The sequence below is a fragment of the Sphingobium sp. LSP13-1-1.1 genome (assembly GCF_040676415.1).
Lineage (GTDB): Bacteria > Pseudomonadota > Alphaproteobacteria > Sphingomonadales > Sphingomonadaceae > Sphingobium.
On record NZ_JBEGHU010000045.1, the window covers coordinates 1 to 114587 of the forward strand.

Genomic DNA, 114587 nt, shown 5'->3' on the forward strand with positions numbered 1-114587 from the left:
CCCGATCCCTTCCCGAACTCGGACGTGAAACCAGTCTGCGCCGATGGTACTGTGGCTCAAGCCCCGGAAGAGTAGGGCGTCGCCAGGCATTACAGCTCGCGCTTCAATACCCATCCACAATATTTGCTTCACGCAAGAATGCCCGCCCGCAACGGCGGGCTTTCTTGCGTCTGATACCCCAAAATCTAGAGCGTTTTCACTATGAGCGGAAACGCTCTGGTCTTTTGATGCCATTTTCCGAGCCCTTGGCCGTAAACGGTCAACTCGAAAATACTCGAGCGCGGGTTCCGATCTGATTGAACCAGATTGCCGCCTTGGATTCCTTTTTTGCTGTGATTTCTTAACTAGCGATCGGTTCCGATCGCTTGGAAATCGCTCTAACAGCCCAAGACCAGCCTCAAACCGCCTGATGCGACTGCCCTTCCACGAAAGACCAGGAAGATCAGCGTTCCTTGGATCCAGTGCGGGACAGCAGGAAAACCACATAGCCCTTGAACTGTGGATGGCGTGACAGCATCAGCGGTGCCTGCCAGCTTCCTCCCTCGACCAGCGCGACCCGGAAGGGGATGGGAAAGTCCTTCATCCGGCGGAAATAATCCTCATAGCCGGGAATGGTGCTGCGTCCCTGATAGGTCTGGATGACCACCTCGTCGATCAGTCCTGCCAGTCGAAGCAAGGCATCTGGGTCGCCATGCGCGCTCCAGTCCATCAGACCCGTGATCGACAGTTTCCAGTCCTGCGGCAAGCGTTTGCGCAGATCGTGCAGGAAGCGCGCATAGCCGTCGATGCCTCGCGTGGCGGCATCGAAATCGACCTGAAGCCCGACGACTTCATTCCCTGCCGCCCGCCAATGCGCCAGATCATCGAAGATCGCGCTGTAAACGGCGTCATTCCAATCCAGCCGATCCGCCCTGACGACCAGCCAGACCTTTTTGCCCGGCAGGCGCGGCGTGCCCATGCGCAGTCTTTCCATGCGGGCCGTTCCGCCGCGCCGGACCTCTCCATCAAGAAGATAGAGGATCCTGGCCCGAACATCCTGTGCCGGACGTATGCCGGGCCAAAGGTAGAAGGCGTCATAGGCCGCCGGAACGACCTTTCCCGCGTCCGTCTCCGCCTCCTGCCGGCAACCGGCCAGCGCCAGGAATGCCAGCAGCGCCATCGTGCCTTTCCCCGCGCCCATATCTCACCAATAATAGCGCAGCGACCTGGCCCATCGACTTTGCGGATAGCGTTGCTTCAACTCCGTGAACCAAGCCTTCCGATCGGCTTGGGGCGCCTGCGCCGCGTCCATTTCTTCCGAGGTCCGGTAGGGACCGGCGCAACCATTATAGCCGGATGGCGAATAGCACATGACGGCGCGGTAGAGGGCATAGGCCCGGTCGTCGGGCGCCGCTCGCCTGTCCGCGATGATCGCGGCGTAGATATCCGAGCGTGAGAGGGAACGGCCGGAAAATCCGTCCGGCCCGCTGCCGAGCATGGACCTGTCCTCGCTCGCATTGAACAGGCCGAATCCGTCGAAACCGTTCAGCCGGTAGAAATCTCCCAGGCACAGCCGCGCCTTTGCATCGCCGGGCGATTTCGCCAGGGTTGCGGCGGTCTGCGTTATGCTGGGGCAAGGAAAGCCGTCGGACCATTGCCCGGTTCGGAACAGCCCGGTCGGGATCCTGTCCTGCTGGGAAAAGTCCCATAGCCCGCCTTCGCTCCCCGCATTGGCGGGCACCAGCGTCAGATCGTTGCCGAAATCGCCAAAGGCACCCCTTGTCAGATCCTTGTAGAGCAGGGTGAAACGGGCCACGTCCCGCTCGCGCCCGGGACGGGTGCCATCCCTGGCCGTCATGCGCAGGATGGCGGGCGGCGCCAGGGTTTGCAGCAGGATCGTCCGGGTCATGCTGTCCGTGATCGGCGATCCGGGGGCGAAGACCTGCTCCACCCGTCCGTCGCGCTGCCAGCGAATGGCCAGCCCCATTTCAACCAGGGGCCGCTCATAAAGCGGGCTTGCTCCCTTCAGAAGGTCGCGCCAGAAACCCGCTTCATTGGGATCGCGCGTCCGGCCGAGGGCCATGCCGCGCAGGACCTGCCGGCTGAAGGCGAGGGGCGTGAAGCCGCTGCTGCGCGCCGCATCCGGCAGCAACGCCAATATCGCCTTCGGATCGTCTCCACCATAATAGGCCCGGCTGGCCTGAAGCAGTCCATAAAGATCAGGATGGGCCGCAAACTGCCTCTTCTGCGCCGTCAATTCGCTCGCGGAAAGAGGAGCGGGATCGGTATTCTGCCCCCGCATCTGCTTGAGATCGGCGACCGCCAGCAAGAGCGGTACGCCGTTCTGACTGCCGATGATCCTGCCCGCATCCGGGCGCTCCAGCAGCTTGATATCGATTTCCTCGGCCAGGTCGGCTGCCGCTTCATCGTCGCCGGGCACCGTAGCCACCAGCTTTTCGTAGCTCTGGACAAGCGCCGCCATGTCTTCGTTCAGCCATGCGACGCGGCGCGTCAAGCCTCGCGCCGACGTGGCATAGCGGCCCTTGGGATAGGCCTTGAGATAGGCGCCGATGGCGTCGCCTGCCTGCTTGACCGCCGCCGCATCGACCTTTTCCGGCCCGGCAAAATCGCCATACTCGTCCACCGCCTTGGCCACCGCCGCGCGCAGGCCGATGCGGATCGGCATATATTGGGCGGTTTCCGCGACCCATTTGCTGCGGCTGCGCGTCAGCGAAGCAAAGCCCTGTCGGGCGCTTTGCCAGTCGCCCTTGTGGAAGGCGTCGGCCGCCTTCAGATAGGACAGATATTCGCGGCCGAGCCTGGTCGAGATCGGCGCATCGTCCCAATGGGCGGCATCGCAGCCGGTCCTGGCGCGCAGCCTGGCCAGTTCGGCCCTTTCGGCTGCCGGCAGGTCCGTTTCGACCGCAAGCGCGGCGTTGAACGCGGCCACGCCATCCGGGGAAACCGCGCAGCCGGCGGCATCGCCATTGCCCATGGCGCTGCTTTCCTGGTCCTTCTCCCCCGCTTGTGGCCAGAAGGCCGCGCGCAGGCCGGGCCATGTCATGAAGGTACGGCCGAACTGCGGATTGTTCACATCGCCGTCGGCCCCGGCGCGATCGCTGTTCACGGGTTTCAGGCTGCGCATCAGCAGCAGGATGTTGATCCGCGTATCATTGCCCGGACTGATCGCCGCCCGCCCGCCGCAATCATAATCGGGCGAAGCCAGTTGCCAGCCCGGCGAACAGGAGGAGTCGGCGCAGGCCCATAGCGTGCCGCCCAGGCCGATCCCCGACAGCGTCAGCAGGAGCAGCGTGACGGCGACCGGATGCTTTCGCGGGAAGGTCAAATTCTGGCCCATGGGAATTCCTGCCGATCATCTTCTGTCTTCATCCGGCCCAGACTGAACAAAAGATCGCGTCCAGGCAATCAGGAACGCAAGGGCAAGGGGCAGGTCGTTTACGCCACCTTCGCCCGCATGAGGAGGATGGTTCCGATCGACAAGGCAGGGGTAGTGGTGATTGCGGGTGGATGCTGCGTCGAAATGCCTCCACGACGCGCATCATTGGGTGCCTTGCCGGGGCAATGGCAGAACAATCATCGCGCATTGAGAACTGATAATGACGAACTGAAAACAGTTGAAGCGGACAGGCAATGGGTGAATGGCGAAGAATATTTCAGATCTGAAAATTGTTTTCAGATCATGTTTGTATTCCGGAGTCACCGAAGACTGTAAAGGATAGAGGATGCGAATATCCGGTTTGCGCCAATTCGGGAAGATATCAAAAATGGCTACTCCAAAGGGTATATATCCTTTAAAAATCAGCTCCTTGGGCGTCAAATTTCCTTCTTCTCCGGGCATATGCATGGTTTCGCTAACGCTTTTCTAACCTTCTGGATGCAATGTTGATGCAGATTAAGGCGTATCGACTTCAGCGGAGGGGGATCGTCATGCGCAAATATTATGCGTTTATCCTGCTGGCTCTCGTGCCAGGCAAGGCAGCGGCGACAGACGCCACTACGACAATGGGTGTTTCCGCGACAGTGTTGAATGCCTGTCTTGTCTCGGCCACGGACATGGCGTTTGGAAGTTACGATCCGACATCGGCAACGCCGAAGGATACGACCAGTACCATAACAGTGACTTGTACGCCGGGAACAGTATTCAACATAGGTTTGAATGCCGGAAGTACCGGTGGAGCGACAGTGTCCACGCGCCAGATGCTCAATGGCGCCACTCCCCTGGACTACGGATTGTACAGCAATACGGGACGCAGCACCAATTGGGGAAATTCGGTTGGATCGGACACGGTGTCGCAGACCGCGTCGACCATCCTGCCATCGGCCTTCACTGTTTACGGCCGCATTCCGGTCGGGCAGAGCGTGGCTGCGGGGAATTACGCTGATACGGTGACCGTAACCGTCAGCTATTGAAGGCGGATTTCGTCATGACAGGATCATGCCATGGTGCCGGACCCGCGCGGGTTCTGGCGGCGATAGGACTTTGTGCGCTTTTCGGGATGGCGCAGGCGGTGGACGCCGCGACGCTGCGCATTTTGCCCGTGCGGATCGAGATGGCCGCCGACAAGCAGTTCTGCTCGCTTACCATTTCCAATGATGACGCGACCCCTGCGACGGTCCAGATCAGGGGCTTTGGCTGGCGCAAGGATGCAAGCGGCGCGGACCAGCTCGACCCCGTTGACGGCCCGGTCGTCAATCCCTCCATCGTCAGCATCCCCGGCGGAGCGAGCAGGCTCGTGCGATGCAGCCTGCCGGCGCGCACTGGACCGCGCGAGGAAAGTTACCGCCTGATCATCGATGAACTGCCGACGGCTACGACCGTGCCGGGCACGGTGCGGGCATTGCTGCGCATCAGCATGCCCATATTCCGCGCACCCCCCGGTGCAGCGCCTTCGCTCCGCTGGTCCACCGCGAAGGTCGCCGACGGAGGATGGACGCTCAGCCTGTTCAACCAGGGCGACCGGCATGTCCAGGTAACCGGCATGACCCTTCGCGCCGCCGCGGGCGGGGACGCGATCGCGCGCGTCGACAGGGGCTTCTACCTGCTGGCGGGCGGGCGCATCGACCTTCCGGTCCAGCCGCCGGACGGCCGCGCGGTCGCCACCGTCCAGGTGGAGACGACCCAGGGACCGCTCACCGCCCGCCCCGCAGCGTCCGGGCAGTGAAGGCGCGCAGCGGATGTCGCCCGCTCCGGCATGGCTTGGCGCAAGGCAGGGGCTTTCGATGCTGGGCAGGGCGCTCATCCCGCTTTGCCTGCCGCTGGCGCAGCCGTCCGCCGCGTCCGATCTTCCCATGACGCTCGCCGTCATGGGCAGGCCCGGCGACAGCCAACGCCCGGTGCCCGTGGGCGTCATCATCAACGGCCAACCGATCAGCGATACCGGCCTTGTCGTGCTGGACCGGGGCAGGCTGTTCGTCCGCCAGGACATGCTGCGCCAATGGGGCCTGCAAAGGGCCGTGCCGCTGCAGCGCATCGAGGTGGAAGGAACGGATTACGCCCTGCTGGACGGCATGGACGGCCTTTCGGCGCAACTCGACAGTTCGGGCGGCACCTTGCTGATCGATGCCGCGCCCTCGCTCTTTTCCCCCACCCATGTCGGTGCCGAACAGCGCGGCCGACCGGTCATGGCGCCGGTGCCGCTGCAATATGTCGGCTATGACCTGTCGGTCGCGCGATGGGGGCGGGACTGGGCCGCTTCCCTGCTGCTGGACGCCGGCCTGTCGGGCGCCTGGGGCGTAGCCGGTACGACGGCGCTGGTGCAGCAGGGCGTGGATGGTCCGGCTGCGGTGCGTCTCGACAGCAATGTCATCCGCGACTTTCCCGATCGGCGTTTGCGGCTGGTGCTTGGCGACACCATGACGCGGGGGGCCGACTGGAACCGGCCGGTCCGTTTCGCCGGGCTGCGGCTGGGCACCGACTTCTCGCTGACGCCTGAGGCCGTGACCTATCCGCTGCCCCGGCTTTCGGGCTCTGCGGCGCTGCCCTCGGTCGTTGATCTGGCGGCGGCCAGCAGTCGCCAGAGCATGGCGGTCCAGCCCGGCGATTTCCGGATCGATTATCAGCCGCTCTTCAACGGCGCGGGCGAGGTGACGATGACCATCCGCGACGCGACCGGCACCGCCCGTGTCGTCACGCAGAGCTTCTATGCCAGCCCCCGGCTCCTGCGCGAGGGGCTGGACGATTTTTCGCTGGAAGCGGGGTTTCTGCGCAGGAATTTCGGGGAAAGCAGCTTTTCCTATGGCGCGCCGTTCGCCGCGGGTTTCTGGCGTCATGGACTGGCGGCGGGGATGACGCTGGCTGGACGGGGCGAGGCGAGCGAAAAGGTGCAGATGGCTGGGCTGGGACTTGGCGCGCTCCTGTCCTCCTGGGGCGAATTGTCGCTATCGGCCGCCGCATCGCACAGCCGCGACGGCGACGGCCTGATGTGGCGGGCGCAGGTCCAGCGGATCACCCCGCATTATTCGGTGACGGCGAGCTATATGGAGGAAGATGCGCATTTCACGCAGGTCGGAGAGGATGAGCGGGCCGCCGCGGGACGTCGGGAACTGGCGGTCGCGGGCAGCATCAACCTGGGCCGCCGCGGCAGCATCAATGCCCATTATCTGGAAAGCCGGAGCGATGGAGACCGTTTCTCCATGGGTTCGCTTTCCTATGCCACTGGCCTGGGCCCGGCCTGGATTACGCTGGGCGCGCGGCGGACGCGCCTTTCGGAAAGCCGGACCAGCAGTCTTTTCGGGTCGCTCACCCTGCCGCTCGGCGCGCGTTCAAGTGTCGGCCTGTTCGCGGATGGCGGGCGTACCGCCGCCAGTTTCAACCAAAGCCCGCCGCCTGACCAGGGGTGGGGCTATCGCATGCTGGCGTCGCGCGGGTCCGACGCGCCGACGCAGGTGGAAGGCGGCGTGACATGGCGCACCGCGGCCGGCGATCTCGACCTTTCCGCATCGCATATGGGGGGAATGGAGGGCGTGCGTTTCCAGGCCCGTGGCGCGCTGCTGCGGGTGGGGGGACAGATCGTCGCCGCGCCGCAACTCGACTATGCCTTCGCGGTGGTGGACGTGTCGGCCGATCAGGACGTGACGGTCTTCTTCGAGAACCGGCCTGTCGCGGGTCGGGCCGGGTCGGGCAGGTCGGCGATCGTCGCGGGCCTGCAACCCTATGCCGCCAACCGCATCGCCATTGATCTGGACGCCTTGCCGATCGATACCCTTGTGACCGCGGCCGAGCAGGTGGTGGTGCCGGGGTACAGGCAGGCGGTGAGGGTCAGCTTCGGCGGCCCGGCCGCCCGGCCACTGACATTGCGGCTGGTGGACGGCAGCGGCCTTCCCGTTCCGGCGGGGCTGACCGTAACGCTGGGGGGTGCGTCGTCGGGCATTTCGGGGCATGATGGCGAAATCTACCTGGCCGACGCGCAGGAGGGGCAGGAAATCCTGCTGGCGGGGCCGGCCATCGCGTGCCGCGCGACCGTTCCGACGAGGCGGGCCGACGCCGGTATCTCGCGATCGGCGCCTCTTGCCTGCCTGCCCTATCAGGAGGGGAAATGATGAAGCTGATCGGATGGATGCTTGCCATTTCGGCTGGCCTGGGGCTGGCAAGCCCGGCCTGGGCCTGCACGCTTTGCAGTTGTTCGGCATCGACGACGGGGATCAGCTTCGGCGGCTATGATCCCACCGCCTCCGCGCCCAGGGATGGTGCGGGCAGCGTGACGCTGAGCTGCACGGGGGTGATCTCGCTGGCCGGCACCATTGATATAGCGATCAGCCCCGGCCTGTCGGGCGATGCCCTGGTCCGCCAGATGGCGCAGGGCAGTGCGCGGCTCAACTATAATCTCTACACCACCGCCAGCCGGACCACCATTTGGGGAAACGGATCGTCGGGGACCAGCACCGTGACCGCGACATTGAACGGATTGCTGTCGTTCAGCCAGACCGTCCCCGTCTATGGCCGAATAGCCGCGGGCCAGTGGCCCCAGGCGGGGGCCTATGCCGACAGCCTGATCGTCACGATCACATATTGAACCCTCGGCTTCAGCTGCCCGCGTCCGCCGCCACGGGGCCGATCATGAAGACGCCCTCCCTCTGGCCGGAGGCAGACAGAAGCGGCACGGCCTTGACCTGGACGAGCTGGCTTTCGCCATGGCCGCCCAGCAGCCTCGCCCTCATGCCGAACGGCTTGCCGTGGGTGAGAAGTTCCTCGACCGCATCGTTGATCGCGCCGCGCGCGGAAGCATCGAACAGCGTCGCGAAGCGGGTGCCGGCCAGCCGGCCTTTCTCGGTCCCGACCAGCGCCGCAAGTGCGGGTGAGATGTCGGTGATGACCGACCGGACGTTGAATGCGCCGCGGGCAAGGCCGGGCAACCCGTCGATCAGATCCTCATAGGCCGCGATCTGCGCATCCTGCGCGCGCAGCGTCACCCGATCGGCAATCTCGTCGACCAGCACGATGAATCCGCCCGGAAAGGCCGCGGCCTGCACGCGATAGACCAGCGGCGGCGGTCCCGCGACATTATGTTCGAACGTCTCCGGCACGCCGGTGTCATGGACCCTTTCCAGCGCGCGCAACAGGAAGTGCGCGTCCGAACTCTCCAGCATCTGCGGCAGGAACAGCTTGCCGACATGCTTCTCGCTGATGCCCAGCCGCCGGCGGGCGGCGAGGTTGACCCGCACCGGCTTCAGATCCCGGTCAGTCAGCAGGACCTGGGTCGGAATCATGTCGAGCAGGATTTCCAGCTGCGCGCCCTGGTCGGGGCCGGTGGATTGATCGCCCGCCAGCCGATGGAACAGGTCCGTCGCGATGAGCGTCAACCCGACATGCCCATGGTTCATGATATGGACGGGTTCGGTCATGGCCTGGCGCGAATGCACGGCAAAATGCCGAATCAACGCTGTGGCGGTGACCACTTGGCCGGGCGGCAGATCGTCCACGGACTGGCTCCCCTTTGCCTCCATCCCTGTCGATATCGGTATTATATGTTCGAAGGGGTGTAAATCATCAAAACGGAATCGTAACGATTTTGTCTTTGCCGATCAGATATTTCCTCGACTCGCCCATCCGCCTTCGGAAAATGCAGAAGGGCCAGACGGGCAAGATGGTTCCAGCATAATGCGCAGATACGAATTTTGCGTAAAATCCTGTCCTTTCGCCTTCGCGCGGCCTTAGCGGCGACGCCTCCATTCTGACCTGGGGACATCGCAAAGCCTGATCGAGCCGTCACCGGGGCGATCAGGCCTGCCTTCAGGGGGCGGATCTATGGACCGAGGGGCGAAATGGCATCGAACCGGGACTGCCGGAAGCATCAGCCGGGGGAAGGGCCGCCGGGCTTGGCTGGCGGGCGCCGGCCTGATCGCCGGCCTGGCGCCAGGGATGACCGCCCATGCCAATGTGGTCAGCGCCTGTTCGGGCGTCAGCCTGCCGAAATCAGTGCTGACCGACACGATCGGCGATGTCATCACGCCGGTGCTGGCACCGGTTGAATCGACCCTCAGCACCCTGACCTTCGGGACGGTTGATCTGGGCATCAACGCCGCCCTGGCCAACGCGGCGGCAGGCGCGCCGATCACCCTCAACGTTCTGGACGTGAACGGCAATGCCGTCGACCTGCTGTCGGACCCGACATGCGAAACCACGTCCGACAGTTTCAGCCTGACCACGCCCAAGGGCATCTCCTTTGGAGGCAACAAGATCACCGGACTGGGCACGCCGGGGTCCGAAGCCAGCGCGGGCGAGCTGGACGCCATCGCCATCGGCAATCTCGCCAACACGGCCACGGGCGCCTATGGGGCGATCGCGATCGGCGCGGGCGCGTCCGCCACCCATGCGGGCAGCGTGGCGCTGGGTTCGGGATCGCTGGCGAACGGCATGACGCTGAACCTGCCCGCCTTCCTGATCGGCGGCACGGCCAGCGCGGAAGTCAATATCGGCGGCCGCCGCCTGACGGGGCTGGCGGGCGGCGCCGATCCCGGCGACGCCGTCAATGTCGCCCAATTGCAGGCGGTGAACGATGCGCTCGGAACGCTCGCCGGCAATGCGGTGCAATATGACGACGGCACCAGGACGCAGGTGACGTTGCAGGGTTCGGGCGGCACGCGCATCACCAATGTTGGCGCGGGGGCGGTGAACAGCACCAGCAGCGACGCGATCAACGGTTCCCAGTTGCAGGCGACCAACAATCTGGTGGCGCAGAACAGCGCGGCCATCACCCAGTTGAGCTATGACCTGGCGGTGCTGAACGACCTTGCCGTCAAATATCAGGACAGCAGCAAGGCCACCGTCGTGCTGGGCGGCGCGGGCGGCACGACCATAACCAATGTCGCGGCCGCCAGCGCCCCGACCGACGCGGTCAACCTGTCGCAACTGGGTAGCGGCGGCGGAGGGACCGGCGGTGGAGGCGGGGGCGGCGGAACTGGCGGAGGCGGGACTGCACCGCAGGACGCGCTGCCCTATGATCCGTCGATCCAGGCCTATAATGCGGCGCGCGGCGGTATCGACCAGACGATCAGCGGCGTTGCCGCCGGTGAGTTGAGCGAAACCTCGACACAGGCGGTCAACGGTGCGCAGCTTCATGCGACCAATGTGCAACTGGCCTATAATCTGACCGCGATCACCGAGCTTCAGCAAGGGCGCGCAGGCTATCTACAGGTCAATAACAGTTCCGGCTACGCCACGCCGGTCGCCAGCGGCGCGGACAGCATGGCCGCCGGCGCGGGCGCGGTCGCCTCCGGCAGCGGCAGCCTCGCGCTGGGGACGCAGGCCCAGGCGATCGCGCCGGGCAGCGTCGCGCTGGGCTATGCTTCCGTCGCGGACCGGGCCAATACGGTATCGGTGGGCAGCGCGGGGGCCGAACGGCAGATCGTCCATGTGGCCGACGGCATCGCGCCGACCGATGCGGTGAACCTGCGCCAGCTTCAGGGCGGGATGGCAGGGGCGGTCGACAGCGCCAACGCCTATACCGACATCCGCTTCAACCTGATCAATGCCGGTCTGCGCGACCTGCGGCGCGACGCGGAGGGGGGTACCGCCGCCGCCATGGCGATTGCCGGCATACCCCAATTGTCGGAGGCGGGTGGCGGTACGCTGGGCGTCGGCGTCAGCACCTGGCAGGGGGAACATGCGATCGCCATGGGAATATCGAAGGTGTCGGACAATGGCCGCTTCATCATCCGGGCTTCCGCAGCCTATAACAGCCGCAATCAGGGAGGCGCCAATGCGGGCATGGGCATTGCTTTCTGATCGGCGGTGGATCGCCCTGCTGGCGCTGGCCCTGCATCCATGGCCCGGCCATGCGGCGGAGCCCCAGTTCCTGCCGGAAGTTGCGCCCCTGTCGGAATTTCCCGACGCGGGCAGCGCGACGCGGCGCGAGGGCGTCTTCCTGCCGCCGCAGGCGCCGCGCCTGCTGACGCCCGGCATGACGAAGCGGCAGGTCTATGCCCTGTTGGGCGTCCCGCATTTTCATGAAGGCCTGCTGGGTGAACGGCGGTGGAACTATATTCTGGACTTCTACACCGGGCAGGGGACGGAATATCGGATCTGCCGCCTGCAATTGCGCTGGGATCGGCGGATGCGGCTGGAACGCATCGCCTGGAGCGACGCGTCGTGTCGCGACATGGTCTATCCTCCCGCGCAACCGCAGGCCGCCGCCGGACCGCTGCCACCTCCGGTTCCGGCGGTCCGGCCCCGGTCGCTCACTGTCCATTTCGATTTCGACAAGGCCGCTCTCAGTGAAGAAGCGCAGCGCGACCTGGCCGCCTTCATGACCGAAGCAGGCCCTGACGGCGGGATGCTCTCCGTCACGGGCTTCACCGACAGTGCAGGGCCTGACGCCTATAATGATCGGTTGAGCCTGATGCGCGCGGACAATGTCGCCAGGCATCTGGTGGCGATGGGCGTGCCGCTGTCGAAGCTGCAAATTTCCGGAGCCGGGGAGCGATCCCCGGCCCGATCATCCGACGGTCCGGCGAAAGAGCCCCTCAACCGGCGCGTTCTTCTGGAGTGGACGGCGGGCGCCGGTTGACGCCGGGAGGGTTGCTGCCGGGCGGCGGAAAATTCACCGCAGCCATGCATCGCCGTCCCGGCCGGCCGACCGCGCAAGCTGGACGAATTCCTGCCGCCAATAGTCATTCTGGCCGCCGGCGAGCCGGGCGATGTCGGCATAGCTGTAGTCGCCCAGCCGCGTGTCGCCGCGCAGCCTTTGTCCGAAGGCGGCGACCGCCACGGCAAAGGCCATGTCGCCCCGCGGCCTGTTGGCGTCGGCAAGGAGTGAGGCGGCAACCGGCCGCTCTATCAGCCGGCTATGCGTCTCTTCGGGCAATTTGTAGCGCAGGCGGACGGTGGCGAACTCGCTGTTGTCCGCCGCGGGAGGGAAAGGCGCGCGATTGCCGGCATATCTGCGCGGAGCGACCCAACCCGCTTCGCCGGCCGGGACGATCTCGTACAGCGCCGTCACCTGATGACCGGCGCCGATCTCGCCCGCGTCGACGCGATCATCGGCGAAGTCCTGTTCGGCAAGGCCGCGATTCTCATAGCCGATCAGGCGATATTGGCTGACCAGGGCCGGGTTGAACTCCACCTGTACCTTCACATCCTTCGCGATGGTGAAGAGGGTGGAGGACAGTTCATCGTCCAGCACTTTGCGCGCTTCCATCGCGCTGTCTATGTAAGCGTGATTGCCATTGCCCAGGTCGGCCACCGCCTCCATCATCGCATCATTGTAATTGCCCTGCCCGAAGCCCAGGGTGGTGAGCGTTACGCCGTCGTCCCTGTTGCGCTTCACCATCTCTTCCAGGCCATGCTGATCGGACAGGCCGACGTTGAAGTCGCCATCGGTCGCCATGATGATGCGGTTGATGCCCCCCGGAATGAAGTGGGCGCGGGCCAGGTCATAGGCACGTGCCAGGGCCGGGCCGCCAGCGGTCGAACCATTCGCGTCCAATCCGTCCAGCGCGGCCTTGATCTCCGCCGGATCGTGGCTGCCCTCGACCAAGGTTTCGACGAACCCGGCATAGGTGATGATGGATATGCTGTCGTCCGGCCGCAGCGCGTCCGCCAATATGGAAAGCGACTGCTTGACCAGAGGCAGCTTGTCGGCGTCCTGCATCGAACCGGACACATCGACCATGAACACCAGATTGGCGGGCGGCCGTTGCGACCGGGCGACGTCATAGCCGCGCAGGCCGATGCGCAACAGTCGCGTGCCGGCATTCCACGGTGTCGTCGAAACCTCCGTCGTAACGCTGAACGGCGCCGAGCGGTCATCGGGCAGCGGATAATCATAGCGGAAATAGTTGATCATCTCCTCCGTGCGCACGGCTTCCGCAGGAACGGCCTGGCCGCCCAGCAACATGCGGCGGACATTGGCGTAGGCGCCCGTATCCACATCGACCGCGAAGGTTGAGACCGGCTCGGCCGCGACCTGGTGGATCGGGCTGACAGGATGACCGTCATAGCGCTCGTTGCTTGCGGCCGGACCGACATCGTTGGCGGCTTCATAGGCGACGGAACCGCCGGGAGCCTGGCCGCAGCCCGCGAGCAGGAGGCCGGGCAGAAGGGTGAGGGTGATCGCCAGATGTGATCGCATGCGCGTTTCTCCACTGTTTCGATAGAGAGAAATAGGGGCGGCAAAGCGAGGCTTGCAAGCGACGAATCGATGGTGAACGGCACGCATCAATGAGTGTCGAGGCCGGGGTTCGTATCTTTTCGGCGGAATTCCGTCCTTCTCGCGGTGGCCTGCACATTTTCTGCACCGGAACTGCGCCGATTATTGATCGGCGGTTCTCACCGATCTGCTTGGGGCAGCGGCATTCTGGCACGGACATTCAGGGAGAAAGACTGATGCGCTACTCCGCCGCGCGGCCGTCCCTGGCCGCATCATGGCCCCTCTTTGCCCGCTTTCGCTGGAAGCTGGCGCCTGCCTTGCTGATCGTAGGGACCGGGGACTGGCTGTTCTACCAACAGCATCTATATGGCGGCTATCTCGGCTTTTTCGCGCTGGCCGTGCTGGGCGCTCTGCTGGCGGGGCGGCCCGTGCTGCGGCGCGAAGGCGGGGCCTTGCTGGCGATGGCGGCGGCGGGGCTGTTCGCCTTTGCCCTGTTCTACGACGCAAGCCTGTTGGCCTGGACCCTGTTCTGGGTGGCGGCCGGGTTGGCGGCTTTGATACCGGCAACGGCGCGCTTCGACGATGGCTGGCGCTGGTTCCAGCGGCTGATCTGGTTTGGCTTGCGCGCGCCGTTCGGGCCGCTGATCGATCTGAAGCGCATCTTGAAGCTGCGCGCGGCGGGACGCGCAGGGGCCTGGAGCCTGCATGCGGCGCTGGGGACGCTGGCCTTGCCGGTGATCGGCAGCACGGTGATCCTCCTTCTCTTTTCCGCGGCCAATCCGTTGTTCGAGCAATTTTTCTCCTCGCTGCTGCTGCCGGACCTGTCGCCTGAATTGATCGTCAGGCTGGCCTTTTGGGGGGTGTTGTTCGCGATGGCCTGGGCCTTGCTGCGGCCGCGCCTGCCCCGGCGCCTGCTGCCGGCATTTGATGGCTGGAACGACCGGCGCCTGCCGGGCGTGTCGGTCGCTTCGGTCACGCTGTCGTTGGTGGTCTTCAACCTGATCTTCGCGCTTCAGAACCTGATGGATGTCGCCTGGCTCTGGGGCTGGGCGCCGATGCCCGCGGGCATGACCATGGCCGGCTATGCCCATCGCGGTGCCTATCCGCTGGTCGCGACCGCACTGCTTGCGGCGCTGTTCGTGCTCGTGACGCTACGGCCCGGATCGGAAACGGCGCAGAATCGGGTGGTCCGCAGCCTGGTGATGTTCTGGATCGGACAGAATGTCTTTCTGGTCGCATCGTCCATGCTGCGCACGGCGGACTATATCGAAGCCTATTCGCTTACCCGGCTCCGGATCGCCGCGCTGGTCTGGATGGCGCTCGTCGCCTTCGGCCTCGCCGCGATCTGCTGGCGGCTGCTGCGGGCGCGAAGCGCGGCATGGCTCATCAACGTCAATCTGGCGGCCACCGGGCTGGTGCTGGGCGTGATCTGCTTTGTCGATCTGGGGGCGGTGGCGGCCCAATGGAATGTGCGTCATGCGCGGGATGTCGGTGGACAAGGCGTAGCGCTGGACCTCTGCTACCTGCGCCAGTTGGGCGATTCCGCGCTGTTGCCTTTGCTGTCGCTGGAGCAACGGACCGACCTGCGACCTGATTTTCGCGAGCGGGTGAGGGCGGTGAGGATGGACCTTCATGCCAGGCTGGCGCGGGAAATTGGCCAGCGCTGGACCCTGCTTGGGCAGCGGCGGCTGGAAATGGCGCGGACCATGACGGCGGCGATCGGGTCCGTCGCCGTCGAGGCGGGAGCGAGGGATTGCTCTGGCGCGCTGATTCCGCCCGCGGCGGCGGCTGCACCCAATGGGAATGTTGGTCCGCAGACGGATCGCGCGTTGACAGCGGAGACGGGGAGATGATCCTATGCCCCATGCCCAGCACGATCCTGATCGTCGACGATGATCCCCATATCCGCCAACTGCTCGTCTTCGCCTTCGGCAAGGCGGGGCTCGGGACGATCGAGGCCGCCGATGGAGAGGCTGCGCTGGCGGAGGTCGAACGGCACGCGCCCGACCTCGTCATCCTCGACATCAACATGCCGCGCATGGACGGGCTGGAGGTCTGTCGCCGGCTGCGGGCGCATAATGACGTGCCGATTTTCTTCCTGTCCTCCCGCGATGATGAGATCGACCGGGTGCTGGGCATAGAGCTTGGCGGCGACGACTATGTGGTAAAGCCCTTTTCCCCGCGGGAGGTGGTGGCACGGTCCATGGCGATCCTGCGCCGCACCTCGGCCCGGCCGCCGGCGGCGGAGGTGATTGGCACGATCCGCCATGGGCGGCTTGCCCTGGATACCGAAAGCTGGTCGGCGCATTGGGGCACGGAGGAGGTGAGCCTGACGGTGACGGAATTCACCATATTGCGCACCCTGCTGGCCATGCCCTCCCGCATCTTCTCCCGCGACCAGATCATCGATCGGTTTCGTGGGCCGGGCTTTGCCTTGACCGACCGGACGGTGGACAGCCATGTCCGCAACCTGCGCCGCAAATTCGCCGATGTCGGCGGCATCGACATCATAGAGACGCGCCCCGGCATCGGCTATCGGCTGGGCGGATGCAACGGGACGGCGCCGCCTGCATGAGCGCGGCGTTGAAGGCGTGGATCGCCCGGCATTGGCCGGTCTTGCGGTTGCGCACGATCCTGCTCGGCACCCTGCTGTTCGTGGCGGCGCTGCCGGGATTGGGGGCGATTTTCCTACGGGTCTATGAAAATGCCCTGGTGCGACGGACCGAGGCGGAACTGGTGGCGCAGGGCGCGGCGCTGGCGGCGAGCGCGGCGGTCGTGGGGAGCGGCATGGGCGCCGATCACGCCGCGGCTGCCTCGCCGGTGCGCTATCATGACCGGATGACGGAGGTGGACCTGCGCTCTTCCCCGATCCTGCCGCCGCGCCCCCGGGCGGCGGCGACGCGCGTCGGCCCTGATCGCGCCGCCCTTGCGCTTGCGAAGCGGATGATGCCCGCCTTTGCCGAAACCAAGGTGACGACCTTGTCCTCGATCCTGATGCTGGATCGGCACGGCATAGTCCTGAACGGCCCGGAAGGCGGACGGAGCCTGGCTGCCCTGCCGGAGATCAGGGCCGCGCTCGGCGGCAGGGCCGTGACCGTGCTGCGGAAGAATGAAGGCATCGCCACCCATTATCCGCTGGAATGGCTGAGCCGGGCGGCGGGCATTCGCCTGCACCATGCCCGACCCATCAGCGTCGATGGGCAAGTGACGGGCGTGCTGCTGGTGTCGCGCTCGCCGCGCGCCCTTTCCCTGGGGCTATATGAGGACCGCGGCAAGATCGTGCTCGGCGTGGTGGCGATTTTCCTGATGCTGGTGCTGCTGTCGGCCATATTGTCGCGCGCCATAGTCCGCCCGATCGAAAGCCTGAGCCGCGCCACACGCGATCTGGCATTGGGCCGCCGCGTCGCGCCGCGCCATCCCTCCCTGCAGGTAGTGGAAATCCGGGCCCTCTATCGGGATTTCGAGCAGATGGCCCAGAGTATCGAAAAGCGATCCCGCTATCTGCGCGACTTTGCCTCTTCGGTCAGCCATGAATTCAAGACGCCGCTGGCCGGCATCTCCGGCGCGATCGAACTGTTGCAGGATCATGGGGCCGACATGGCGCCCGCCGATCGCCAACGCTTCCTCACCAATATGGCGGCCGATGCCCAGCGGCTGGCGCGGCTGGTGCGGCGGCTGATGGAACTGGCACGCGCCGACGTGCTGGTGGGCGAAAGCGATGCGCGAACCGATGCCGCGCCATTGCTGGCGTCGGTGGCGGATGCATTGTCCGCAGAGGATTTCGTCATCAACCTCCGTCTGCCGCAGGACCTGCCGCCGCTGAAAGTGGACGCCGGGGCGCTGGAAGCCGTGCTGACGACGCTTGCGGAAAATGCGCGGCAGGCGGGGGCGTCGCGCCTGGACATCGACGTCGCCTTGCGTGAGGGCGCGGCATGGATCGACTTTGCCGATGATGGGCCCGGCATACCGCCAGGGGACCGGAGCCGCATCTTCGACCTGTTCTTCACCACCCGGAGGGGAGAAGGCGGGACGGGCCTTGGCCTCGCCATCGCCCGGTCGCTGCTCGACGCCTATCATGGCGAACTCCACCTGCTCCCCACGCCGCGCGGCGCCGGTTTCAGGCTTGTGGTCGGCACAGAAGGTTGAAGCGGACCGAGGCGCGATTCAGCCGGTCAGCGCTCCTGGTCCATCATCCAGGCGGCATCAGCGGGAATAGCCGGGCGCGGCCAAAGGCATAGACCCGATCTATGGGATATATAGCGGAATGACCTCTGGCGTGATGGGGGCGGTTTCGCGAACCTGCATCGACGTCATGCGCACGGGGGCGGGACATGGTCCTCGTCCTGGAGCGCGCCGTACAGGACCCGCAACGGCCGGGCAGCGATGTGAGGACGGTATGGACGGAGTTCGGGTAGGTAAAAGGATCATAGGCGCGCAGGCGCCCGTCGTCGTGGGGTGGGAAAACATACCGCGCGTGGAAGGAGGACCGTTGAAGCGGTTCGTCTTCACCTGGTTCCAGCCCAGCTTGCTGTTCGCGCTGATCGCCTTCTGGTATTATGCGCCCAATTCCATCGCCAAGGCATCGACCGCCATCGGTATCGGCATCGGCGTCAGAATCCTGTTGCTCGCGCTTGAGTGGGTGAACCCGCGCCACGCAAGCTGGCGCCTGACATGGAAGGAACTCGCCAGCGATCTTTTCTATGTGGGGCTTGGCTATACGCTGCTGAACCTGGTGGAACGCTATATCGGCAGCGATGTCGTGATCGAAGCGGTGCAGCATGATTTCGACTGGGACAAGCTGGCCTGGTTCACGGGCCTGCCCCTGCTGCTGCAGGCGTTGCTGATCTCGTTCATCTTCGATTTCGGCCAATATTGGATGCATCGCGGGATGCACAACTGGTATCCGCTGTGGCTGACCCATGCGCCGCATCATTACATCACCCAGTTGAACATCAACAAGGGCGCGGTCGGCAATCCGGTTGAACTGTTCCTGATCGGCCTCGGCATAGGCGGTTTCTTCGACTTCCTGCCCCGCGCCGCCCTGCTCGCGGGTACATTGGGCCTGGCCGTCGGCACCTACCAGCATATCAATGTCCGCTTCAACTCGCCACGCTGGTGGCGTTTCCTGTTCAATACGACGGAACATCACAGCATGCACCATTCGCAGGATTATGAAGCCACGCGCAGCAACTATGCGAGCACCTGGATCGTCATCGACCGCCTTTTCGGCACCTGCGTGGATGGCGAGGCGGAACTGCTGGGCATGGAGGGCGGGCGCAAGATGTCGATCGCCGAAACGATGACCTATCCCTTCACCGAGGGCTGGAAATCGCTGAAAGAGCGTTTTGGCAAGGCGCGTTCCGCCCCGGTGATCGCCCAGCCGGCCGAATGATCGACACCCGGTGCCTGCAAGGGGACATCCTGTGAACCGTCGCTTCATCGATTGGCTCTGGCACGTCCGGGGCAGCCTGCCGCTCGCGCCGGGGCAATCGCGTGACGACGCCTTTGGCAGGCTTGACCCCCTGTTCCGCGAAGCGGGCACCAGCCACGACCGGACGGACGATACCCTGACCTTCCGCAAAAAGGGGCAGGGGGCGCAGGACAGGATGTCGATCTTCGACGGCGGCGTGCTTCAGATCAGGAAGGGTGCGGCGGGACTTGTGCTGCACTATCATCTCAGCAGCCGGGCCTTGCTGTTCTGCTTTCTGGCGCCCCTGCTTTTCCTGGGCTTTGCCCAATTGACCATCGCTGCCGGGAAGATCGAGAAGGCAACCGCCCATGCGACGGCGAAAAAGCCCGAGAAAAAGGATGCGATCCTGCAGCTGCATCCGATCGACAAGTTTCTGGGTGCGCCCGCGCCCGAAAAGCCGAAGAAGGACAAGGCGAAGTCGGAGGAGGATGACAAGAAGCCTTCCCCCAGGGCCGCCTATATCTTCGCCGCGATCTTCGCCTGCCTCTATGTCGTCGGGCGCGTTCTGGAAGGCAGGCTGGTCAGATCGCTGTTTCGAAAGAGCCTGCTCGGCGCATAGCGTCTTTCCGTCCGCCTGGAGCATCGTACGCAAAAGTGAGAACCGGTTTTGCGCACGATGCGACATCAAAAGCATAGCGCGCGCTGCATGACTCGGATTTAACGCAACGCGCTCTAGCGAAAACGCTCCGGCCATGCATCCTCAATTGGGACGTGGGGCGACCGGATATATGATGAAATCGTCATGCACCTGCGGCTGCTCCGGTACATTCAGGGCGGCCTTGAGCCCGGTCTGAAGCTCCGTGATGCTTGCTGCCGGCAATTCCAGCAGATGTTCGTCAGGATGCGCCTTTGCTTCGTGGGGATAATCCCGGCCGGGCGACCGCGTCATTTCGATATGCGCGCCCAGCACGGCGCGGACGGGATGCCGGGCCGCGAACGCCGCCACCCGATCGACGCTGGCGCGATCGTCAGGCAGGAAATTGACGGGCACATAGAGACGGCCGGGATAAAGCGTGTCGCCTGACAGCAGGATCTTCAGCCTTGGATCATAGACCATGATCGCCGCGGCCTGGTGGCCTGGAGTCGGAATGATGGTGAGCGCGCGGCCGCCAAGGTCGAATGTGGCCAGGCTGTCGGGCCAGCGCGCAATGCCGAAGAACCGGGCCACGTCCTGGGGCTCAAGCCCGATGACGGTTGTGTCGGGCCGTTCGCGAAAGGCGCTGTCGCCGGCGACATGATCGCCATGGCTGTGGCTGTGCGCCACGACCAGCGGGACCATGGGGCGTCCATGCGCCGCCGACCATTGCGCGACCAGCCGGTCCACCGCGGGTCGGATGCGGCCGCCCTCCGCGCCCGTGTCGATCAGCAGCGCCTTGTCGCGACCGAAGAGCAGGTAGAGAAAGGGCGCCTCGAAATTGGTCTTCACCGACTGGCGGATGACGAAACTGTCGTTGTCCAGCGCCTGCACCTGGACTTCCGGTTCCTGCGGCAACGTCCCGTCGATCCAACTCTCGGCAAACAGCCGGGGCGCCGCAGCTCCCTTGGCCGACAGGGATGGCTGGCCGCAAGGGACCATGATCGCCAGCATGATCCCGGCCAGCCTGGCCGATCGAACGACCGCAATGCCGCGCGCTGTCATGTCCTGCCACCCTTTCCTTGCAATATCTTCGGGAAAATTATCATGGGAAGGAAAGAAATCTTCCCGTAGATGTCGGATCCTGGGTAACATCGGGCACAGGAGATCGACTTAAAAATGATCGATATATGGAAATCGGGGAGAAATCCTTCATAGGATTCTCCCCGTTCCCGGATGTGATTCAATATTTGAACCGTGCTTCAATACCGAAGGTTCGTGGGCTGATGACTGCCCGCTTGTAGTAACGCAGGACCACTCCATCGTTCAGGCCGACGCGGGATCGGTCGTTGGCGACCGAAGACACCGCATATTTGTCGAAGATGTTGTTGGCAAAGATGCCCAGGCTGTATCTTTCGGTTTCATAGGCCAGCGAGGCGCGATGGAGCACATAGCCCGGCAGCTTGTCGCCAAAGGCGCGATCCCAGCCGAGCCGCGTCACGACGCTGCCGCGATAGGTCGCCGTCCAGTCTGCGACGATGTTGCCCTCCTTGAACGGCAGGGTGTAGGTCGCGCCCAGGCTGCCGCTGTTCTTCGCCGAACCGGGCAGGCGGTCGCCGGATAGCGCGTCGAGCTTGATCGGAACGCTGGGATAGGTTCCCGCCGGATCGTTGACGGGTATGTTGTCCGGCACATTCTGGGTCAATTTGGCATTCGTGTAGGAATAGGTGCCCTGGATCGACAGGCCGTCGACAGGCTTTACCTGGAAAGAGGTTTCAAAGCCTTCCGACTTCGCCTTGCCGCCGTTCACCGTGATGCCGACAATTCCGTTAACCGTGGCCGAATCAAGCTGAATACCATCCCATTTGATATGGAAAACGTTGAAATTGAACGTCAGCTTGCGGTCGAACCATTGGGTGCGGATGCCGATCTCCGCATTCTTGGTGGTATCCGGGTCATATTGGACTTCGTTCGGATGGCCACAGGGCAACTGGGTATTGTTGATTCCGTCGCCGTCCGGATCGTTGGGCAGCGGCTTGGGACAGGGGGCGACGCTGTTCGGGCCGCCGATGCGATAGCCCTTGCTGTAAGTGGCGTAGAGCATGATGTCGGGCGTGAAATTATAGGAGCTGTTGAATTTCCACACCCAGCCGCTTTTCTTCGCCGGGCCCCCGGCCGGCGGCATGTCATAGGGGCTGACCGGATCGCCGATCAGCGGCACCACAAGCGCGCCCGAGATCTTGGACGTGTATCCGAAATAACGGGCACCCGCGGTAAGCTGCCAGTTCGGCGTCACCCTGAAGGTGCCCTCGCCGAAGACCGCCTTCTCCGTGACCTTCGACTTCACATAGGACGCATATTCGACCTCGTCAGGATTGGGCTGCGTTCCAAATTCGACCCAGGGATGGTTCGGCACATGCTCGACATAGTCGCGATGCAGCTTCTGACGGTTGAAGAATCCACCCAGCACCCAGCTGAACGGCCCGCCATGCCGTGAAACGAAGCGGACCTCCTGGTTGAACTGCTTGCGTCGATCGACGGACTCGTTCCAGCTGGAGAAGGCCGGAAACGTCTCATAGCCATAATCGAGGTCGAGCAGCAGGTCGGTATTGTCGCTCCGCCTCTGGTTCCTGACGTCGGTATAGGCAGTCGTCGCGACGAGATCGGCGAAGTCCGCCAGGTTCGCGTTGATTTCCATGCTGCCAAGGTGCGCCCGACGCTTCACAGGTTCGAGATAACGGGCGGCATTTTCATATCGGCCCGTCCCCAGAACGCCATTGCTGTTATATTGGCCGCCGTCGGTCCTGGTCTGCTGATAGGCATAAGTGAAATTGGCCTGCAGATCCTCGCTGAACTGCACCAGCAACTGGTTGCGCGTGGTGAAGGTCTTTTCGAAGTTGACGTCGTCCCGCCTTTTCAGATTCGCGGCATAATCCGCGGGGGTGACGGCGTCAGGACCGCTCGGTTGCGGCAGGGACACGCCAGGCTGCTGCAACAGCAGGGGGGAATCGATGAAGCCGGGATCGTAATAATAGCCTGTCGCCGACCGGAAGGCGACATGATCCTGGAAGATCGGTATGTTGATGACCCCGTCCAGCTGGAAGCCGGTATTGCCGCTATGATCCTTGCCATAAAGGCGGCCATGCGCCTCGCTTCCGAAGGTCGTCAGGTTGGGCCGGTTCGGGATGTTGCGGATCGCGCCCGCCAGGGTGCCCAGGCCGTAAAGCGTGCCCTGCGGGCCCAGCAGCGTTTCCACCCGCGCGATGTCCAGCATCTTGAAGTCGTAATAGAGCGGAACCTCGCCCAGATATACGCCGATCGCATCGTCATAGGAATTGCCCGAGCTGTCCGTGTCCGACGCGTTGAGGCCGCGCAGCACGATCGTGCCGGTTGAACCGGGGCCAGTGTCGGAAATGGTCATGCCGGGCGTGAAGTCAGCGAGATCGCGCACATCGTCGATCCGCTGCTTGGCAATCTGCTCTGCGCCCACGGCGCTGATGTTGATCGGAACGTCCTGGATGGTGGCTGCGCGGCGGGTGGCCGTGACCACGATCTCGTTGCGGTCGCCGCTCGATCCGTCATTTTCCGCGGCATCCTGCGCGAAAACCGTATTGGTGCCGACGCCCATCAAAATGGTCGCGCCCATTAGCGTATTGCGTAGCAATTTCATAGTCTCTCCGACCCCCTTGCCGTTGAGCCTTGAGTGACATCCTTCCTCTTGACGCTCTGGACGAGCCGGCGTCTTGTCACATAATTTGCCCGCCGCAGGACCGATCATTTTTATAATGGCTTACACTGCAGCCGTTTCTGAACAGCCTGTCATGGCGAAGCGGAAAGGTGACGATAAGTTTCCGAACATCGCGCAAATCACATGGAGTCCCGCGCTTGAATGCCGCGCGCGCTATGCGGGCGACAGCCGGTATCTCGCCTGGCACTGCTGCATCGCTGACCCCTGTTCGATCCACATGCCCTCACTTTGCGGCAGATCGCCCTTTCCCGTTCCGCCGCTCGCATGAACGACACAGGACACGGTATGGATATTACCTATCGCGTCAAGCGTAATAATTCCGCACCTGCTCAGTATGAAGGACGGAATGTGTTGCATTGCATTAAATGGCGGATTTTGGCGGGATGAGCATCTTGTCCGACAAGATGGCATCTCTCGCAACACCTCGTCAGACCCGTGTGCCGCCCAAGGATGGAAAGGCTTCGACCCGGCGAATCGCCCCGGTGGCGAACCTGTTCCGAATCGTCTGATAATCCGCTTAATGCAGCAGGATGAGAGAAGGATCTCGACGGTGTCCTCGCACGGTGACGATTTTCCGACAGCGCGGGGCCGGCCCATGTCTGGTTTCGACGTTATTACATTTTATGAATGTCGTAATATTTTCTATGGACAAGGCCATGCAGCAAGGCGATGCTGCATTGCGAAAGGGGATCGAATCATGATCAGGACGGTTGGCAAGGCAGGCATGATCGCAGCGCTCGCCGGGGCTCTCATGCTCGCCTCCTGTTCACAGGCGCCCGATCCCGCGACCGGGCAGCGGAAAGAATTCAGCATCGGCTGGTCAATCTACGCCGGATGGATGCCGTGGCCCTATGCGCAACAGGCGGGCATCGTGAAGAAGTGGGCCGATAAATACGGCATCAAGATCAATGTCGTGCAGGTCAACGACTATGTGGAATCGATCAATCAATATACTGCGGGCAAGTTCGACGGCGTGACCGTCACGAACATGGATGCGCTCACCATTCCCGCTGCCGGCGGAAAGGATACGAGCGCGATCATCGTGGGCGATTATTCGAACGGCAATGATGGCATCCTGCTGAAGGGCGCGGATCAGCTCGCCGCGATCAAGGGGCGGCAGGTGTATCTGGTCGAGCTTTCCGTGTCGCATTATCTGCTGGCGCGCGGGCTCCAGACGGCGGGCCTGAAGCCCACCGACGTCCGGACGGTGAACACGTCCGACGCGGACATAGTGGGCGCCTTTGGCAGCCCAGCGGCCAATGCGGCGGTGGCCTGGAATCCGCAGCTTTCGGTCATGAAGGCGCAGCCGGGCGTGAAGCAGGTGTTCAGCTCGGCCCAGATCCCGGGCGAAATACTGGACCTGCTCGCCGTCGATACCGCGACGCTCAAGGCGAACCCCAATCTCGGCAAGGCGCTGACAGGCATCTGGTATGAAACCGTCGCGTTGATGCAGCGGCAGGACGCGCAGGGGAAGGCGGCGCGCGCCGCCATGGCCAAATTGTCGGGCGCCACGCCGGAAAGTTTCGACGGCCAGTTGTCGACCACGCATCTCTATGCCGATCCCAAGGCAGCGGTGGCCGCGACCGTCGCTCCGGCGCTGGTCAAGACCATGACCCAGGTTCGCGACTTCAGCTTTTCCAAGGGGCTGTTCAAGGGTGCGTCGTCGGCCGACGCCGTGGGCATCGCCTTTCCCGGCGGAAAGACGCTTGGCGATCCGCAGCGGGTGACGCTGCGGTTCGACGACAGCTTCATGAAGCTGGCGGCGGACGGAAAACTCTGATCGCGTTCATTCGATCCTGCCGAAGGTGATGAGACGATGCGTTGGGTGAATCGACATGCGCGCCGAAGCGAACGGATCTTCTGGGGTTCGCTGCCGATCCTGCTGCTGGTGCTGCTTTACCTGTTCATCGCGGCGCAGCGCCATGCCGCCAATCCGCTGGACAAGATCCTGCCGCTTCCCGGCAGCATGGCAACGGCGATGGCCGCGCTGCTCTTTCAACCGGACCCGCTGACCGGCCAGCTTGTCTTCTGGGCCGACACGCTGGCCAGCCTTCAGCGCCTGGGGCTGGGCCTGGGCATCGCCACGCTCTCGGCGTTGGTGGCGGGGCTTGTGCTCGGCGTCCTGCCGCCGGTGCGCGCGACCTTCGGACCCCTGGTGACGGCGGTCGCGGTCATCCCCCCCATTGCGCTGCTGCCGATATTGTTCATCGCGCTGGGCCTGGGGGAGACGGCGAAGGTTGCGCTCATCGTGATCGGCATCGCGCCCGTCATGATGCGCGACATCGCCGCCCATGTGGCAGCCCTCCCGCGGGAGCAGATCATCAAGGCGCAGACGCTGGGTGCCAGTTCCTGGCAGATCATGATCCGCGTCGCCCTGCCGCAGGCCATGCCGCGCCTGCTGCACGCGGTCCGCCTGTCGCTTGGTCCGGCCTGGGTGTTCCTGATCTCAGCGGAGGCGATCGCGTCTGATGTGGGTCTTGGCTACCGGATATTCCTTGTCCGCCGCTATCTCTCGATGGACGTGATCATTCCCTATGTCGCCTGGATCGCGATCCTTGCGATCCTGATGGACGTGGCGCTGACCTTCGCCAGCCAATGGCTTTACCCCTGGGCACATGGAGAGCGGCATTGAGCGCGCTGCTGTCCCTTCGCGACATCTGGGTCGAATATGGCGACAAGATCGTCCTGGAGAAGGTGAACCTCGACATCGAAACGGGTTCCTTCGTCTCGATCATAGGGCCCTCCGGCGCCGGAAAGAGCAGCCTGCTGCGTGTCGTCCTGGGCCAGGAAGTGCCCAGCCGCGGGACCATATTGCTGGACGGAACGCCGCTGACGCCCGAATGCGGGCCCGATCGCGGCGTCGTGTTCCAGCGCTATTCGGTGTTCCCGCACCTTTCCGCCCTGCAGAACACGATCTTCGGGCTGGAATGCGCCAAGGCTCCCTTCGCGGGCCGGCTGTTCGGCCATGCGCGCCGCGCAGCCAGGGCGGAGGCGGAGGAGATGCTGGACGCGGTCGGCCTGCGCGATTCGATGCATCTCTATCCCGCGCAGATGTCGGGCGGCATGCAGCAACGTCTTGCCATCGCCCAGGCCCTCATCAAACAGCCTCGCATCCTGCTTCTCGACGAGCCGTTCGGCGCCCTGGATCCCGGCATCCGCGCGGACATGCATGTGCTGATCACGCGGCTTTGGCGGGATTATTCGCTGACGATCATCATGGTGACCCACGACATCAGGGAAGCCTTTTCGCTCGGCACGCGGGTGCTTGCGCTCGACAAGCGCCGCCATGACCCGCACGCGCCCCATCGGTTCGGCGCGACCGCGGTTTACGACCTGCCGCTGCGCGACCGGTCAGAACCGGCGGCGAGCGAAGAATCCGGCGCTCCGGACGAGAGCGAACGGAAAGAAGAGGAAAGGACGGATCATGAGTAGCGACACCGGAACTCTGGCGCGGCTCAGCATGAGCCTGCCGGGCGATCTGTTCCGGCAACTCGACGCCATGGTGGAGGAACGCGGGCTGCCGTCGCGGTCCCAGCTCATTGCCGAACTGATCCGCCACGCGCTGGCCGAGCATGAGGCCTTCACCCGCCCGGACGAGATGCTCGCGGGTACCATCACGATCGTCTATCGCGGCGATCGGGGGCGGGTGCGGCATCAGCTTGCCCAGACGCAGGCGGATTATCTCAAGGAGGTGATCTCGTCCCAGCATGTGTTCCTGGAAGGGGACCAGTCGCTTGAAGTGCTGCTGGTGCAGGGGCCTGCGTCCCTGTTGAAGGAATTGTGCGACGCGCTGCGCCGGGTCCGGGGGGTCCACCAGCTCCAGCTCGTCACGACCACCGCGCTGCTGCCGCCGCTCTATGAGCAGGAAAACGGCAGCCAGAAGGGGAATGCCGCATGACCGGATCTCTCGCCAATCCCTTGGCCGCCCGTGATCACGCCCGCAGCATGGCGGGGACGGTGGTGGAGGCGATGCCGCTGTTGCCGCCGGCGGCGGATGACCTTCCGGCCGGCGTGCCTGCCCAGGACCTGTTGTGGGAAGAAACGATCGCGGCCGGCGGTTATGCCACGCGCCGCCTGCCGCGCGGCGCGCGCCTGCGCCTGATCGACCTCAGGGGCGATGCCTGCGCATCGATGCTGCTGTTCAACGCGGACATGCCGACCGAGCGGCTCAACGTGGCCGATACGGTGAAGGTGCAATGGAACGCCTATCTGGGCCAGGGCAAGCTGCTGCTGTCGGACATGGGCAGGGTGCTCATGAGCTTTCTGGAGGACAGCGCGGGCACGCATGACAGCTTCTGCGGGACTTCCAACGCCGCGACCAATGCCGCCCGCTACGGCAATGGCGCCAATAGCGGGCCTTGTCCCAACGGACGCGACCGTTTCCTGCTGGGCGCGGCGAAGCACGGGTTGCAGCGGCGCGACGTCCATCCCTGCGTGACGCTGTTCAAGGGTGCGAAGATCGAGGTGGATGGCGCGATCACGCCGCTGATCGGACCCTTTCCCGCCGGCCGCAGCGTCGTGCTGCGCGCCGAGATGGACGTGACACTGGTCGTCGCCAACTGCCCCCATGTCCTGGACCCGCGGGAGCGGTGGACCGTGACGCCGCTGCGGGTCAGCGCCTGGCGCGGCCCCGTGACGCCGGAGGACGACGTCATCCGCAATGCCACGCCGGAGGGACTGCGCGCCTTCCTGAATGTCGAAGATTATTATCGCCGCTAGAGCGCCTTTGCCTTTGAGCGAAAACGCTCTGTCTTTTGATCCCGCATCTTCCGGATTGTCGACCATCAGGGGCCAACTGGAAAAATGCCCAGGAAAGAACGGGTTTCCGCATGAGCTTTGATCCCCATTTGACGGGCCTTTCGGGGGCCATTGTCCATGATGTCGTGGTGCCCGCACGGGCGCCGTGGCTGCATCATGTCTATGCCGGCCAGACGCTGCGCATCGTCGACCTGGAAGGCAATCAGGCCGTCGACTTCCTCCTCTATTCGGCGGCGGACGACGCTGAACGGTACAGCGCGCAGGATACCGTGGCCGCGCAGGGCAATCTGTTCCTGCGCGAGGGCACGGTGCTGCGATCCAATGAGGGGCGCGCGATGATGACCATCGCGGCGACGTCGGTCGACTATCACGATACCATCGGCGGCGCCTGTTCGTGCGAATCCAACACGCTGCGCTACGGCCACCACACCAAGTCCGAACATGCCTGCGTGGAAAACTTCCTGGAGGCCAATCTGCTGGAAGGGCGCGGCAAGCGCGACATCGTTTCCAACATCAACTTCTTCATGAACGTGCCGGTCGAGGAAGACGGTTCGCTCGGCATCGTCGACGGGATCTCCGCGCCCGGCCTGACCGTGGACCTGAAGGCGGAAATGGACGTGATCGTCGTCGTGTCGAACTGCCCGCAGATCAACAATCCCTGCAACGGCTTCAACCCAACCCCCGTCCGCATGATCGTGACCGCATGAGCTTCGATACGGTCCTCATCGCCAATCGCGGCGCTATCGCCACGCGCATCATTCGCACCTTGCGGCGCATGGGCCTGCGCTCGGTCGCGGTCTATTCCGAAGCGGACGAAAATTCCCTGCACGTCGCGCAGGCGGACGAGGCGGTCTGCATCGGCCCGGCGCGGGCGTCGGACAGCTATCTCGACATCAATGCCATATTGAGCGCCGCCCGCGCCACGGGCGCCGGCGCGATCCATCCGGGCTACGGCTTCCTTGCCGAAAATGTGGAGTTTGCCGAAGCCTGCGCCGCAGCCGGCATCGTCTTCATCGGCCCGACGACCGACAATATCCGCACCTTTGGCCTGAAGCACAGCGCGCGCGCCCTGGCGGCGGCCCATGGCGTGCCGCTGGCGCCGGGCACCGGCCTGCTGACCGATGAGGAGGAGGCCGTGGCGGCGGCGCGGGATATCGGGTTCCCCGTCATCCTGAAGGCAACGGCCGGCGGCGGCGGCATCGGCATGCGCATCTGCGAGGAGGAAAGCGACGTTCGGGAGGGCTTTGCCGCCGTGGCGCGCCAGGGCCAGAGCAATTTCGGCGACGCGGGCATATTCCTTGAACGCTATATCCGCAGGGCGCGGCACATTGAAGTGCAGCTTTTCGGCGATGGCGAAGGCCGGGTCATGCCGCTGGGAGAGCGCGACTGTTCGCTCCAGCGCCGCAACCAGAAGGTGGTCGAGGAATCCCCCGCGCCCCTGTTGCCGCCCGCCGTCCGCCGCGAGTTGATCGCCGCCGCCACCCGCCTGGGCCAGGCCGCCGTCTACCGCTCCGCCGGAACCGTGGAATTCCTCTACGACGCCGAGCGCCAGCAATTCTTCTTTCTTGAGATGAATACGCGCCTGCAGGTCGAACATGGCGTCACCGAAGAGGTGATGGGCATTGATCTGGTCGAATGGATGATCCGCGGCGGCGCGGGCGACTTTGCCTTTCTCGACGCGCCGCCGCCCCAGCCGCGCGGCCATTCGGTGGAGGTGCGGCTCTATGCCGAAGATCCGACGCTCGATTATCGTCCGACTTCCGGAACGCTGACGGCGGTTCAGTTCCCCCCCGACATCCGCGCCGAAACCTGGTGCATGGCAGGCAGCGACGTCAGCATCTGGTACGATCCGATGCTGGCCAAGCTGATCGTCCATGCCCCGACGCGTGATGAGGCGATCGCAAAGATGCAGGCCGCGCTCGACCAGAGCCGCGTCGATGGCATAGAGACAAATCTGCGCTGGCTGCGCGATGTGGTCCGGTCCGACGCCTTCGTCAGCGGCGAGGTGTCCACCCGCGCTCTTGACGGCGTCGTTTCCCATCCCAGCAGCATCCGCGTGATCAGCGGCGGCACCGCCACCACCGTTCAGGACTGGCCGGGCCGGCAGAAATTATGGGCGGTCGGCGTCCCTCCTTCGGGGCCGATGGACGATCAGTCCTTCCGCATGGGCAACCGGCTGCTGGGCAATCCCGAAGGGACCGCCGGACTGGAAGTCACGGTGACCGGCCCGACGCTGGACTTCACCGCGCCGGCGCGCATCTGCCTCATGGGCGCTGATTTCGGGGCGACGCTGGATGGCCAGGCCGTGGCACGGGGCGTCGCGATCGACGTGGTGGCCGGCCAGACGCTTGCCCTTGGCCGCGCGTCCGGCGGCGGCCTGCGGGCCTATATCCTGTTCGCCGGCGGTCTCGACATCGCGCCCTATCTCGGCAGCCGCAGCACCTTCGAACTCGGTCAGTTCGGCGGGCACGCCGCTCGCCGGCTGCTGGCGGGCGATACCCTGTACCTCGCGCGCGATCGAACAGGCGCGCCGCTTGCTTCCGCCGACCTGCCGGTTCTTTCGACGCAATGGACGTTGCGCGTCCTCTATGGTCCCCACGGCGCGCCGGATTTCTTCACCGATGCCGATATAGAGGCCATCATCGCCGCCGAATGGCAGGTCCATTACAACAGCAATCGCACCGGCGTCCGCCTGATCGGACCCAAGCCGCAATGGGCCCGCGCCGACGGCGGCGAGGCCGGGTTGCACCCATCCAACATTCACGACAATCCCTATGCCATCGGCGCCGTCGACTTTACCGGCGACATGCCGATCATCCTGGGCCCCGACGGCCCTTCGCTTGGGGGTTTCGTCTGCCCCTTCGTGGTAATCGCGGCCGATCGGTGGAAAATCGGCCAGCTTGCGCCGGGCGACAAGCTGCGTTTCGCCCCCGTCAACATCGACGATGCGGCCGTGGCGGATGCGTTGCAGCGGCGGCTGCTCGCCTCCGGATCGGTGGAGGATGCCGCGCCGGTGCGGCCGATCGAAATGCTCTCGCCCATCCTTGCAGAGATGCCGGAGCAGCCCGGCCGTCCACGGACCGTCTATCGCCAGCAGGGTGATCGCAACATCCTGGTCGAATATGGTCCCATCATACTCGACATAGAATTGCGGATTCGGGTCCACGCACTGATGACGGAGCTGGAACGGATCGCCCTGCCCGGCATAATCGATGTCGTTCCGGGCATCCGTTCGCTGCAACTGCATTTCGACGGCGAACAACTGGATCAGCGTGCCGCGCTGGCAGCGCTGATCTCTGCGGAGGAGCGCCTGGGCGACCTTGAGGATTTCACCATTCCTTCTCGCGTGGTCCATATGCCGCTCAGCTGGCGCGATCCGGCGACGATCGAGACGATCGAGAAATATATGGGCGGCGTGCGCGCCGACGCGCCCTGGTGCCCGGACAACATCGAATTCATCCGTCGCGTCAACGGCCTTCCCGACGCGGCGGCGGTGGAGCAACTGATCTTCGAGGCGAATTACCTCGTCCTGGGGCTGGGCGACGTCTATCTGGGCGCGCCGGTCGCGACCCCGGTCGATCCGCGGCACCGGCTCGTCACCACCAAATACAACCCCGCCCGCACCTGGACGCCGCCCAATGTCGTGGGCATCGGCGGCGCCTATATGTGCATCTACGGGATGGAAGGACCGGGCGGCTATCAACTGTTCGGCCGGACCATCCAGGTGTGGAACACGCATCGCCAGACCGATGTCTTTGTCGAGGGGAAGCCCTGGCTGCTGCGCTTCTTCGATCAGATCCGATTCTATCCGGTCAGCGCGGAGGAACTGGCCGAATGGCGCCGCGATTTCCCGAGCGGGCGGCGTTCCATCCGGATCGAGCCGTCGGAGTTCCGGCTGACCGACTATCGCGCCTTCCTGGCTGAAAATGCCGATGCCATCGCCGCCTTCGAGGCGCACCGGCAGGACGCCTTCGACGAGGAGCGTGCCGAATGGCAGCGCAGCGGCGAGTTCGACCGCATCACCAGCCTGACGGAGGCCGACGCGGCCGAGCCGGACGCGATCGACGTGCCGGAGGGGGCCGATCTGGTCGAAACGCCCTTTGGCGGCAGTATCTGGAAATTGCTGGTTGCGGTTGGCGACGAAGTGAAGGCGGGCGATACGATTGCCGTCATCGAGGCCATGAAGATGGAATGCGCGGTGCAGAGCCCCATCACCGGCACGGTCGCGGCCATCTATGTGCAGGAGCGGCAGGCATTGCAGCCCGGCGCACCGGTGCTGGCGTTGAGGGCCGGGGCATGACCGCGTTCGACCGGTGCAGCGCTGCGGCAATCGCGGGAGACATCAGGGCGGGCCATGCCAGTGCGGTTGCCGTGATGGAGGAGACGGTTGCCCGGATCGCCGCCTATGACGCCGTGCAGCCGCAGATCTGGATCAGCCGGGCAAGGCCCGACGACCTGATCGCGGCCGCGCGGGCCATCGACGCCCGCCTCGCCGCGGGAGAGGACCTGCCGCTGGCCGGCGTTCCGTTCGCGGTCAAGGACAATATCGACGCCGCCGGGTTCGACACGACCGCCGCCTGCCCGGCCTTCGCCTATCGTCCGGGACGGTCGGCGACGGTCGTCGAACGCCTGGCCGCGGCCGGCGCGATCTGCGTCGGCAAGACCAATCTCGACCAGTTCGCCACCGGCCTCAACGGCACGCGCAGCCCCTATGGCAGTCCGCGCAACGCCTATGATCTCGCCTATGTCAGCGGCGGGTCCAGTTCGGGTTCCTCGGTGGCGGTGGCGGCCGGGCTGGTCCCCTTCGCGCTGGGGACGGACACGGCCGGTTCGGGCCGCGTGCCCGCCGCCTTCCAGCATCTGGTCGGGTTCAAGCCGAGCAAGGGGAGATGGAGCAATCGCGGACTGGTGCCCGCCTGCCGCACGCTGGATTGCATCACCGTCTTCACCGGCGATACCGCTGACGCCGGCTTGCTCGACGGGATCATTGCCGGCTTCGATCCGGCGGACCCCTATTCGAAGCCGCTGTCGGACCTCCCGCGCCGGTGCAGGACCATCGGCGTCCCCCGCCGGGACCAGCGCGCCTGGTTCGGCGACGCGGAATCCGAATATCTCTATGATCGCGCATTGCAGCGGCTGGCAGGGCTGGCCGATATTGTGGAGATCGACATCGCACCGCTCCTCGAAGCGGCGCAACTTCTCTACGGCGGACCCTGGGTGGCGGAGCGGGCCGCGGCCATGGCGACGCTGCTCGCCGACGATCCCGACGCGATCGACCCCACCGTGCGGGAGGTCGTGGAACCCGGGCTGACGATTGGCGCGGTGGAATTGTTCAACGGCATCTATCGCCTGGCCGAACTCAAGCGGCATTCTGACCAGCAATGGGCCGATATCGACCTGATGGCCTTCCCGACCACAGGCACCACCTTCCGCGTTGCCGAACTGCTCGCCGCGCCGGTCGCGCTCAACAGCGCGCTTGGCTATTACACCAATTTCGTGAACCTGCTCGACATGGCTGCCGTGGCTGTTCCAGCCGGCATCAGGGCCAATGGCACCGGGTTCGGCATCACCCTGATCGGCCCCGCCGACAGCGACCGCGCCCTGCTCGATGCGGCGGACGCCTATCTCGCCAAGGCTGATCTTCCTTCCCCACCCCCGCTTGATCTGGAGGGCAAAATGCAGACCGTGAAACTCGCCGTCGTGGGCGCTCATCTCAAGGACATGCCGCTTCACTGGCAACTGACATCGCGCGAGGCGAAGTTCGTCGGTGCCTTTGAAACGGCGCCGACCTACCGGCTCTATGCCATGGCGAACAGCGTCCCGCCCAAGCCGGCGCTCGTGCACAGCGAGGATGGCGGCCCGATCGCGCTTGAGGTTTACGAACTGGGCGTGGCGGAGTTCGGAAGTTTCGTAGCCGAAGTGCCTGCGCCGCTGGCGATCGGCACGGTGACGCTGGCGGACGGCAGCAGCGTCAAGGGCTTTGTCGCAGAGCCGCGCGCGCTGACGGATGCGGAGGACATTACGGCGCTGGGCGGCTGGCGCGCCTATATGGACGGAAGGGCCTAGCGATGCCGAAGCTCCGCATCATGGGGCGATTTCCCGGCGATCGGCGCCGATCGCTGGCCAGGAAATCCGCGCTTGCCGCCGCGCTGACGGCAAGCTGCGCCACCTTCCTGTTCGCTTCCCCCGCAAGCGCCGAGCAGGTGATCCAGGTGCCGGGCTTTGCTGATTTCCTGGCGGTCGATGGCGACGGCGTCTGGGTGACCAACGCCGGCCGCGTCGAACGCTGGACCCGCAAGGGCAAGAAGGCGGAAGTCGCCATGGGGCGCCCCTGCGGCGCCATGGCGATATTGGCCGGATCCTTATGGGTGGCCGATTGCGCGCAAAATGCACTGGTCCGGATCGACACCGCCACCGCCGAAAAGACGGCGACCATAGCCACCGGCATCGCCAATCCGAAGGGCGAACTCAACATCGTCGCCGAAGCCGGATCGATCTGGGTCGCCAGCGACCAGAAGGGTGTCGTCTCTCGCGTCGATCCCGCGAGCAACCAGGTGACGGCGACCGTCCCGGTCAATGCGGGAACCTATTATCTCGCCTCCGGCTTCGGCTCGGTCTGGGCAGTGAGCAGCGACGGCGCGACGATCCAGCGCATCGACCCGGCGACCAACAGCGTGGTCAAGACCACGGCGCTGGGCAAGCAGCCGGGTTTTCTGGCGGCCGGCGAAGGCGCCGTCTGGGTTCAGGAACAGGGCGACGGGACGGTCGCCCGCGTCGATCCGGTCAGCGGCGAGGTGACCGGCCGCGTCAAGGTGGGCGAAGTGCTGCAATATGGCGATATCGACACGGGCGGCGGCGTCATATGGCTGCGCACGACCGAAGGGCAGACCTTCGTGGCGATTGATCCCGAAACGCTGGCGATCAAGGCTCGCGTCGGCAAGGTCGAAGGCAGCGGCGCGCTGCGCTATACCCGCAAGGGCCTTTGGACATCGGCGCATGACGTGCATACGCTGAGCTGGTGGCCCCATCCGGCCAGGCTGGCGAAATGACCGGGGCGCTGCCCTGATCATGTCGCGCGCTTGTTCTTCCGGCGTTTGTCTGGAAATACGTCAAAGGCGCATTTCCAGACCGTCCTTCTGGATTTCGATCTGATTGAATCAGATCGCCGCTCTGGTTTCCTTGTTTGCCGCGATTTCTTGACCAGCGATCGGTTCCGATCACTTGAAAATGCGGTATCAAAAGACCAGAGCGTTTCCGCTCATGGTGGAAATGCTCTAGCGGAGCGCCGCGACGCGCACCGGCGCCGGAGTCATTGCCAGTTGCGCTTCGACCTGGGCGTGGATATCGGCCACCACGGATGCGCGGCAGGCGCGGGCCTTGGCTTCCAGGGCGAGGTGGATGCCAGCCAGCCGGTCACCGCAGACCGCATTGGCCGCCTGCTCCATGCGGATGGCAAGACGCTGCTGTCCCTGCGCGGACGACAGGTCCAGACCCCTCAGGTCCAATATCGCCTGATCCTGCGCAAAGGGATTGTCGGCGGCGCTGGCAATCGCCGGGATGGCGCATGCGACAGCGGCAAGGGCGGCAAGGCCAATCTTCATCATCATCTCCTGTGTCTTGAACCAATGCCGCTCTCCGGCGACTGCGGATCACATAGTTCCGGGAGATGAAACTTTCAATACAAGACTTCAAATCGTTATTTTATTACTGACGGCGAAGTGTTTTATTACTTGGCGTGAACGACCAGCATCGTCAGCCTTTCACTCCGGCCCAACAGGCCTGTTGGCAGGCGGACCTCGCTCTCGCCACCGCCAACGGCAACCGTGATCGTCCGGGCATGGGGAAGCGACCATTGGCGGACAGTATCGACAGGCAGCCGCACCCGCCATTTGCGCGCGCCGTCCACCGATACCGCATGGCCGTTGATCATGACCGGCGCTTCCGCATCCTCACGGCGACCCGACACCAGCAGGCAACTGCCGGATCGGCAATGGACCAGCCGGGTGCCCGCCTCTCCGGTCGCCAGGGCGGGCGTTGCGGCAGCGGCAAGCACCGCGCCCAGCATCAATTTGCCGAAAGGGGTCATGGCATTGGCGTCCCTTGCTTCATGGGATGTCGATCCCGGCCTGCTCGAAATAGCGGCGCACCGGCTCCAGCACCGCCGCATGCCGTTTCCACCGCCCGACCGATCCGGTGTAGATCGGCTGTCGCACCTGGGCGGCGCTAGGGGTGGAAACCGGGGCATTATTGCTGTGGAAGGACAGGCAATCCTCCGACCAGTCCAGCCCGCAATGGGCAAGAAGCCGGCGCGTCTCACCCTCCAGATCGGCAACGAGATCCTCGTAGCGCAGCTCGATCAGCTGGCCGGGCAGGGCCTGGCGCCACCGGGCCATCAGCCGATCGAAGCGGACATGATAAGCGGCGGTATCCAGAAGGTCGTAGCTATAGTCATAATAGGGAGAGCCGACGGCAAACAGGTTCCGGAAATTGCTGAGCACCGTATCCATGGGATCGCGGCGCAGGCAGATGATCCTGGCCGAGGGCAGCGCCCGCGCAATGAAACCGGCGTAGAAGAAATTGCCGGGAAACTTGTCGATGAACCGAAGGGTTGCGTCGCGCCGATGGTGGCTGGCCCGTTCCAGATAGTCGCGCCCGATCGCCCCCATGTCGGCCTGCGCCGCGGCTGCGATCGTTTCCGCATCCATCACCGTGGACGTGCGCGTGCCGCCAGCCTTCTTCACGGCCAGCGGCATGGCCTGCAGTTCGCCCGCGCTTTCGACCTGCGGATGGGAGGAGAGGATGCGGTCGACCAGCGTCGTGCCGGTGCGCGGCATGCCGATGATGAAGATCGGATCGGCCGTGGATGGCCCGATCGCCTGCGGCAGCGGCCAGGCTGCCTCGATCGCGTCGAACAGCGCGGCGTCACGCGCGAAGGCATAGGGCAAGGTCCGGCGATGTTCGGCGTTCGCGACGCAAAGCCGCGCCAGCGCGTCGTCCGGCCGCCCGATGTCCTCCAGCTCCTTCGCCAGCGCATAGCTGAGCAGCAGCCGCCCTCGACCGTCGCCGGTGCCGCCCAGCGTCCGTTCCAGCCGCTCGACATGATTGCATGCCGGCGTCTGCTTGCGGATGCCGGCCAGCAGATGGTGGGCGCGGGCATCGCCGGGCGCGAGGGCGATCAGCGCCTCCAGCGCGGCATCGGCCTCTTCCGCCCGGCCCAGGAAGTTGAGCGTGACGGCCTGATTGTAGCGATAATTGCCGTTCTGCGGCTCCAGCCGGACCGCTTCGTTGAAATGCGCCAGCGCGGCGGCATGGTTCCCCAGCCGGGCATAGACGCAACCGATGGTATCGCGGCTGAACGCATCGGCGGGCGGCGCCGCTTCGGCCTCCCGTAGCGTCGCTGCGGCATCGCCGTCCCGGCGGGTCATGATCAGCAGCCTGGCGAGCTGCGCGCGATATTCCCCCCTGGGGTCGATCGCCACCGCCTGATCCAGATGGCGGAGCCCGGCCTGGATGTGCCCGGCATTCGACTCCGCGACGCCAAGCAGGAAATGGCCTTCGGCCTCCGTGGGATTGTTCGCCACCATTGTGGCGGCAATCTGGCGCGTCGCCTGGATGTCGCCCCGCATCAGCGCGTTTCGCGCGGCGCTGACCTGCCGGGCGAACATCGTCGTCATGCCGGTGCCGCGCCTTCCACGGCGTTCTGGACGGCAGTGTCGGCCTCGATCTGGCCGTCGGCCATGCTTCCCCGGACCCGCGCCGCGCCCTTGCCGGCCCGGACCCTGTCGATCAGGGGCTGGAAGGGGAATAGGGTCTGTTCCCAGATCGACAGGCGGCGGCGGTCATCCTGGCCGACTAGCGCGGACTCGCCTTCCCGATAGGTGCCGAAGATGCGGTCCAGCAGGATCAGCGAATTGCCGTAATTGCAGCGCGTGCTTTCATAATCCGTCGAATGGTGCAGGCTGTGGTGGCGGATCGTCGTGAAGAAGAAGGCGTACCAGATCGGCGGATCGGCGCGGACATTGGCGTGGGCGAAGGTGGAGATCACCCCCAGCACGTTGATCGCCGCGAACACGGCGCTGTTGTCGAGGTCGAACAGCGCCACCACGCTCAGGCTGATCAGCACCAGCTCTATGGGGTTGCCCACCGCGCCCTTCGCGGCGTTCAACTGGGTCAGGTGGTGATGCGGGGCATGCGTCAGCCAGAAGGGCGTGCTGTTGTGCATCAACCGATGCATCCAATATTGGCCGAATTCGATCAGGAACACCACCAGCGCCACCTGCAGCAGCCATGGCATGTGCATGGCCCATTCCGTGGTGATGCCCAGCGAAGCCTTGGCCGCCTTGAGCGGATCCTCGGCAAGCTTCGTCGAAACCCAGGATATGACGGTTGCGCTCAGAATATTGTAGAACAGGTCGGTGAAGAATTCCTGCCTGTTCATCCGCCAGCCCGAATGGCGTTCATGGACCAGCTCCAGGAGCAGGACGATGATGGTGATGAGGGGCGACATCACCACGAACGTCCACGGGTGATCCAGCAAGGCCTTCGGACCATAGGCCCAGAACAGCAACACCGCAGCGATCATCGCGGGCGGCATGGAGTTGAAGATCCTGTCCTTCATCGCGCTTCCCGTTCCCCGGCCGTTTCCCGCCCGCTTGCGCCGACAGGCGATTCCGTCGGACAGGCGTGGCTTTCATTCGGATGGGAAGGCTGTGCTGCGCTGCGTCAATCGGGCAGACGCAAAGTTTTGATGCAATGCATAGATCAGATCTATGTCCTGGTCTTTGCCCGCAACCTGCGGATCACCTCGTCCCAGAAAAGCTGCGTGGCCGTGTCGCGGGCGCGTTCGGAACGGGACAGGAGGAAGATGTCGTAGGACGGCTCGGCATCCACATCCAGGATCGGCCACAGCCTTTCGCGCGCCACATCATCCTCGGCCGCCAGCACCGGCAGGAAGCCGATGCCGACACCCTGGACGATCAGCCGCTTCGCCTCGTTGATGTCCTCGGCCAGGCCGTTCACCTTCGTTCCCAGCCGGTATCGGCGGCGCAGATGGGTGATCAGCTCGATCTCATCGTCTCCGGTAAGGACGAATCCCTCGTCCCTGAGGTCGTGGAGGCGGTTCAGCCGATATCCGAAATAGGGGCTGTAGCGGGAACAATAGAGCTGTTGGCGCTCCACCAGCAGCGGCTCGTACATCAGGCTGCCGCGAACGCTGCTGTCATAGCCGACGCCGATCTCGACCTCCCCCTGTTCCAGCGCGTCGAGCACCTGACGCCAGGGCGACACCCGGATCTCGATGTGGATGGCCGGGTTGCGCCGGTGCAGGCTTGCGATCGCCTCGTCGAATTCCGGCGAAACCAGACCGGATATGATCTGGATGCGGACGATCCCCTCGACCCGCTTGGTCGCCTGGGCGATCTGGTGCGGCATCATCTGCGCCGATTCGAGCATGTCCTCGCAAAGCGCCATCATCGCCTTGCCGGCCGCCGTCATCTCCACGCCGGTCGCCGTGCGGTGGAGTAGCGTCACGCCGACATGATCCTCCAGCCGCTTGAGCGCGGCGCTGATGCTCGGCTGCTGCCGATTGAGCTGCCGCGCCGCCGCACCGATCCCGCCGGCGCGGACGATGTCGACGAAGGTGCGCATCAGGTTCCAGTCGACACGGCTTGCGAACCTCTTGTCGACTAGGATCGATCGATCACTCATGTTCCGCCTCCTTCGCCAGAATGACGTGGTCATAGATCAAATCAATGGAAATCATCGAATCGTCCCATCTATGCCTATGCCCCGCTTCGCCTAGCGTTGCGCCATGGCTGTCCTTCCCTTTGTCGACATATCCAGGCTGGCAAGCGCTTCCCGCGAGGACAGGCTTGACGTAGCCCGCGCGCTGGACTGCGCCTGCACCGATGCGGGCTTTCTCTATATTGGCGGGGCGCAGCTGGACTGGGCGCTGTTTCGCCGCCTTGTCGCGCGGGCCAAGGCGTATTTCGCGCTGGACCATGAGGCGAAGATGGCCAGCTATATCGGCCATTCGCAGAACCACAGCGGCTATGTGCCCGTGGGGGAGGAGCAGTTCGGCACGGGCACCAGCGATCTCAAGGAAGCCTATGACATCAACCGCGACTATCTGCGGCCTGACGATCGCCGGCCGCTGCTGGGCCCGAACAACTGGCCCGAAATGCCCGGATTTCGCGAGGACGTGTCGGCATATTACCGGCACCTGTCGGACATTGGCGGCCAGATCTTCTGCGCCTTCGCGCTGGCGCTGGGGCTGGAGGAGGATCATTTCGACGCGCATCGCCGGAACCCGCCCAGCCAGTTGCGGCTCATCCACTATCCGTTCGATTCCAGCGCGCAGGACAGGCCGGGCATAGGCGCCCATACCGACTATGAATGCTTCACCCTGCTCTTCGCCACGGCGGGGGGCCTGCAGATTCTCGACCGGAACGGCGACTGGGTGGACGTGCCGCTGATGGACGGCGCGATGATCATGAACATTGGCGACATGATGGAGATCCTGTCCAACGGGCGCTATGTCGCGACAACCCATCGCGTGAAGAAAGTGGCGCAGCAGCGCTACTCCTTCCCCTTCTTCCACGCCTGCGACTATGACTATGTCGTGGCCCCGCTGGTGCCGGGCGAAATACCCCGCTATCCGCCGCTCAGGGGTGGTGAACACCTGTTCAACCAGACGGCGCAGACCTTCGCCTATCTCAAGCGCCGGATCGCGAAGGGGGAACTGGTGCTGGCCAACGCCATGCCGCTCGATTCCTTCGGGCGGCGTCCGGGAAAGCCGGGCGCATGAGGCTGGCCGACCTGCCTCATGCGCTGCCCCCGGTGGTTCCGGCCCAGCCGGCCTTTCCGCGCCGCCTGCTGGGGGCTTTCCGGCGCAAGAGCATCACCTTCTGCACCGGCGTGACGGATGAGGCGACCGTGGTCTACTGGTTCCAGTCGCGCAGCTTCACGCTCGACCTGCGGCTGCCCGACGGCACCGCCACATCGGTGTCCGACCGGCAGGGCTGGGTCGGCGACACGCTGTGGGATGAGGAAAGGCAGCAAATGTCCTGGTCGATCGCCAGAAGCTACCAGCCGCGCAACCAGTGGCCGGAACCGGCGGAGCTGCGCTTCATGGGCAACAGCGTGCTCGAATTCGCCCCATCGGGTGCCTATGTCGAGGATTGGCGGCAACAATCCTTTCGCGGCCCTCTCCTTGGCCTGCGGCTCCTGAGCCTGCATGACGAGGATATGGGGCAGGATCTGCCGATGGACGGCGGGTTGATCATCGCGGGAAACCATGTCGCCTATGCGCAATCCCGATTGCCGCGACTGGACGCGGCCCTGCGCAATGCCACCGGTCTGGGCCAGGCGCTGACGGACCGGCTGCTCACGCCGGAAGAGATCGAAAGCTATGAGGTGTCGGTGGCGCTGGACGGCCGGACCATCACGCATAGTACGCAAGGCGGCAGGATCGGCCGGCAGATCGCCTCGGGGACGTTCGCGCTTCAGCCGGACGGAAGCGTCCTGCTCTCGCGGCGGGTGGGCGGCAGGCGCTGCCGGTTGCGCTTCGCCATCGACATCCACCTGCCTGATTTCACATTCGATCGACAGACGGAGGGCGCGTCCCGGACAGCGGAGTGGATGGAGAAGGAGGGATCCCATCTTTTCCGGCACGCCGCGATCGCATCCTGACCGCCGCCGGATCGCGCCGCGACGGCTGGTCCGGTTGGCGCCGTCGTCACCGCCCTGCCGATCATCGGCCTTGTATTTTGTCGGAGTATAGCGCTACCAAATCTCGGCAGCGGCATGGCGACCCATGACCGGCCAGGAGAGAAGCGCGTGTCCCACCAACTGCCCAGCATCCAACCCACGCGTCGGGGGCTGCTCGGCAGCGCGGGTGCGGCCGCGATCGCCGCCGGCTTCGGCGGCGTGCAGCCATCCTTCGCGGCGCAGGCGGGTGCGGCGGACAGCGTGGCGCGGCCGCCCCGGCTCAAAGCCTTCGACATGGCGGACGTGACCCTGGGGGAGGGGCCGTTCCTCCACGCCCAGCGCATGACGGAGGCCTATCTGCTGCGGCTCCGGCCCGACCGGATGCTGCATAATTTCCGCGTCAATGCGGGGCTGAAGCCAAAGGCGCCGGTCTATGGCGGATGGGAATCGGAACCGACCTGGGCTGACATAAACTGCCACGGCCACACGCTGGGCCATTATCTTTCCGCCTGCGCGCTTGCCTATCGCTCCACGAAGGACCGGCGCTTCAGGCAGCGCGTCGATTATATAGCGGGCGAACTGGCGGCCTGTCAGAAGGCGGCGGGATCGGGGCTGGTCTGTGCCTTTCCCGACGGCCCGGCGCTGGTGGCTGCGCACATCCGCGGGGAAAGGATCACCGGCGTTCCCTGGTACACGCTGCACAAGGTCTATGCGGGCCTTCGCGACGGCGCGCTGCTGGCCGACAGCGCAGCGGCGCGCGACGTGCTGATCCGGCTGGCCGACTGGGGCGTGGCCGCAACCCGCCCGCTTTCCGCCGCGCAGTTCGAAGCGATGCTGGCCACCGAACATGGCGGCATGAACGAAATCTATGCCGACCTTTTCGCCATGACCGGCAGGGAGGAATATCGGCATCTCTCCCGGCGCTTCTCCCACCAGGCGGTGATGGAACCCCTGGCGGAGGGCCGCGACCTGCTGGACGGCATGCATGCCAACACCAATGTGCCCAAGGTCGTCGGCTTCCAGCGCGTCTATGAAGTGACCGGCGACGATCGCTACGCCAGGGCGGCCGCCTTCTTCTTCCGCACGGTCGCCCACACCCGTTCCTTCGCGACGGGCGGCCATGGCGACAATGAACATTTCTTCGCCATGGCGGATTTCGACCGGCACGTCTTCTCGGCCAAGGGATCGGAAACCTGCTGCCAGCACAATATGCTGAAACTGGCGCGGCTGCTCTTCATGCAGGATCCGCAGGCGGATTACGCCGATTATCATGAACGCACGCTCTATAACGGCATCCTCGCCTCGCAGGATCCGGACAGCGGCATGACGACCTATTTCCAGGGCGCACGGCCCGGCTATATGAAGCTCTACCACACGCCGGAGGACAGCTTCTGGTGCTGTACCGGGACCGGCATGGAAAATCACGTGAAATACCGGGATTCCATCTATTTTCACGATGACCGCGCGCTCTATGTCAATCTGTTCCTGCCATCCTCGGTGCTGTGGCGGGAAAAGGGCGCGGAACTGGTCCAGCGCACCGCCTTCCCCGACGCACCCGTGACCAGCCTGCAATGGAAACTCCGCGCCCCAGCGCAGATCGCGCTGCGCCTGCGCCATCCCCGCTGGAGCCGCACCGCCACGGTGTCGGTCAACGGACAGGAGGTGCTGCGCTCCTCGACGCCCGGCAGCTATGTCGAGGTCGACCGCCTGTGGCAGGACGGCGACCGGGTGGAGCTGCGCCTCGCCATGGAAGCCGCGGTCGAAAGCGCACCCGCCGCGCCGGACATCGTCGCCTTCACCTATGGACCGATCGTCCTGGCGGGCGCGCTTGGCAGGCAGGGCCTGGCCCCGGGCGCCGACATCATCGTCAACGAACGCAAATATGGCGAATATAATGGGGGCGCCGTCGCCGTGCCGACCCTTGCCGGCGATCCGAAGGCGCTGGCGCAACAGATCAGGCCCGGCGCAGCCCCGCTGGAATTCACCATCGCGGCGAAGGACGGCACGCCGGTCCGGCTCATCCCCTATCACCGCATCGCGCATGAACGCTATGCGACCTATTGGCGGGTGGAGCCGGCATAGAGCGTCCCCGCCAAGTCCCAAACGGTCAGCCTGTCGTCCACCCTCCGCCCAATGCCCTGAACAGGTCGACCTGCGCGAAGGCCACGGCGCGGTTGGCCGCCGCAAGGTCGCCTTCCGCCGCCGCCAGCGTCCGCTGCGCATCCAGCACGGTCAGAAAGTCGATCTGCCCCTCCCGCTGCCGGGCGAGGCTGATGCGCGCGGCCCTGTCCGCCGCCTCCCGCGCCGCCTTCAACGTATCGCGGCGCTCCAGCGCATGGGCATAGACCGACAGCGCCGTTTCCGTTTCCTCCAGCGCCTGCAGGACTGTCCCGTCAAAGCTCGCCAGCGATCCGTCGGCATCGGCCCTGGCCGCCGCGATCCGGGCGCGATTGGCTTCCTGGTTGGGAAAGGCCCAGTTGATCAGCGGCCCCAGCAGCCAGCGAAAGGGGCCGCCGCCCAGAATATCGCCGCCGCCAATGGCCGTCGTGCCGATCGATCCGCCCAGCGTGATGCGTGGATAGAGATCCGCCGTCGCCACGCCGATCCGTGCGGTATCGGCGGCCAGCCTCTGTTCCGCCGCGCGCACGTCCGGTCGGCGGGCCAGCAATGCGCGGCCGTCGCCGACCGGGATGGGCTGGCTGAGGTCGGGCGTCTTCTCCTGCTCGCGGATGGGGGCGGGCAATTGCTGCGGCGCCCGGCCCGTCAGCGTCGCCAGCCGGAACAGCGCGCCGTCCCGGTCCGCGATCAGGCTGGGGATGATCGCCGCCTGCTGGTCGCGCAGCGCCGTCACGCGGATCACGTCCAGCCGGTCCGACCGGCCGACCTCGAACCGGGCGTTGGTGATGCGGATGCTGTTGTCGAGCAGGGCGACCGTGTGCCGCGCCACGGCGATGCGCTCGGCCGAGCTGGTGGCGTCGACATAGGCGCGCACCGTGTCGGCGACCACCGCCACGCGCACGGCGTCGGCATCGGCCGACGCGGCGTTGACGTCGCCCCTGGCCGCCTCGATGCTGCGCTTCACGCGCCCGAACAGATCGACCTCATAGGCGACGTTCATCCCCGCATCGATGGTCCAGTTTTCGCGGTCTGCACCAGGCAGCGTCTGCGCGGCCGACGCCCGGCCATAGCTGGGCGAACCGCTCAACCTCGTCTGCGGCAATCTGTCGGAACGGGCGCCGCGCAACTGGGCGCGGGCCTTTTCCAGCCGGGCGACCGCCACGCGGATGTCGGTGTTGGCCTTCAGCGCATCCTGCACCAGCCCGTCCAGCACCGGATCGCTGTAGAGCCGCCACCAATGGTCGTCGGCCTGCGCCGTGCTGACTGCCGGGCCGGTCGCGCCGATGAACGCGCCCGCAGCGGCGGTGGGCGTTGCCGGCGCCTTGTAGTCCGGCCCCGCGGCGCAGGCCGTCAGGGCGGACGCGCCCAGCAGGAGGGGGAGGAGAGTCTTGATCATCGTGCCGTTCCTTATTCGGCGGGTTGCAGCGCGGCGGGGGCCTGACCCTTGCCCTTGCGGGAAAAGCGGTCGCCCAATGCGCGGCACACGACATAGAAAGTGGGGGTGAAGAGCAGGCCGAACGCCGTCACGCCGGTCATGCCGAAGAAGACCGCCGTACCCAAGGCCTGCCGCAGTTCCGCGCCGGCCCCGCTCGCGATCACCAGCGGCACCGCGCCCAGGATGAAGGCGAAGCTGGTCATCAGGATCGGCCGCAGGCGGGTCTGGGCGGCCTGCACCGCGGCGTCGACGGGTGACAGCCCCTGTTCCTCCTCGGCCTGCTTTGCGAACTCGACCACCAGGATGGCGTTCTTCGCCGCCAGCGCGATCAGCACGACCAGCCCGATCTGCGTCAGGATGTTGTTGTCCATTCCGCGCAGGTTCACGCCCAGCATGGCCGCGAACAGGCACATCGGCACGATCAGGATGATCGACAGCGGCAGGGTCAGGCTTTCATATTGCGCCGCCAGCACCAGGAAGACGAAGAAGACCGCCATGGCGAAGACGATCCCGGCGGTGTTGCCGGCGATCACCTGCTGATAGGCGACGCCCGTCCACTCCCTGCCATAACCGGCGGGAAGGGTGGTGGAGGCGAGCTTCTCCATCGTCGTCAGCGACTGGCCGCTGCTGTAGCCGGGCGCCGTATCGCCGTCGATCTCCACCGCGGGAAGCAGGTTGTAGCGGACCACGCGATAGGGGCCGGTCTTGTCCCTGAAGGTCGAGACCGAACCGATCGGCACCATCTGCCCGCTGTTCGACCGGGTCTTCAGGTTGGCGATGTCCGCCACCGTGTCGCGATGGCCGGCATCGGCCTGCGCCGTCACGCGATAGGTGCGGCCCAGCAGGTTGAAGTCGTTGACGAAGGCCGAACCCAGATAGACCTGCATCGCTTCGAACACGCGTTCCGGCGGTACGCCCAGCAGGTCGGCCTTGCGGCGATCCACATCGGCATAGATGCGGGGCGTGCCGACGTCGAACAGGGTGTAGACCATCTTGAGTCCGGGGGTCTGGTTGGCCTTGGCGATGAAGTCCTGCGCCTGCCTGTTCAGTTCGGCATAGCCATGATCCTCGGGGTCCTGGATCATCATGCGGAAACCGCCCGGCGGCACCAGGCCGGTGATGGTCGGCGGCGGCAGCAACAGGATGCGGGCCTTGTCATAACCGGCGACTGCCTTGCTCGCCTGCTCCATGATCCCGGCATAGGTGACGCCTTCCGCCTTCCGCTCGGCGAAGGTCTTGAACGGGAAGTAGATGGCGGCGCTGTTGGGCGCCTGCGTCTGGGACGGCCCGTGGAACCCGGCGAACATCACCGCGCCGCGCAGCCCCTTGATGGGCAGGATCCTCGCCGCGACGTCCCGCGTCACCTTGTCGGTGCGCTCCAGCGACGCGCCGGAGGGAAGCTGCACCACCGCCAGGAAATAGCCCTGGTCCTGCGCCGGGATGAAGCCGCCGGGCGTCACCCAGAACAGGGCGATGGTGGCGGCGATCAGCCCCGAATAGGTCAGCAGCATCTTCTTGGGCCGCGCGACGAGGAAGCGGGTCAGCCGCCCATAGCCCGCGCTCAGCCGGTCGAAGCCGCGATTGAAGCGGTCGGCGGCCTGCGCCGCCAGCCGGCGCCAGCGCGGCGCATCGCGCAGGTCATGTCCGTCATGCTTCGACTTCAGCAGCAGCGCGGCCGCCGCCGGAGACAGCGTCAGCGACAGGATCAGCGAAATGATCGTCGCGGTCGAAATGGTGACGGCGAACTGCTTGTAGAAGGCGCCCGAAATGCCGGTGATGAACAGCGTGGGCACGAACACCGCGCACAGGACGAGGACGATGGCGATCAGGGCGGTGGAGACCTCGTCCATGGAGATGCGGGCGGCCTCCAGCGGCGACATGCCCCGCTCGATATTGCGCTCCACATTCTCCACCACGACGATGGCGTCGTCGACGACGATGCCGATGGCCAGCACCAGCCCGAACAGGGAGAGGTTGTTCAGCGAATAGCCCAGGGCGGCCAGGACCGCCGCCGTCCCGATCAGCGAAACCGGAATGGCGATGATCGGGATGACCGCGGCGCGCCAGTTCTGGAGGAAGACCAGGATGACGATGACGACCAGGATCACGGCTTCGAACAGCGTGTGATAGACGGCGTCGATGGACTGGCTGATGAATTCGGTCGGATTGTAGATGACGCTGTATTCCAGCCCCTTGGGGAAGCGCCTGGACAGCTGCTCCATCTCCGCCTTCACCTTCTCCGCCGCGTCCAGCGCGTTGGAGCCGGGACGCTGCATCGCCGCGATGACGACGGTGGGCTTGTTCGACAGATAGGTGTTGATGCCATAATCCTGCGCGCCCAGCTCGACGCGGGCGACGTCGCCCACGCGCACCTGGCGGCCGTCCGCATCGCTGCGGATGACGATGTCGGCAAATTGCTGCGGCTCGGTCAGGCGGCCCTGCATCTCGACGCCAAGCTGGAAGGCTTCACTCCCATGCGAACCGGCGTCATAGGGCGGCTGGCCGATGGCCCCGGCGGACACCTGCACATTCTGGGCGCGCAGGGCCTGCACGATCTCGCCCGCCGTCAGGTTGAGCGCGGCGGCGCGATCGGGGTCGATCCAGATGCGCATGGCATAGTCGCGCGATCCGAAAAGCTGCACATCGCCCACGCCGTCCAGCCGCGCCAGCCGGTCGCGCACCTGCGTCAGCGCATAGTTGGAGATATAATTGCGGTCGAACGTCCCGTCGGGCGACTGCAGGTTGACGACCATCAGGAATTCCGGCGTCGTCTTGCGGGTGACGACGCCCAGCCGCTGCACCTCTTCCGGCAGGCGCGGAATGGCGACGGCGACGCGGTTCTGGACCAGCACCTGCGCGGCGTCCAGGTCGGTGCCGACCTTGAAGGTGACGGTGATCGTGACCTTGCCGTCGCCGGTCGACTGGCTGCTCTGGTAAAGCATGTCGTCGACGCCGTTGATCTCCTGCTCGATCGGCGCGGCAACGGTCGACGCGACGGTTTCGGCGGAGGCGCCGGGATATTGGGCCGAAACCGTGACCGTGGGCGGCACGATGTCGGGATATTGCGAAACGGGCAGGCCGACAAAGGCGAGTCCGCCGATCACGGTGATGACCACCGCGATTACGGCGGCGAAGATCGGCCGGTCGATGAAGAAACGGGAGAGGCGCATCGGACGAATTCCTCGATGGCGTGAAAAGGGGTTTGCGATCCGGGGGGGACGGATCTGCTATATTCTCGGTGCCCCTGCGAAGGCAGGAGCGCGCTGTTCCGGGGGCTATCGCGCGAAGGTTGCCTGGGCAGCTATCGGCGCGGCGCTATCCGTCGGCGCAACCGGCGCCGGGCTGGCCGTGATGACCGCCGGCCTGGTCGCGACCTTCGCGCCGGGCATGGCCGCCTGGATGTTCGACACGATGACCCGGTCGCCGGGCGTCAGCCCCGACCGGATGATGCGCAGCCCGTCGACCACGGGGCCCAGTTCCACCGGCTTGGCCGCGACGCTGTCGTCCCGCCCGACCACCAGCACGGTCTTGCGCGCCTGATCGGATTGGATGGCCTCGTCAGGCACCAGCAGGGCATTGACCTTGCCGCCATTGGCCAGCCGCATATTGCCGAACATCCCCGGCGTCAGGAACATGTCCGCATTGTCGAACACGGCGCGCACCCGGATCGTCCCCGAACGCGGGTCCAGCCCATTGTCGGTGAAGTCGAGCCGGCCCTTGTGCCGGTAGTCGGCTTCGTCCTGCAACCGGACCTCGACCGCGCCGCCCGCGCCCTTGTCACGCTGCGACTTCAGGTACAGCGCCTCCGACGCGTCGAAGTTGAAGTAGATGGGGTCCAGCTTGTTGACCGTCGTCAGCAGCGTCGCGCCGGTGCCTTCGCCCGCCGAGACGAGATTGCCGATATCCACCCGCCGGTCCGAAACGCGCCCCGAAATCGGCGCGCGGACCTGCGTGAACTCGACGTCCAGCGCCCGCTGCCGCTCGCGCGCCTGCGCGCCCGCCAGCGCAGCCTGCGCCGCCTGCAGGCGGGACCTCAGCGAATCCACCTCGCTGGCCGAAACCGCCTCGTCCCCGGTCAGGCGCTGGACGCGGCTATAGTCATTCTGCGCCAGCAGCAGCGCGCTGCGGGCGCTGGCGGTGCTGGCCTTCGCTTCCGCCAGGGCCGCCAGGAAGGGCCGCTGGTCGATGGTGAAGAGCAGTTGCCCGGCCTTCACATAGTCGCCGTCCCTGAAATGAATGGCGGTCACCGACCCCGAGACGCGCGGGCGGATCTCCACCGTCTGGCTGGGGGCGAAGCGACCGACATATTCGTCCCATTGCGTCACCGCGCGGGTCAGCGGGGCGGATATGCCCACGGTGACCAGCGGGGTGGCGGCGGCCTGCGCCTCCGGCCTGTCGAGCAGCTTCCACGTCACGCCCCCGACCAGGGCCAGCGCGATGACGCCCAGCGAAACATGACGCTTTCGCCAGCGGACAAGGGGGCTTGCCGACCGGGTGTCGATGTCGATGGGGCTGTGCATGTTCATAGTGTCAACTCCGGGAACCTTGGGGCGGCAGGCGCCCTGATCAAAAGGCGGCGCGTCTTTGCGCGCTGATATTGGCGAGCAGCGTCTCAAGCTGGCCTTCGCTGAAGCCAGCCTTGAGAAACGCCTTCAGGAAGGACGGGCGCACCGTATAGCCGCGATGCCAGGCGTCGACCGCCAGGCGGCGCAGGCTTTCCAGCCGCCCGTTGGCAAGGCGCGGATTGGCCCGCTCTCCAAAGATCCAGCTTATCAGCCGGTCCCAACGGTTCGGCGCGCGCAACGACGCCAGCCCGTCCCGCCGCGCAAGCTGGATGATCTGCCATTCAACGGGCGCGAAACCGGCATTCGGCGCCGCTGCCGCACCGATCGTCCCGCCATCTTCGCCAAGCGTGGCAAGTTGCAGAAATGCCATGGCAATTCCCCTGTAAAGGACGCAAGGGCGGGATGTCCGGGCCGACAAGTCGTCGTCCGCTGCGAGCCATCCCGGCCGAACGTGGAAAAAAACCTCTCCGCCGCGCGACCGTCGGGCCACGCGTCGAACGATGAAATGATGGTCAGGTCGCGCTGCCCCGGTGGGCTGCACGCGTCAGGTCGTCAGCGACGACAGAGTTTCAGAAATGTCCGCATCCTATGACCCCTTTGCGGTGGCAGGCCCATTCAATACTGAATGGTATATAATGCACTGCAGCAGCAGGGTCAAGGGACTTTTATACCGATTGGTAATTTTTCGGTATCTAATTCCGAAAGGCTTTCTTTTCCGTCACTTGCCCGGCCAGACGGCCAGGGTCGTCTCCACAAGCTGCTCCAGCAGCTCCCGCGACATTCCGGCGCTGGCATGCACGGCCATGCCCTGCATCACGGCGGTCAGATAGGTGGCCAGCGCCTGCGGCTCGATCGTCTCGGGGAAGTCGCCTTCCTTGCGCGCCCGTTCCAGCCGGGCGACCAGGGCCGCATCGGATGAGGCGCGCCGCGCAATGACCTCGTCGCGGATCGACTCGGCCTGGGTGGCGCAGGCGACCGCGCTGATCACGCCCAGGCAGCCATGCGGATCGGTCGCCCCGGTCTGGATCGCCAGCGAACCGCGCAGCAGCCGCTCGACCACGCCCTTCGCCGTGGGTTCGTCCAGCGCCGACCTGATGTAGCACAGCTTGTCGCGCTCATAGAGGTCGAGCGCCTTGCGGAACAGCGACTCCTTGTTGCCGAAACAGGCGTAGAGGCTGGGCTTGGTGATGCCCATCGCCTCGGTCAGCTCGGCCATGGACGCGCCTTCATAGCCGCGCCGCCAGAAAACGGTGAGTGCAGCGCTAAGCGCCTGTTCGGGATCGAACTCCCTCGGCCTTCCCCTCGTTGTCTGAGTCTGTGTTTCCATACCGAGCGGTATATAGTGCGGATGGCGCCCATCGTCCAGACCCGGCTTCTACCGCGCGCCACTTTGTCCTATCAGCCGGAAAACAGCGAGTAAAACGCATGCAGACCCGTCTCCTTCAATATTTCCTGGCTCTGGAGAGGGAAGGGCATTTCGCGCGGGCGGCGGCCGCATGCCATGTGTCGCAACCCACGCTTTCCGCCGGCATTTCCGCGCTGGAGGCGCAACTGGGCAAAAGGCTGATCCTGCGCAACCGCCGCTATGCGGGCCTGACGGAGGAAGGCCGGGCGATCCTCCCCTGGGCGCAGCAGCTTGTCGCGGCGACCGACAATCTGATGCAGGCGGCTGCCGTCGCCAAGGGGCCGTTGCAGGGCGAATTGCGGCTGGGCGCGATCCCCGCAGCGATGCCGGCCGTCGGCCCGCTGGTCGAGTCGCTGCTGGAACGGCATCCCGGCCTCAACATCTCGGTGCGCGCGCTGACCTCGCGCCAGATCGAGCGGGAACTGTCCGCCTTCGAACTGGATGCGGGCCTCACCTATCTGGATTTCGAGCCGCCCTCCCACATGCTGGCCGCCCCGCTTTATGTCGAACGCTACATGCTCGTGGCGGCGCGGGGCGTGCTGGATGAAAAGCATCCGCCCGAATGGGAGGATGTGGCCGCCCTGCCGCTGTGCCTGCTGCACCAGGGCATGCAGAACCGGCGCATATTGGACGCGCGCCTGGGCGAGCGGGGCCTCGCGCTGCGTCCGGTGGTGACGGCGGACAGTTATGTCGCCCTGTTCGCGCTGGTCCGGCAGGGGCGGCTCTGCTCGATCGTGCCCGACAGCCATGCGATGCTGCTGGACGGGCTGGACTGGGTACGCACCTTCGCCCTGCCCGACGCGGAGGACGGCAGCCGCATCGGCGTGATCGTCTCGGACCGTGCGCCGCTGGGGCCGCTAGCCCAGGCGGTACTGGCCGTGGCGCGGGACATTTCGGGGCGGATCGACGGGATTTAAGGAGCACCTCCCCCTCCGCTCCTCATCCCGCATCACCCAGCACGATCGCATCGATCCGCCGCAACATGGCGACGAACGTCTCCACTTCCTCCGCGCTGAAATGCGAAAAGACCCGGCCTTCCAGTTCCAGTGCCTTGGGGGCGATGGCGTCATGCAGACGCTGCCCTTCCTCCGTCAGCGCCAGCAGATGGGATCGCCGGTCCTGCGCATGGGGCAGGCGCTGGACAATCCCGCGTTCGGTGAGCGCGATGGCGGCCCGGCTGACCGTCACCTTGTCCATGCGGCTCTGCGCGCAGATCTGCTGCTGCGTGATCGTCCCCCGCTCCGCCACCCAAGCGATGACACGCCATTCGGCGATGCTGATGCCGAACAGCCTTTCATAGCTTTGCGCGATGCTGTCGCTCAGCAACGCCGCCGTGAAGGACAGGCGATAGGGGATGAAATCGTCAAGGTGCAGCGTTTTCCCGGTCATTGCCATCTGGTAACATTTGATACTTCCCTGGCAAAGCGCTATGATGGTAACAATTGATACCAGATAGCGGCCGGGGAATCGGCCAGGAGTTCGGTCAAGTGAGGCAGGATGGGATGGCACGGAACGCCGGGCAGGACGCCGCCGGCATGACAGGCATGATGTCCGGCTTCGGCAATCATTTCGCGACGGAGGCCGTGCCCGGCGCGCTGCCGGTGGGCCGCAACTCGCCGCAACATGCGCCCTATGGCCTTTTTGCCGAGCAATTTTCGGGCACCGCCTTCACCGCCCCGCGCGGCGAGAACCGGCGAAGCTGGCTCTACCGCCTGCGGCCGGCGGCCAACCATCCGCCCTATCGGCCCTATGCCCGCGATACGCTGCTGCGCAGCGGCCCCTTCGATGAAGTGCCGCCCACGCCCAACCGCCTGCGCTGGGATCCGATGCCGCTGCCCGGACATCCGGTCGATTTCCTAGACGGGCTGGTCAGCTATTGCGGCGCGGGTGATCCGGCGGCGGGCGAGGGGCTGGCCGTCCATCTCTACGCCGCCAACCGCCCGATGGAAAAGCGCGCCTTCACCAATGCCGACGGCGAAATGCTGATCGTGCCGCAGCAGGGCAGGCTGCGCCTCACCACCGAATTGGGCGTGATGGAGGTCGCGCCGGAACAGGTCGCGCTGATCCCCCGTGGCGTCCGGTTCAGCGTGGACCTGCCCGACGGGACGGCGCGCGGCTATGTCTGCGAAAATTACGGGGCCTTGTTTCGCCTGCCCGATCTCGGCCCGATCGGCGCCAACGGCCTTGCCAACGCCCGCGATTTCGAAACGCCCGTCGCCTGCTATGAGGATGACGATAGCCCTCATGAAATCGTCCAGAAATACGGCGGAAGCCTGTGGGCCACGACGCAGGACCATTCTCCCTTCGACGTGGTGGCCTGGCACGGCAATCTCGCCCCCTGCCGCTACGATCTGCGGCGGTTCAACACGATGAACACGGTCAGCTACGACCATCCCGATCCGTCGATCTTCACCGTGCTGACCTCCCCCAGCGATCGCGCCGGAACCGCCAATTGCGACTTCGTGATCTTCCCGCCGCGCTGGATGGTGGCGGAAGATACATTCCGCCCGCCATGGTTTCACCGCAATGTGATGAGCGAGTTCATGGGGCTGGTCCACGGCGCCTATGATGCGAAGGCGGGCGGTTTCGCGCCCGGCGGCGCCTCGCTGCACAATTGCATGGCCGGGCATGGTCCGGACAGGGCCAGCTATGAAGGCGCGCTCGCCGCGCAGTTGAAGCCGCACCGGATCAGCGACGCCATGGCCTTCATGTTCGAAAGCCGCTTCCCTTTCCGCCCGACCCGTTTCGCGATGGAAACGCCCCTCGGTCAACTGGATTATGACGATTGCTGGTCCGGCTTTGCCAAGGCGCAACTGCCGCAGGGGGATGGTTCGACAGAAGAGGAGGGGGCATGAGCTTTCCGCAGATCGATGAAACCCATGATCCTGCCCGGTCGAGCTGGGTGGAGGGGGCCAATGGCCATACCGACTTCCCGGTGCAGAACCTGCCCTACGGCATTTTCTCGCCCCCCGGCGGGGAAGCGCGGGCGGGCGTCGCGATAGGGGACCGGATATTCGACCTGCGTGTCGCTGCCGAGGCGGGCCTGCTTCCCGCCTCGGCCGCCGCCGTGCTGGGCGGAACCACCCTCAACGCCCTGATGGCGCTCCCGGCGGCGGACCGGCTGGCGCTGCGTCGCTGGTTGAGCGCGCTTTTCAGCGATGAGGAACAGCGGCAGGCGGTCGAACCCCTGCTGCACCGGGCGACGGATTGCGCGCTGCATCTGCCCGCCGCGATCGGCGATTATACCGATTTCTATGTCGGCATTCACCACGCGACCAATATCGGCAGGTTGTTCCGCCCCGACAATCCCTTGCTGCCCAATTATAAATATGTGCCGATCGGCTATCATGGACGGGCATCCTCCATCCGCCCGTCCGGCGTGCCGGTGATCCGCCCCCAGGGTCAGCGCAAGGCCCCCGATGCCGAAGTGCCTGTCGTCGGACCCAGCCAAAGGCTGGACTATGAACTGGAACTGGGCATCTGGATCGGCGCCGGCAATGCGCTGGGCGAAACCGTGCCGATCGCCGAGGCGGCGGACCATATTGCCGGCTTCTGCCTGCTCAACGACTGGTCGGCGCGCGACTTCCAGGCCTGGGAATATGTGCCGCTGGGCCCGTTCCTTGCCAAGAATTTCCACTCGACCATCTCCCCCTGGGTGGTGACGGCGGAGGCGATGGCCCCCTTCCGCATCGCCCAGCCTCCCCGGCCGCAGGGCGATCCCCGGCCCTTGCCCTATTTGTGGGACGAGGCCGATCAGGCCGGCGGCGCGCTGGCCCTCGACCTGGAGGTCCATCTGTCGAGCGCAAGGATGCGGGCGGCCGGCATGGCGCCGATGCGCCTTTCGCGCGGGCCTGCCTCGTCCATGTACTGGACTGCGCAGCAGATCGTCGCCCACCACGCCTCCAACGGCTGCAATCTCAATCCCGGCGACCTGCTGGGCACGGGCACGCTCTCCGGCCCGACCCCGGACAGCTATGGCAGCCTCATGGAACTGACCGAAGGCGGCAAGGTGCGGATCACCCTGCCGACCGGCGAGGAACGCGCCTTCCTGGAGGATGGCGACGAACTGGCGCTGACCGCGGTGGCGCGGGCGCCGGGCCATATATCCATCGGCTTTGGCGAATGCCGCGCCCTGGTCGGGCCTGCGCGATGAGCGCGCTGACGCTCCATGGCTATTGGCGGTCCAGCGCCGCCTATCGCGTACGGATCGCGCTCAACCTGAAGGCCGTGGCCTATGACCAGGTGGCCCATGACCTGCGCGTCGGCGCCCAGCGGGATACGGGCTATCAGGCGCTGTCGCCCCAGGGGCTGGTCCCGGTGATCGAGGCGGACGGCCTCATCCTCGCGCAGAGCCCGGCGATATTGGAATGGATCGAGGAACGCTGGCCCCGGCCGCCCCTGCTGCCGTCCGACCGGGACCAGCGGGCGATCGTGCGCTCCATGGCGGCGCTGATCGGCTGCGACATCCATCCCCTCAACAATCTGCGCGTGCTGAAGGCCCTCAAGGCCGATCTCGGCGCGGATCAGGGCGCGATCGACAGGTGGATGGCCCGCTGGATCACCGAGGGTTTCGCCGCGCTGGAAATATGGGTGGCGCGCCACGGCCGGGGTTTCGCATTTGGCGACCGGCCGGGACTGGCGGACTGCTATCTGGTGCCGCAGCTCTATTCGGCGGAGCGGTTCAAGGTCGACCTGTCGCCCTTTCCCGCGCTCGTCGCGGCAGGAGAGAAGGCGCGGGCCCTGGCTCCCTTCGTGGCCGCCCATCCCTCGGTCCAGCCCGATGCTGATCCATGAGCACCCCTCCAGGAGTTTGATAGATAATTTCTATCAAACATGATCCTCTTCAATTTGACGCAGCCTCTTCCAGGGCGCAGCATGGCGCCCCGGAAAGGCGAGGAAGATGCAGCAGGAAGAGACGACAAGGCTGATAGAGGAATGGACGCAGGTTCATGGCCGCACCCGCGACCGCCTGCTGCCGCTGCTGCACATGCTGCAGGAAGAGATAGGCTTTGTCGATGACGCGGCCATTCCCGCCATCGCCGCCGCACTCAACCTTTCTCGCGCGGACGTTCATGGAGTCGTGACCTTCTACCATGATTTCCGCCGCGCCCCCGCCGGCCGCCATGTGGTGAAACTCTGCCGCGCCGAAAGCTGCCAGGCCCGAGGCGGCGCAGCGATGGAAAGGGCGGCGGCCGATCGGCTGGGCGTCGCCATGGGCGAAACGCGGCGCGACGGTCAGGTGACGCTGGAACCTGTCTATTGCCTGGGCCTGTGCGCCATCGGACCCAATGCCCTGGTCGACGGCAGGCCCGTCGCCCGGATCGACGCCGCCGCGCTTGACCGGATCGCGCAGGAGATCGCGGCATGACGCGCGTCTACATCAGCCGGGACATGGCCTCGGTCGCCCTGGGCGCTGACGAAGTCGCGCGCGCCTTCGAAGCGGCTGGATGCGATGTGGTGCGCACCGGCAGCCGAGGCCTCTTCTCCATCGAACCGCTGGTCGAGGTGGAGAGCGAGGGGAAGCGGATCGGCTTCGGCCCCGTAGGGCCCGAAGAGGTGGCGGCCGTGCTGGATGGCAGCCATGCCTCCCGGCTGGGTGAGCTGGCGGCCCTGCCTTTCTTCGCCGGACAGCAGCGCTTCACCTTCGCGCGCTGCGGCATCATCGATCCGCTCAGCCTGGCCGACTATGCCGCTCTGGGCGGCTGGCGCGGTCTGGACGCGGCGCGGGCGATGCCGTCCCAGGCGGTGGTGGACATGGTCAAGGCATCCGGGCTGCGCGGACGGGGCGGGGCGGGCTTTCCCACCGGGATCAAATGGCAGACCGTTCTGGATGCGGCGTCCGACACCAAGTTCATCGTCTGCAACGCCGATGAGGGCGACAGCGGCACCTTTGCCGACCGGATGCTGATGGAGGGCGACCCCTTCTGCCTGATCGAAGCCATGGCGATTGCGGGTCATGCCGTGCAGGCAAGCCAGGGCTATATCTATATCCGCAGCGAATATCCCTTCGCCATTGCCACCATGCAGGATGCGATCGCGCTGTCGGCCGATCGGATCGCGCCCTTCACGCTCGAAGTGTGCGTCGGCGCCGGCGCCTATGTCTGCGGGGAGGAGACTGCGCTGCTCGACAGCTTGGAGGGCAAGCGGGGGCAGGTGAGGGCAAAGCCGCCACTTCCGGCGCTGGCCGGGCTGTTCGGTCAGCCGACGGTGATCAACAATGTGCTCAGCCTCGCCGCCGTCCCCTTCATCGTGACGGAGGGGGCAGAGGCCTATGCGGCGGTCGGCTTCGGCCGGTCGCGGGGCACCATCGCCGTGCAGCTTGCGGGTAATGTGAAGCATGGCGGCCTCTATGAGATCGGCTTCGGCATCACCCTTGGCGAACTGGTGAACGGCATCGGCGGCGGCACGGCGAGTGGAAGGCCCGTTCGCGCCGTGCAGGTCGGCGGACCCCTGGGCGCCTACTTCCCGGCCAGCATGTTCCACCTGCCATTCGACTATGAGGCTTTTGCCCAGGCGGGCGGGCTGATCGGCCATGCCGGGATCACGGTGTTCGACGATAGCGTCGACATGGCCCATATGGCCCGTTTCGCCATGGAGTTCTGCTCGGTCGAAAGCTGCGGCAAATGCACGCCCTGCCGGATCGGATCGACGCGCGGGATCGAAGTGATGGACCGGATCATTGCGGCGCGCGATGGTGCCGCCGCGTCGCCGCCGGACCGCGACTGGGAGGGATATCTTCAAAAGGCGCTCAACTCCCGGACGCCTGACCGGATCGATGTCGGGCTGGAGGCGCAGACGGGGCTGCTGCGCGACCTGTGCGACACGATGAAATATGGCTCGCTCTGCGCGCTGGGCGGTTTCACGCCTTATCCGGTGCTGAGCGCGCTTGACTATTTCCCTGAGGATTTCGGCGCCCCCGCCCCGATCAAGGAAGCTGCGGAATGAGCTACACACGCGAAACCGACCATGGAACGCCCCCCGCCATCGCGACGGGCAAAAGCGTGACCCTGACCATCGATGGACAGCCGGTGACGATGCCGGAGGGAACGTCGATCATGCGGGCGGCCTCGCTGACCGGCTGCTCGATCCCCAAGCTGTGCGCGACCGACAATGTGGAGAGTTTCGGTTCCTGCCGCCTCTGCCTGGTCGAGGTGGAGGGACGGGGTGGCTATCCCGCTTCCTGCACCACGCCGATCGCCGAGGGCATGGTGGTGCGCACGCAGAGCGAGCGGTTGAAGCAGCTTCGGCGCGGCGTGATGGAACTGTACATCTCCGACCATCCGCTCGATTGCCTGACCTGCCCGGCCAATGGCGATTGCGAGTTGCAGGAACAGGCGGGCGCGGTCGGCCTGCGCGACGTGCGCTATGGCTATGACGGCGCGACCAATATGGGCCAGGCCAAGGACCAGTCGAACCCCTATTTCGATTTCGACCCCAGCAAATGCATCGTCTGCTCGCGCTGCGTGCGCGCCTGCGACGAGGTGCAGGGAACGTTCGCCCTGACGATCGAGGGGCGGGGCTTCGATTCGAAGGTCGCGCCGTCCCAGGGACAGGATTTCCTCTCGTCCGAATGCGTGTCCTGCGGCGCCTGCGTACAGGCCTGCCCGACTGCGACCCTGACCGAGAAGAAGGTGGTGGAGGTCGGCACGCCGGATCGCGCGGTCGTCACCACCTGCGCCTATTGCGGCGTCGGGTGCACGTTCCGCGCGGAGATGCGGGGCGAGGAACTGGTGCGCATGGTGCCGTGGAAGGATGGCAAGGCCAATCGCGGGCATAGCTGCGTCAAGGGGCGCTTCGCCTGGGGCTATGCCCAGCATCGCGACCGCATCCTCAATCCCATGATCCGCGCATCGGTGGACGAACCCTGGCGCGAGGTGTCGTGGGAGGAAGCCATTGCCCATACCGCCAGCGAGTTCCGGCGTATCCAGGCGAAATATGGCACGCGCAGCATCGGCGGCATCACTTCCAGCCGCTGCACCAATGAGGAGACGTTCCTCGTCCAGAAGCTGATCCGCCAGGGCTTCGGCAACAACAATGTCGATACCTGCGCCCGGGTCTGCCATTCGCCCACCGGCTATGGGCTGAAGACGACGTTTGGGACGTCCGCCGGGACGCAGGATTTCGACAGCGTCATGCAGGCCGACGTGATCCTTGTCATCGGCGCCAATCCGACCGACGGCCATCCGGTTTTCGCCAGCCGTATGAAGAAGCGGCTCAGGCAGGGCGCGAAGCTGATCGTCATCGATCCCCGCCGGATCGACCTGGTGAAGTCGCCCCATGTCGAGGCGGATCATCATCTGCCGCTGCGGCCCGGCACCAATGTCGCCATGCTGACCGCGCTGGCGCATGTGATCGTCACGGAAAAGCTCTATGACGAGGCGTTCATCCGGGAGCGCTGTGATTGGGACGAGTTTGCCGAATGGGCCGATTTCGTCGCCGAACCGCAGCGTTCGCCAGAAGCCGTCGAGCCGCTGACCGGCGTCAGCGCAGAGGAAGTCCGCATGGCGGCGCGGCTCTATGCGACCGGCGGCGACGCTGCCATCTATTACGGGCTGGGCGTCACCGAACACAGCCAGGGGTCATCCACCGTGATGGCGATCGCCAATCTTGCCATGGCGACCGGCAATATCGGTCGCGAAGGCGTTGGCGTGAACCCGCTGCGCGGGCAGAATAATGTCCAGGGCGCCTGCGACATGGGGAGCTTCCCGCACGAGCTTTCCGGCTATCGCCATGTGTCGGACGATGCGGCGCGCGGCCAGTTCGAACAGGCCTGGGGCGTCACGCTGGATGCCGAGCCGGGGCTGCGCATTCCCAACATGCTCGATGCGGCGACGGACGGGACGTTCAAGGGTATCTTCATCCAGGGCGAGGATATCCTTCAGTCCGATCCCAACACCCATCATGTCGCCGCGGGACTGGCGGCGATGGAATGCGTGGTGGTGCAGGATCTGTTCCTCAACGAAACCGCCAATTACGCCCATGTCTTCCTGCCGGGATCGACCTTCCTGGAAAAGGACGGGACCTTCACCAACGCCGAACGCCGCATCCAGCGCGTGCGCAAGGTGATGGCGCCGTTGAATGGTTTTGAGGATTGGGAGATCGTGCAGCTCGTCGCGCAGGCGATGGGGCTGGGCTGGTCCTATGCGCATCCGTCCGAAATCATGGACGAGATCGCGGCCCTGACCCCGACCTTCGCAGGCGTGCATTATGACCGGCTGGAGGAGGAAGGGTCGCTGCAGTGGCCCGCCAATGATGCCGCTCCGGACGGGACGCCGACCATGCATATCGACGGTTTCGTGCGGGGCAAGGGCAAGTTCGTCGTCACTGACTATGTGCCGACGGACGAAAAGACGGGGCCGCGCTTCCCGCTCCTGCTGACGACAGGGCGCATCCTCAGCCAATATAATGTCGGCGCGCAGACGCGGCGCACGGCCAATGAGGCCTGGCATGCAGAGGACAGGCTGGAGATCCATCCCACCGACGCGGAAAACCGGGGCATCAACGATGGCGACTGGGTGTCGCTCAAGAGCCGCGCCGGCGAAACCAGCCTGCGCGCCCTGATCACCGAGCGCGTGGCGCCGGGCGTGGTCTACACCACCTTCCACCATCCCGACACGCAGGCCAATGTCATCACGACCGATTATTCGGACTGGGCCACCAATTGCCCGGAATATAAGGTGACGGCGGTGCAGGTCATGCGTTCGAACGGGCCGAGCGACTGGCAGCGCGATTATGCAAGTCAGGCGCGCCAGAGCAGACGCATTGCGCCCCTGGAAGCGGCCGAATAGGATAGCGCGCATGAGCGATGAAAATGAGGTCATGTCGACCGAGGACCGCCTGATCTACATGGCCAACCAGATTGCCCGCAATGTCGCGGCATTGGGTGAGGTGGAGGCGGTCGCCATGACGGCCGACCATATCCGCGCCTTCTGGGATCCGGCGATGAAGCAGCGCATTGCTGTGCTGGCGACGGCCCGCCCCGATGCGCTGTCGCCCATTGCCGCCGCAGCTGTCGGACGGATCACGGCGCCTTGAGCGCGGAGCAGGAAGATCGATCCTTCATTTTCAGGCGAATAGTGCCGGAAGGCCCCATCGCGCCCGTGACGCGCGAACTGGCCGACGAAATGCCGATCGCCATCGAATTTAACGGCATCGGCTATGCCGTGCTGATGGCCACGCCCGCCGACATAGAGGAACTGGTGCTTGGCTTTGCGTTGGCGGAGCGGTTGATCGGGCGGGAGGATGCGCTCCTTGATGTAGATGTGCATGCGACCGGGCAAGGGATCATTGTCCGCGCAACCCTGCCGGAAGGGCGAACCGAAGCCTTGCTGAGCCGGGTGCGGCATCGCGCCTCGGAATCCTCCTGCGGAATTTGCGGGCTGGAAAATCTGGACCAGGCGATCCGGCCCCTGCCGTCCGTCACGGCCTCTTCAATGAGCGACAGCCAGGCGGTTTTCCGGGCATTGGGGGATTTGAAGGGACATCAACCACTCAACGCCAGAACAGGGGCAGCCCATGCAGCGGCTCTGGTGGCGGCCGACGGCACGATCCGCCTGGCGCGGGAGGATGTCGGGCGGCACAATGCGTTCGACAAGCTGATCGGCGCGATGTGGCAGCGTGGATGGGCATGGGATGGCGGCTTCGCGCTGCTTTCCTCGCGCTGCTCATACGAATTGGTGGAGAAGGCCGTGCTGGCGGATTGCCCCTTGCTGGTGACGATTTCGGCGCCGACGCGCCTTGCCGCCGAAAGGGCGGCGGGGGCGGGGCTTGCTCTGGTGGCGCTGGCGCGCTCCGATTCCATCCTGTTGTACGGGGAAGGTGCGCTGGGTCTGGATAAGTGCGGGGAATAGAGCGATTTCCAAGCGATCGGTTCGGATCGCTGGTTGAGAAATCGCGGAAAGCAAAGAATCCAGAGCCGGCGCGCGCTGCCTTGTATCAGGGGCAGGTTTCCGCGCGAAGCTCTAGTTGGTCCGCTCGGCCGATCGGAAGTGCAGGCTTATCGTCCCGTTCGCCGGCACCGTCATGGCCCAGACCTGCTTGCCCGGCTTTTTCGTCAGGCGACCGCTGAAGCCGCTGAACAGCCGCCCGCTGTTTGTTGGAAAATCGATCTCGAAACGGATGGGAAATGGGTTGGCGTTCCGTACGACCATGCTGTGGCGGATGACCCCCTTGCCCGCCGCCTCCTGCTCCGGGTCCAAGGTCACGTTGCTGGCTTCAGCGAAGGACCATTCGACCTCCTCATCGACGGCCTTGTCGCCTGTCGCGTTTTCCCCGACATACATGCGGCCCCAGGGGCTGTCCTGGTAAAGAACTGCCCGGCCCGCCGGAAGAGGGTCGCCCAGCCCGTCCTTCTTGCTGTTGTTGAAACGGAACAGCATCCGGATCTCGTCCGGCTCTTCCCAGTTCATTGCCGTTCGATAGATCAGGCTACCCTTAACCTTCTGCTTCACCAGGAACGCCACTTGCTTCTGTGCACGGGCGGCGACCGTGACGGGAACGGGAATGCGATACATCTTGAGGTCGCCCAGATTTTCCGCCTTGGCGACCACGGCGACCGGCATGGGCGCCGACAGCATGACTTCCTGTCGCCGCTGGGCCGTCACGACGATATCCTCGCCCGCCATCATCATCGCCATGGGCGGCGGTGCAGGGGACGGCGGCAGCAGGCCGTTGCCCAGGTCGCTGGTCGTCCCGGCGGGCCAGCAGGCACTGGATCTGTTCAGATAGCGGGCTTCATCGCGTGCCCTTTCCCCGCTTTCGTCGCGACTGTCATCTGACCGGTTCACCCTTCCCGCCACGGCGGAAGCGGTTGCATCGGCAAAGCTGGTGTCGTCCGCGCTCGCCAGCGTCAGCCAGCCGAGCAGGTCCAGTGACTGGCCGTCCGGGGCCAATGTGCCGACATAGGTCGCATCCCAGTCGAAGCCGGTGGCGATATAGGCCAGCGTGATCGTGGCCAGGCCGCCGGGCTGGTCCCTGGTCGTCATGGTCAGCACCGGCTTTGCGGAGAGGGTCGCGGGCGCCCCCGGATAGAGGAGGGTCTGACGCAGTCCGGAACAATAGAGTGCTTCCACTCCGCGCGCCGTCGTCACCACCAGCCGGTCGGCGGCGGATCGGACGGTCGCGCTTTCCTCGACCGTCCTGCCGCTCGCCGGATCGGTGCGGCGCAGGATCACCCGTTGCCCGGTGAATGCGTCGACCAGCCCCTTTTGCGATAGCAGCGCCGCGTCGCGATTGCGCTCCCGCGGCGGCGCGCCAAAGAGGATCGCCGATTGCGGCACGATGCCGCTTGCGACCCCCTCGAACCGGATCACGGCTTCGCCCGGCGGCAACATCACCGTGCGTGTCTCCGCGATCAGGGCGAAGGCAGCGGGATCATCGCGGTTGAGCGGCTCCTCTCCCCGCGCCGGATCGCGGTAGAGCGTGACCGCGACCTTGTCCGGACCGCTGGAGATCACGACCGGCAACTGCGCCCTTGCCGCCATGGGCGTCCAGAGCGGCAGGATCAACAGCCACGGCCACAGGCGGGGCATGACGGCGCTTACCAGGGAGTGAGGAAAGTGGCGGTCAGTTCGACCTTGCCATTGGCGGGCACCGGTACGACCCATCGCCGGACGTCAGCCGTTTCCTGCACGCCGGGAATGCTCTCCTCCGGCACGCGCAGGTCGCGCCACCACCACCATTGGGAAAGGCCGGACTGGACCACATCGACATTCACCGGCACCGCCTTGGCATTGGTGACGATATAGCGCATGCGCGTGCGATAATATTTCTGCGGCCGCTCGGCATAGCCTTCCGCCTTTGTGCCGTCGGGATAGGTGACGCGCCAGCGTTCCGTCTTCGTCCATTCGTCCGTCGTGATCGTGTCGCGCTGTTCCACCACCGGCTGCACCTTCACGTCGAAGGCGTCGCCTGTGCGCAAGGCAAGGGTGGAGCCGCCGGGCGTGTGCGGAATGCCGCTTTCCCCCACGAACTGGGCCTGCCCCCGCGTATCGCGCATATAGACGCGAACCGTGCCCGCGGGCAGCGCCGCGCCGATACCCGATGCTTTGGCATTGGAGAATTTGAGCACGGATGCGGCGCTTTCCGCCTGATCCTTGCTCTCCATCCAGTTGCTGCGGAACTCGTAACCGCGTTCCGCCGGGACGCCCGAAGCGTCTAGGAAGCTCACCTGCTTGGTCTGCGCATTGGCGATCGTCGTGCGGCCCTCGATCGGATAGACATGGAAATCACCCAGTTGCTCGCCGCCGCCACTTTCCGTCCCGGGCCGGTTTCCGCGAGGCTGGGGTCGCCCGCCATTATATCCGACATAACCCTGCTGCACCTGTCCCACTTCCCCGGCGACCAGCAGGGCGCGGGCGTTGGCGAAGGTGGTGCCGGTGCTGTTGTTGAGCGTGATCCAGCCCTGCATGTCGAGCTTGCCCGCTTTCTCGTCGAACAGGGCGACATAATCCGATTTCCAGCTCATGCCCGGCGTCAGATAGCTCAGCGTCACCGGCCTTGCACCGCCCTGCGGCGCATCCATGGTGACGCTCAGCGTCGGGCGGGCGCGCAGATTGGGCGGAATGGAGGAAAAAATGACCCGCACCGGCAGACCGTCGTCGCGCAGCACCTCGATCCGTTCGCCGATCTTCAGCACCACGCCGCCATTGGCCGCCAGCACCAGCGCCTGTTCCCGCGTTTCCGCGCCCGTGGCGGGGTTGGTTCGGAGCAGGGTGATCGTCTGGCCGACCGCCTTTTCCATCAGCGATGCGGGCGACAGAAGGTCATAGTCGAAATTCTGTTCGACTATGCCGATGCCTTCGCCCGACAATGTCACTGTTTCGGGGCGTATGCGCGCGGAGACATCGGGAAATTCCTGACGCGAGCGTCCGGAGGGGAGGGTGATACGGCGGACGTCCTGCACCAGCGCCAGATCATTATTGTAGATGGTGACGGACAGATCGCCTTGGGCGTTCGGGGTCGATGATTGAGCGAAAAGCGGCTGGGGAACCAGAACGACAACCGACATTATCGCAGAACATATCAGACGCATCGAAGCTCCCCTCCGCCAACCGTGCTAGACATGCCGCAAAAACAAAGGCCATTCCAGAGACATAATCCCGGAACGACCTTTGTTGCCTTTCAGGAGGAAGGCGGACCTGCGCGCGAGGAGCGGCCGGTCCGCCCTTCAGTGCAGGCCGGAACCGCCGCCCGCCAGCTCCTTGGCGATGGTGCCGACCATATCCTTGGCATCGCCGAACAGCATCTGGGTGTTGCTGTTGTAATAGATCGGATTGTCGATCCCGGCAAAGCCCGCATTCATCGACCGCTTGATCACGAATACCGACTTGGCTCGATCCGCCTCGATGATCGGCATGCCCGCGATCGCGCTCTGCGGATCGTCGCGCGCCGATGGATTGATCGTGTCGTTCGCGCCGATGATCAGCGCCACGTCCGCCTGCGGCAGCTCTGGATTGATGTCGTCCAGTTCGATCAGCTGCTCATAGGGCACATTCGCTTCGGCCAGGAGCACGTTCATATGGCCCGGCATGCGGCCGGCGACCGGATGGATCGCGAACTTCACGTCGATGCCCTTCTTGGTCAGCGCCTGATACAGTTCGCTCACCTTGTGCTGCGCCTGCGCCACCGCCATGCCATAGCCGGGAATGATGACGACGCTACTGGCATTCTCAAGCTGCAGCGCCGCTTCCTCGGCAGAGGCGGATCGGACGACGCGGTCGTCCTTGCCGCCCACGGCGCCCGCCACGACCTTTCCGAAGCCACCGAACATGACGTTCGCAAAGCTGCGGTTCATCGCCTTGCACATGATGACCGCCAGGATGAAACCCGACGCCCCGTCGAGCGCGCCCGCCACGATCAGCAGCTTGTTGCCCAGGGCAAAGCCCATGGCGCTTGCCGCCAGACCGGCATAGCTGTTGAGCAGCGCGATGACGGTCGGCATGTCGGCTCCGCCGATCGGGATCACCAGCAGGATGCCAAACAGCAGCGCCAGCGCCACGAAGGCGGGGAACAGCCACGTCTGGGTCGGATCGATCGCCAGCATCGCGCCGATCGCCACCGTCGCCACCGCGACGCCGCCATTCACCACCCGCTGTCCGACGAAGGAGACGGGGCGACTGCCCATGATCTCCTGCAACTTCGCGAAGGCGATGACCGATGCCGTGCAGGTCAGGAAACCCAGCAGCATCTCGAACATCAGCGCCCACATGATGAAGCTGCCGGCATATTCGCCATGGGCATGCTTGTAATATTCCGCCGCGCCGATCAGGCCGACGGCGAGCGCGCCGAAAGCGTGGGAGATGGCGGTCCGCTGCGGAATCGCCGTCATCGGCATCAGCAGCGCCATCGGGATGCCGGCGGCCGCGCCTGCGATCATGGCGATGATGATGAGGTTGTAGTCGACCACCTCATGCTGGACCAGCGCGCCGACGATTGCCACCAGCATGCCGATCTCGCCCGCGCGAACGCCCCGGCGCGCGGTCGAGGGATGGCTCATCCACATCAGCGCCAGGATGAACAGCGACGACGCGATGATCGCCGCAAAGGGTACGAATGCGTTCATCTCATTTCCCCCGCGGCTTGAACATCTTGAGCATGCGGTCGGTGATCATGAAACCGCTCACCAGATTGACCGTGGCGCAGAATACGGCGACAAAGCCCAGCGTCTTCGCCAGCGGCGTCGCGCCTTCCTCGCCGGTGATGGAAATGGCGCCGACGATCACCACCGCCGCGATCGCGTTGGTCAGCGACATCAAGGGCGAATGCAGCAGCGGCGACACCTTCTTGATAAGCTGAAAACCGACAAAGGCCGCCAGGATGAAGACGAACAGATAATCGGGATTAAGCGAACTCATTGCATTCCCCCCGCCAATTGAAGCAGCCTTTCGCTGACGATTTTCCCACCTTGCGTCACGCGGACGGCGTTGCCGATTTCCTCGTCCAGCACTGGAGCGTTCCGTTCCTTGTTCCAGAAGGCGGAGAGGAAGTTATAGAGATTGCGCGCGAACAGCGCCGATGCGTCAGCGGCGAGGCGCGATGGCACATTCCTGTGTCCGACGATCTTCACCCCATGCCGCTCGACCACTTCGCCCGCGACTGCGCCCTCGACATTGCCGCCTTGTTCGACGGCCAGGTCGACAATGACGCTGCCCGGCTTCATCGACGCGATCTGCGCGTCGGAAACCAGCCGCGGCGCGGCCTTGCCGGGGATCAGCGCCGTCGTGATGACGATGTCCTGCTTGGCAATGTGCGACGACACGAGCTCAGCCTGGGCCTGCCTGTACTCTTCGGACATTTCGGTGGCATAGCCGCCCTTGCCTTCACCCTCGATCCCCGCGACGCTTTCCACGAAGATCGCCTTGGCGCCCAGGCTCTCGATCTGTTCCCTGGTCGCGGAGCGCACGTCGGTCGCGGAGACCTGCGCGCCGAGCCGCCGCGCCGTCGCGATCGCCTGAAGGCCCGCGACGCCCACGCCCATGATGAAGGCCTTGGCCGGCGAAACCGTGCCTGCTGCCGTCATCATCATCGGGAAGGACCGGCCATATTCGGCCGCGGCGTCCAGCACTGCCTTGTATCCGGCAAGGTTGGATTGCGACGACAATATGTCCATCGACTGTGCCCGTGTGATGCGCGGCATGAACTCCATGGCCAGGGCTTCAAAGCCGGCCGCCGCATAGGCGTCTATCCGCGCGCGCTCGACAAAGGGATTGAGCCCGGCGACGATCCAGGCGCCGGGCCTGGCGCCGGCGACGCTGGCCGCATCCGGTCCCTGCACGCCCAGGATGATGTCCGCGTCCGCCACCGTGGCGGCGCGATCGGCGACCGTCGCGCCCATGGCGACATAATCCGCGTCGGATATGGCGGCGGACAGACCTGCACCCGTTTCCACCGCCACCGTCGCGCCCAGCGCTGTGAATTTCTTGACCGTTTCCGGCGTGCCGGAAACGCGGCGCTCACCAGGCGCCATCTCTTTCACTATGCCGATTTTCACTATTTCCACCCTCGTCCTGCGTTGGCGCGCCCCTGATCCGGCCGAAGCCGCCACATCCCCAGCCTGGTCTAATGTGCCCATTATCGACCTATATGAATCGCCATACCGTCGATTCGTTATAATTCCAACAAATAATATGCATATAATTGAGGATGGCGGAACAGCAGTGCCATTTCCTGCGCGAATTCGCTAAGGGCAGGGGATCCAGACGAGGAGCATGATGAGCATTCGCAAGCAGAATTCCCGCGAAGGACTGGTTACGGCGGCGGTGGCGAAGCTTCGCGACATGATCGTGGCGCAGCCGCCCGAAGCGCAGATCGGATCCCTGCCGGATCTGGCGAAGGCGCTGGGCGTGGGTATCGTCACCGTTCAGCAGGCTGCACGCGTGCTGGAGCATGAAGGCTTTCTGAAGGTTCGTCGCGGGCCCGGCGGCGGCTATTACGGCACCCGCCCCGATGCAGAGGGCCTCAGCCAGGCGATTTCCGGCTTCCTGGCCATGCACCATTCCGCGCACCCCGAAGCGATCGACATCATCACCCTGCTTGACTGCGAACTCATGGCCGCCGCTGCCCGGGCGACGAATGAGGAGCTTCGGCAAAAGCTTGCCGCGCTCGTCAAATCCATCGACGGGCGCAATACGGCGCGACAGCGCGGCGCATTTGACCAGAGCATGCTGGACATCCTCTATCTGATGGTCGACCGGCCGCTCATGGAACTTCTCTCCCGCGTGGCGGTGCACCATTATGCCGAATATCCGCGTGGCCCGGTCTATGGCGGAAGCGACGGCAAGCAGCGCTGGAAGCGGGAGCGGCGCGCCATCATCGCCGCGATCCTCGACGGCGACCCGGAGCGGGCCCGGTTCGAAGCGCTACGGCGCCGCCGTGAGATCATGCGCCGGCTCGACGCTGCCATCTGAAGGAAACGGCCCCCACTCGAACAGAGGCTTCGCGGCCAATCGAGGATATGCTAGCGCCCCGACGATGACAAAGCCTGTCCCACCCGCCGAACCGCATGAGGAGCCATCGACGCGGCGGCGCCAGATATTGGAGATTGCCGCCCGGCTATTTGCCAGAAAGGGGTATCGCGGCACGTCGATGCGGGACATCGGGGAGCAGGCCGGCGTGCTGGGCGGTTCGCTCTACCATCATATCAGGTCCAAGGACGCGCTGTTCGTCGAACTTCACAATGCCGCCCTTGACCAGGCGGAAACGCGGATAATCCAGGCGGTGCAGGCGCAGTCCGATCCATGGGCCAGGCTGAAGGCGGCTTGCGAGACATTGCTGGATATTCAGCTCGCCCCCGATTCCCTGACCACCCCGATGATGAACGACTTTCGGGAAGTGGCCGAGGATGTGCGCCAGCAACTGATCGCGCGGCGCGACCGGTTCGAGGGGCTGTTTCGCGCATTGGTGCAGGAACTGCCGCTTCCACCTCATATCGACCGGTCGGTATATCGCAATCTGCTTCTTGCGCAGTTGAATTCGACCGCGGACTGGTATCGGCCAGGCAAGCTCACGCCGGCGGAACTGGCTGCCCAGGTCGTTGCCGTCTTTCGGCACGAATGATCCCTGCCTGATGGGGGAACGGGCAGCCCGTGAGCGCTAGAATTCGATGGAGATGTGCACCTTGAGCCGGTCCACTCCCGCAGCTTCGGCAATGCGCGTCTTCGATTGATCGATGATGTCCTTTAGCGATCGGGCATAGGCTTCCCGTCCCGATCGATCCGTTTCCTGAACCGCCGGACGTCCTTTGCCATAAAGCAGCTGCTGTTCGGTGAGGCCGAAAACGGCCGAGAGAATACGCAGATTCTCCCGTCGCGGCGTGGTTCGGCCCGTTTCCCAGCCCCAGATGGTCGGCTTGCTGAACCCTGTCCGTTCCGAAAGCGCCGTGCGGCTCAGCCCCTTTTCGTGGCGCAGGCGGAGCAGGCGCGCGCCCAGATCTTCCTCGGCCGGGCTTTCCGGGCGCTCGGCGGCAGGCCGCATGTCGTCGTCGCGGCCGGGATTGCGGAGCCTGATCGCGCTTACCACCCCTTGGGGAAGCGTGGTCTCGAAACGGCAGCCGAACAGGATATCATTCTGCCAGACGACGCGAGCCACGACCTGGTCCGCGTCTGGCAAGGACAGCATGACACTCTGCCCGATCTCCAGCGTCGATTTCGTCTCCACCAGCATGCCGGCCGTCGAAATATCATGGATCACCAGACTGGCGCCACCATCTTCCGCTGTGCCGGGAAGTTCGAGTCGGATGCGCCAGCGCGGGGCGTCGCGCCTGTTGTCGGACTCGGGTGACTGATCGACAGTTGCATGAATGGGCATGGCTCCCTTCATGCGCGCAAGCGGGTTTCCGGAACGTTAATAGCGGCTTTACGGGATGGCCGGCGCTCGGATAAGATTGATTGTAACAGATGTTTGGTGTATGTGCTCCACACCTTCAGGAGATTCCGATGCTCAACTACGTTCCGCCGATCGACGATTATCGTTTCCTGCTGACGCAGGTGCTCGGTTTCGACCAGGCGATGGCGGACATCGGCAAGGAAGTGGATGCCGATCTGGCGGTGGCGGTGTTGGAGGAAGCCGGGCGCATGTGCGCCGACCGGCTGCACCCGCTCAATCGCCATGGTGATGAGCAGGGCAGCCGCCTGGTCGACGGGTCGGTGAAGACGCCGGACGGCTTTGCCGAGGCCTGGCGCGATTTCGCGGCGGCCGGCTGGCCGTCCTTGTCGGCGGATCCGGAATATGGAGGGCAGGGGCTGCCGTTCATCCTTCAGCTCTGGCTGGACGAGATGCTCGCCGCGACGAATCTCTCCTTCGGCCTGTTCCCCGGCCTGACGCGCGGGGCGTGCGAAGCGATTATCGCCCATGCCAGCGCTCCCCTGAAAGCGACCTATGTACCGCCCATGGTGAGCGGCGCCTGGACCGGCGCCATGGCGCTTACCGAAAGCGGCGCGGGTACCGATCTCGCCCTGCTCAAGACAAGGGCGATGCCGCAGGAGGACGGCAGCCATGCCATCACCGGGCAGAAGATCTTCATCTCTTCAGGCGACCATGATTTCGGCGGCAACGTCATCCATCTGGTGCTGGCCCGCCTGCCCGAAGCTCCCGCCGGGGTGAAGGGGATCAGCCTTTTCCTGGTGCCCAAATATCTCCCCGATGCCGATGGCGGCTTCACGATCCGCAACGCCATGTCGGTCGGTGCGCTGGAAAAGAAGATGGGCATCCATGCCCAGCCGACCTGCGTGATGAACTATGACGGCGCGACCGGCTGGCTGGTGGGGGAACCACACAAGGGGCTGGCCGCGATGTTCACCATGATGAATGCCGAGCGGCTGATGGTTGGCATCCAGGGCCTGGGCATCGCTGGTGCATCCTACCAGCAGGCGGCGGGTTATGCGAAGGAGAGGCTCCAGGGACGCAGCGCCGATGGAGCGCGCAACCCTGTCGCGATCATCGAGCATGCCGACGTGCGGCGCATGCTGCTCAACGTCCGCGCCTTTGTGGAGGCCGGGCGCGCGCTTGCGGGATGGACGGCGTTGCAGCTCGACCGGGCGCACCACCATCCCGACGCTGGCGAGCGGGCAAAGGCGGATGCGCTCGTCGCGCTGCTGACGCCGGTGGTGAAGGCGGCCTTCACCGATTTCGGCTTCGAAAGCGCGGTGCAGGCGCAGCAGGTGTTCGGCGGTCATGGCTACATCCGCGAATGGGGCATGGAGCAATATGTCCGCGATGCCCGCATTGCCCAGATCTATGAGGGCACCAACGGCGTCCAGGCGATGGATCTGGTGGGACGCAAGCTGCCCATGGCCGGCGGCGCGGTGGTCGAGGGCTTCCTCGCCCTTGTCGAAGCGGATCTGGATGCTGCGGCGGGGCTGGACATCGCCGCGAAGACTGCCGAAGCGCTCGCTCTGCTGCGCGGGGTGACGATATCGCTCCGCGGTGCCGGGGCGGACGCGGCGGGCGCGGCTGCGGTCGATTATCTGCGCCTGTTCGCGCTGGTTTCCATGGGCTGGATGTGGACGCGAATGGCCGTGGCGGCGCAGGGAAGCACGCCGCTGCATGAGGCGAAGCGCGCGGTGGCCGACTATTTCGCGCAACATATGCTGCCGCAGGCCCACGGGCTGGCCAGCGGCATCGCGGCGGGTGAGGCCACCATCATGGCGCTCGGCGCCGATGCCTTCTGAAGAGATCGTCATCGCTGTCCACGCGGCCGATCGTTGGAGGGAAGGAAGGCGGTGTTGCTGTGCCCGCCTTGACCGCTTGATGGATGGTTCTGCGTGAAGCCGTGGCTTCAGCGCGCCGATCGGCGATGGCTGACGCATCTCTTGCGGCGTCCGGTCGTTCAGGACGAAGAAGGAGAGAGCCATGGCAGATTTGAGCGCAATCAGGGAACATATGGACATCATCGGCGCCGACGGCGTTCATGTCGGTACGGTCGACAAGGTCGAGGGTGACCGGATCAAGATGGTGAAGGCTGACAGTGGTTCGCACGGCAACCATCATCATTTCATTGCCGGCGGACTGGTCGCGGCGGTCGAAGGCAATCAGGTCCGCCTTTCTGCGGAGGGCGCCGCAGCGGTTCTTCTGGAGGAGGAGGAAAGCGGCGAAGCAATCATGGACGATGGAGACTGACTCCGGCTTTCCGCATGGAGAAGCGTCATGACTGGAAGTAGCCTTGGCGATCATCGAGCCGAAGTTGCGAACATGACTGATGAGGAACTCATCGACAGCTGGGAAACGGCATCGGGGGAGGAGACGGAAAATCTGTTTCCCTTCCTCCGGGCCGTGGTCGACGAAATGGCTCGGCGCGAGATCGCTCTCTCGGCCGATCCGGGCGCGCCTAATGGCTAAAACCCTTAGGAAAGGCGACGCCGCGACATGACAGACGTGGCGGAGAGGCTCATGGCAAGGTGGTGAAGGAGGTTACCGGCACCACCCGGATCAAGGACCACAAGGCGCTAGCCACGCCTGACAGTCCTGAGTTTGTCCTGGAAACGGATGAGGGCAAGAGGCCGCGCATAAACCGGAATCGCTACAGAAGCGGTAAGATCCGCGGCCTCAATAGCCCACGGCATAACCCATGCGGCGGGAATCCGCCCCGCCCATGCGCGCGCCGGATGAGTCGACCAATATTCCCTGGACGCTGCCAATCGCATAGGGACCGACCTTCTCGATCCGATGGCCCATGGCGGTCAGCCCTTGCAGCACAGTATCGGCAAATCGCCCCTCCGCCTGCACGGTAATGGCCGCGCCGGGCTTGTAGAAATTCGGATCCGCATCGAGCGCGAAGCGCGGCGCCTCTATGGCCTGTTGGATAGGCATGCCGCGATCAACTATGTTCACCAGGAACTGGAACTGCGTCTGTCCGATCGTCTCGCCGCCTGGCGATCCAAACACCAGATGCAACCGGCCCTTGTCGAGGAGGATGGTGGGACCATTGCCCAAAAGCGCGAGCTTTCCTGGCACTACCTTGTTCGGGTGGTCGTCATATGGCGCCGTCGATCCCAGTCGGAGGCCATTGTTGAATAGGATACCCGTATCGCCCATTACCAGGAACGTACCGAAACCGCCGCCGATGGTCGTCGTGACGGCGATGGCGTTCCCCTCGGCATCGACGGCGGAAAGGCTGGTGGTATCGCCGTCACGCGTGCGGTCGTCTCCCCGCGCGGCAAAGCGGGGTCGCGATCCTTGCTGCGCCATCCGGCCGTAGGCGGCGGCGTTGCCACCCTCCGGATAGGAGGCCGCTTTGGTCGGATCGATCAACTTTCGCCGTTCTGCCGCGAAAGGCTTGGACAGCAGGCCCTCGACCGGCGTCTGCGCGAAGCGGGGATCGGCGGCATAGCGGTAGACATCCGCCTTGGCGACCTTGATCGCCTCGATCAGCAAATGGGTAAGTTGCGGTCCGTCCGCGGGCAGGGCGGCAAGGTCGAAACCCTCGACCAGATTAAGCTGCTCGCACAGTTCCAGCCCGGTGCGGGATGTGAGCGGACTGCTGTAGACGTCCAGCCCGCGATAATGCGTGCTGACCGGATCGCTCCAGCGCGGCTGATAGGCCTTGAGATCGTCAAGGCGCAACCAGCCTCCACTTTCGTTCGAAAAGCGAGCAAATTCCTGGGCGATGGGGCCTGAGTAGAAATAGTCATAGGCCGCTTGCAGGGCCCGGTCGCGGTCAGCGCCGCCGTCCAGCGCCTTCATCTCGGCATCGGCCAGCGTCTGGAAGGTGCGGGCGAGATTGGGATTGCGGAAGATCGAGCGGGGTGACGGCGGCTGCCCGTCCGGCAGGAACAGGGCGGCACTGGTCGGATAGAGGCTCAGCGTCTTCTGCGCCCGGCCGATGAACAGAGCGATCGACGGATCGAGGGGGTGACCGTCGCGGGCATAGCCGATCGCCGGTTCCAGCAATATGGCGAGCGGTAGCCTGCCGAAGCGTCGGGCCAGTGCGATCCAGCCACCGAACGCGCCCGGCACGGTGAGTGCCCTTGGTCCATGGTCGAGCACCCTGGGATCAACCTGTGGATCGAGCAGGCGCGGTGCACCGCCCGTAAAGGCGAGCGAATGGACCTTGCCCGCCTTGCGGTCGAGGCAGGTGGCGAAGCCGTTGCCGCCCGCGCTCGACGCCCAGGGTTCGACGACGTTCATCACAGCCATGGCCGCCACCACCGCGTCGGCCGCGCTGCCGCCCTGCATCAGCATGCGCGTTCCCGCCATTGCGGCGAGCGGATGACCGGCGGTGACGCCGCCATGCGGCATCGGCACCTCGACGCGGTGTGCTGCGACGCTAGTCCCGCCGGAGCGGGGCGCATCCGGTGCACGGGAGCCCGACTGCGCGCGGGCAGCGGAAGGAAAGCCGGCGAGGACCATGCCTGAAAGGCCGGCGGCGAGCAATTCTCGACGATGGAGCGCTTCCGGGCGCACGGGCTTATTGGGAGCGGACATGGGTCAACCTTTGATCCTCATGGCAAGGGGAGGAGGGGGTGCGGCGTGGGAACCCTGGCGCCGCACCCTGCCGCATCAGAAGGATTTCTTGATGCTGGTGTACCAGTAGCGTGCTTGCGGCTGGTAGAGGTTCGACAGATAGCCGGTCGATGCCAGTGGGGGATCCTTGTCGAAGATGTTGCGGGCGCCGATCTGGATGCTGGTGTCTTTGAGCGGGCCACCATTCCTGAACGTATATTGGGCATAGAGATTGACGGTCGTCTGCCCCTTTACGATCCAGGGATTGGTCGAGGCGTCGCGTGCCGCGTTTTCATAGACGCTGTCGATGAACTGCGTATAGGCGCCGATCTTCACCGGCCCCAGGGTCCAGTCCAGCGTCGCGGCGAGCCGCCAGCGCGGCTGGCCGTCGCGCCCTACGACATCGCCCCCGCCCTGGATTGGCACGCCCGCATTGACAAGGCCCGCGGACCGCCCATTGATCACCGCCGTCACGCCCGCCGGAGCATCGACATAATAGCTGATCAGGCGTGATGCGTTGACATTGAGCGAGAAGGTTCCGACGGTCACGGTGGGCAGCAGATAGTCGAGGTTGAAATCGATGCCCTGCACGGTCACCGGCAGCAGATTTTCGAAATTGGCGACCACATAGAGCAGTTCGCCCACGGGCGCGAGGCCGGTGCCCGCAACCAGCGCTATATCATCCGCAGTCGGATCGCGACGTACGACATTGGGATTGTTGCTGCCCTGCACGCGCTGCAGATAGTCGAGGTTGAGGCCGTTCTGATAGTCAAGCAAACCGACCACATTCTTCTGTTTGATGCGCCAGCGGTCGACGGTGAAGGTCACCTTGCCCCATCCTTCGCCCAGCGGCGGCGAGATGACCGCGCCAAAGCTCCAGCTTTCCGACTCCTCAGGCTTCAGATTGGGATTGCCTCCACTGCGCCGCAGCACGGAAATACTGCGGTTGCATTGCGAGAAATTGGCGATTCGTCCGGCGCGCAGGTCCGCTTCGCACAGCACATAATCGATGCCGGTGTTCACGCGGTCCAGCGTAGAGGTATTGATCACCTCCAGGTTGGGAGCGCGGAAACCCTGTGACCAGGAACCGCGCAGCCGCATGCCCTCAAGCAGTTCCCAGCTCCCCGCGATCTTCGGCTTCGCGACCGACCCGACGTCGCTATAATCTTCATAGCGTCCGGCGATCTGGAAATCGAGGCTGCGGAAGAAGGGAACCTCCATCTCCGGACTGAAGATCGGGATGGCGAGTTCCGCATAGGCGGACTTTACGTCGCGCTTGCCGCGCACGTCCGGGCTCGGACTAGCCCCGCCCAGGTCGGAACCGTAGAAGATGCCGGTGACCGCATCGGTATAGGTTGTATCGATCCCTCTTATTCCGCCCTGATAGGGGGAGCGGTTGTCATGATAGGTCTCGCGGCGATATTCGACGCCCGCCGCAATGCCGATGCTGTTGTCCGCCCACAGGCCCAGCAGATTAGCATTTGAAATCTTGAAGTCCCACAGCGCCAGCGATGTGCGTGTCCTGCGCGTCGCCTTGATGCGGAAACTGTCGATGGTCGCATCGCTGTTGGGCGTACAGTCCCCGATCGACGGCGTATCGACGCAGCCGCCGTTGAAGGGATTGTAGGCATCGGGCGTGGTACGGTTGATTGCGGCCTGCAGCAAGCTGTTGGAGAAGTTCTCCTGCGTGTCCGCGGCGGTCGCCCAGGTGTACAGGGCTGCCGAATCCCAGTCCCAGTTCCCGATATTCCCCTTGAGGCCGCCGAGGAACCGATATTGGTAGTTGGTGACGTCGACCTTGCGCGATCCGAAGTCGACATAGCTTAACGAGGTGATCTGTACAGGCAGGCCTGAGGCGGGAACGACCGCGGTATTGAGGCCTGGCAGGCGGTTGGGCGAGCCGACGGGCCCGAGCGGGTTCCAATAGGCGTTGGCGGCGACTGTGATGGGAATGTTCGCCAGCGAGCCCGGCGCACCGATGATCGCCTGTGTCTTGCCGCGATAGAAGCCCGCTTCGCCATAGAGGGTCAGATTATCGGTCAGGTCGAAATGTCCGTTGGCGAACAGGTTGACGCGCTTGACCGAGGGCTGCGTGGTGAGGTTCTGGAACGTTGCGGGCGCATTGAAGCGCAGGTTGCTGTCGACCGTAGCCATCTCCGTCGCGCCGTTGCCGTCGTCATAGCAGGTACCTGCGGGGCCGGAGGGGATGCGGCATCCGCTGTTGGCGCTTGGCTGAATGTGGAACTGGCTCGAACTGTTGGTGAAGGCGATGCCGTTGCTGGTGATCGTCCGGTTGAGGAAGGATCCGTTGGCGGCCGGACTGAGCGCGCGGAACGTGCCCCACGGCGTGCTGGTGCTGGTGCCGTTGAACGCGGCGACATTGGCGAAGCTGGTGCCGGCCACATAGCCACGCCGGTCGACATTGGCGGTATAGTCCTGGTCGCTGAGATACAGCTTCGACTTCCGCGCATAACCGGCGAACAGCGTGATGTTACCGCGCCCTTCGCTGAAGTCCTTGCCGACAAGCCCATTGATCGTGAACTCGCGCAGGTTCGTGCCTTCAGCTCCGCCATATTGCGCGTCAAACTTCGCGCCGTTGAAATCGGAATTGAGGACATTGTTGACGACGCCGGCAACGGCATCTGATCCATAAAGGGCCGCAGCGCCATCGCGCAACACTTCCACGCGCGCAATATTGCCGACGGGAATTGTATTGGCATTATAGCCGAAGGTCGGAACGCCGGAATCGATGACGCCCGATATGGCCTGAGATGTCGGATGCAGCACGGTTCGGCGGCCATTGATCAGCAGTAGGGTATTGCCTTGGCCCAGGCCGCGCAGGGATACGGTGGAAACGTCGCCACGGGCGGCGTTCGCGTTGCCGCCGCCCAGCACCTGCTCGTTGAACGTCACGCCGCCCAGTTGCGGGATGGAACGAAAGAGATCGGCGCCTGAGACTGCAGCCACTGCTTCGATCTGCTGTTCGCCCACGACGCTGACAGGTAGCGCGCCGGTCGTGTTCGCGCCTCTGATCTGGGTACCGATAACGACGATCTCAGCGCCCTTGTCCATTTCTGACAGCGGGACGCTATCCGTCTGCGCATGCACGGCACCGGCCGACAATACCCAAAGACTGGCTCCTGCCAATTTTGAAAATCTCTCTCTTCTTACCCTCATCTTTCTGTTCCCCTGTAAAGAAGTCCTTGTTTCCGACGTTGCGGTCAAAGGACTTTGCGTGGTTTCAGCTATCAGGCGGCCGCGCGCCGATGGAGATCGTGCATGACCGGCAAAGAATCTGGTAAGTTCTGTATTTTTCCGGACTGTGCATTTGCGGACCCCGGTAGCTGGAGTTCCGGCATCATCCCCATATGGGCCTATGTGCTGCCGGCTCCCTGCCGGCAGCATGCATCGGCGGGCGCAGCGCCCACTTCCGCGCCCGTTCAAATGGGTAGAACTGATGAGATCAAGATTTCCGCCATATTCAGACGAATATTTTCCTGGGACGCGTGAAATATCCCAAGGATAGCGGAAAGCGGGTTCTTTATCGTTACAGGGAAAAGGAACTGGCAGGACCAATGCCCGCTTGCCCTTGGGCAGCGCTTCCATGTCGACTACAGGGGATCTTCGTTCATGACGGATACCGCAGGACAGGGATTGAGCCGTCGTGACTTGGCGGCACTGGCTGTCGGAGGCGCCGTCCTGGCGCAGGGGCAGGCGTTCGCGCAGGGCGCCGCACCGGCGGCAAAAGCGCCGCTGGAACCTACCCGGCTGGTGAGCGCCGGCGAAACGCTGCGCCCGGAGATCGTGGGGAATTTCGGTATCGTCGCCGCTGGGCGCCATTATGCGGTCGCCGCGGGAACGCGTATCTTGATGGCGGGGGGCAATGCCACCGACGCAGGTGTCGCCGCCGTGTTTGCCGCCGCGGTGACGGAAATTTCCCATTTCGGCTTTGGCGGCGAGGCGCCGACGATCGTCTACGACGCGAAGGCGAAGCAAGTCTCCGTGGTGAACGGGCAGGGCGTGGCCCCTGCGCTCGCCACGCCGGACAGGTTCGCCAAGGCGGGCGTTATTCCCGGCAATGGTCCCAATGGCGGAACGGTTCCCGCCATGGTCGACGCCATGGCGCTGGCCTTACAGCTTAACGGCACCCTGACTTTGAGCCAGGTTCTGCAGCCCGCCATGGAACTGGCGGACGGTTTCGTGATGTACAACTTCCTGGCTGAAGTCTTCGCGAGCCAGAAGAAGGCGACATCCCGGTGGAAAGATGCCTACGAAACCTATTATCCGGGTGGAAAATCGCCCAAAGTGGGCGAGATATTCCGCCAGCCCAATCTGGCCAGGACTATCCGCATCATCGCGGAAGCGGACCGGATCGCCTACAGGAAGAAGAAGGACCGCAAGGCCGCGATCCAGGCTGGACGCGACGCCTTCTACAAGGGAGACATCGCCCGTCGGATCGGCGCGGCGATGGAGCGCGACGGGGGTCTGATGCGCTACGAAGACCTTGCGGCCTACAGGGGCAAGGTCGAGAAGCCGACGATGACCAGCGTCTTCGGCTATGAAGTCTGCAAGGGGGGTTTCTGGAGCCAGGGCCCTGCCATGCTGATGGCGCTCAATATTGCAGAGGCTGCGGGCATCGCGACGATGGAACCAGGATCGGCCGCCTACCTCCATGTCGTGGCGGAATCGATTAAGCTCGCCTTTGATGACCGTAACGCCTATTTCGGAGACCCTGATTTCGCGACCATCCCGATGAAGGGCTTGCTATCCAAGGCCTATGCGTCGGAACGCGCGAGGCAGATCGGCCCCAAGGCCTCGCTGGAGCATCGCTATGGCGATCCCTGGGTATTTGAGGGAAGCGCCCGCACAACGCCCGTCTTCACGCCCCATGTGCTGAAGGCTCCGCCGCGTCCGACCGCTGATACCACCGCCATCGAAGTGGTGGACAAGGACGGGAACCTGTTCAGTGCGACGCCAAGTTCGGGCTGGCTGCTGGGCGGCGCCTATATTGCGGGAGATACGGGTGTGCCGATGAGCAATCGCCTGACCGTCTTTGACCTGGATCCCGAAAGCCCCAACGTTCTCGCTCCCGGCAAGCGTCCGCGCACGACGCTCTCCCCCTGCATGGTGCTGAAGGACGGCGCTCCCTATCTGGCTATCGGCACGCCGGGCGGTGACAATCAGGACCAGCAGATCATGAATGTGCTGCTGCGCGTGCTGGCCTTCGACCAGCCGCTCCAGGCCGCGATCGAAGCGCCCCGCATCAACAGCAATCATTTCCACGCCTCCTTCGCGATCAAGAAGGACGAGCCGGGCGTGCTGGAAATCGAGGACCGCGTGCCGCAGGCGGTGCGGGACGATTTGGCCGCCCGCGGGCACAAGCTCGATGTATTGGGACCGTTCGCTGTTTCCACCGGCATCGTTGCCGCCGGTGTCGTGCCCGACAGCGGCACCCTGCGCGGCGGGGCGGATGTGCGCCGCGAACGCTATGTCTTCGGCTGGTAAGAGGACCGCTCTATGCAATCTCCGCTGAAATATCTGTCCATCGCCCTGCTTTCGGCCTGCGCCGTGCAGGCCTACGCCCAGCCAGCCAATCTGCCCCCGCCGGGCGGTGAGAAGCCCATCGCCTTCGACGTGCATGAGGGTACGTCCATGAGTGTGTCCGTCTCACCGGACGGCAAATGGCTGGCGGTCGATCTTCAGGGCACCTTGTGGATCATCCCGGCCAAAGGCGGCAGGGCGAGGCGCATCACCGACTATTTCAACGATGCCCGCCAGCCGGTCTGGTCGCCCGACGGATCGCGGCTTGCCTATTTCGCCTATCGCGACGGCGGCTATGATCTCTGGACGATCAAGCCCGACGGCAGCGGCATGCGCAAGCTGACGGAAGGCGCGTGGGACGATCGCGAGCCAGCCTGGTCGCCGAACGGCAAGACCATCGCCTTCTCCTCCGATCGCAGTGGCAATTACGACATCTGGACGCTGGACGTGGCCAGCGGGGTAGTGAAACAGGTCAGCCGCAATCCGCGTGAGGACAGGATGCCAAGCTGGTCCCCGGATGGTGCGAGGATCGTCTATGCGGGGACGGAAGGCAATAAGACGGCGCTCTACACGACCGCTTTGGCGGACGGCGCGGAAAGCCTGCTCAGACAGGCGGAGGGCAGGATCGACGCGCCCTCCTTCGGTCCCGGCGGCGAACTCGCCTATGTGGTGCAGGACGCGAAGGGCAGCCGGCTGGAAATCGAGGGCAAGGTGGTGAGCGGAACCGAGAATGTCTTTCCGTTCCGCATCGGCTGGGGGAAGGGCGGCTATTATTATGTCTCGGACGGCAAGATCAGGCACCGCAGCGGCGGGCGATCGTCGACCGTCGATTTCGCTGCCACGCTGGAAGTGGTGAAGCCCAGCTATGCCAGGGCGAAGCGCGACTGGGATTCCACCGCGCCGCGCAAGGCGCTGGGCATCGTCCATCCCACCATTTCGCCCGACGGAAGCCGTATAGCCTTCGTGGCGCTGGGCGATCTCTATCTCCTGTCGTCCAAGGGCGGCGTGCCCGAAAATCTGACCAGGGACGCCGCGATGGATGCCGATCCTGCCTGGTCGCCCGATGGGCAGAGCATCGCCTACACTTCCGACAAGGGCGGCGGCCTGCCGCAGCTGTGGATACGCGATGTCAAGACGGGCAAGGATCGCAGGCTCACCAATATCGAGACCCAGCCTCTGGCCGCCGCCTGGTCCCGTGACGGCAGTCGCATTGCCTTCCTTGATGTCGATGGGCGCTGGGGCGTGGCGGGCGTGTGCGTCGTCGACGTGGCGAGTGGCAAGGTGACGCGGCTCCAAGCGTCGCTTGGGCAGCCGGGAAACCCCAGTTGGTCGGCTGACGGCAAATATGTCGCCATCGCGCTTTCCTACAAATATTCCAACAGCTTCCGCGAGGGCGACAATCAGATCTATATGATCCCAAGCGACGGCAAGGGCGAACCCTTCTGGCAAGTGCCCCAGGAAAATGCCGGAACCGACACGCGTGGCGGGGGCGGGCCTGCCTGGTCGCCTGACGGCACGAAGATGGCGGCCATTTATGAAGGCCTGCTGAAGATCTGGCCCGTGGCCGCCGACGGCAAGCCGATGGCGCCGCCGCGCAGCTATACCTCCGAAATTGCCTATTTTCCCAGCTGGACCGCCGACAGCCGGACCATTCTCTATCAGTCATCCGACAAGTTGAAGGCGATCGACACGGAAACGGGCGTCATCCGGGAAATTCCGGTCGACCTCACCTACCGCCCCGCCAACCCGACCGGGCGGATGGTAATCCATGTCAGCAATCTGGTGGACTCCGTCCGCGACGAAACCCAGCACGACAAGGACATCGTGATCGAGGGCAACCGCATCTTTGCAATCTGCGATCATGATCCGGCGCTGCATCGGGCGGACCGCTTCGTTGATGGCACGGGTCTCACCGCCATTCCCGGCCTGATCGAGCATCATGCCCATCTGCAGAAGGATTTCGGCTCGAATCTGGAGCGTGCATGGCTGGCCTATGGCATCACCACCGTGCGCGATCCGGGCAATCAGGTCTATGACGCGATAGAGGACAGGGAGGCGGCCGAAGCGGGCGCGCGCATCAGCCCGCGTCTCTACGTCAATGGCCCGCTGCTCGAATGGCAGCGCGTCTATTACAAGATGGGCGTCGCCATATCCGGCCCGGCGCATTTGGAGCGGGAGCTGGAGCGCGCCCGCATCCTCAAATATGACATATTGAAAAGCTATGTCCGAATGCCCGATATCTACCAGCGTCGCATCGTGGAAGCGGCGCACGAGATGGGCGTGCCGGTCACCGGCCATGAAATCTTCCCCGCGGCCTATACGGGCGTCGATGCGACGGAGCATCTGGGCGCGACCAGCCGTCGCGGCTATTCGCCCAAACAGGGGCCGATGGGCATGGCCTATGAGGATGTCATCCAGCTATTCGGCAAGAGCGGCCGGACGCTGACACCCACCAATTTCGGCGCGCTGACCAATTATCTGGAGAAGAACCCTTCCTATCGCGATGACCCGCGCATCAGCCTCTATCCGATCTGGGCGCGCAAGACCGTGACGGAGAGTGAGCCGATGATGGCGTTGTTGCGGCCGATGATGGCGGGAAGCCTGGCCAGCCTGAAGAAGATGTTCGATGCCGGCACGCTGGTTGCGGCGGGCACGGACACGATGATCGCGACCAACCTGCATGCGGAGCTGTCCTCCTATGTCGATGCCGGGCTGACGCCCTTTCAGGCGCTGCAGACGGCGACGGTCAATTCGGCCCGGTCGCTCAACCTGGACGCAGGAACATTGGAGGCGGGCAAGCTCGCTGACATTGCCCTGCTCGCCGGCGATCCGCGTGAGAACATCGCCAACACTTTCAATGTCAGGAAAGTCATTGCCAACGGCAAATATTATGATGTGGAGGAACTCGTGTCCGGCGGGCAATAAGGGGACAATATGATGCCCTTGGACTGCCGGTCGAACAGCCCTGCAAGCAGGCGGCGCAACCGATGGTTGGCCGGTTCTTCGATGAAGCGATGGGACAGTGCCGCGATGCCGACCGCCAGCAGCAGCGATGCCATGGCGCGTGGGACCTGCGGTATCGGCAAATATCCCGCCAGATAAAGAGCGGGCATGTGCAGCAGGTACAGCGAAAAGCTCCATGCCCCCAGCCGCCGCATGACGCAATTGCCCCACAACCAGTCGTTCAGCCTATGATCGATGGTCGCGCTGTAGATGACGCAGGCGCAGAGTAGGACCTTCGCCAGATCGCCATAATAGCCGATATGCTTGGGGTCGCCGCGCGTCGAAGGGAAGAGGAAGGGCTCCGCCCACGGTGGGGAGAGCAGGATCGCCGTCAGGAAGGCAAGCGCGCTTGCCAGCACCAGCATGGCCGGGAGCGGGCGCGGGGGTCCGGCCCAGACCAGCAGCGCAGCGCCGATCCCGGCGATGAAGATATGCAGCTTTGCGAAGACGGAAAAGCCGGGCGTCCAACTGCTGATCGCATAGGTGAGACAGATCGCGCTCGTCAGCGCCAGGAAGGCGATGGGCCTGTTTCGGCGGCTGCTGTAGAATGCCATCCACATCAGCGGAAAGAGGAAGTAAAATTGGAATTCTGGGCCGATGGACCAGAAGATCGGCTGTGCGCTTGTAAAGCTGAGCAGTCGCAGGAGTTGCTGGCCGTCTATGCGATAGATGAAGGCGGGATCGGCATAGTTGAACAGGAAGAAGGACAGCAGCGATACCCCCAGATAGAGCGGCAGTATCCGCGCCGCCCGCGCGATTCCATAGTGCAGCAGCACCTGGGCGTCGGGCCTCTGCCGCAGATAGAGATGGCCCATCAGGAAGCCGCTGAGCACGAAGAACAGCATTACCCCATGATCGCCCAGGCGGTGATTGACCCAGGACGGCAGCCCGACATCGGGGAAATGCGACAGCATCACGATCAGCGCCGCAAAGCCGCGCAGTCCGTCCAGCGCTGGAATATGCCGCCCGTTCATGCCGTATCTATGCCGTTCGCCGCCGTCTGCCCGCGTGCGAAGCAGAAGCCATAGAGCGCCCACATCAGCGCCGCAGTCTTGATGGAGAGTAGTGAATTGCTGATCGGCAGGCACAGGATGAGGAACAGCATGATGCCATGTTTCGCCATGCGATCGCCGGGTGCCGTGCCGAACCCCGTCAGCGACAGCGTCAGCCATAGGCCAAGTGCGATGAGCACGGATTGGGACTGGATGAAATCTGCCCAACCTGCGTCATCCAGTCGCGCGAATTCGGGATTGACCCCCAGCAATGCGGTGGCGTCCATTGTTCCCAGTGCATGCAGGCCGATGCCCAGCCGGCCGGCGAAATTGTCGCCATTGGGCATCAGAAGACCGAGCGCATCCCCCAGCCAAAGCAGGCCCAGCATGACGGGAAGGTAGACCGCGCTCCAGCGATCAGGCAGATAACGGCAGAGAGGCAGATAGAGGCAGAAGAGCAGGATGACCGTCATCGCCAGCCGCCCGTCGCAGATCACCAGCAAGGCGAAGGTGGACGCGACCATGAAGGTCCGGCACCAGCGCGACAGTTCCCGCCAGCAGGCCGCCGTGAAGATGGTGGCGACAACCGCCCAGTTGCCGAGCGACACCGGCTCCAGGAAAAGGGATGATCCGCGATGGAAGCCGAAGCCGTTCAGCAGCAGCCGCCCGCCCGGCCGTTCCGAACTCAGGAACAGCGATCCGCCCGCCCAGAAGGCATTGGCGTCGTAACCGCGCGTGTTCACATAATAGTCGACCACGTTGAAGAATGCACCATATTGGTCCGGCCGCGCTAGTTCCCATATGCCCACGAGCAGGATGCACGCCTGCATGACAAGGATCGACCGACGGAACAGATCGGTGCGAAGCGCCGTGCCCAGCAGGATGAAGGCCGGGATCAGCAGCACGTCGCCCAATATCTTGGGATTGAACTGCGCCCGGATTGCGCTGGTCAGCAGCACGACCATAACCAGCAGCGCGGCCAGCACCCACCATCGCGCCGCCAGTGCGATCGGCTGGAACAGGCCCATCAGCAGCGCGGAAATGACGATGCCTCCCTGCATCACGGAAACGATCGATCCGCTCATCTGCGCCACATGGCTGTTCACCCAGGCGAGGAGCGGGTTGAACAGGACCGTCGCCGCCAACAGCGCAACGGCCGCCACTGGCATGACCGCGCGCGGCATGTCCACGGCGCTTCGCATACGGACGTCTCTTTGCAGGACAAGCTCAGCCAAGGGCGACCTCCACCAGCCGGTCTGCCACATCACCCCAATCCTGCGTCGGCGCGGGCCGCCTGCGCGTCTGGGCGGCCTTGGCGAAGGCCTGCACCATGTCCCGGCTATCGCCCGGGCGATAGCCGAAACGCAGCTTATGCTCGCCCACCGCGAAATCCGGGCAGACGGCCGGCAGGCCGATAGCGCCATATTGCATCAGTTTGAGGCTGGAATCCGCCAGATAGGCCGATGATTCCGCCGGCAGATAGGCTGCGATGCCGACATCGGCATGCTGAATATAGGGCAGCGTCCGTTCGAAAGGCATCTCGTCGTGCAGCACCACATTGGATGGGAAGGCGCGTTTGGGCGTGCCGATCATGTGGAAGGTGAAATGCGGCACGGCTTGCGCCAGCGTGCGGATCGCGCCCTCGTCAAACAGCATCGATCCGACCGCCACCGCATTATGGGGCTGGTCATAGGGGCTGATGGTCGGCCGGCGCAGGTTGCGCAGGTCGACGCCATGGGGAATGAAGATGCGCGGACAATCGAAGGCGTCGAAATGCGGCAGCATGCTGCGGGCGACGACCACGACCATGTCGATGTCGTGCGCGTGCCTTTGCAACGTCGCCTCGATGCATTGCGGCACGCCCGCAGTCGCCAGCAGGTCGGTCGCACGATAGACAATGCGCGCGTGCGGGGCGATGGCGCGCATCCGCCCGATCAGCGCGGGGGCGATGCCGGATTCGATGAGGATGAGGTCCGCCTTCGCCGCTGCCTCATCCAGAACAGGGCAGGCCATGCCGGCCCAGCGGTGGAACAGCCATCCGGTCAGCGCGTCGGGTAGCGGCATCTTTACCGGATGCCAGCGCGTCCGCCACAGACAGGCGTGTAGGCCGTCCACCCTTTCCCAGCGGTTGGCGCGCGGGTCCAGCCGAGCCCGGCTGTCGCCGCGCAGCCGCGACAGCCAGCTGTAGCCGATAGAAAGGAAGGCGACGTCGTGGCCCCTCTCGGCCATTTTCTGGGCGATGAAATGCACGCTGGCGCGCCGTGCCGTGCGATAGTCATGGCGCGACAGGATGAGGATGCGGGCGTTGGAGATGCCATTGGGAGCGAGGGCGGCCGAAAAGGGGATGTTCAATGGCGTTTCTCCCTGCGGCCGACGATTTCGTCATAATAATCCTCCAGCTCCGCCATGTTCGAGCGGATGTGGAAACTGTTGTTGACCCATTCCCGTCCGGTTCGGCCGAAGCTTTCGCACAGGTCCGCCGTCAGCAGCAGTCGTTCGAGGTGCGCGGCATAGCCGCCCGTGTCGCGTCGCTCCGCCAGCAGGCCGCTTTGCCCCGGCAGGATCGCTTCGCGCATCGGTCCGTCGTCGAAGGCGACCACCGCCATACCCATCGCCTGCGCCTCCATCAGTACGATGGGCAGCCCTTCGCTGTCGCCATTCGCGGCGCGCATGCTGGGCATGGCGAAAATCCGATGCCGCGCCATGGCCGCGAACACCGCCTCACGGGGTTGCGGACCGACAAAGGCCGGTTGGATGCCCAATTTCCGCGCCTGATCCATCAGCGCCGGTTTCATCGGACCGTCCCCGATGATGGTGAGCGGCTCTTCACGCAGGCGGAGCGGCAGCCTGGCCCAGGCATCGAGCAGGAAATTGACGCCCTTCTTCTCGACCAGTCTGCCCACGAACAGCGCGCCGCGGCGCAGCGAGGGGGAATCGACCGGCGGCAGCGCGGCGGGATCAATGCCCAAGCGAATGACCCGCAGCTTGTTTTCGGGATAGCCGGCCTCCAGCAGGCATTGCCTGATCCAGTTCGACACGCAGATGATGCCGTCGGCATAGCGTATCAGGACGGGCTTCAGCATCAGGTACCAAAGTCCTTCAGTCCTCCGCGCATGTTCGCGGGCGGTGACGGTGGCGTCATAGCCATGGGCCGTCACTACCAGCGGCATGCCTCGCCGCAAGGCGAGCGGCAGGATAGCCGCGCCGTCCTGAAGGAAATGGGCGTGGATAAGGCCGGTGGAGCGTGAGCATAATTGTCCGCCGAGATTCTCATAATGTCCGGTCAGTCGATTGCTGATCCTTTTCCACTTTCCAGAGCCCGGTCGATGGAGGAGATGCAGTTGCTGTCCATCCCGATAATGTCCACCTACAATATCGTCGGCCATGACGAAGGGTCGATACCGGCGGAGCGAACGGATATGGTCCACGATGAATGTTTCGGACAAGGGTAGGAAACCGCGTCTGTAAATGGCGACCATGGGCATGATATCTGTCCGCACTGGGAAGAGCAGGTTCCGACCCTCGGGATATATCCTAGGGGTATTCCCTCAATTCGCTGCTGCCTGTGCGGCTGTTATATCCAAAGCCCACAGCTGTTTCGAGTAAGGCATAACACCTATGCAGCGGAACCTAACTCCTTGTGTCTCCGTGATAATTGCGGCCTATAACGCGCAGGATACGCTGGCGCGCGCGGTCAGTTCGGCTCTGGCGCAAAAGATATCCGTCGAAGTCCTGATCATCGACGATGCGTCGAGCGACGACACCGTTCGAGTGGCGCAGGAACTGGCGCTGGCACACGATAATGTCCGCCTGATCGTCAGCACGGAGAATGGCGGACCTTCGATCGCGCGCAACAAGGGGTTGGCCGCAGCGCAGGGCGACTGGGTCGCGATACTTGACGCCGACGATGCGTTCCTTCCGGGTCGGTTGCAGCGTATGATCGGGCTGGCCAGGCGGCATGAGGCTGATCTGGTGGCCGACAATCTGCTGTTCTTCGACTGGCAGGCGCAGGCATTGGCGGGCCGGGCTTTCAGGCTGGCGGACGATCATGTGCAGCAGGTCAGCGCGGCGGATTTCGTCGGGCATTGCATGACCGGCCGTTCCCCCTTCGATTATGGCCAGCTCAAGCCAATATTTCACCGCCGATTCCTGACTGCACGCGGGCTGCAATATCCGCCCGATCTGCGTCATGGGGAGGATTTCGCCTTTGTTCTGGACTGGTTGCTGGCCGGCGCGCGCTTCATGCTGATGGGCGAGGGGTTTTATCTCTTCACCCAGCGCATCGGTTCGATCTCCTCGGACAGTTCGGGCCAGTCGCGCACTATTCTCAACCTCCAGTCTATGCGCGAGCATACGCTGGGCCTGCTCGCCCGCCCGCGCATTCGGGCAGACAGGGCATTGGCGCGCCTGTTGTCGAAAAGGGCGGACGCAATTCGCGATCAGGCGATCTGGAATCGCGCCTATTCCCACCTGCGCGCCCGGCGGCCGTGGGCACTACTGATGGAAATGCTGCGCGACCGGCGCAGTTGGCCAATGCTGGCCCGCCACCTTGTCCGGCGACATCGGGCGCGGGCGTCGGCGCGGTAGGGACAATGCAACCTGGTCCAAAATCTGCCATCAGCGATCTTCCAGTCAAAAAGCAGCGCAAGGAAACCGTTTCCTTTCCACCCATTTCACCGCCCTCCTGCGATCCCATTCAGCGCACTGCTCAACTGCTCGACCCTTTGCTGGAAAATCATGTCGCCGCTCATGAAGGCAGGCGCACTGTCCAGTTGATGCAAAACCATTGCCATCCGCTCCGTTCGCCGCCTGTCCCACCGCGCCATCGCGTCCCGCGCGGCTGCTTGCGCCGGCAGGCGCCCTGGCAGCGCACGCAGATGGTGTCTCAGCTTGGGCCGCACGGATTGCCATAGCCTGTTGCCTTCCCGGCGCATCATCCGCCGGTAATGTGCCATGGCACTCTCCCTGTCCGGCCGCGGTAAACGGAAATCCTGTCCGGTGCAGCGCTGCACCTGCCCCTCATAATAGGCTCCTAGGCTGATCGATGGCAGCACGATCGGTTCATAGGGCAGGTCCAGCGACAGGGTCCAATCGAGCCATTTGAAGCTGTTGATACGCCGGGAGGATGCCACAGGAACCCAGGGCACCCGCATCGTATCCGCGATGATCGCGGCATGCATGGAATCCGCTATCACCAACCGCGCTGTTCGGATGCGCTCGATAACACGATGCCCGCATTGCCGGGGATCGACCAGTTCCACGCCCGCCAGCCTGCACGCCGTTTCCCAAGGGCCTTCATCCATCGCCTCATAATGGGGAATGAGGATCGTTCCGTGCCGTTCTTCCGCGGCCAGAGGCCTCAGCCGCGGCAGCGTCGATAGCAGCAGCGCGCCATCTGCCACCGCCAGTTCCGGGCGCCCGACCACCTGTGCGGTCAGCGGCCCGCGCAGGGCCGTGACGTTCCAACGCTCGCTGTTGAAATCGGCGGGCAGGGGACGATAGCCGATTCCGCTGGAAAACACCCTGATCCTTTTCGCCTGCGGCATGTCGTTGCCGATGATCGTGCCGATCCCGCAGAACAGCTCCCCATCATCCTCGTCCGACCAGCGGCCTGGCGCCAGCTCTTCCCAGAGCCAGCTGTTCAGGTCATCACCGAAATTTCCCTGCGTCGCCCGATAGTAATAGAGCTTCATACGGACACCTCCCGCATATCGGGATGTAGCTTGCGGCGCGCTATTTCCGTCCAATAGCCGGGCAGTTCGCGTCCCAGATGCCGATATGCCCTTGCGATCGTCGCTCGCTGGAGCTGGTCCGTCAGGCCCAGATAAAGCCGCGGGTGCATCAGAATCGCCGCCAGTTCCATTTGAAAGCTGCGTCGCCGTTGCTGTGTCAGCATCAGGCTTTGCGCATCGATGCCGTCGATCGCGCCCATCAACTCGTTCATCCGGATCATGGAGAGGATGCGACGCAGATTGCGCCCGCTCAGGCGCTCATGAGCGTCGCGATACAGGTTGATGCCTTCGCCGCGCACGCTGTTAGCGGAAAGCGAGAAGGAGATGCCCCGCGCCCGATGCGCCAGCCGCGCCCACATCAACCAGTCCTCCCCGGCATGACGCAGGCTCTCCTCGAACCGCAGTGGTCCCAAAGCCGAAGCGCGCAGGATCACCGACGACGTCTGGCACAGGTAATCACGCATCATCGACGATCCGCCATTTGCCCCGATGAAGCGATAGGTGCTGCGCGTGCCGTCGAGTGGTTCGACACCATGTTGGGTCGGCAGTGTCCGGAAAAATGCCATGGCCGCAAACATGGTCGTCGGCGGCATGGCGCTGTCGCAGAAGTAGAAATCATTCGCCGTCCCCAACGTGTCGATCCCGCAGGCGAGATGGTGGGTCGACCATTGGTCGTCGGAGTCCAGAAAGGCGATATAGTGGGAATCTGGCGACATGGCGTCCAGACCATGGTTGCGCGCTGCAGCCGGGCCCGCATTGGCCTGGCGGAGGATGCGCAGCCTGATCCAGTCGGGGAGGACGAGGTTATCGGCATCGAGATCGGCCGCGACCGGCGAACCGTCATCGACGACGATCAGTTCAACTTCGGCAGGCCAGGGAAGATATTGGCAGGCGACCGACCGGAGAGCCTCGCGCAGCAGCCCGCGCTTTCTCTGGAAGAACGGGATGATGACCGATATGCGCTTCGGGATGTCCGTTCGGCCCAGGGCCATGCTGGGGTCAGGCTGCATCGGTCCCCCGCAGGGCGGTGGTTGGGGCAGGCGGAGGCATATCCTCCCAATTATGCCCGCGCCGGGCATCCTTCAGTGCACGGACGATGAAGCTCAGATTGCCGAGCAGATAGCGATCCGCGAGTCGCGAGGGTTCCTGCCACAGCCGCCAGACCCATTCCAACCGCACCCGCCGCACCCAGGCCGGGGCGCGCCGCACCCGTCCGGCGAGGAAGTCGAGCAAAGCGCCGCCACAGAGAACGGGTCGTCCGAATTCCGGCGCCCAGCGCGCCGCCCAGATTTCCTGCCGAGGATTGCCCATGCAGGCGAGCACCAGATCAGCTTTGCTTGTCCGGATTTGTTCGCTGAGGTCTGCTTCCTCCTGCTGGTCGAAGAAGCCGTGCCGCATTCCCACGATGGAAAGGCGCGGGCACAGGCGGGAGAGTGTCGCCGCCGCTCGCTCCGCCACGCCTGGAGCCGCGCCGACTAGGAACAACCGGAGCCGTTCGGGATGATCTTTCAGCAGGACCGGGATGAAATCCGTGCCGTTGAGGTTGACGGGAAAGGGCCGACCGTAGCGCAGGCGGCTCGCCAGATCGACGCCGATACCGTCGTTCAGCACCAGCGCGTCACTCAGAGCTCTGGCCAACCGGTCGTTCTGCCGCGCCAGATTGGCCATATGAGCGTTGCAGAAGGCGATGATCCTGGGGCTTTGCGCACGTATGTGACAGCGGATTTGCGCCAGTGCCTCCGCCTGGGAGAGTACGGCAACCTTCACCGGGCCGATGGTCCGTTGGCGATGGCCCAATATTTGGTCATAAATATGTACGATGCGCGCCGAGACCTGCGGCCAGCTATAGCTCCGCAGCGGTTCCTCCGCGTCCTTCAGGGCTCCCCCGGCTCTGGCCGTGCGGAAATCCTTGAACAGCCGCGCCGCGGACAGTGGATCGTCGAAATGCATGAGCGTACCGACACCCAGTTTCTCGCAGGACCGGCGATGCGCCGGAATGTCGCTGGCGGCGGGATAGAGGCCGGCGGAGACCGCTTCGATCAACGATATACCGAACCCTTCATAGGCGCTGGCCGAAGCGAAGATGCTGCTGCGCCCGATCAGCGCGCGAAGCGCCTCGTCACTGGGGCTATCGTGAAATTCGATCTTCTCGACTACGCCTTGTTCGCCAGCGATCCGGCGCAGGTCAGGGATGGCGACACCCATCGGCTTGCCCGCGACGACCAGCGACCAGCCGGGGTCGAGCGCATTCAACGCGGCGAACCAGCGGATCAGCCGGTCAATCCGCTTGTTGGGGGCGATGCGGCCGAAATAGAGAATTGTCCGCGCATCCGGGTCGGCGGTGGCTGCAAATTTGTCGATGTCGACGCCATTTTCCACCAGCATCAGCCTCGGGCCGCAAATGCGCGCAAAGCTGTTCTGATCCGCCTCGCTACAGGCGATCGTCGCGTTGAAACGGCTCAGCGACAGACGAGATATGCTGTGGAAATAGACCTGCTTCAGCCGCTGCGCATAATTGGTGTGGAAAAAGCCGCCATGCGTGCTGAGCACCATCGGCTTCTTGTGCAAGAATCGCGTGAGCGCGAGGAAATCAACGAAGAAATCCATGGCATGGACATGGATCAGATCGCAATCCTGCACATGGCGCAGCACCGAGGGCGCGATCGGATAGCGCCGTCCACCGCGGAAGGGCAGGCGGACGATCTCCACGCCGCCCATCGTCTCCCGCGCGGGCAGTTCCGCGCCGTCGCCGTCGAAGATGCGGTTCAGCGTGACCATGCGGACATCATGGCCTGCCCGTGCCTGCTCCTCGCAGAGGTTGCGGGTGAAATTCTCCAGCCCGCCGATGCCGGGATAATATTGGCGCGAGATATGGACGATCTTCATGCGTGTCACACGATCATGACCGTGCCGATCAACGGCATGCCCAGTATCGACAGCTTGTTGATCGTGGATTTGAGGTCCGCGGTCGTAGTGGCGTCGCGGCTGACGGCCAATATCGCCACCTCCGCGCTGGCCGCTGCCAGAGCGAGATCCTCGACATGGCTGGCATCGACCAGGCACAAATCGAAATCGGCCATCATGTCGGCCAGGCCCCGACAGTCAAACGTCGCCGCGAGAAGCGATAGTCGGGGGATCAAGGCAGGTCGGATGAAGGCATGGAGATCGTCGTCCGGATCGGTCGCCATGACCGGCGATTGGCCGAGCAGCCGGTGCTGCAGGAAGTCCGACTGTTTCATGTCGACGAGCAGCGTCCGCAGCCCGCTCATCGCCGCCGATACGGCGACATTGGCGGTCAGGATAGCCGCCTCGTCGACCGCGCCAATCGTGAGTACCGCGATGGAGGAGGGCACCCGTCCGTCGGCCAGGCGAAGTGCAGCCAGTGTCGACTGTATGTCCCGCGCCTGCTCCGCCAGCCGGTCTTCCGGGTCGCTGATCGCCACGACCAGCGGATCGACCTGAACCGGAGCCGGGGCCTCCATTCCGGCCTCTTTGTTCTGGCCCGCAGCGATGAAGATCGCGCCGGGTTCCTCGGTTCTTTCGGTGGATCGGAGTCTCATGACCATTTGGTTCCTTCAAGGCGGAGTTGCTGTCCGATGTGACGGAGATCGGCCTGTCCCAGCATAGGCACTCCGGTCAGATATCCGACGGCATCGCGGCTGCGGACGCGGGGCTGGAGCCATTCCAGCAGGACTGCCGTGCCGATGGCGAGCATCAGGCCCAATATCGTCATCATCAGCAGCCGCACGGGGATGTTCGGCGCGTTCGGCAGCAACGGCGCCTCCGCCGCGTTCAGATGCAGCACGTTCAGCGAGGGGATGCTGCTCTTGGCGCGCAGTTCGGCCAGTTGCTGCGTCTCGGTCTCATATTGCTTCTTGGCCGATTCCACATTGCTTTCCAGCACATTGAGCTTGCCGCGGTCGCCAGCCAGCGACAGCATGCGGGCGCGGTGCTGGTTCAGCAGCGACCGCATGGCGCCCCGGTTGGCCGCAGCAGCGGAACTGGCTGCGGACAGGCTGCCCGACGTCTTGGCCGTTTCCTGCGCCAGTGCTGTCTGCAATTGGGCGAGTTGCGAATGGGCCGCACGCATCAGTTCATGGCTTGGCCCCAGTTCTGCCGACATCTGACGAATTTCGGCCGATTTCGTCGCGATCTGCGCTCGCAATCCCTGCACTACCCCGCTCGACTGCACTTCAGGCATGCTTGCCCCGGCCGCGGCGCGGGCGCCCGCATCGGCTGCAGAAGCCTCGGCGGCGGACAATTTGGACGACAGTTCGCTCAGCCGCGTGCTTTCCGCATCGATCGCGCCGGTCGAGACAATGCCATGCTCGCGCTGGAACTTCGCCAGTTCGCCCTGCGCCCTTTCCATCCGCGTTTCGGATTCGCCGAGGCGCGTCTTGAACCATTCGGCATAGCGCTGGGTGAATTCATTGCTCATCGACAGGCGCGTCCTGTTGAACGCGTCGGCAAAGGCATTCGCCATCTCAGCCGATTTCGTCGCATTGGTGCTGCGATAGGCGATGTCGATGGTGCTGCCCGTTGAGCTGGGCGTGACCTCCAGCCCGCTCTGGACGCGCCGGTTGAGCCATCCCTGGAAGGTCTGGGTTCCATTGGTCTGGTCGAACCATTGCTTGTGCAATTCGGGATCCTTGTCGAGACCCAGGACGCGGGCGACATGGCTCGTGATTGCCTCGCCGCGCAATATCTGCGCCTCGGTCGCCAGCATGGCGGCGGGCTCGCTGGCCGTGCGGGTCTCGCCCGGCAGCGGGTCGGGCGCGCGAGTATCGAACAGCAGCGTGGCCGACGCCACATATTCGCGCGGCGTCATCAATATCCAGATCGCGGTGAGCAGCATCACGCCGCAGAATATTCCCGCCATCAGTCGCCAACGCTGCAATATCGCGCGAATTATGTCCAATATCAGCATAGTCACTATCCTGTTTGATGGCGATCCGATCTATTCAGCGGCGATCTGGCGATGAAAATCGTTCATGCTGATGATGTTTTCGTCGATTTTCTCGCTGTTCTGGGCCGCGAACAGCATGGCCAGAAAAAATTGCGGTGCGAGACTGTCCCGGAATGTAATGCGATCATTTTCCGCATCGATGATCAATGCATTCCTCAACTGGAACAAAATGCAATCGCCTCTTTCATCATTCCTTGCGGCCCGGGTCATGAAACCTTGGGCGGCTGTGGTACGGACGATGGTTTCGATGATGTTCCAGTGCGGGCTGTTCGTTGTGATCACCTTCCGGAACAGCGCTGCATCCTCCGCATTGGTGAGCGCCCAGTCATTCACAGCCCGCGACACCCCCGCCAGCGTGGCAGGCAGGCCGACTTTCCGTTCCTTCCGCTTGATCACCTCGAAACAGGCAAGAGCGCAGAACAGCCGGACATGATAGGGCGACCCGCAGGCGAGATGCGCAATGGTCTCGCGGCTGGCATCGGTGAAGCTCATGCCGACCGACGCCGCACCCCTGGCTATGATGTCGAACACGGCCTGGGATTCTATCCGCGAAATCGGAATCACGGACATGTGACGCCGCAGGGAGGCATGACCCGCGATCAGGGCGTCCACTCCTGCGGCGATGCCCACTGCGACGATATGGACCGGTATCGCCGCGTCGGAAAGCATCTTCATCAACCTGGCGACGTCATGTTGCGCGGGACGGTCGGTGATGCGGTCGAATTCGTCCAGGATCAGCACGAAGCGACGACGCGTGCGAGGCGCGATCTGTTCGATCACGTCCCGTGGATTGACCGGACGATCCGCGGGCCATTCTATCCGCGTCCCTGCCATAGCATCGACATAGGGCTTGATGAGCGCGCCGAAATCCTGATTGGGTTCGCAGGCTGAATAGAGGACGACCAAACCCCGTTCGTCGGCCATATTGGCGAAGACACGCGCCAGCGAGGTCTTGCCGGACCCGCGCGCGCCGTAGATCAGGGCGTGATTGCCCCGGTCCAGTACGCCCTCGCACAGTAGTTCCAACTGGTCCTGCCGGCCGTGAAGATGGCTGGAACTGGTGACGGGCTGGGTCGAGTTGAACCCCTTGCGGATGGCCGACTTCAACATGTCGGCTGTCGAGGACTGTGGCGTAGCAGGTGCAGCGACGGCGGTGCGGATGGCCGCCATGCGACGCGCCAACTCCTCGCTCTTGGTGCGTCTCGGCCTCAGCCATTGAAGTATCCTGGAAAACAGGGACATTTCGGGATCCTTCCCAGCCTGGTCAGAAGATGCGTTCCTGGACAGTGAAGACGTCACCGGGCTTCACCAGCATGTCCAGATCGGCGCGCTTGATTCTCTGATTGCCGCGATTGAGGCTGATCTTCTTTTCAGATCCGCCCAATGTCGGACCTCCCGCCTGCGCCAGCATCTGGCGCAGCGTCATGCCGCTTTCATAGGGGATCTTGCCGGGCTTGTTGACTTGGCCGTAGATGAACACATCCTCGGCCTTGGGCACGAACAGGGAGTCGCCGGGGCGCAGCATCTGCCCGGTTCCTGTCACGCCGCTCAGATCTTCGAGCGGGACGCGGCGGTCCTCCTCGCCCTGGCGCTGCAATATGGCATAGTCGGCTGCATCGGTGCGCGCGCCGCCGGTGCGGGCCAGCATCATTGCGATTGTCTGTGGCCGGTCCAGCGGATAGATGCCGGGATTCTGGAGATTACCGAACACTGTTACGGCCCGGCTGACATAGCTCACGACCTCTACATTGACGATCGGATTGACGAAATAGCCGCCCGCCTTCAACTGGTCGCGCACCTTGGTCGCCAGTGTGCTGGCGGTCACGCCCTGCGCCATGACTTCCCCGACGCTGGGCAGGGTGACGTTGCCGTTCTCCTTGATCCGGGTTTTGACGTCAAATGGATAGGCGCCGAAGACGGACACCCTTATCTCGTCATTGGCGCCCAATATATAACTGGACGCCAGAGCCGCGCCCGGCGCGGCATCCGTCGCCACCGCCGGGACGGCAGCGGCAAGGAATGCGAGGGCCAGGACGGAAAGGGCGGGGAAGATCGGTTTCATGGCCAGTACCTCATAGATCCAGTCCGACGAACAGCAGGCCCGACGTACTTTTATACCGGAACTGGTCGACGGCCGTTGTTCGCCATTCGTGGCGTATCTCCGCTCCGGCATTGAGGCGGCCGCGCAACTGGTAACGATAGCCCGCGAAGACTGCGCTGGTGCGGTCCGACCGTCGCAGCAGTGGAGTGTCGAGCTGCAGCTCGCCCTTGAACAGGCGGCGGCTATAGGTTCCGCCGAGCGAGAGGCTCGACCGCCCGCCGAGCTTCAGATTACCGCGCAGGGTGAAGTCGGTTTGTACGATATAGGTCGCGCCCGTATTACTCTGATTGCGCGAGCTGCGATCGACATCGAACCTGATCGACAGCCGGTTGGAGGGGGTATAGGCCGCCCGTGCTTCCACCCCCAGGCCAGAGAAATCCGCAATGCCTGGCGCGCGCGGCTTGGTCCTGAAATAATTGGCGCCCAGCTGCCAGCTCAGGCGCGGGGCAACGGCCCGACGGAAGAGGATGCCCGCGCGATGATTCTCGGCGCCGTCGGGCAGATCGTCTATTGCCTCGTCGGCATTGGGGCGACGAAAGCGCTCATATTGGAACGTTACGCGGATTTCGCCCAAGCTGGCCATGGAATAGCCGATGCCCGCCATCGCCGTGGACGTATCGATATCGAACACGCGGCGTCGTGAAGCGCTGTTGCTGGTGTTAAGATAGCCGACGGCGGCCACGGGAAAGAAACCATAGGGCTTCTCGCAATCGACGGCGATGCGATAATCCAGCGTTTTTTGGGTGTTGCCGTCGATCACACCCTGATCGGACAGATTCGACTGTGCGAAGTTCAAGCGCGCCCGAGGATGGACATGGCAGTAACCGGAAACGGATAGATCGCCGTCGGCCTGAAGACTGATCCGTTCCCGGTCCAGAAATTCGAAACGCTGGTGGAAATCATAACCTGCCGACCCGATCACCGTCAGCTGGTGAAGGCCGAACTGCCGCCGGTAGGTCACATCCACGCTGGGCGTGATGCGCAGGTCGTCCTGTTCCCCCGTGACCAGATCGTCATTCTGTCGCAGGATGTTGTTGTCGTAGAGCAGGCGCACGGTCGGCCTGACTCGCAAGCCGTCGGGTGGAACCTCCACCTCGGTCTGGGACAAGGCCGCCTGCGGGATCATGAAGGCCGCCGTGGCGGCAGCGCTCATGACGGAAAACTGCTTCATCAGGGCTCTCTTGCAACGATATATTTGCTGAGGATCGCAGCCTGTGGACGCGGGCCGTCGATCGGCTGAACGCTCATCGGATAGCGCGTGCCCCACCAGGCGCCGCCTGCCCAATAGGTCCATCCCATCCAGACGTCGCCATTGGCGCGCAAATGGGTGAGCAGAATGTCGAGACCGTGCAGGCAATTGTCGTTTGGCGGCGCACCGAATTCCCCCAGAAAACCACGATGACCATTGGTCCGCAGCCATGTCGTCGCGCCCGCCAGGTGAGCGTCGATCATGTCCGGACTGACGCAGCTCGTCGCAGTGCCGGAACTGTCTGTGTCGAGATATTGGTGCATTTCGAAGGCATAGTTGCTGCCGGGATCGTGGAAATTTGCGAAGGCGAGCGCATTGGAGTTCGATCCGCCAGCGGTCCAGCTGTGTGCGCCGCTATATTTCGAGCCCGGCACCAGGATGAGATTTGCGGCCCCCGTTCGCCGGATCGCCGCGACGCTGCCGTCCGCCAGCAGCCGCCAGGCGGCGGGCGTCATGCCATAGGGCTCGTTCATCAAACCAAAGGCGATGGCATCATCGCCCTTGTAATGCTCTGCCAGCCGCTGCCACAGATCGGCCAGCATGGCGGAACCATTGGAAATCTGATCCAGCCTCTGGCCGTTATACCGGCCATAATTATGGACATCCAGCACGATGGTCCGGAACGGCGCCAGACTGGCGAGCGACTTGTCGATCAAGGCCATCTCCGTCGTGGAGAGTGGCTTCAACGGCGTCGGCTGCACCCGTTCCCAAAGGATCGGCACGCGGACAACTTGCATTCCCATGTCAATGAAGGGCTGGGCCGTCTTTGCGTCGGGATAGATATAATCCTTCCCGAAGATACCGGGCTTGCGGGCGGAGTTGAATTCCCCACCGGCTATGTTGACGCCCGACAGGGGTGCGCGCCCGGTGGCAGGTTGCTCGGCAGTCAGCGGCAGGGCCAGCAGCATCAGCAGCGGCGCCGTGGCGAGGCGAGTTGCCACCCTCATCGGATGAAGTCCCTTTGTTGCCATGGCGATGTGCCTGCGTCCCCGCTAGGTGCTGAAGGGAAGGAGACATGATGAGCGCGAAAGCCGACCTGCTCGCAAAGGCCCTGCCCGGCGATCCCCCACCCGACATGATGGAGGCGGATGCCTTCCCCTGGTTTCAGGGTGCCGACAATGTGCCTACCCATTTCGGCATGGTGGGATTGCTCCAGGAAAAGGGCAGGGTCGTAGATCTCGGCGCGCCTCAACCGGGCGGCACCCGGCCAATCCATTATCGGCGGTCTTCGGGCGCCTTGCTGTCGCTTTCCCTCCCGATTTCCATGGCTATCGCGGCGGGCGATTTCCTGCTGGTGAAATCGCTGACCTGCCCCGATGGTGCGGTGCGGCCGATCGCTGTGCGTCCACCGGTCAGCCGGGACTGGATCGCCATAGCCGATCTGGAGGCCATATTGCGACAATATGGCGCGGGTGCTTCCCGCTTCGTTCGATGGAGCGCCGGCGCGGGCACGGTCTGCGGTATCGCCGCGCTGTGCGGGGTTGTGGCGCCGGTTACGGCCCTGGCGGGCATGGTCGCGGGCGCGGCCGCGCTCGGCCTCCATCGCCGGGACCGGCGTGACCGTGGGCGCGTCAAGCGCCTGGTCGGTTGAAACGCTCACGCCAGCAACCCTTCATTGCGATACCATGCGACGGTGCGGCGGAAGCCCTCCTCCAGCCCGACGGTGGGCTGGAAGCCCAGCGCTCCCTCCGCCCGCGCGATGGAAAAGGCGCGGTTATGCTTGAAGAAGGTCAGGCGGCGGCGGTGCAGAGGGGGCTGCAGGCCCAGCGGCGCGCAGAGCAGTTCGCAGCCGTGCGCGGCCAGATTGACCAGCCCATATGGTACGGTGCGTTTGGGCGTCGGCACGTTCAGCACATTGGCCGCGGTCGCAACATAATCGCGCAGGGGCAGATAAGTCTTGCCACCAATGATGAACGTGCCGCCGGGTGCTGCGTTGCGCGTCATCGCCAGCAGGAAGCCATCGACCAGATCGTCGATATAGACCGGGTGGAAATTGGGTCGCCGTGATCCGATGAACAGAAAACGGCCCTGTTGCACCAGACGGAACATCTTCAGCATGCGCGTATCGCCCGGCCCGTAAATGGCGCAGGGGCGGATGATGACGACGTCCATGCCGGGCTGCATCATCGCGTCGCGGCAGAGGTCCTCCGCCAGCAACTTGCTTTCCTGATATGCGTCGCGCGGATCGAAGGGTGCGCTTTCGTCGGCTGGCGTTTCCGCCACATCGCCGTGCACGCCGATGGATGAGCAATAGACGAAGCGCGCTACGCCCACCTTCCGCGATTCTGCCAGCAACGCGGCCGTACTGTCGCGATTGGCGCGCAGGAATTCCTCCCGCGTGCCTTCGGACCGGTACATCGCGGCAATGTGGAAGCAGGTCGTCGCACCCTCCACCAATTGGCCAAAGGCATTGGTGTCGGTCAGCGATCCGCCGATCCATTCGATGCCGCTCTCCCTTTCGGCGGCGCTGGGCGGGCGGCGGGTCATGGACCGGACGTGATAGCCCATGCCGATCAGCCGGCGTGCCAGCGCTCCGCCGGTGAAGCCGGTTGCACCGGTGACCGCCACGACAGGGCGCTCGTCCCCGCTCATGCCTCCTTCTCCCGGTCGAAGCGCTGGAGTACCGGATTGCCGATCAGCCTGGTAACGCCAATGAGGCGCAATCCTTCCTCCATCATGCGTACCGGTTTCCCCGCAAGGCGGTGGAGGCCCATGGGCGCGCTGAATTGCTTGAAGCTGCGTCGGGGTGCGAAGCCGTTGCGGCGGAAGGCCTGCTCGATCTGGCCCGGCCAGAAGCTGCGATAGGAGCGCGTGTCCTTCTCGATCAGCCGCTTGATGGGAAAGGTGGCTGCCGACAGCGCATTGGCGCCGATCAATGTCGGATAATCGATGATGACGCTGTAGCGGGCGACGCGACAGAGTTCATCCATCAGCTTGTCCGGATCGTCGATATGGGCCAGCAGCCTGATGCTCGTAACGAGGTCAAAACTGCCGTCCGGGAAGGGAAGGGCCAGCAGATCGCCGGTGACATAGTCCACCCTGCCGGTGTCGGTGCCCTGAAACAATTGCTCGGCGCAGTCCGCCGTCGAGCCAAGGACTGTCGTCTTCAGCCCCATGCCCAGCAGCCCGCCGACAAGTTGTCCATGACCGCCGCCGACATCCAGCGCGCTTTGGTGGACGGGCGGTCCATCGTCGACCAGATCGCGCAGCCCTCGCTCCTGAATGTCGAGCAGATAGGCGCCCGAGGGCCCTGCAAAGCGGCGGGCATATTGGACAGACCCTGTTTCCAGGTCAGGGGGAGGAAGCAAACCAGTCATGCCGCGCCTGCGGTTGCTGCAATGCTCAAGAACGCATGCGGACATGACTGGCCTGACGGCACGCACCGCCCGCGGGGCGGCAGGGGCCTGACCACGGACGCACCTTTTGTGCCGGGAAGGGCCTGCTTCCCGACATGGGGGCAGGCGCGCCGCACGGTTGGGTGCCGCCAGTTGTAGACGTGGAAGCTGCTGTGCGTCGGGACGGGGGTCAGCCGCCGCTCGATCTCATTGGCGATTTCCGGGCGCACGCCCATGGGGTTGCGCCACTGATGATCGGACACGATGACCACGCCGCTATCCATGCAGTCGATGACTTCGGATAGGGCTGCCCTGCTGTCGATCAGCGGGCGGCCGGTGCGGAAGTCGCTGTTGAAATCGGACGGCGGCTTGAGCTCGCCCAGCCGGCTGTGGCTGATGAACAGGTCGAACGGTCCGATATGCGCCAGGGTACGCAGGTCGTCACCGGTGATGAGCAGGCTGCTGCCTTGCGCGATCTGCCGCAGTTCAGCTGTCGCCTTGTCCCATTCGCCATCAGGTACCCGGACGGCGAGTGAGGCGGGTTCCTGCGCAAGGGCCGATGCCATCAGCCGTGCGGAATGACGATAGGCCAAGTCTCCGCCCATCAACAGCAATAGCGCCGTGCCCGCCAGCGCGACGGGGCGCAACGGCGATCCGGTGCCGCCGAGCCGTTCGATCAGCGTGCTTATCGCGAGGCCATAGGCCATGCAGATGAACGGAAAGACATAGTAGCTGTAGCGCCACGCCTTCATCCCCGCGAAGCTGTGGAGCGCCAGGCACAGCGTCACCATGACCGCGCACAGGCTGGCCAGCGAGCGATTGCATCGCCAAGCCGCCACGAGCGCGACCGGCCAGAGCATTAGCATAAGGGGCATTTGCGTCCAGAATTCGCGCAGATAATAATAGGCATCATGCTGCGATCCGACCGCCCAGCGTTCGGCATGGCGATAGCTTTCCAGCGCCGAATCCGCCTGCGACAGGACAATGGCTGCGCCGGCGAGCGCGACTGTGCCCAGTATGACAAGGTGCAGTGGGCGCATCGCCCCAATGGTCTTGCGCTGATCGACCAGCAGCCAGCATCCCATGGTCATCGCGGCGATAGCCGTCACGGGTTGCAGATGGGCGGCGATGGCAAGGCAGAACGCTGCCGCAGTCAGCCATCCCGGCTTGAAACGGCTCTCCGGCCGCGTGGCCACGAACAGGCTTCCCGCCGCAGCCAGGATCGCCAGCGCGTGCAGTGCGTAGAAGCGAGCGAAATGCGCGATATCGAGTGTATAACCGGCAAGCGCGAACAATGCGGCGCCGGTCACTGCGCTCCAGATGCCGCCGCTCTGTCGCAACCAGTGGAAGACCAGTCCCACACTGATGCCCGAACAGAGCAGCGCGGGAATGCGTGCCGCCCAGAGGTCGGACCGCCCGAACAGATCGAAGCTGCTGCCGACCATGACGGTGAACAGGCGCGCCCGTTCATAACGCCCGTCCAGGATCGCGAAGCTGCCGTCCGCGGCCCAGCTACGTCCCGCCAGCAGATGATAGAATTCGTCGATATGGGCCGGGCGCGTCTGAATGGTCAGTGCGTAGACCATGCACGCGAACAATGCCGCAAGCAGGGACGCGGCTGCTCCGGGCAGCGCCATGGGCGCGCGCCGGCAATTCTGCGACGGCAGGGCAACACGCGATCCCAGATGCTCCGATATGGTGGCCATGAATATGATCTCACATTCGGCAAAAGCCGACAGGATGTTCGATGGCCCAAGAATTCGATCTAACAGTATTCAAGTCAATATACGGGAGAACGCCTAGCCGTAGGTATGACTACATAATGGTATGTTTCTGCAATTCATGTGAATGTGTTTCTGAGGTCGCGGAATCGATTGGCGTGGAACCCGATTGTGGAAATCTTGAGGGCATCGCCGGCAATATTTTATAATATTGTAGGAATGAACGCATGGTCGATGTTTCTATTGTCGTCCCTCTTTATAATGAAGAGGACAATATAGGGCTCTTGCATGAAGCGATCAGCCATGCATTGGCGGATTTTCAACCCAGCTATGAAGTCGTGCTGGTTGACGACGGAAGCAGGGATGCGACATTTGTCCGCGCCGCGGAAGTTGTCGAGCGGGACAGGCGTGTGCGCATAGTAAAATTCCGCGGCAATTACGGCCAGACCGCGGCGATGGCGGCCGGTATCCAGAATGCCCGCGGCGACATCATTGTCACGATGGACGGCGACCTGCAGAACGACCCGTTGGACATACCGCGCATGGTCGAGCTGATCCACGCCGGGCATGACATCGTCGTCGGCTGGCGCAGGAAGCGACAGGATGGCGGGCTGCGCGTCTTCGTATCGAAATGCGCCAACCGCATCATGGCCCGGCTGATGGGCGTGGCGGTACGGGATAGCGGCTGTTCGCTGAAGGCCTTCCGCAGTATCCTCATCAAGTGCTTGCCCATGTATGGAGAGATGCACCGCTTCATTCCGGCCCTATCGCGCCTTGCCGGCGCGCGGCTGGCGCAGATCGAAGTCCGGCACCATCCTCGTCAGTTCGGTGTCTCCAAATATGGTTTCTCGCGGATTTATAAGGTGATGCTGGACATCGTTTCGATCCGCATCCTGCTTAGCTTCGTGCGGCGGCCCATGGCATGGCCGCGGCACATGATAGTCGGCATCACCCTGCTTGGCCTGCTGTCCGTCGCGGCAGCGATCTGGGGCGAGGGGCTGGCGCTGCCGATGCTGGCGATTGGCGTACTCTGGCTGTCGCTGGCGCTGTTCCTGCTGGGTTGGGCGGTGATCGGACAGATGCTCGCCAGCCTGACCGGGAATGTTTCCGATTTTGCGTCGCTAGGCGCGAAACTGTCGACCCAAATCAAATCGGGGAATTGAGCAATGGTTGCCACGGCAAAGCTGGATCTGGTCAAAGTCATGGACATCTCTGTCATCGTCCCTGTCCTCAAGCGTTTCGATGATGTTGCAAGCGTCTACGGTGAATATCGGGATAGAATCGTGGCCTCGGGGAAAAGTTATGAGTTCATTTTCGTCGTCGATGGACAGCCGGATTACCCAGTCTCCACGCTGGAGCAATTGCAGCGCGACGGCGAACCCATAGAGATCATCCGCTTCGGCCGGGAGTTCGGCGAATCGGCCTGCCTGCGCGAAGGTATCCGCCAGTCGACCGGACGACACCTGCTGTTCCTGCCCGCCTATTTCCAGATCGGTGGCGCGGCGATCTCCGAACTTCTGGACCATCTGGACGAAGCCGACGTCGTCGCCGCCCGTCGCGACAGGCGGGCGGACGCCATGTTCAACCGGCTGCGCGGCTGGGGTTTTCAGAAGATGGCGCGCTTCGCCGGGGCCAAATATGATGATCCAGGTTGCCTCGTCCGCGCCGTCCATCGGAGTGTGTTCGACGAGATTCCGATCCAGGATGAAAAGCAGCGCTTCCTGCCCCTGCTGGCGGAGGTGCATGGCTTCAAGGTCGTCCAACTCACCTTGCCTCAGGCGGAAAGCGACGCGGGCCGGCCGCAGCATAAGCCGGGCGTCTATTTCGACGTGATGATGGACCTGCTGGCCGTCGGCTTCCTCGTCCGTTTCATGCAACGTCCATTCCGCTTCTTCGGCACTGTGGGCGCGGCGTCGATCCTGTGTAGCCTGGCCCTGATGGCTTTCCTGCTGTTCCAGCGGGAGGTCAGCAATATTCCGCTGAGTGACCGGCCATTGCTGGTGCTGGTCGTGCTGCTGCTGGTGCTGGGCATCCAGATCGCGGCGATCGGCCTGATCGCGGAGATCGTCATCTTTACCCGCGGCGACGGCAAGCAGCATTATCGTGTCGAAAAGATCGTGGAGCATGTGTCCGCCGATGCCTGAAACCATAATAATAGGGGCAGGCATCCAGGGCACCACGCTGGCACTGGCCGCGCTCGAACGGGGCGTGTGCCCGGTCCTGGTCGATCGGGATGATCATCCCTCCGGCGCGTCCGTCAACAGCTATGGCATCATCCATGGCGGGTTGCGTTACCTCCAGTCGATGAACATCCCCCGCTGGGTGCGCAGCCGCCGCGCGCAGAACTGGTATATCGACCGCTATCCGCATCAGGTCCGGCCACTGCGCTGTGTGATGCCGCTCTATGACGGCACCCCCCGGTCGCCCCGCCTGTTCGCCCTCGCGCGAGGACTTGACCATATGCTGCGAACGGCACTCGGCCAGCATGTGCCGCTTCCCAAAGACGGGGCCTGTTCGCGGCAGGAGGTCTTGCAGGCCTATGATGTCGCGACTCACGGTCTGCTGGGCGGCGCGGTCTGGTATGATGCGCAGTTGCTGAACCCGCCCGCGTTGCTGAGGGAAATGCTGGCTGAGGTGGAGCAGCGCGGCGGCGTCGTCCTGCGCTCCACTGAGATAACCGGCCTGATCGAGCAGGGCGGAGGCGTCCGGGCCGTCCAGTTGCGGAACGTGAAGGACGGGCGGGAGCAGAGGATCGCTGCCGACCTGCTATTCGATTGCGGTGGCGCGCAAGCGGGGCGCTGCCTCGGTCCGGCGCGCCGGGTGCCGAGCGCGGCGGTCCTCGCCTTCAACCTGCTGATGGACATTCCCGCGCCCCCCGCCAGCGACGCCTATGCCCTGTCGCCTACGCCCGGCCGCGGCCGCAGCTTCTTCTTTCGCCGCTATGGCGCAGCGACGCTGGTCGGCACTTTCTACCGTCCCGGACCCGGCAGCCTTTCGCCTCAACCGACGGCGGAGGATGTCCGGTCCGCCCTCGCATCCATTCGCCAATGCCTTCCGAACCTTGAACTGGACGAAGGATCGGTGCTGGCCATCTACGCCGGTCTGCTGCCGGATCGTGACGGCAGCGGGCGGGCGCTTCATCCCGGAGACCGGCATTTGCGTCCCGGGCCGGAGGGCTATCATATGCTATTGGGCGGCAAGCTGACCACCGCGCCGCTGCTGAGCGAACAGGTGGCGCGCCGCCTGTGGCCCGCCGCGCTCTTGCCGCAAACCGGCGGATGGCGACCGCGTCATGCCTGAACTGATGATCGACGCGCACGTCCATCTGCATCCCGGCGACGACCCATGGGACAGGTTGATGCAGGCGCATGAACGCATGATGGCGGCGGCGGGTGGGAAGGATTGCCTGGCTGTCTTCATGCTGGCGGAGCAACAGGGGTGCGATGCGTTCGGAACGTTGAAGGCATCGGCGCGGACCACGGCGGAACCGGAAAGCCTCTGGCTGGAAACCGGTTCGGCCGACCTGCTGGTGCTGGCCGGAAGGCAGGTCGTCAGCGCCGAAAGGCTCGAGATGCTGGCGCTGGCTACGGCCGCCGACTTTGTCGATGGCGCGCCGGCCCAACAATTGATCGAGGCGATGGACGCTGCGGACGCGCTGATCATCCTTCCCTGGGGCGTCGGCAAATGGGCCGGTGCGCGAGGGCGGCTGGTCGACAGGCTGCTGGCCGGAGATTCGGAGGAGCGACTGCTGTTGGGAGACAATGGCGGGCGTCCTGCTTTCTGGCCGGAACGTCGCTTCCGCCATCGGACGGTTCTGCGCGGATCGGACCCCTTGCCGTTGGGGGGCGATGCCCGGCGGATCGGTACTTTCGGGACCATGGTGCAGGGCAGGCTTTCGGCCGATCGTCCCGGCCGCGACCTGCGCCTGCTGATCCGCTCGACCGGCAGGCAGGCGCGGCATTATGGTGCGCTCGCCGGGCCGTTGCATTTCCTCGGCAACCAGTTTCGCCTGAGAATGGCCTCATGAAGATATTGATGCTGGCGCCACAGCCCTTTTACGAGGAACGCGGCACGCCCATTGCCGTGCGAATGGCAGCCGAAGCCTTGGCTGCGCAGGGACATGAGGTTGATCTGTTGAGCTTCCATGAGGGGCGCGACGTGCCGATGCCCGGCGTGCGGCATCACCGCATCGCGGCTCCGCCGGGGGTGCGGAATGTCCCGATCGGCTTTTCGCTCAAGAAGCTCGCCTGCGATTTCTGGATGCTCTTCACCGCGATCGGCCTGCTTCGGCGCTATCGTCATCATGTGATCCACGCTGTCGAGGAGGCGGCCTTCTTCGCGCTGCCCCTGTCCCGGCTCTTCGGAATCTGCCTCGTCTATGATGCGGATTCGATCCTGAGCGAGCAGATCGTCGAGAAATGGCCCGGAGCCGGCGTCTTCGCCTGGATCGTTGAGCGATGCGAGCAATTCGTCTTCCGCCGCAGCGATCTGGTGATCGCCGTCTGCCCCGCCATCCTGCAAAGCGCCAGCCGTTTCGCAGCCCCCGGGCGCATCCATCTGCTGCCCGACGTCGCGATGGAAGGACCCGCTGCTGCAGCACCCGTCGAAGATCTGCGCCTCTATGCGAAGGATCGTCCGCTCGCGCTCTATGTCGGCAATCTGGAATCCTATCAGGGTGTCCGCCTGCTGATCGAAGCGATGGCGGCCCTTGCGCCTGTTGAGCGCCCCACGCTGGTCGTAATAGGCGGCCAGGCGGACCATGTCGCGCAGCATCGGCAATTCGCCTTGCAACGCGGGCTGGAAGGCGACGTGCATCTGTTGGGGCCGCGCCCGCTGGATGGCCTCAGCCACTATCTGGCGCAGGCGGACATCCTCTGCTCGCCGCGCCTGAAGGGCCGGAACACGCCGATGAAGATCTTCTCCTATATGGCGTCGGGCAGGGCGCTGCTGGCAACCGATATCGAAAGCCATTCCCAGGTTCTGGATGGTCGTTGCGCCATGCTGACACCGGTAACGCCGCAGGACATGGCGGAAGGGCTGCGACGGCTCTGCGCTGACGACGCGCTGAGAGAGGGTCTGGGGAAGGCGGCGGCCACAAGGGCTCGGCTCGACTATGGCCATGCTGCCTTCGTCGAGCGGCTGCGGAGCGCTTATGCCGTGCTTTCGTCAGATGTCACGACACCCCCTTCGCCCACGGCGCTGGAGGCCGCATGACGGCCATCGGCACCAGCGCGCGGGTGGTGAAGGGCGCACCCTCCAGCCTGTTCGCCGCGCTGGGTTTCGGTCTGTCGGGCGCAGCCTTCACCCTGGGCATGCTTCTGCTGGCGCGGGTGCTGCCGGTGGAGGCTTATGGCCGTTTCACGCTGGCGGTTGCTTTGTTCAATATCTTCGGCCTGCTGACGCCGATGGGCGTGGATCAGTTGTTCCTGCGCGGGCCGATGCGGGCGGGAAGGGGCTTGCTGGCTTTCCTCATCCTCTCCGGCCTTGTGGTGGGCGGTGTGGTGGGCGCGGTAACTGGCCTGCTGGGCGGACTGCACCGGGGCGAGGCATGGCTGACGGCCTTGGCAATTGCCGGCGGCGGGCTTGTCGCGGCGACCAGCACCGGCCTTCGCGCATGGGAGATGCCCGGTGCCTCCATGCTGCTCGCGATTTCGGCCAGTTTCATCCTCCTGCTTGCCGGAACCCTGACTGTCCTTCTCGGCATCAAGCATGGGGCGACGCCTCTTGCCATATTCGCCGCCGGAAACATCGTCTTCGGCGCGATCGGCTGGAGTCTTTTGCGATGCAGGGCGAAGGAAGGCGATGTCGGCCATCCCGCCCGGCGCTGGCGCGAGGCGGGGTCAATGCTGGGCCTCGTCGCCCTCGGCACGCTGTCGCTACAGATCGAACGGATCGTCATTCCGATCCTGCTGGACCTGAAGGATCTGGCGTTGTTCGGCGTGCTGGCGTCGGTCGCGATTTTTCCCTTCCGCCTGCTCGCTTCCGGCGTTGGCTTCACCCTCGCGCCCCGGCTGATCGGTGCGGAACCGGCGCGCCGACAGGCCATTGTGCTGGCGGAGGCCAGGCCGCTGCTCGCGGTGATCATCGTGGCGACGGCGGGCCTTGCCGTCTGCGGCCCGTTGCTCGCCACGATGGTGACCGGTGGCCTCTACGCCATCAGTCCGGCCCTGGTCTTCGCCGCCTGCGTGAACGGTGTGGGAAAGGTCGCCATGGCCTTCCCCCGAGCGATGCTCACGGCGGCGGGATCGCCCGCCGATCTGGTGCTGCTCAACGGATGGGGCGTGGTGGGTCTGGCGCTGACGGTCAGCGGTGCGCTGGCCGGGGCCGCTTACGGCATCACCGGGCTGCTATGGGGCGCGACGCTGGGCGGTGCGATCCCCACGCTCTTTACCCTGCACCTCGCCTGGCGTCGGCTTGGAAAGGATTGAGACATGACCACCCAAATGGGCTTTTCTGAGATGATGCAATCCCTGTACATCGGATCGGCGTCGCTTGATTATCGCAAGACCGGCAGGCTATTGCGCGAGATGGAGGCGCAGGCCGGCGTGCGCGTCGCGCTGATGGGCAATGTCACGCTGGACCTTCTCACCCCCTTCCTGCGTGTGGAGGCCGCGAAGGTCGGCCAGATGTCCGCATTCCATGTCAGCCCCTTCGGTCAATATATGCAGGATCTGCATGGCGAGGCGCTGCAGTGCTTCGATCCCCACGTCATCGTTCTGCTACTGTCGGCGGAGGTGATGCGGCCCGATGCCTTCGCACGGTTCCATCAACTTTCCGTTGAGGACCGTCATCGCTTGCGGGCCGATATGGCGGCGGAGATAGAGGGTTGGATCGACAGCGCGGTCATGCGCACCACAGCGACGCTGATGGTAGCCAATTTCCCCTGTCCTTCCAGCGCGCTGGGCGTCGCGGACCTCAGCAGTGAATATGGCGAGCGCGAATTCTTCCTGGAGCTGAACCTGGCGTTGATCCGCGCCGTACGGGCGCGCCCCAGGGCGATGATGCTGGACGTGGTCGAAGCGATGGGCCGGGTCGGCGCGCGGCATGCGATAGACCGCCGGATGCACTATCTCGCCGGGTTGGGCTGGACCGACATGATGATGCGGGAATTCGGCGCGGTCTTCGCCCATGCGCTTGTGGGCGCACTCGGAGCAGCGCGCAAATGCCTGGTGCTGGACCTCGACAACAGCCTGTGGGGCGGGGTGGTGGGCGAGGACGGGCCGCACGGTATCCGCATCGGCCGCGGCGACATGGTGGGTGAGGCGTTCCGTGCCTTCCAACTCCGCATCAAGGCGCTCAAGGAACGCGGCATCATGCTCGCATTGTGCAGCAAGAACAATCCGGAAGATGTCGAGGAAGTGTTTCGCCTGCGTACCGACATGCCGCTACAATTGTCGGACATGGCGGCGACGGCGATAGGCTGGGATACCAAATATGCGAGTATAGAGAAGATCGCGAGCCAGCTCAATATCGGTCTGGACGCTCTGGTGTTCCTGGATGACAACGCGGCGGAGATCGCGGCCGTGCGGCAATATTGCCCGGATGTCCATGCGGTGCTTCTGCCGCCAGATCCGTCCGACTTTGTCGATATATTGGACGCGCTGCCCTGGTTCGAGAAAAGCCGGTTGACGGCGGAGGACAGGGCCAGGACCGAACAATATGCGCTGGCTGCCAAGCGGGAGGCTCTGTGTGCTTCCTGCGATCCGATGGATTATCTGCGCGACCTTGACATGCGCGCGGCGGTCCGCGACGCGGGGCCTGCAGACCTGCTGAGAGTGCATCAGCTTTTCAACAAGACCAACCAGTTCAACCTGACCACCGGCCGCCCGACCATGGGGGAGGTGGAGGCGATGATGACCGGCCCGGCATGGCAGCTCATCGTTGCGGATCTGCGCGACCGCTTCGGGGAATTGGGCACGGTCGCGATCTGCGCCTTGAGGCGAGAGGGCACGGCGCTCCATATCGGACATTTGCTGATGAGTTGCCGCGCCATGGGCCGCGGCCTGGAACATGCCATGATGAATGAGGTCAAGCGTCGCTTTCTGGAAAGCGACGCCGCATTCCTGCACGGCAGCTACGTTCCGACGGCCAAGAACGATCCGGTGCGCGGCTTTTTCGACGATCAGGGCTTTGCCGCCATCAAGGGCGGCGACGGCACGGACTACGCGCTTTCCCGCGCGGATGTCGCGTTCAGGGAATGCGACTGGATCATGCTGGAGGCGAGATGATGACTGTGGATATGGACGACCTGCTGAACCTCGTCGGTGATATCATCGAAGTCGATCCGTCCCGGATAGACCTGCGCCTGGACCGGGACGGGGTTCCCGGCTGGGATTCGCTGGCCCATCTGCGGATCATCACGGCGTTCGAAGCGCAATATGGCGTGCGCCTCAGCATGGAGCAGATTGCCGGAATACGTACGGTGGAACAATTGTCGCAGACATTGGGCGAGGCATGACGCCATGCGCCTGGGTGTCGCCATACGCCGTTTCGCCATTCCAGGCTTCGTGCACAGCCTCTACCATCTGTTCGTCGGGCGCGCGATCGTCAGCCCGCGCGCGGAACTGGAATGGAGCAGGCTGCTGAAGATCGGTCGCAAGTCGCAGATCAGTTCCTTCGTGAAGATCAAGGCGAGCGAAGGGCCGGTGAGGGTGGGTGAACGGACCGACATAGGCTGCGGCGTGTTCATCGCCGGGCACAGCCATGGCATCGTCATCGGCAACGACTGCCTGATCAGTCCCAACGTATCGATTATCGGCGTCAATTACCGTTATGACCGCGCCGACCTGCCGATCCGCGAACAGGGAGTGCAGTCGGCTGGCCCGACCCGCATCGGCAACAATGTCTGGATCGGCGCGGGCGCGGTGATCCTGGACAATAGCCAGATAGAGGATGGCGCGATCATAGCGCCGAACGCGGTGGTGTCGGGCCGGGTGCCCGCCATGTCGGTCATGTCGGGCAATCCCGCCAAGCTGGTGTTCATGCGCCGATGAGGCTCTTCGTCACCGCCCGGCTCGACGACCTCTATGCGCGATGGACCCGCTGGCGTCTGCGGGTGACAGGCGGCAAAGGGGGCCGTGCTCTGCGGGTGCGGGGTGGCGTGCCCTATCTCGCTGGGCAACTTGTTCTGGGTGAGGCCGTGCGCTTGCGCAACGAGCCCGCCCGCATCAGGCTGAAGGCCGTTGGCAGCGGCCGGATCGTCCTGGGCGATCAGGTGTCGCTCAACAGTGGCGTCACCATCTTCAGCGCCGCCAGCGTGGAGATCGGCGCCTTCAGCCGGATCGGGGACCATGCCAGCCTGTTCGACACCAGCTTCCATGCGGTCCATGAGGGGCATGCCGCACGGCCCCGGCCGATCCACATCGGCCGCAACGTCTGGATCGGGCGCCACGCCACGATCCTGCCGGGCGTGTCGATTGGCGATCACAGCGTGATAGCTGCAGGTGCAGTGGTGTTCGAGGATGTTCCCGCCCGCCAGCTCTGGCGCGGCAATCCAGCGGGTTTCGTCAAGCATGTCCGCGCGGGCGACGATTTCATAAGGCGATAAGGGAAGCATCATGTCCCCAACCACTGGCGGCATAGCCGGAAAAATCCGATCGGGCATGGCCTGGTCGCTGGTCGAAAGCTGGGGCGTTCAGGCGATTCAGTTTCTGGGGTTCATGATGGTAGCCCGCTATGTCGACGCCGCCGCGCTGGGTGTGGTCGCCATGGCGCTGCTGGCGGGGCAGTTCTTCCAGATGACCTTGCTGTCGGGCATAAGCGCCCCGATGGTCAGCGCGGGGCGCGACGATCCCGATCTGGACGATACCGCCTTCTGGATCGCCTTCACGATCGGCGCGCTGATGCTGCTGCTCACCCTCGCCTGCGCGGGTGTTGTGGAGCGGACGCTGGAGCAGCCGGGACTGGCGTGGGTGCTGCACTGGCTCAGCATCGCCAATTTTCTCTCCGCGCTGAACGTCGTGCCCCAAGCCTGGCTGACCCGGGCGTTGATGATGCGACCGCTGGCGGTGCGATCCACCCTGTCGACCTTGGCGGGCGCGCTGATTGGCATTCCGATGGCCATGGCGGGCTATGGGCTGACGGCGCTCGTGATGCAGAATATGGCGACCGCTCTGGTCGGCACTGCGATCCTCTGGGCGGGGTGTTCCCGGCGGCCGCGCTTTCGCTTCGTTCGGAAGAAGGGGCAGGAAATCTTCTTTTACAGCCGCCATGTGACGCTGACGGGCATCGCCAATTTCTTCAATTCCAACTCCGACGTGCTGATCGTGGGCGTTGTCTTGGGTGCGGCGGCGACGGGCGTCTATACGGTCGGCAAGCGCGCGCTGCTGGCGGCCAATCTGCTGCTGGCGCGGGCTCTCTCCCGGATCGCCTTCCCGGCCTTCTCGCAGCTCAAGCATGATCCGCCGCGATTGGCTGCGGCCTTCCTCAAGCTCGTCTCCGCGACATCGCTGATCACCACCCCGGCCTTCGTCGGCATGGCGCTGGTGGCCGATTCCTTCATCCATCTCTTCTTCGGGCCGCGCTGGGCAGGAGCGGTGCCGGTGATGCAATGTCTCAGCTTCTTTGGCGCGCTCCAGGCAATCGGCATTTATAATCAATCGCTTATGCTTGCCCTTGGTAAGCCACAATGGCAGACGTGGTTGG

95 protein-coding genes and 1 rRNA gene (1 of these 96 running past the window's edge) are annotated in these 114587 nt (G+C 64.3%); 54 read left to right on the plus strand and 42 right to left on the minus strand.

What is annotated here, in order from left to right; genetic code table 11:
- Nucleotides 1-88 (plus strand): 5S ribosomal RNA (gene rrf / locus MRBLSP13_RS17350); the annotation flags it as partial.
- A gap of 354 nt (nucleotides 89-442) precedes the next feature.
- On the opposite strand, the gene MRBLSP13_RS17355 is transcribed toward rrf, so the two are convergent.
- The 3 genes from MRBLSP13_RS17355 to MRBLSP13_RS17365 form a co-directional block, all read right to left on the minus strand.
- Entirely contained in the window at nucleotides 443-1159 is a 717-nt protein-coding gene (locus MRBLSP13_RS17355) for a DUF3142 domain-containing protein (protein WP_363737428.1), read from the minus strand.
- Nucleotides 1160-1183: 24 nt separating this feature from the next.
- Entirely contained in the window at nucleotides 1184-3337 is a 2154-nt protein-coding gene (locus MRBLSP13_RS17360) for a hypothetical protein (protein ID WP_363755768.1), read from the minus strand.
- Between the two features lie 201 nt (nucleotides 3338-3538).
- Nucleotides 3539-3838 (minus strand): hypothetical protein, encoded by a 300-nt coding sequence (locus tag MRBLSP13_RS17365; protein ID WP_363755770.1) that lies wholly within the window; start codon nucleotides 3836-3838, stop codon nucleotides 3539-3541.
- Nucleotides 3839-3879: 41 nt separating this feature from the next.
- On the opposite strand from MRBLSP13_RS17365, the gene MRBLSP13_RS17370 reads away from it, so the two are divergent.
- The 4 genes from MRBLSP13_RS17370 to MRBLSP13_RS17385 are packed head-to-tail and all read left to right on the plus strand — an operon-like array spanning nucleotide 3880 to nucleotide 8012.
- Nucleotides 3880-4410, plus strand: a complete 531-nt coding sequence (locus MRBLSP13_RS17370; protein WP_363755772.1) for a Csu type fimbrial protein — start codon at nucleotides 3880-3882, stop codon at nucleotides 4408-4410.
- A 14-nt stretch (nucleotides 4411-4424) separates the two neighbouring features.
- Complete coding sequence (locus MRBLSP13_RS17375; protein ID WP_363755774.1) at nucleotides 4425-5162, plus strand: fimbrial biogenesis chaperone; 738 nt, start codon at nucleotides 4425-4427, stop codon at nucleotides 5160-5162.
- 13 nt (nucleotides 5163-5175) lie between these two features.
- A complete protein-coding gene (locus MRBLSP13_RS17380) occupies nucleotides 5176-7539 on the plus strand; it encodes a fimbria/pilus outer membrane usher protein (protein ID WP_363755776.1) in 2364 nt (787 codons plus the stop codon).
- Nucleotides 7536-8012: a Csu type fimbrial protein gene (locus MRBLSP13_RS17385; RefSeq protein ID WP_363755778.1), complete on the plus strand. Its 477-nt coding sequence runs from the start codon at nucleotides 7536-7538 to the stop codon at nucleotides 8010-8012. The genes MRBLSP13_RS17380 and MRBLSP13_RS17385 overlap by 4 nt, the downstream gene beginning before the upstream one ends.
- Nucleotides 8013-8022: 10 nt before the next feature.
- Here the strand turns inward: MRBLSP13_RS17385 and MRBLSP13_RS17390 are convergent, their stop codons facing one another.
- On the minus strand, nucleotides 8023-8841 hold the full coding sequence (locus MRBLSP13_RS17390; protein WP_363755780.1) for a PAS domain-containing protein: 819 nt from the start codon (nucleotides 8839-8841) through the stop codon (nucleotides 8023-8025).
- A gap of 403 nt (nucleotides 8842-9244) precedes the next feature.
- Between MRBLSP13_RS17390 and MRBLSP13_RS17395 the strand changes: the two genes are divergently transcribed.
- A complete protein-coding gene (locus MRBLSP13_RS17395) occupies nucleotides 9245-11224 on the plus strand; it encodes a YadA family autotransporter adhesin (RefSeq protein ID WP_363755782.1) in 1980 nt (659 codons plus the stop codon).
- The gene (locus MRBLSP13_RS17400; RefSeq protein ID WP_363755784.1) at nucleotides 11199-12005 is read left to right on the plus strand and encodes an OmpA family protein; all 807 of its coding nucleotides are present in this window, start codon (nucleotides 11199-11201) and stop codon (nucleotides 12003-12005) included. Before MRBLSP13_RS17395 ends, MRBLSP13_RS17400 begins: the two co-directional genes overlap by 26 nt.
- Before the next feature lie 33 nt (nucleotides 12006-12038).
- Here the strand turns inward: MRBLSP13_RS17400 and MRBLSP13_RS17405 are convergent, their stop codons facing one another.
- Nucleotides 12039-13568, minus strand: coding sequence for a vWA domain-containing protein (locus MRBLSP13_RS17405; protein WP_363737418.1), 1530 nt, complete (start codon nucleotides 13566-13568; stop codon nucleotides 12039-12041).
- 254 nt (nucleotides 13569-13822) lie between these two features.
- Between MRBLSP13_RS17405 and MRBLSP13_RS17410 the strand changes: the two genes are divergently transcribed.
- The 5 genes from MRBLSP13_RS17410 (at nucleotide 13823) to MRBLSP13_RS17430 (ending at nucleotide 19615) form a co-directional block, all read left to right on the plus strand.
- Nucleotides 13823-15439 (plus strand): DUF4153 domain-containing protein, encoded by a 1617-nt coding sequence (locus MRBLSP13_RS17410; RefSeq protein WP_363737417.1) that lies wholly within the window; start codon nucleotides 13823-13825, stop codon nucleotides 15437-15439.
- 11 nt (nucleotides 15440-15450) lie between these two features.
- The gene (locus MRBLSP13_RS17415; RefSeq protein WP_363737416.1) at nucleotides 15451-16161 is read left to right on the plus strand and encodes a response regulator transcription factor; all 711 of its coding nucleotides are present in this window, start codon (nucleotides 15451-15453) and stop codon (nucleotides 16159-16161) included.
- Nucleotides 16158-17732 carry a sensor histidine kinase gene (locus MRBLSP13_RS17420; RefSeq protein ID WP_363755786.1) on the plus strand — a complete coding sequence of 525 codons (1575 nt, stop codon included), beginning with the start codon at nucleotides 16158-16160 and terminating at the stop codon, nucleotides 17730-17732. Before MRBLSP13_RS17415 ends, MRBLSP13_RS17420 begins: the two co-directional genes overlap by 4 nt.
- Nucleotides 17733-17982: 250 nt before the next feature.
- A complete protein-coding gene (locus tag MRBLSP13_RS17425; RefSeq protein ID WP_363737414.1) occupies nucleotides 17983-18978 on the plus strand; it encodes a sterol desaturase family protein in 996 nt (331 codons plus the stop codon).
- A gap of 31 nt (nucleotides 18979-19009) precedes the next feature.
- Nucleotides 19010-19615, plus strand: a complete 606-nt coding sequence (locus MRBLSP13_RS17430; RefSeq protein WP_363737413.1) for a hypothetical protein — start codon at nucleotides 19010-19012, stop codon at nucleotides 19613-19615.
- Nucleotides 19616-19756: 141 nt separating this feature from the next.
- On the opposite strand, the gene MRBLSP13_RS17435 is transcribed toward MRBLSP13_RS17430, so the two are convergent.
- On the minus strand, nucleotides 19757-20695 hold the full coding sequence (locus tag MRBLSP13_RS17435) for an MBL fold metallo-hydrolase (RefSeq protein WP_363737412.1): 939 nt from the start codon (nucleotides 20693-20695) through the stop codon (nucleotides 19757-19759).
- Nucleotides 20696-20873: 178 nt separating this feature from the next.
- Nucleotides 20874-23300 carry a TonB-dependent receptor gene (locus tag MRBLSP13_RS17440; protein WP_363755788.1) on the minus strand — a complete coding sequence of 809 codons (2427 nt, stop codon included), beginning with the start codon at nucleotides 23298-23300 and terminating at the stop codon, nucleotides 20874-20876.
- Nucleotides 23301-24075: 775 nt separating this feature from the next.
- Between MRBLSP13_RS17440 and MRBLSP13_RS17445 the strand changes: the two genes are divergently transcribed.
- From MRBLSP13_RS17445 to MRBLSP13_RS17485, 9 genes are all read left to right on the plus strand, one after another.
- A complete protein-coding gene (locus MRBLSP13_RS17445; RefSeq protein ID WP_363737410.1) occupies nucleotides 24076-25158 on the plus strand; it encodes a putative urea ABC transporter substrate-binding protein in 1083 nt (360 codons plus the stop codon).
- 36 nt (nucleotides 25159-25194) lie between these two features.
- The gene (locus MRBLSP13_RS17450) at nucleotides 25195-26010 is read left to right on the plus strand and encodes an ABC transporter permease (RefSeq protein ID WP_363755790.1); all 816 of its coding nucleotides are present in this window, start codon (nucleotides 25195-25197) and stop codon (nucleotides 26008-26010) included.
- The gene (locus MRBLSP13_RS17455; protein ID WP_363755792.1) at nucleotides 26007-26810 is read left to right on the plus strand and encodes an ATP-binding cassette domain-containing protein; all 804 of its coding nucleotides are present in this window, start codon (nucleotides 26007-26009) and stop codon (nucleotides 26808-26810) included. The genes MRBLSP13_RS17450 and MRBLSP13_RS17455 overlap by 4 nt, the downstream gene beginning before the upstream one ends.
- Complete coding sequence (locus MRBLSP13_RS17460) at nucleotides 26803-27276, plus strand: CopG family ribbon-helix-helix protein (protein ID WP_133652750.1); 474 nt, start codon at nucleotides 26803-26805, stop codon at nucleotides 27274-27276. The genes MRBLSP13_RS17455 and MRBLSP13_RS17460 overlap by 8 nt, the downstream gene beginning before the upstream one ends.
- Nucleotides 27273-28097: an urea amidolyase associated protein UAAP1 gene (locus MRBLSP13_RS17465; RefSeq protein ID WP_363755794.1), complete on the plus strand. Its 825-nt coding sequence runs from the start codon at nucleotides 27273-27275 to the stop codon at nucleotides 28095-28097. Before MRBLSP13_RS17460 ends, MRBLSP13_RS17465 begins: the two co-directional genes overlap by 4 nt.
- A 110-nt stretch (nucleotides 28098-28207) precedes the next feature.
- The gene (locus MRBLSP13_RS17470; protein ID WP_363755796.1) at nucleotides 28208-28843 is read left to right on the plus strand and encodes an urea amidolyase associated protein UAAP2; all 636 of its coding nucleotides are present in this window, start codon (nucleotides 28208-28210) and stop codon (nucleotides 28841-28843) included.
- Nucleotides 28840-32436: an urea carboxylase gene (uca, locus tag MRBLSP13_RS17475; RefSeq protein ID WP_363755798.1), complete on the plus strand. Its 3597-nt coding sequence runs from the start codon at nucleotides 28840-28842 to the stop codon at nucleotides 32434-32436. Before MRBLSP13_RS17470 ends, uca begins: the two co-directional genes overlap by 4 nt.
- Nucleotides 32433-34202 carry an allophanate hydrolase gene (gene atzF, locus MRBLSP13_RS17480; RefSeq protein ID WP_363755800.1) on the plus strand — a complete coding sequence of 590 codons (1770 nt, stop codon included), beginning with the start codon at nucleotides 32433-32435 and terminating at the stop codon, nucleotides 34200-34202. Before uca ends, atzF begins: the two co-directional genes overlap by 4 nt.
- Before the next feature lie 2 nt (nucleotides 34203-34204).
- Complete coding sequence (locus MRBLSP13_RS17485; RefSeq protein WP_414714726.1) at nucleotides 34205-35185, plus strand: DUF6923 family protein; 981 nt, start codon at nucleotides 34205-34207, stop codon at nucleotides 35183-35185.
- A 225-nt stretch (nucleotides 35186-35410) separates the two neighbouring features.
- Here MRBLSP13_RS17485 and MRBLSP13_RS17490 read toward each other — a convergent pair whose 3' ends face one another.
- The 5 genes from MRBLSP13_RS17490 to MRBLSP13_RS17510 all read right to left on the minus strand — a co-directional run bounded on the left by MRBLSP13_RS17490 (nucleotide 35411) and on the right by MRBLSP13_RS17510 (nucleotide 39842).
- On the minus strand, nucleotides 35411-35743 hold the full coding sequence (locus MRBLSP13_RS17490) for a UrcA family protein (RefSeq protein WP_363737402.1): 333 nt from the start codon (nucleotides 35741-35743) through the stop codon (nucleotides 35411-35413).
- Between the two features lie 119 nt (nucleotides 35744-35862).
- Entirely contained in the window at nucleotides 35863-36222 is a 360-nt protein-coding gene (locus MRBLSP13_RS17495) for a hypothetical protein (RefSeq protein WP_363737401.1), read from the minus strand.
- A gap of 19 nt (nucleotides 36223-36241) precedes the next feature.
- Complete coding sequence (locus MRBLSP13_RS17500; RefSeq protein ID WP_363755802.1) at nucleotides 36242-37810, minus strand: tetratricopeptide repeat-containing sulfotransferase family protein; 1569 nt, start codon at nucleotides 37808-37810, stop codon at nucleotides 36242-36244.
- A complete protein-coding gene (locus MRBLSP13_RS17505) occupies nucleotides 37807-38754 on the minus strand; it encodes a sterol desaturase family protein (RefSeq protein ID WP_363755804.1) in 948 nt (315 codons plus the stop codon). The genes MRBLSP13_RS17500 and MRBLSP13_RS17505 overlap by 4 nt, the downstream gene beginning before the upstream one ends.
- A gap of 149 nt (nucleotides 38755-38903) precedes the next feature.
- Nucleotides 38904-39842: a LysR family transcriptional regulator gene (locus MRBLSP13_RS17510; RefSeq protein ID WP_363737398.1), complete on the minus strand. Its 939-nt coding sequence runs from the start codon at nucleotides 39840-39842 to the stop codon at nucleotides 38904-38906.
- 103 nt (nucleotides 39843-39945) lie between these two features.
- Here MRBLSP13_RS17510 and MRBLSP13_RS17515 point away from each other — a divergent pair, with 103 nt between their 5' ends.
- The 3 genes from MRBLSP13_RS17515 to MRBLSP13_RS17525 all read left to right on the plus strand — a co-directional run bounded on the left by MRBLSP13_RS17515 (nucleotide 39946) and on the right by MRBLSP13_RS17525 (nucleotide 43925).
- Nucleotides 39946-40941 (plus strand): isopenicillin N synthase family dioxygenase, encoded by a 996-nt coding sequence (locus tag MRBLSP13_RS17515; RefSeq protein WP_363755806.1) that lies wholly within the window; start codon nucleotides 39946-39948, stop codon nucleotides 40939-40941.
- Complete coding sequence (locus tag MRBLSP13_RS17520; RefSeq protein WP_363755808.1) at nucleotides 40938-41825, plus strand: hypothetical protein; 888 nt, start codon at nucleotides 40938-40940, stop codon at nucleotides 41823-41825. The genes MRBLSP13_RS17515 and MRBLSP13_RS17520 overlap by 4 nt, the downstream gene beginning before the upstream one ends.
- A 312-nt stretch (nucleotides 41826-42137) precedes the next feature.
- Nucleotides 42138-43925, plus strand: coding sequence for a glycoside hydrolase family 127 protein (locus MRBLSP13_RS17525; protein WP_363756028.1), 1788 nt, complete (start codon nucleotides 42138-42140; stop codon nucleotides 43923-43925).
- Between the two features lie 25 nt (nucleotides 43926-43950).
- Here the strand turns inward: MRBLSP13_RS17525 and MRBLSP13_RS17530 are convergent, their stop codons facing one another.
- From MRBLSP13_RS17530 to MRBLSP13_RS17550, 5 genes are all read right to left on the minus strand, one after another.
- Entirely contained in the window at nucleotides 43951-45357 is a 1407-nt protein-coding gene (locus MRBLSP13_RS17530) for a TolC family protein (protein ID WP_363755810.1), read from the minus strand.
- An 11-nt stretch (nucleotides 45358-45368) separates the two neighbouring features.
- Nucleotides 45369-48566: an efflux RND transporter permease subunit gene (locus MRBLSP13_RS17535; RefSeq protein WP_363755812.1), complete on the minus strand. Its 3198-nt coding sequence runs from the start codon at nucleotides 48564-48566 to the stop codon at nucleotides 45369-45371.
- A gap of 105 nt (nucleotides 48567-48671) precedes the next feature.
- Complete coding sequence (locus tag MRBLSP13_RS17540; RefSeq protein WP_363755814.1) at nucleotides 48672-49922, minus strand: efflux RND transporter periplasmic adaptor subunit; 1251 nt, start codon at nucleotides 49920-49922, stop codon at nucleotides 48672-48674.
- Between the two features lie 40 nt (nucleotides 49923-49962).
- Nucleotides 49963-50331 (minus strand): hypothetical protein, encoded by a 369-nt coding sequence (locus MRBLSP13_RS17545; protein ID WP_363755816.1) that lies wholly within the window; start codon nucleotides 50329-50331, stop codon nucleotides 49963-49965.
- Nucleotides 50332-50679: 348 nt separating this feature from the next.
- Complete coding sequence (locus MRBLSP13_RS17550) at nucleotides 50680-51288, minus strand: TetR/AcrR family transcriptional regulator (protein WP_363755818.1); 609 nt, start codon at nucleotides 51286-51288, stop codon at nucleotides 50680-50682.
- 98 nt (nucleotides 51289-51386) lie between these two features.
- Here MRBLSP13_RS17550 and MRBLSP13_RS17555 point away from each other — a divergent pair, with 98 nt between their 5' ends.
- Nucleotides 51387-52283: a LysR family transcriptional regulator gene (locus tag MRBLSP13_RS17555; RefSeq protein ID WP_363737391.1), complete on the plus strand. Its 897-nt coding sequence runs from the start codon at nucleotides 51387-51389 to the stop codon at nucleotides 52281-52283.
- A 22-nt stretch (nucleotides 52284-52305) separates the two neighbouring features.
- Here the strand turns inward: MRBLSP13_RS17555 and MRBLSP13_RS17560 are convergent, their stop codons facing one another.
- A complete protein-coding gene (locus MRBLSP13_RS17560; protein ID WP_363755820.1) occupies nucleotides 52306-52755 on the minus strand; it encodes a MarR family winged helix-turn-helix transcriptional regulator in 450 nt (149 codons plus the stop codon).
- Nucleotides 52756-52913: 158 nt separating this feature from the next.
- Between MRBLSP13_RS17560 and hmgA the strand changes: the two genes are divergently transcribed.
- From hmgA to fdhD, 8 genes are all read left to right on the plus strand, one after another.
- The gene (gene hmgA, locus MRBLSP13_RS17565; RefSeq protein WP_363756030.1) at nucleotides 52914-54221 is read left to right on the plus strand and encodes a homogentisate 1,2-dioxygenase; all 1308 of its coding nucleotides are present in this window, start codon (nucleotides 52914-52916) and stop codon (nucleotides 54219-54221) included.
- On the plus strand, nucleotides 54218-55519 hold the full coding sequence (gene fahA / locus MRBLSP13_RS17570) for a fumarylacetoacetase (protein WP_363755822.1): 1302 nt from the start codon (nucleotides 54218-54220) through the stop codon (nucleotides 55517-55519). The genes hmgA and fahA overlap by 4 nt, the downstream gene beginning before the upstream one ends.
- Entirely contained in the window at nucleotides 55489-56160 is a 672-nt protein-coding gene (maiA, locus tag MRBLSP13_RS17575) for a maleylacetoacetate isomerase (RefSeq protein ID WP_414714727.1), read from the plus strand. Before fahA ends, maiA begins: the two co-directional genes overlap by 31 nt.
- Before the next feature lie 106 nt (nucleotides 56161-56266).
- Entirely contained in the window at nucleotides 56267-56734 is a 468-nt protein-coding gene (locus tag MRBLSP13_RS17580) for a formate dehydrogenase subunit gamma (RefSeq protein WP_363755824.1), read from the plus strand.
- Nucleotides 56731-58311, plus strand: coding sequence for an NADH-ubiquinone oxidoreductase-F iron-sulfur binding region domain-containing protein (locus tag MRBLSP13_RS17585; RefSeq protein WP_363755826.1), 1581 nt, complete (start codon nucleotides 56731-56733; stop codon nucleotides 58309-58311). Before MRBLSP13_RS17580 ends, MRBLSP13_RS17585 begins: the two co-directional genes overlap by 4 nt.
- The gene (gene fdhF / locus MRBLSP13_RS17590) at nucleotides 58308-61154 is read left to right on the plus strand and encodes a formate dehydrogenase subunit alpha (protein WP_363755828.1); all 2847 of its coding nucleotides are present in this window, start codon (nucleotides 58308-58310) and stop codon (nucleotides 61152-61154) included. Before MRBLSP13_RS17585 ends, fdhF begins: the two co-directional genes overlap by 4 nt.
- A 10-nt stretch (nucleotides 61155-61164) precedes the next feature.
- Nucleotides 61165-61401 (plus strand): formate dehydrogenase subunit delta, encoded by a 237-nt coding sequence (locus MRBLSP13_RS17595; RefSeq protein ID WP_363737385.1) that lies wholly within the window; start codon nucleotides 61165-61167, stop codon nucleotides 61399-61401.
- A complete protein-coding gene (gene fdhD, locus MRBLSP13_RS17600; RefSeq protein WP_363755830.1) occupies nucleotides 61398-62216 on the plus strand; it encodes a formate dehydrogenase accessory sulfurtransferase FdhD in 819 nt (272 codons plus the stop codon). Before MRBLSP13_RS17595 ends, fdhD begins: the two co-directional genes overlap by 4 nt.
- Before the next feature lie 111 nt (nucleotides 62217-62327).
- Here fdhD and MRBLSP13_RS17605 read toward each other — a convergent pair whose 3' ends face one another.
- The 5 genes from MRBLSP13_RS17605 to MRBLSP13_RS17625 all read right to left on the minus strand — a co-directional run bounded on the left by MRBLSP13_RS17605 (nucleotide 62328) and on the right by MRBLSP13_RS17625 (nucleotide 68356).
- Nucleotides 62328-63896: a DUF4139 domain-containing protein gene (locus tag MRBLSP13_RS17605; protein WP_363755831.1), complete on the minus strand. Its 1569-nt coding sequence runs from the start codon at nucleotides 63894-63896 to the stop codon at nucleotides 62328-62330.
- Nucleotides 63897-63904: 8 nt separating this feature from the next.
- Complete coding sequence (locus tag MRBLSP13_RS17610) at nucleotides 63905-65374, minus strand: DUF4139 domain-containing protein (protein ID WP_363755833.1); 1470 nt, start codon at nucleotides 65372-65374, stop codon at nucleotides 63905-63907.
- A 159-nt stretch (nucleotides 65375-65533) separates the two neighbouring features.
- Entirely contained in the window at nucleotides 65534-66928 is a 1395-nt protein-coding gene (locus MRBLSP13_RS17615; protein WP_363737381.1) for an NAD(P)(+) transhydrogenase (Re/Si-specific) subunit beta, read from the minus strand.
- Nucleotide 66929: 1 nt separating this feature from the next.
- On the minus strand, nucleotides 66930-67220 hold the full coding sequence (locus MRBLSP13_RS17620) for an NAD(P) transhydrogenase subunit alpha (protein ID WP_025549500.1): 291 nt from the start codon (nucleotides 67218-67220) through the stop codon (nucleotides 66930-66932).
- Entirely contained in the window at nucleotides 67217-68356 is a 1140-nt protein-coding gene (locus tag MRBLSP13_RS17625) for an NAD(P) transhydrogenase subunit alpha (protein ID WP_363756034.1), read from the minus strand. The genes MRBLSP13_RS17620 and MRBLSP13_RS17625 overlap by 4 nt, the downstream gene beginning before the upstream one ends.
- A gap of 217 nt (nucleotides 68357-68573) precedes the next feature.
- Between MRBLSP13_RS17625 and MRBLSP13_RS17630 the strand changes: the two genes are divergently transcribed.
- Nucleotides 68574-69272, plus strand: coding sequence for a FadR/GntR family transcriptional regulator (locus MRBLSP13_RS17630; RefSeq protein ID WP_363755835.1), 699 nt, complete (start codon nucleotides 68574-68576; stop codon nucleotides 69270-69272).
- 64 nt (nucleotides 69273-69336) lie between these two features.
- The gene (locus MRBLSP13_RS17635; protein WP_363737379.1) at nucleotides 69337-69921 is read left to right on the plus strand and encodes a TetR/AcrR family transcriptional regulator; all 585 of its coding nucleotides are present in this window, start codon (nucleotides 69337-69339) and stop codon (nucleotides 69919-69921) included.
- Between the two features lie 36 nt (nucleotides 69922-69957).
- Here the strand turns inward: MRBLSP13_RS17635 and MRBLSP13_RS17640 are convergent, their stop codons facing one another.
- Nucleotides 69958-70671, minus strand: coding sequence for a helix-turn-helix domain-containing protein (locus MRBLSP13_RS17640; RefSeq protein WP_363755837.1), 714 nt, complete (start codon nucleotides 70669-70671; stop codon nucleotides 69958-69960).
- Nucleotides 70672-70799: 128 nt separating this feature from the next.
- On the opposite strand from MRBLSP13_RS17640, the gene MRBLSP13_RS17645 reads away from it, so the two are divergent.
- The 3 genes from MRBLSP13_RS17645 to MRBLSP13_RS17655 all read left to right on the plus strand — a co-directional run bounded on the left by MRBLSP13_RS17645 (nucleotide 70800) and on the right by MRBLSP13_RS17655 (nucleotide 73200).
- Complete coding sequence (locus MRBLSP13_RS17645) at nucleotides 70800-72533, plus strand: acyl-CoA dehydrogenase family protein (protein WP_363755839.1); 1734 nt, start codon at nucleotides 70800-70802, stop codon at nucleotides 72531-72533.
- Nucleotides 72534-72714: 181 nt separating this feature from the next.
- Nucleotides 72715-72981 carry a DUF2171 domain-containing protein gene (locus MRBLSP13_RS17650; protein WP_363755841.1) on the plus strand — a complete coding sequence of 89 codons (267 nt, stop codon included), beginning with the start codon at nucleotides 72715-72717 and terminating at the stop codon, nucleotides 72979-72981.
- 27 nt (nucleotides 72982-73008) lie between these two features.
- Complete coding sequence (locus tag MRBLSP13_RS17655; protein ID WP_363755843.1) at nucleotides 73009-73200, plus strand: hypothetical protein; 192 nt, start codon at nucleotides 73009-73011, stop codon at nucleotides 73198-73200.
- Nucleotides 73201-73407: 207 nt separating this feature from the next.
- Here MRBLSP13_RS17655 and MRBLSP13_RS17660 read toward each other — a convergent pair whose 3' ends face one another.
- A complete protein-coding gene (locus tag MRBLSP13_RS17660) occupies nucleotides 73408-75285 on the minus strand; it encodes a gamma-glutamyltransferase (RefSeq protein ID WP_363755845.1) in 1878 nt (625 codons plus the stop codon).
- A 75-nt stretch (nucleotides 75286-75360) separates the two neighbouring features.
- On the minus strand, nucleotides 75361-78480 hold the full coding sequence (locus MRBLSP13_RS17665; RefSeq protein WP_363737374.1) for a TonB-dependent receptor domain-containing protein: 3120 nt from the start codon (nucleotides 78478-78480) through the stop codon (nucleotides 75361-75363).
- Between the two features lie 102 nt (nucleotides 78481-78582).
- Between MRBLSP13_RS17665 and MRBLSP13_RS17670 the strand changes: the two genes are divergently transcribed.
- The 3 genes from MRBLSP13_RS17670 to MRBLSP13_RS17680 all read left to right on the plus strand — a co-directional run bounded on the left by MRBLSP13_RS17670 (nucleotide 78583) and on the right by MRBLSP13_RS17680 (nucleotide 83769).
- Nucleotides 78583-78813 carry a hypothetical protein gene (locus MRBLSP13_RS17670; RefSeq protein ID WP_363737373.1) on the plus strand — a complete coding sequence of 77 codons (231 nt, stop codon included), beginning with the start codon at nucleotides 78583-78585 and terminating at the stop codon, nucleotides 78811-78813.
- A 120-nt stretch (nucleotides 78814-78933) separates the two neighbouring features.
- The gene (locus MRBLSP13_RS17675; protein ID WP_363755846.1) at nucleotides 78934-80808 is read left to right on the plus strand and encodes a gamma-glutamyltransferase family protein; all 1875 of its coding nucleotides are present in this window, start codon (nucleotides 78934-78936) and stop codon (nucleotides 80806-80808) included.
- Between the two features lie 12 nt (nucleotides 80809-80820).
- Nucleotides 80821-83769 carry an amidohydrolase family protein gene (locus MRBLSP13_RS17680; protein WP_363737371.1) on the plus strand — a complete coding sequence of 983 codons (2949 nt, stop codon included), beginning with the start codon at nucleotides 80821-80823 and terminating at the stop codon, nucleotides 83767-83769.
- Here MRBLSP13_RS17680 and MRBLSP13_RS17685 read toward each other — a convergent pair.
- Genes MRBLSP13_RS17685 through MRBLSP13_RS17700 form a run of 4 tightly spaced genes read right to left on the minus strand, consistent with a single transcriptional unit; the run spans nucleotide 83733 to nucleotide 88285 of the window.
- On the minus strand, nucleotides 83733-84821 hold the full coding sequence (locus tag MRBLSP13_RS17685) for an acyltransferase family protein (protein WP_363737370.1): 1089 nt from the start codon (nucleotides 84819-84821) through the stop codon (nucleotides 83733-83735). The genes MRBLSP13_RS17680 and MRBLSP13_RS17685 overlap by 37 nt on opposite strands.
- Nucleotides 84818-86041 (minus strand): polysaccharide biosynthesis protein GumE, encoded by a 1224-nt coding sequence (locus MRBLSP13_RS17690; protein ID WP_363737369.1) that lies wholly within the window; start codon nucleotides 86039-86041, stop codon nucleotides 84818-84820. The genes MRBLSP13_RS17685 and MRBLSP13_RS17690 overlap by 4 nt, the downstream gene beginning before the upstream one ends.
- A gap of 25 nt (nucleotides 86042-86066) precedes the next feature.
- A complete protein-coding gene (locus MRBLSP13_RS17695) occupies nucleotides 86067-87191 on the minus strand; it encodes a polysaccharide biosynthesis protein GumK (RefSeq protein WP_363755848.1) in 1125 nt (374 codons plus the stop codon).
- Entirely contained in the window at nucleotides 87188-88285 is a 1098-nt protein-coding gene (locus MRBLSP13_RS17700) for a glycosyltransferase (RefSeq protein WP_363755850.1), read from the minus strand. Before MRBLSP13_RS17700 ends, MRBLSP13_RS17695 begins: the two co-directional genes overlap by 4 nt.
- Nucleotides 88286-88487: 202 nt before the next feature.
- Between MRBLSP13_RS17700 and MRBLSP13_RS17705 the strand changes: the two genes are divergently transcribed.
- Nucleotides 88488-89426: a glycosyltransferase family 2 protein gene (locus MRBLSP13_RS17705; RefSeq protein WP_363755852.1), complete on the plus strand. Its 939-nt coding sequence runs from the start codon at nucleotides 88488-88490 to the stop codon at nucleotides 89424-89426.
- 86 nt (nucleotides 89427-89512) lie between these two features.
- On the opposite strand, the gene MRBLSP13_RS17710 is transcribed toward MRBLSP13_RS17705, so the two are convergent.
- From MRBLSP13_RS17710 to MRBLSP13_RS17750, 9 genes are all read right to left on the minus strand, one after another.
- Nucleotides 89513-90532, minus strand: coding sequence for a polysaccharide pyruvyl transferase family protein (locus tag MRBLSP13_RS17710; RefSeq protein WP_363755854.1), 1020 nt, complete (start codon nucleotides 90530-90532; stop codon nucleotides 89513-89515).
- Nucleotides 90529-91581, minus strand: coding sequence for a glycosyltransferase family 2 protein (locus tag MRBLSP13_RS17715; protein ID WP_363755856.1), 1053 nt, complete (start codon nucleotides 91579-91581; stop codon nucleotides 90529-90531). The genes MRBLSP13_RS17710 and MRBLSP13_RS17715 overlap by 4 nt, the downstream gene beginning before the upstream one ends.
- A complete protein-coding gene (locus MRBLSP13_RS17720; RefSeq protein WP_363755858.1) occupies nucleotides 91571-93457 on the minus strand; it encodes a WecB/TagA/CpsF family glycosyltransferase in 1887 nt (628 codons plus the stop codon). The genes MRBLSP13_RS17715 and MRBLSP13_RS17720 overlap by 11 nt, the downstream gene beginning before the upstream one ends.
- 5 nt (nucleotides 93458-93462) lie before the next feature.
- Complete coding sequence (locus tag MRBLSP13_RS17725; RefSeq protein WP_363755860.1) at nucleotides 93463-94131, minus strand: hypothetical protein; 669 nt, start codon at nucleotides 94129-94131, stop codon at nucleotides 93463-93465.
- Nucleotides 94128-95498, minus strand: a complete 1371-nt coding sequence (locus MRBLSP13_RS17730) for an exopolysaccharide biosynthesis protein (RefSeq protein WP_363755862.1) — start codon at nucleotides 95496-95498, stop codon at nucleotides 94128-94130. Before MRBLSP13_RS17730 ends, MRBLSP13_RS17725 begins: the two co-directional genes overlap by 4 nt.
- A 30-nt stretch (nucleotides 95499-95528) precedes the next feature.
- Complete coding sequence (locus MRBLSP13_RS17735; RefSeq protein ID WP_363755864.1) at nucleotides 95529-96707, minus strand: ATP-binding protein; 1179 nt, start codon at nucleotides 96705-96707, stop codon at nucleotides 95529-95531.
- Between the two features lie 94 nt (nucleotides 96708-96801).
- Nucleotides 96802-97599 (minus strand): polysaccharide biosynthesis/export family protein, encoded by a 798-nt coding sequence (locus tag MRBLSP13_RS17740; RefSeq protein ID WP_363755865.1) that lies wholly within the window; start codon nucleotides 97597-97599, stop codon nucleotides 96802-96804.
- Between the two features lie 10 nt (nucleotides 97600-97609).
- Nucleotides 97610-98809: an outer membrane beta-barrel protein gene (locus tag MRBLSP13_RS17745; protein WP_363755867.1), complete on the minus strand. Its 1200-nt coding sequence runs from the start codon at nucleotides 98807-98809 to the stop codon at nucleotides 97610-97612.
- The gene (locus tag MRBLSP13_RS17750) at nucleotides 98809-99834 is read right to left on the minus strand and encodes a glycoside hydrolase family 5 protein (RefSeq protein WP_363755869.1); all 1026 of its coding nucleotides are present in this window, start codon (nucleotides 99832-99834) and stop codon (nucleotides 98809-98811) included. The genes MRBLSP13_RS17745 and MRBLSP13_RS17750 overlap by 1 nt, the downstream gene beginning before the upstream one ends.
- A gap of 68 nt (nucleotides 99835-99902) precedes the next feature.
- Here MRBLSP13_RS17750 and MRBLSP13_RS17755 point away from each other — a divergent pair, with 68 nt between their 5' ends.
- The gene (locus MRBLSP13_RS17755) at nucleotides 99903-100478 is read left to right on the plus strand and encodes a hypothetical protein (RefSeq protein ID WP_363755871.1); all 576 of its coding nucleotides are present in this window, start codon (nucleotides 99903-99905) and stop codon (nucleotides 100476-100478) included.
- A 5-nt stretch (nucleotides 100479-100483) separates the two neighbouring features.
- Here MRBLSP13_RS17755 and MRBLSP13_RS17760 read toward each other — a convergent pair whose 3' ends face one another.
- From MRBLSP13_RS17760 to MRBLSP13_RS17770, 3 genes are read right to left on the minus strand one after another with little or no spacing between them, the layout of a single operon-like run.
- A complete protein-coding gene (locus MRBLSP13_RS17760) occupies nucleotides 100484-101479 on the minus strand; it encodes an NAD-dependent epimerase/dehydratase family protein (RefSeq protein ID WP_363755873.1) in 996 nt (331 codons plus the stop codon).
- The gene (locus MRBLSP13_RS17765) at nucleotides 101476-102204 is read right to left on the minus strand and encodes a class I SAM-dependent methyltransferase (RefSeq protein ID WP_363755875.1); all 729 of its coding nucleotides are present in this window, start codon (nucleotides 102202-102204) and stop codon (nucleotides 101476-101478) included. Before MRBLSP13_RS17765 ends, MRBLSP13_RS17760 begins: the two co-directional genes overlap by 4 nt.
- Nucleotides 102201-103928: an ArnT family glycosyltransferase gene (locus MRBLSP13_RS17770; protein ID WP_363755877.1), complete on the minus strand. Its 1728-nt coding sequence runs from the start codon at nucleotides 103926-103928 to the stop codon at nucleotides 102201-102203. The genes MRBLSP13_RS17765 and MRBLSP13_RS17770 overlap by 4 nt, the downstream gene beginning before the upstream one ends.
- A 242-nt stretch (nucleotides 103929-104170) precedes the next feature.
- Between MRBLSP13_RS17770 and MRBLSP13_RS17775 the strand changes: the two genes are divergently transcribed.
- The 11 genes in view from MRBLSP13_RS17775 to MRBLSP13_RS17825 are tightly spaced (at most 10 nt apart) and all read left to right on the plus strand, a layout consistent with a single transcriptional unit that may run on beyond the window.
- Complete coding sequence (locus tag MRBLSP13_RS17775) at nucleotides 104171-105106, plus strand: glycosyltransferase family 2 protein (protein ID WP_363755879.1); 936 nt, start codon at nucleotides 104171-104173, stop codon at nucleotides 105104-105106.
- Between the two features lie 3 nt (nucleotides 105107-105109).
- A complete protein-coding gene (locus MRBLSP13_RS17780) occupies nucleotides 105110-106087 on the plus strand; it encodes a glycosyltransferase family 2 protein (RefSeq protein ID WP_363737351.1) in 978 nt (325 codons plus the stop codon).
- Nucleotides 106080-107243: an FAD-dependent oxidoreductase gene (locus tag MRBLSP13_RS17785; RefSeq protein ID WP_363755880.1), complete on the plus strand. Its 1164-nt coding sequence runs from the start codon at nucleotides 106080-106082 to the stop codon at nucleotides 107241-107243. Before MRBLSP13_RS17780 ends, MRBLSP13_RS17785 begins: the two co-directional genes overlap by 8 nt.
- A complete protein-coding gene (locus MRBLSP13_RS17790) occupies nucleotides 107236-107970 on the plus strand; it encodes a hypothetical protein (protein WP_363755882.1) in 735 nt (244 codons plus the stop codon). The genes MRBLSP13_RS17785 and MRBLSP13_RS17790 overlap by 8 nt, the downstream gene beginning before the upstream one ends.
- The gene (locus tag MRBLSP13_RS17795; RefSeq protein WP_363755884.1) at nucleotides 107967-109157 is read left to right on the plus strand and encodes a glycosyltransferase; all 1191 of its coding nucleotides are present in this window, start codon (nucleotides 107967-107969) and stop codon (nucleotides 109155-109157) included. Before MRBLSP13_RS17790 ends, MRBLSP13_RS17795 begins: the two co-directional genes overlap by 4 nt.
- Nucleotides 109154-110371 (plus strand): polysaccharide biosynthesis protein, encoded by a 1218-nt coding sequence (locus MRBLSP13_RS17800; RefSeq protein ID WP_363755886.1) that lies wholly within the window; start codon nucleotides 109154-109156, stop codon nucleotides 110369-110371. The genes MRBLSP13_RS17795 and MRBLSP13_RS17800 overlap by 4 nt, the downstream gene beginning before the upstream one ends.
- A 3-nt stretch (nucleotides 110372-110374) precedes the next feature.
- Nucleotides 110375-112171 carry an HAD-IIIC family phosphatase gene (locus MRBLSP13_RS17805; protein WP_363737346.1) on the plus strand — a complete coding sequence of 599 codons (1797 nt, stop codon included), beginning with the start codon at nucleotides 110375-110377 and terminating at the stop codon, nucleotides 112169-112171.
- Nucleotides 112168-112401 (plus strand): acyl carrier protein, encoded by a 234-nt coding sequence (locus MRBLSP13_RS17810; protein WP_363737345.1) that lies wholly within the window; start codon nucleotides 112168-112170, stop codon nucleotides 112399-112401. The genes MRBLSP13_RS17805 and MRBLSP13_RS17810 overlap by 4 nt, the downstream gene beginning before the upstream one ends.
- Before the next feature lie 4 nt (nucleotides 112402-112405).
- Nucleotides 112406-112936: an acyltransferase gene (locus MRBLSP13_RS17815; RefSeq protein ID WP_363737344.1), complete on the plus strand. Its 531-nt coding sequence runs from the start codon at nucleotides 112406-112408 to the stop codon at nucleotides 112934-112936.
- Nucleotides 112933-113490 (plus strand): acyltransferase, encoded by a 558-nt coding sequence (locus tag MRBLSP13_RS17820; protein ID WP_363737343.1) that lies wholly within the window; start codon nucleotides 112933-112935, stop codon nucleotides 113488-113490. Before MRBLSP13_RS17815 ends, MRBLSP13_RS17820 begins: the two co-directional genes overlap by 4 nt.
- Nucleotides 113491-113500: 10 nt before the next feature.
- A protein-coding gene (locus MRBLSP13_RS17825; protein WP_363737342.1) for a lipopolysaccharide biosynthesis protein crosses the window boundary here: on the plus strand, nucleotides 113501-114587 show its 5' portion. Its footprint extends 374 nt past the window's final position; 1087 of the gene's 1461 nt are visible here — the first part of the coding sequence; the start codon lies at nucleotides 113501-113503; its stop codon lies beyond the right edge, outside the window.

What these genes read in the sequence shown, in the direction of transcription:
- MRBLSP13_RS17355 (WP_363737428.1), bottom strand. Translation starts at nt 1,159, where the DNA reads ATGGCGCTGCTGGCATTCCTGGCGCTGGCCGGTTGCCGGCAGGAGGCG.
- MRBLSP13_RS17360 (WP_363755768.1), bottom strand. Translation starts at nt 3,337, where the DNA reads ATGGGCCAGAATTTGACCTTCCCGCGAAAGCATCCGGTCGCCGTCACG.
- MRBLSP13_RS17365 (WP_363755770.1), bottom strand. Translation starts at nt 3,838, where the DNA reads ATGCCCGGAGAAGAAGGAAATTTGACGCCCAAGGAGCTGATTTTTAAA.
- MRBLSP13_RS17370 (WP_363755772.1), top strand. Translation starts at nt 3,880, where the DNA reads ATGTTGATGCAGATTAAGGCGTATCGACTTCAGCGGAGGGGGATCGTC.
- MRBLSP13_RS17375 (WP_363755774.1), top strand. Translation starts at nt 4,425, where the DNA reads ATGACAGGATCATGCCATGGTGCCGGACCCGCGCGGGTTCTGGCGGCG.
- MRBLSP13_RS17380 (WP_363755776.1), top strand. Translation starts at nt 5,176, where the DNA reads ATGTCGCCCGCTCCGGCATGGCTTGGCGCAAGGCAGGGGCTTTCGATG.
- MRBLSP13_RS17385 (WP_363755778.1), top strand. Translation starts at nt 7,536, where the DNA reads ATGATGAAGCTGATCGGATGGATGCTTGCCATTTCGGCTGGCCTGGGG.
- MRBLSP13_RS17390 (WP_363755780.1), bottom strand. Translation starts at nt 8,841, where the DNA reads ATGACCGAACCCGTCCATATCATGAACCATGGGCATGTCGGGTTGACG.
- MRBLSP13_RS17395 (WP_363755782.1), top strand. Translation starts at nt 9,245, where the DNA reads ATGGACCGAGGGGCGAAATGGCATCGAACCGGGACTGCCGGAAGCATC.
- MRBLSP13_RS17400 (WP_363755784.1), top strand. Translation starts at nt 11,199, where the DNA reads ATGCGGGCATGGGCATTGCTTTCTGATCGGCGGTGGATCGCCCTGCTG.
- MRBLSP13_RS17405 (WP_363737418.1), bottom strand. Translation starts at nt 13,568, where the DNA reads ATGCGATCACATCTGGCGATCACCCTCACCCTTCTGCCCGGCCTCCTG.
- MRBLSP13_RS17410 (WP_363737417.1), top strand. Translation starts at nt 13,823, where the DNA reads ATGCGCTACTCCGCCGCGCGGCCGTCCCTGGCCGCATCATGGCCCCTC.
- MRBLSP13_RS17415 (WP_363737416.1), top strand. Translation starts at nt 15,451, where the DNA reads ATGCCCAGCACGATCCTGATCGTCGACGATGATCCCCATATCCGCCAA.
- MRBLSP13_RS17420 (WP_363755786.1), top strand. Translation starts at nt 16,158, where the DNA reads ATGAGCGCGGCGTTGAAGGCGTGGATCGCCCGGCATTGGCCGGTCTTG.
- MRBLSP13_RS17425 (WP_363737414.1), top strand. Translation starts at nt 17,983, where the DNA reads ATGGACGGAGTTCGGGTAGGTAAAAGGATCATAGGCGCGCAGGCGCCC.
- MRBLSP13_RS17435 (WP_363737412.1), bottom strand. Translation starts at nt 20,695, where the DNA reads ATGACAGCGCGCGGCATTGCGGTCGTTCGATCGGCCAGGCTGGCCGGG.
- MRBLSP13_RS17440 (WP_363755788.1), bottom strand. Translation starts at nt 23,300, where the DNA reads ATGAAATTGCTACGCAATACGCTAATGGGCGCGACCATTTTGATGGGC.
- MRBLSP13_RS17445 (WP_363737410.1), top strand. Translation starts at nt 24,076, where the DNA reads ATGATCAGGACGGTTGGCAAGGCAGGCATGATCGCAGCGCTCGCCGGG.
- MRBLSP13_RS17450 (WP_363755790.1), top strand. Translation starts at nt 25,195, where the DNA reads ATGCGTTGGGTGAATCGACATGCGCGCCGAAGCGAACGGATCTTCTGG.
- MRBLSP13_RS17460 (WP_133652750.1), top strand. Translation starts at nt 26,803, where the DNA reads ATGAGTAGCGACACCGGAACTCTGGCGCGGCTCAGCATGAGCCTGCCG.
- MRBLSP13_RS17465 (WP_363755794.1), top strand. Translation starts at nt 27,273, where the DNA reads ATGACCGGATCTCTCGCCAATCCCTTGGCCGCCCGTGATCACGCCCGC.
- MRBLSP13_RS17470 (WP_363755796.1), top strand. Translation starts at nt 28,208, where the DNA reads ATGAGCTTTGATCCCCATTTGACGGGCCTTTCGGGGGCCATTGTCCAT.
- uca (WP_363755798.1), top strand. Translation starts at nt 28,840, where the DNA reads ATGAGCTTCGATACGGTCCTCATCGCCAATCGCGGCGCTATCGCCACG.
- atzF (WP_363755800.1), top strand. Translation starts at nt 32,433, where the DNA reads ATGACCGCGTTCGACCGGTGCAGCGCTGCGGCAATCGCGGGAGACATC.
- MRBLSP13_RS17485 (WP_414714726.1), top strand. Translation starts at nt 34,205, where the DNA reads ATGCCGAAGCTCCGCATCATGGGGCGATTTCCCGGCGATCGGCGCCGA.
- MRBLSP13_RS17490 (WP_363737402.1), bottom strand. Translation starts at nt 35,743, where the DNA reads ATGATGATGAAGATTGGCCTTGCCGCCCTTGCCGCTGTCGCATGCGCC.
- MRBLSP13_RS17495 (WP_363737401.1), bottom strand. Translation starts at nt 36,222, where the DNA reads ATGACCCCTTTCGGCAAATTGATGCTGGGCGCGGTGCTTGCCGCTGCC.
- MRBLSP13_RS17500 (WP_363755802.1), bottom strand. Translation starts at nt 37,810, where the DNA reads ATGACGACGATGTTCGCCCGGCAGGTCAGCGCCGCGCGAAACGCGCTG.
- MRBLSP13_RS17505 (WP_363755804.1), bottom strand. Translation starts at nt 38,754, where the DNA reads ATGAAGGACAGGATCTTCAACTCCATGCCGCCCGCGATGATCGCTGCG.
- MRBLSP13_RS17510 (WP_363737398.1), bottom strand. Translation starts at nt 39,842, where the DNA reads ATGAGTGATCGATCGATCCTAGTCGACAAGAGGTTCGCAAGCCGTGTC.
- MRBLSP13_RS17515 (WP_363755806.1), top strand. Translation starts at nt 39,946, where the DNA reads ATGGCTGTCCTTCCCTTTGTCGACATATCCAGGCTGGCAAGCGCTTCC.
- MRBLSP13_RS17520 (WP_363755808.1), top strand. Translation starts at nt 40,938, where the DNA reads ATGAGGCTGGCCGACCTGCCTCATGCGCTGCCCCCGGTGGTTCCGGCC.
- MRBLSP13_RS17525 (WP_363756028.1), top strand. Translation starts at nt 42,138, where the DNA reads ATGGCGGACGTGACCCTGGGGGAGGGGCCGTTCCTCCACGCCCAGCGC.
- MRBLSP13_RS17530 (WP_363755810.1), bottom strand. Translation starts at nt 45,357, where the DNA reads ATGATCAAGACTCTCCTCCCCCTCCTGCTGGGCGCGTCCGCCCTGACG.
- MRBLSP13_RS17535 (WP_363755812.1), bottom strand. Translation starts at nt 48,566, where the DNA reads ATGCGCCTCTCCCGTTTCTTCATCGACCGGCCGATCTTCGCCGCCGTA.
- MRBLSP13_RS17540 (WP_363755814.1), bottom strand. Translation starts at nt 49,922, where the DNA reads ATGAACATGCACAGCCCCATCGACATCGACACCCGGTCGGCAAGCCCC.
- MRBLSP13_RS17545 (WP_363755816.1), bottom strand. Translation starts at nt 50,331, where the DNA reads ATGGCATTTCTGCAACTTGCCACGCTTGGCGAAGATGGCGGGACGATC.
- MRBLSP13_RS17550 (WP_363755818.1), bottom strand. Translation starts at nt 51,288, where the DNA reads ATGGAAACACAGACTCAGACAACGAGGGGAAGGCCGAGGGAGTTCGAT.
- MRBLSP13_RS17555 (WP_363737391.1), top strand. Translation starts at nt 51,387, where the DNA reads ATGCAGACCCGTCTCCTTCAATATTTCCTGGCTCTGGAGAGGGAAGGG.
- MRBLSP13_RS17560 (WP_363755820.1), bottom strand. Translation starts at nt 52,755, where the DNA reads ATGACCGGGAAAACGCTGCACCTTGACGATTTCATCCCCTATCGCCTG.
- hmgA (WP_363756030.1), top strand. Translation starts at nt 52,914, where the DNA reads ATGTCCGGCTTCGGCAATCATTTCGCGACGGAGGCCGTGCCCGGCGCG.
- fahA (WP_363755822.1), top strand. Translation starts at nt 54,218, where the DNA reads ATGAGCTTTCCGCAGATCGATGAAACCCATGATCCTGCCCGGTCGAGC.
- maiA (WP_414714727.1), top strand. Translation starts at nt 55,489, where the DNA reads ATGCCGCGCCCTGGTCGGGCCTGCGCGATGAGCGCGCTGACGCTCCAT.
- MRBLSP13_RS17580 (WP_363755824.1), top strand. Translation starts at nt 56,267, where the DNA reads ATGCAGCAGGAAGAGACGACAAGGCTGATAGAGGAATGGACGCAGGTT.
- MRBLSP13_RS17585 (WP_363755826.1), top strand. Translation starts at nt 56,731, where the DNA reads ATGACGCGCGTCTACATCAGCCGGGACATGGCCTCGGTCGCCCTGGGC.
- fdhF (WP_363755828.1), top strand. Translation starts at nt 58,308, where the DNA reads ATGAGCTACACACGCGAAACCGACCATGGAACGCCCCCCGCCATCGCG.
- MRBLSP13_RS17595 (WP_363737385.1), top strand. Translation starts at nt 61,165, where the DNA reads ATGAGCGATGAAAATGAGGTCATGTCGACCGAGGACCGCCTGATCTAC.
- MRBLSP13_RS17605 (WP_363755831.1), bottom strand. Translation starts at nt 63,896, where the DNA reads ATGCCCCGCCTGTGGCCGTGGCTGTTGATCCTGCCGCTCTGGACGCCC.
- MRBLSP13_RS17610 (WP_363755833.1), bottom strand. Translation starts at nt 65,374, where the DNA reads ATGTCGGTTGTCGTTCTGGTTCCCCAGCCGCTTTTCGCTCAATCATCG.
- MRBLSP13_RS17615 (WP_363737381.1), bottom strand. Translation starts at nt 66,928, where the DNA reads ATGAACGCATTCGTACCCTTTGCGGCGATCATCGCGTCGTCGCTGTTC.
- MRBLSP13_RS17620 (WP_025549500.1), bottom strand. Translation starts at nt 67,220, where the DNA reads ATGAGTTCGCTTAATCCCGATTATCTGTTCGTCTTCATCCTGGCGGCC.
- MRBLSP13_RS17630 (WP_363755835.1), top strand. Translation starts at nt 68,574, where the DNA reads ATGATGAGCATTCGCAAGCAGAATTCCCGCGAAGGACTGGTTACGGCG.
- MRBLSP13_RS17635 (WP_363737379.1), top strand. Translation starts at nt 69,337, where the DNA reads ATGACAAAGCCTGTCCCACCCGCCGAACCGCATGAGGAGCCATCGACG.
- MRBLSP13_RS17640 (WP_363755837.1), bottom strand. Translation starts at nt 70,671, where the DNA reads ATGCCCATTCATGCAACTGTCGATCAGTCACCCGAGTCCGACAACAGG.
- MRBLSP13_RS17645 (WP_363755839.1), top strand. Translation starts at nt 70,800, where the DNA reads ATGCTCAACTACGTTCCGCCGATCGACGATTATCGTTTCCTGCTGACG.
- MRBLSP13_RS17650 (WP_363755841.1), top strand. Translation starts at nt 72,715, where the DNA reads ATGGCAGATTTGAGCGCAATCAGGGAACATATGGACATCATCGGCGCC.
- MRBLSP13_RS17655 (WP_363755843.1), top strand. Translation starts at nt 73,009, where the DNA reads ATGACTGGAAGTAGCCTTGGCGATCATCGAGCCGAAGTTGCGAACATG.
- MRBLSP13_RS17660 (WP_363755845.1), bottom strand. Translation starts at nt 75,285, where the DNA reads ATGTCCGCTCCCAATAAGCCCGTGCGCCCGGAAGCGCTCCATCGTCGA.
- MRBLSP13_RS17665 (WP_363737374.1), bottom strand. Translation starts at nt 78,480, where the DNA reads ATGAGGGTAAGAAGAGAGAGATTTTCAAAATTGGCAGGAGCCAGTCTT.
- MRBLSP13_RS17670 (WP_363737373.1), top strand. Translation starts at nt 78,583, where the DNA reads ATGACCGGCAAAGAATCTGGTAAGTTCTGTATTTTTCCGGACTGTGCA.
- MRBLSP13_RS17675 (WP_363755846.1), top strand. Translation starts at nt 78,934, where the DNA reads ATGACGGATACCGCAGGACAGGGATTGAGCCGTCGTGACTTGGCGGCA.
- MRBLSP13_RS17680 (WP_363737371.1), top strand. Translation starts at nt 80,821, where the DNA reads ATGCAATCTCCGCTGAAATATCTGTCCATCGCCCTGCTTTCGGCCTGC.
- MRBLSP13_RS17685 (WP_363737370.1), bottom strand. Translation starts at nt 84,821, where the DNA reads ATGAACGGGCGGCATATTCCAGCGCTGGACGGACTGCGCGGCTTTGCG.
- MRBLSP13_RS17690 (WP_363737369.1), bottom strand. Translation starts at nt 86,041, where the DNA reads ATGCGAAGCGCCGTGGACATGCCGCGCGCGGTCATGCCAGTGGCGGCC.
- MRBLSP13_RS17710 (WP_363755854.1), bottom strand. Translation starts at nt 90,532, where the DNA reads ATGAAGCTCTATTACTATCGGGCGACGCAGGGAAATTTCGGTGATGAC.
- MRBLSP13_RS17715 (WP_363755856.1), bottom strand. Translation starts at nt 91,581, where the DNA reads ATGCAGCCTGACCCCAGCATGGCCCTGGGCCGAACGGACATCCCGAAG.
- MRBLSP13_RS17720 (WP_363755858.1), bottom strand. Translation starts at nt 93,457, where the DNA reads ATGAAGATCGTCCATATCTCGCGCCAATATTATCCCGGCATCGGCGGG.
- MRBLSP13_RS17725 (WP_363755860.1), bottom strand. Translation starts at nt 94,131, where the DNA reads ATGAGACTCCGATCCACCGAAAGAACCGAGGAACCCGGCGCGATCTTC.
- MRBLSP13_RS17730 (WP_363755862.1), bottom strand. Translation starts at nt 95,498, where the DNA reads ATGCTGATATTGGACATAATTCGCGCGATATTGCAGCGTTGGCGACTG.
- MRBLSP13_RS17735 (WP_363755864.1), bottom strand. Translation starts at nt 96,707, where the DNA reads ATGGCGGCCATCCGCACCGCCGTCGCTGCACCTGCTACGCCACAGTCC.
- MRBLSP13_RS17740 (WP_363755865.1), bottom strand. Translation starts at nt 97,599, where the DNA reads ATGAAACCGATCTTCCCCGCCCTTTCCGTCCTGGCCCTCGCATTCCTT.
- MRBLSP13_RS17745 (WP_363755867.1), bottom strand. Translation starts at nt 98,809, where the DNA reads ATGAAGCAGTTTTCCGTCATGAGCGCTGCCGCCACGGCGGCCTTCATG.
- MRBLSP13_RS17750 (WP_363755869.1), bottom strand. Translation starts at nt 99,834, where the DNA reads ATGAGGGTGGCAACTCGCCTCGCCACGGCGCCGCTGCTGATGCTGCTG.
- MRBLSP13_RS17755 (WP_363755871.1), top strand. Translation starts at nt 99,903, where the DNA reads ATGATGAGCGCGAAAGCCGACCTGCTCGCAAAGGCCCTGCCCGGCGAT.
- MRBLSP13_RS17760 (WP_363755873.1), bottom strand. Translation starts at nt 101,479, where the DNA reads ATGAGCGGGGACGAGCGCCCTGTCGTGGCGGTCACCGGTGCAACCGGC.
- MRBLSP13_RS17765 (WP_363755875.1), bottom strand. Translation starts at nt 102,204, where the DNA reads ATGACTGGTTTGCTTCCTCCCCCTGACCTGGAAACAGGGTCTGTCCAA.
- MRBLSP13_RS17770 (WP_363755877.1), bottom strand. Translation starts at nt 103,928, where the DNA reads ATGGCCACCATATCGGAGCATCTGGGATCGCGTGTTGCCCTGCCGTCG.
- MRBLSP13_RS17775 (WP_363755879.1), top strand. Translation starts at nt 104,171, where the DNA reads ATGGTCGATGTTTCTATTGTCGTCCCTCTTTATAATGAAGAGGACAAT.
- MRBLSP13_RS17780 (WP_363737351.1), top strand. Translation starts at nt 105,110, where the DNA reads ATGGTTGCCACGGCAAAGCTGGATCTGGTCAAAGTCATGGACATCTCT.
- MRBLSP13_RS17785 (WP_363755880.1), top strand. Translation starts at nt 106,080, where the DNA reads ATGCCTGAAACCATAATAATAGGGGCAGGCATCCAGGGCACCACGCTG.
- MRBLSP13_RS17790 (WP_363755882.1), top strand. Translation starts at nt 107,236, where the DNA reads ATGCCTGAACTGATGATCGACGCGCACGTCCATCTGCATCCCGGCGAC.
- MRBLSP13_RS17795 (WP_363755884.1), top strand. Translation starts at nt 107,967, where the DNA reads ATGAAGATATTGATGCTGGCGCCACAGCCCTTTTACGAGGAACGCGGC.
- MRBLSP13_RS17800 (WP_363755886.1), top strand. Translation starts at nt 109,154, where the DNA reads ATGACGGCCATCGGCACCAGCGCGCGGGTGGTGAAGGGCGCACCCTCC.
- MRBLSP13_RS17805 (WP_363737346.1), top strand. Translation starts at nt 110,375, where the DNA reads ATGACCACCCAAATGGGCTTTTCTGAGATGATGCAATCCCTGTACATC.
- MRBLSP13_RS17810 (WP_363737345.1), top strand. Translation starts at nt 112,168, where the DNA reads ATGATGACTGTGGATATGGACGACCTGCTGAACCTCGTCGGTGATATC.
- MRBLSP13_RS17815 (WP_363737344.1), top strand. Translation starts at nt 112,406, where the DNA reads ATGCGCCTGGGTGTCGCCATACGCCGTTTCGCCATTCCAGGCTTCGTG.
- MRBLSP13_RS17820 (WP_363737343.1), top strand. Translation starts at nt 112,933, where the DNA reads ATGAGGCTCTTCGTCACCGCCCGGCTCGACGACCTCTATGCGCGATGG.